The sequence below is a fragment of the Halobacteriovorax sp. JY17 genome, assembly GCF_002753895.1.
In the GTDB taxonomy this organism is placed as follows: domain Bacteria; phylum Bdellovibrionota; class Bacteriovoracia; order Bacteriovoracales; family Bacteriovoracaceae; genus Halobacteriovorax.
The window spans coordinates 57,672-173,014 of sequence record NZ_NJER01000003.1; the positions used below are offsets into that span (position 1 = coordinate 57,672).

Below are 115,343 nucleotides of genomic sequence, written 5' to 3' on the forward strand. Positions count from 1 at the left end.
GTGTTGGCCTTATAGAAACCCTCTCACCATCGTAGACAACTTCGGACTTCTTCTGACACGAAAATAATAATGCTAGAGAAAGTAATAAGAGGATTTTCTTCATAAGCTTCTCCTACTTAATAACGAGAAAAATTCCTTTCCCAGAAACTTTAAAATTATTAGTACCTTCAAGAGGCATTAGTGCTGCTTCATATTGTCTTAGTAAATATTTCTCAGAATTACGCTTAATGGAAATCTCTCCTTCTAACACAAGTATAGAAGAGATTCTTTCTCCAAAGCTTAATTCTAATTCAGACTCTTCCACTTTATTATAGCTATATAACTCAAAATCACTGAGTTCTAGAAGTTTTAGATCATTAGCAAATATATTATTTTGAATTTTAAAATTTAGAGGATGATTAAATTCCTCATCAAATCGGATAACATCGAGAGACTTATCAATGTGCAACTCTCTTGCCTCACCGTTTTTACCAGACTTATTCCCATCCCAAAGTCTATTCCAATCCCAAACTCTATAAGTAATATCAGAGCACTGCTGAACTTCAGCTAGAAATACATCTTTTCCAATTGCATGAATTGTTCCTGCGGGAACATAGAAGAAGTCCCCTCTACTGACTGGATAGAATTTTAAAGAAAGGGAGAGATCTTCTTTTTTTTCTAAAGATTCTTTCAAAGAATTTTTCGTGATCCCATTTTTCAACCCAAGATATATTCCTGCTCCTTCCTTAGCGTCTAGAATAACCCAGCATTCGGATTTCCCTTTTGAGTTTTCAAATTTTTGAGCATACTCATCCCCTGGGTGAACCTGAACAGATAGATTTTCTGATGTATCAATAAGTTTAACGAGATAAGGAATTTCTTCTAGATTTGAAACTTCATTAAGTGGTCCGTAACTACTCAGTGATGGCCCGTCTTTATGTGCTGAAATTTCCCAAGTCTCTCCAACTGGATCTTGGCCTTCGCTCACTTCAATATTTTTTATACTTGAAAGCAGCGACCCTCCCCAAACTTTATGGGAAGCATGTGGTTTCAAAGGGATAATAGACTTCATTTATAACCTCTTAATATCATGATACTGATAACATGATTTCTTGTCACTTTTATGAGCTTTTTTTCTTACTTCTATTTTTCATTTCTTCCCTAACATGCTGAAAAAAGAAGAATATACCAAGTCTTCACTTTGTATTCAAAATCACGGGTTAAAATAACACATGGAAACTTTAAAACTTCCCGTTCTACCTATTCCAAATGTTGTTCTCTACGCTAGAACATCTCTACCTATTTATATTTTAGAGCCTGTTTATATAGATATGATCAAAACCTGTATTAAAGAAAATACTCCCTTGGCCATCAGTAAGGCCTTTGAGATTGATAGACATAGCCTCAGAGGTCGATACTCCCCCTCTACAATTTGTGGTTACGGTAGACCTATTATCTTAGAAGAAAATATTGATGGGACTTTAAAAGTTCTCATCAAGGCAATTGGCAGAGTTCGTCTCTTGAATATTGAGCAAAACCTTCCCTATCTTATCTATCAGGCCGAAATATATTGTGACAGAATTGAATCTGAAAAACTTCACGGACCTCAAATTCAAAATTTGAAAAAATTATTAGATAATTGGTTAGAAATAAATATTTTAGATTCATTTGAAAGAGAGACTTTTACAAACTCTCTTACTAGTATTTATCATGTTATAGATTATATTTGTATGTTCTTAGTACAAGATCCTGATCTAAGACAACTTCTCCTAGAGAATAATTCCCTCTTTGAAAGAGTTCAACTTTTAAATTCACTCTTTGAAAAGCCCTCTCAATTTGAAGAGAGCTCAATCGTTGTTTCTGCAATAAAGAGATACGAGGAGATTGAAAAAACCTCTCGTATAGCACATTAGAAAATTGGAATAACTAAATTAACAATAGTTAAACCTAAACCTGAAAGAACAGGAATTGTTAAGTTGTCATCAAAGAGAACACTACACAGCTCTGAAAGTGCTCCAATAGCCCCGGCCAAAATACTAAAGACCAAGAGATCTACACCTGGCTTATAGAAATAGCTTCCGTATCCAAAAGTTAAAATATAACAAACTAAAAATCCTGCCACACAACCTTGAACTGATTTATTTGAAATGATTTTATCTTTTCCATAAAGAATTCCGACAAAAGAACTTATAGGATCAGCGAAAATAAGAAATAAGATAGATAGAATCGCGACCTTCTCCTCAAAGAGCAGAAGAGAAATGGCAGCCCCAAGAGCATAGAATGGAAATCCACTCAAAGAATTCCTCTCTGATTCACGCATAAATGGTTTCATAAATTTTAAGACAATTGTATTCACTGATGAGAAGTTTAATCTTACAAATTCAACTAATAGAGCAGCAATACCCAATATAAGTAGAAACATTCCTGTCTGAGAAGTGGCTAACCCAAATTGATTATGAACAGAAAGACCGACTAGGCCAGTTCCCATATGCCACAACTTTCTTGTTAGATGAATTTCAGAGCGCAATGCCAACGTACTTCTAATATCTGTACTCATAAGAGACCTCCTCTAAATCGAATGCAGTCTAGCGACCATTACTTAGACTGTCTATACCTCAGCAAAACATTCAACTATTTGTATTTACTTATAAAAACTTAACTAAAGACACGATTTAAACCACATAAAGCCTTACATATTGAAATTTCTTTTCTATAATTAAGAGAATTTTCAGGGATAGAAAAATATATGCAAAATACAACACAAGATGTTCACGACATATTAGACTCAACGCGAAAAACAAAAATCTGGGCCATTGGTGGCGGAAAAGGTGGCGTTGGAAAGAGCTTAGTTACAGCAAACCTCTCTATTTGTTTAGCGCTTATGGGGTATAAAGTTGTAACTATTGACCTAGATTTAGGTGGAGCCAACTTACACACATGTCTAGGAATGCCAATTCCAGAGAGAACCCTTTCAGATTATCTAACAAAGAAAGTGAGAGACTTGAGCGAAGTTGTTACTCAGACACCAATTCCAAATCTATCAATAATTAGTGGCGCTCAAGATGATGTAGGTATTGCAAACTTAAAACAAATGCAAAAGGCCAAGATCATAAGTAAGGTCACTTCCCTTGATGCTGACTACGTGCTCTTTGACTTAGGTGCTGGAACTACATTTAATACACTGGACTTCTTCATCTCTGCAGATCAAGGAATTCTAACAGCACTGCCAGAGCCAACGAGTATTGAAAATACATATCGATTTATCAAAAGTATTTACCATAGAAAATTAAATATGGTTGAAGACCTCTTAGAGGTCGGCCCACTCATTGACCAGGCCATGAACGCCAAAATTTCACAGAACTCCACTCCTGCAGATTTAATCTCAAGAGTAATTGAAATCAATCCAGAAATTGGGCACAAGCTTAAGATGGAGATTGAAAGACTTTCTCCTAAACTCATAATTAATCAAGTAAGAACACAGGCCGATATAGACATTGGCTTTTCAATGAAAATCATTTGTAGAAAATACTTTGGAATCAATTTAGACTATGTTGGATTTCTCGATTACGACGCCACTGTTTGGCAAAGTGTAAAACGAAGAAAACCTCTACTTATGGAATTCCCTAATTCTGCTCTAGTTAATAATTTTGATAAAATTGTTCATAGACTTCTAAATATATCTTAAGGAAGAGGTAATATAATTGGAAAAGCAAAAAAACTATTATGATGTTCTCGAGATCCCTCCAACGGCTTCTCAAGAAGAAATACAACAAGGCTACGTTAGGGCTAAGAATGCTTACTCACTCGACTCTCTAGCTCTTTATTCCCTAATGACTAAAGATGAGTGTGACTCAATTCTAAATCTCATCGAAGAAGCTTATAGCATTATTAGTGATCCCATGAAGAGACAACAATACGATGAAGCTCGTGGGCTTAATAAAGATTTCAACTATCATGAAAGACTTAGAGCTTCCGATAATTTCAAACGTAATGATTCTCCAGACTCTAAGCTTGATGCTCAACTCGGAACAGACAAAACTCCAAACGAAGGTAATGTAAAAAGAATCGTTGCAAGTAAGAAGTTCGCTCTCGATTATCAAGAAAATCCTGAAATGGAAGAACGAATCACTCAAACAATTGACTATACAGGAGACTTTCTAAAGGAAGTTAGAGAGTACAAGAATGTTGATATTCTTAGAATGAGTGAGATGACAAAGGTCTCTAAGACATACTTAAAATATATTGAAGATGAAGCAATTACAAAACTTCCTGCGACCGTTTACGTTAGAGGTTTTGTTTATCAATATGCAAAGTGCTTAAAGCTAAATCCAGAAATGGTTGCTTCTTCATATCTAAATAGAATTAAAGAATTAAAAGGATAACCTATGCCTACTCCTCAAGATGGTGAAACATTTACTTTTACTATATCTGAGGAGGATAAAGAGAACTTTAAGCGTCTTGATCAATTCCTCTCTGAAAAGTTAGTAGATCAAAGTCGATCTTTTATAAAAATGCTCTATGAAAAAGGGCATATCACTTCTGAAAACTCCAAGAAGAAAATTGAATTAAAGAAATTTCCAGAGGTAGGAACAGTCATTAATGTTCTAGTTCCTCCTCCAGCACCTGCTGATGCTCAGCCCGAAAATATCCCTCTTGATATTCTCTTTGAAGATGAGCACCTTATCATTGTAAATAAAGTTGCCGGAATGGTTGTTCACCCTGCTCCTGGTAATTACACAGGAACCTTGGTCAACGCTATTCTCTTTCACTGCAAAGACTTAAAAGGAGTTGGAGATCAGAGAAGGCCGGGTATTGTTCATCGTCTCGATAAGGGAACTTCAGGTGTAATGGTGGTTGCCAAGAATCAAAAATGCCATGAGGGCCTTGTTGAACTCTTTAGCAGCCATGACATCGAAAGAAAGTATGAATGTATTGCTATGGGAAAGTCTTTTCCATCAGGCGGAAAACTCGAATCAAATATAGGAAGGCATCCTCAAAATAGATTGAAAATGTCAATCGATTCTAAAGTTGGTAAGCACGCTTTAACCCACTACCGCGTCTTATGTCAGTATGACAAAATTGCTCATGTTGAATTGAAACTTGAAACAGGAAGAACACATCAAATTAGAGTTCACTTAAGTCAACTACTGCATAGACCTATTCTCTGTGACTCTCTCTACGGAAATCCAAAAGAGCATCTGCAAAGAGTTGGACCTGACTTAGCTAAAATAATTGGAAAGTATGAATATCCCTTCTTACATGCAAAAGAATTGGGATTTATTCACCCTATTACAAAAGAGGAATTGAACTTCCAATCTCCTCCTCCAAAAATATTTCAAGAGATACTTCATCACTTAAATGGAAATTAAAATGATTCTTCCTCAGTACTCATATGAAACATTGGGATATGTATTTGAAGTCTGGGACCACCGACCAAAGATAGAAGGTCTCATTAGTGTTGATCAAGTCCACGGCAGCGCCATAAAAAATTTTCAAGAGATAGCCATAGACAGCGAGGCCGATGGAATTATATCCCTTGATGGCTCTCCAATGGCAATTAAAACAGCGGACTGTCTTCCCGTGGCCTTCATTTCTAAAAGTGGTACTGCATTAATACATGCTGGCTGGAAAGGTCTTGAAAATAAAATCCTTTTAAGCGACGACATAAGAGACTTAAATCCAATAAAAATTCTTATTGGACCACACATAAGAGCAGGTAGCTATGAAGTCTCGTTAGAGTTTACAAAGAATTTTCCAAATTCTAACAATTTTAAAGAGATTAACGGTAGAATACTATTTGATATGTCTAAAGAAGCTATAAATCAACTCGAAGAGTTCTACCCTCTGGCCGAAATAGTTGACTGCGAAATAGATACTTTTAACGATTCTCGTTTTTATAGTTATAGAAATGGTGACCTAGAAAAAAGAAATTGGAATATCTTAAGAAAAATATAGGAGAACAAATGGAAAAGAAATCATTCTACAAAAATGGGCCCTTCAATGCTCATATTATTTTAGGGGCCATCGCTATTGCAATGATTGGTGTATCAATTTACTTAACGAATCACTACTTCGGAGTAAAGTTTCCAACTAGTATTACTGATGCTTCAGGTATGTGTAATATAAACTCTTTCTTCAACTGTGATACGACAACCAACTCTCCGGCCTCTAATATTGCAGGTGTTCCTATTTCCATATTTGGAGTTTTAATCGGCGCATTCTTAATGGCAGGTTTTCTATTTAAAAATGAAGAAGTCGAAGGAACCAATCACCTTATTTTACTTGTTAATGGTGTTGGATGTTTAATTCTCTTTTTATACTCATTAATTGCTCTTGGTGGACTATGCCCAATGTGTACTGTCTATTACCTACTTTCTTGGGCAGCACTATTTATTTTCCATAAGTATAGCTCACACAGGTCTATAGGCATGAAGCCAATTGTGCTCTATTTTCTAATTACTCTCGCTACTTCAGGAACAACTTGGTTTTCAGTCAATCAGAAAGAAAATCAAATCAATCAAATAGCTTCATCTCTACTTGATCAATACTGGAAACTTCCTAATCTTGGAAAACCTGCAATTGATTCAGAGTTTAGAATCGCCTCTGCAAGCGACAACTTTACTGATGCTCCACTGCAGATCACATTCTTTTCAGACTTCCAGTGCCCCGCTTGTAAGGCCCTTTCTGATAATTCTCATGCTATCGCTTCAAAATATGCAGGTAAAATAAATATTCAATACATGTATTACCCTTTAGATCATAATTGTAACCCAAAGATGCAAAGACCACTTCATACGCTTGCCTGCCAAGCCGCCTACTTAACCACTTGCTTACCAAGTAAGTTTGGAAAAGTTCACGATGATATTTTCAAAAATCAAGCAACTCTCACTCAGAAATGGCTGAATGATTATGCTAAAAAAGAAAATGTATCCGAGTGTATGCAATCACCTGAAACAAAGAAGAAAGTACAAGAAATTATTTCAAGAGCTGAACCTTTCAATATCAACTCAACTCCAACTATGTTAGTAAATGGAGTTAAGATTGAAGGAGTACTTCCTCTTGATCAACTCTATATCATCCTTGATGATATTTTAGCGAAAGCAACAAAGTAAAAATATAGATGAGCAAGAAACGTAGAGAGATTCCAATATTTAAACTTCCAATCATAGAGACACATTGTCATCTTGATTACTTAAAGGAAGAAGAATTAAGTGAACTTCTCTCAAAGTCTCTTGCTCATGGTATTGAAAAAATAATGACTATCTCAGTCTCTCCAAACAATCTACAAACAGTTGTAGATATTGCAAATAATCACGACAATATTTTCTGTACTCAAGGAATTCACCCACACGATGCTAAAGAGTGGAGCAATGAGGCCGAGAAAATTATTCGCTCAAATTTAGGAAATCAAAAAGTTAAGGCCGTCGGAGAAATTGGGCTGGACTTCCACTACAATAAATCTGGAACCAAAGAACAGATAGAAGTTTTTAAGAAGCAATTAGAGATTGCCATTGAATTTGAAAAGCCTGTAGTGATTCATACAAGAGATGCTGACAAAGAAACAATGGAAATTCTAAAAGAATACGCCCCGAGAATGAAGAGAAAGGGTGTTATTCATAGCTTCACTTCCACCAAGGAACTTGCCCTTTGCGCACTAGACTTAGGTTTTCATCTTGGATTTAATGGAATTATTACCTTTAAAAATGCCGAAGATGTTCGAGACACTTTAAGAGTATGCCCAATCGAGAGAATTCTTCTTGAAACTGATGCACCTTTCTTAACACCTATTCCTTATAGAGGTAGAGAAAATGCTCCCTACTATCTCCCCTTTATTGCCGAAAAAGTTGCAGAAATTAAAGAAGTCGAGCTCGAAACTGTTCTAAAAACCTGCTATCAAAATTCAAAAGACTGCCTATCCCTGTAATTTCAATACATTACTCTCATATACATTATACACACTCCCTTTAGTCTTCTTCTAATTCTGCTAAAATGACGCATCTCTCCAACAGAAGTAGGATTTTAGTATGAGAAATGCGATTAAATTTTTAATTACACTAATGGCCCTAGGCCTCTTTAATATAACTCACGCCAAAGTGTTCTCGGCCAACGTCTTGGCGCCTAATCTTGTTGGGCAAACATCTGATGCCGAAAAAAATAGAGATCAGTGGGCAAAGTTCGAGAGCGATCTAGAAAAAATGAAAGAACTTGGTATCCAATCTATCTCTACTCATATTTGGTGGTCTCAAGTTGAAGTTCAAGATAATCAATTTGACTGGAGTTACTACAAGAAACTTTCTCAAATAATAATAGATAAAGAAATGAAGTGGTCCCCTATTATCTCATTTAATAGCTGCCGCGATGAAAAAGAAAATTGCAATATTGAATTACCAAAATGGGTTTGGAATAAGTATAAGAATAATGGAAGCGTAGAAGATATAAACGATTTAAAATTTATTTCTGATGACGGTACTATTTCTAATGAATTCATTTCATTTTGGGCCACGGACCTTGTCGCCACTGAATACAAAGAATTTATTCAATCCTTCGCTGACAATTTCAACAATCTAAACTCAAATATTTTAGAAATTATAATTTCACTTGGGCCAAGCGGAGAGCTTCGCTACCCAATTAACAACCTTGATGAGAGTAAGCCTCAAGCTTATTCAAACCTTGCAAAAGAATCATTTAGATCATTTATTAAATCTAAATATAAAACAATTGATAATGTAAATGCTGCTTGGGAAGTTGAGTTAGAAGCAATTAAAGATATTCAACCACCTATGAGTCAGCACTTCTTTTCCACCCAGGAGTATAAGAGTTCTTACGGAAAAGATTTCTATGATTGGTATAATACTTCTCTAGTTGAGCACGGTGTAATAATTTTAACAACTGCTATAAGAGTTCTAAATAGTGATAACTCTTCTTTTATAAATACTCCAATAGGAGCTGTTATTCCTGGATCTCTTTGGTCTTCAAATCCAGAAGCAAAGAGAGTCACGGAGTTAAATGCAGGCCTTATAAGATCAAGTGACGATATCTGGGGAGCAGGAAAATTGGCTTCTGGTTATGAGCATATCGTCGCAGGATTAAAAGAAGCCGCAACATTAACTAAGTTTGGTTTCTTTAACTTGCATTTAACAGCAATTGAAATGACTTCAGTAAAAGCTGAAAAAGGTGACGAAGAATCTACTCCAAATCTAGCTTTTGAAATCTCCAAACTCGCCAAAGAATCTAACCTTGGAATTCTAGGACAAAATCAATCTGTAAACGTTCTGGGTTCGAATAAGGCATGGGATAATATTTGGAATGCTATTCAAAATGCAAACTATACAGGTCTCACAATTAAGACCATGAGCGATATTTCAGAAAACCCTTTCGCTTATGATTTCTACAAGTGGATTATTGAAAATATGCACGAGTAATTCTCTCTAGAAAGGCAATTTTTTCCTCATTAAAATAAAAACCCATCCGAATAGTTAGGTATGAGAAAAACATACTTAACTATTATCCTAGTTCTTATATCAAGTAATATCCTCGCTAAGAGTGAATCGTTACCTGTTCATAGCTACATAGATACTGAGTTTGAAGCTATGTTTGAACTTAAAGTTTTTGAGTATCCAAAAATTATTCTAGATTGTCAGAGCTTTTTTCATCAATTAGTTGTCTATAAAGATATATCTGCTGGAGATGAAGTTAAAAGAAGTTTCCATCTAGACTTTGAGCAGTGTTACGCTGCCCATGAATTTCTCTACCAATCACAAGATGAGCGAAGACCTGTTTGCTTGACCTTAGATTTTGATGAAGGAGCAATTGCTTTTTCTAATGCTCCAATAGAAGAGTGTAAGTAAATATATTCTACTTCAAAAGATCCATTGCATTTGGATGAGACATCATCTTAGCTAGAAAACTCTTCATTAATTCTGTTTGCTCATTCTCTTTAGATTTCTGAGTTAGTATACTTGAAATTTCATTGTGTATTGTCTCTCTAACTTCAGAAGAGTCATCTATCTCCGTATGCGACTCACGCCTTAGGTTATTAATAACTTCAGTCTTTGAATTATCTCTCGCTATATTTGGCCCGTCATTAAAGAAAGCGTCTTTATCACCAATGTAATTTATATTCTTTTTTACGTTCTTTGGAATAATATCATTATCAAAGCCCACAGAATCTAATGTTACAAGTAAATCAACTTTTCTAAATCCATTAGCAAAAGTATTTAATTTATTGGAGATATTCACAACAGCATCACCACCAAGAGAGTGACCGATCAAAACAACAGGTTCATTCTTAGGTGTACTTTTAATTTCAGAAATTATTTTCTCTTCATCTTTCCAACTAAAATGCTCTGCCCCTTCTAACTCTTTCGCCATGGCAGCAAGCCCCTCATCATCAGAGCTTATTCCAGCAAGATGTAATCCACTTACGAAAATAACTCTCGCCCCATCTTTTATTCCTAATTCTTCTTTTGGAGCGACAACTTCTTTTACTTCCTCTACGACTTTACTATCAGGAAGAATTGACGACACTAGATCCACCGCCGTTCCAAGGCCAGGCATTTCAAATGCATTCTTTGCAACACTAGCTGCATCGGCCAACAAATGCTTTGAAGCCCCCTTCAACTCTCTTCCATTTTGCTTGAGATTCTCTTTCACCTTATCTTTAAGATCTACTTTCTTATCTTTTGAGGCCTCAGACAACTCAACCTTATCTGCAACTTCTCCTAGCTTTGGATCCACAACTTCCTTTGAAAGGAGTTTACCTACTTGCTTTCCTCTATTTTGAAGATAATCATGGTGAGATTTGTAGTGGCGAACGCCAGTTTCAGTTTTCATTGACTTTATTTTACAGAGAAAAAGAGATTGACGCACCTAAGAAAAAGTAACCTCTTTCCCCCTAAGTGTTTTATTCAACTATTCATCAAAGAACTACCCAAGACCATGTATTTATGGCATAGTCCTAAACATTATAACACCTTAATATAACGCGGAGTCACTATGTCCAAAGTAAGAGTTGGAATCAACGGTATGGGAAGAATTGGTCGTACAATTCTAAGAGAATTTTTCAACCGTGGTATCGAAGAATTTGAAATTGTAGCTGTGAATAGTCCTGGTCATCCAGAAGACTATGTTCACCTAATTAAATACGATTCAATTCACGGAAGATTCGACGGTGAAGTCTCTATTCAAGACGGACATATATTAAATATTAATGGATCAAGTATTACTTTTCATAAGTACTATGATCCAACAGAAATTCCTTGGTCTCATGACAAAGTTGATATCGTTATCGATGCGACAGGTATTTTCAAAGATAAGAAAGGTCTTGGAAAACACTTAAGCGGTACGGTTAAGAAAGTTATCATGTGTGCTCCAGGTAAAGACCTTGATGGAACATTCGTTATGGGTATTAATAACGATCAATATGATAATGAAAATCATCACATTGTTTCTAATGCAAGTTGTACAACAAACTGTCTTGCTCCAGTGGCAAAAGTTTTAAATGATGCCTTTGGTGTTGAAAGTGGTTTTATGACTACTGTTCACTCATACACAGGTGATCAAAATATTTTAGATTCTTCTCACTCTGATAAGAGAAGAGCAAGGGCCGCAGCAGTTTCTATGATTCCTACAACTACTGGAGCTGCAAAAGCAGTAGGACTTGTAATTCCTGAATTAAGTGGGAAGCTTGATGGTTTTGCAATTAGAGTACCTACACCAAACGTTTCACTTGTTGATTTAAATGTAACTCTTAAAAAAGAAGTTACAATCGCAGAAGTAAATGCAGCCCTTAAAGAAGCCGCTAACGGACCTCTCAAAGGTATTCTTGGTTACGAAGAAGAAGAACTTGTTTCAGTTGATTACATGGGAATGAGAGAATCATCTTGTCTAGATGCAAGTCTTACAAATGTTCTAAATGGAACAAATGTAAAAGTTGTCACTTGGTATGATAATGAAGCTGGTTTCTCAAACAGAGTTATTGATTTAACTATATTCATTGGGAAGAAACTCTAATGGCGATACACTTTATTGATGAACTTAATGAAGAACTAAAAGACAAAGTCGTTATTGCTCGCTTTGATTTCAATGTTCCTCTAGATAAGTCTGATCGCTCAAAGATTACAGACTCAACAAGAATTGATATGGCCCTTGAGACTATTAACTATCTCCTAGAGAGAGGTGTTAAGAAGCTTATTCTTATGAGTCACCTTGGGCGCCCAAAAGGCAAAGTAAATGAAGACTACTCTCTTGAACCTGTTGCAACTTACCTAGCCAACAAACTCAGAGAAGACGTTATTCTTACAGAATCATGCCTTGATAGAGGAATTAAAACTCTTCTTACTTTAAATGAATCGCGAGTTATTCTCTTACAGAACTTACGTTTTCATCCTGAAGAAGAAGCTGGCTCTGCAGAGTTTGCAAAGGCCCTCGCTAGCTACGCAGACATTTATGTGAACGATGCCTTTGGTGTTGCACACAGAAAACATGCTTCGGCATATACAATTAATGCTTACTTTAAAAATAAAGCTTACGGTGGATTTCTAATCAAGAAAGAGATTCAAGCTCTTTCAAAAATCGTAAACTCTCCAAAGTCTCCTTTTGTGGCGATCGTTGGTGGAGCAAAAGTTTCAGACAAGATTAAAATTATAGAAAGACTCATTGTTAATGTTGACCACCTCATTATTGGTGGTGCTATGGCCTACCCTTTTCTCGTAGCTCAAGGTCATGAAGTAGCGAACTCGCTTTGCTCTCAAAACGATGTTGCTCTAGCGAAGAGAATTCTGACAGGCTCAAGTAGAAGTAAAGTTGTTCTTCCTGTTGATCACATTGTTTCAAGTGAATTTGGCGGAGCGCCTGAGAATTGTGACAATGTTGCAATCCCTGATGGAAAAATGGGATTAGATATTGGACCAAAAACAATTGATCTCTATAGACAAAAGCTAGCTGGTGCTGCGACTGTTCTCTGGAATGGTCCAATGGGACTTTTTGAAAATGAAGACTTTGCTAATGGAACAATGGCCATTGCAACAACTCTAAGTGAAATGGAAAATGCCTTCACACTTGTTGGTGGAGGAGATTCAGTAAGTGCTGTTAGAAAATCTGGCCTCTTTGATAAAATGTCACACGTTTCAACTGGTGGTGGAGCCTCTCTTGAATTTATTGAAGAAGGAAGCTTACCAGGAATCCAAGCACTAAGATTTGGCGTTGATTTAAATTAAGGATTAAGAATGAGAAAAACTCATATTGTTGGAAACTGGAAAATGAATCAAAATCTTGCAGAAATTAACTCTTTTGCAAGCGCAGTACTAGATATGAATGATATCTCATGCGAGGCATGGATTGCTCCACAGGCCATTCATATCAGTAAGCTTAAAGAGCTCATTAAAACTATTAAAGTTGGAGCTCAAAACTGCAGCAATCAAAACTCTGGAGCCTATACTGGCGAACTCAGCCCAGAGTCTTTAAAAGATCTCGGTGCTCACTTTGTCATTATTGGCCACTCAGAGAGAAGAGCTATTTTCAACGAAGCTGATACTCTTTTAAATGAAAAAGTTCTAAAGGCCCTTGAGAATGGACTAAAAGCCATTCTATGTGTTGGAGAAACCTTAGAAGAGAGAGAGTCTGGGGAATTTAAGACAGTCCTTAAAAACCAACTCCTAAATGGTCTAAAAGGTATAAGTTCTGCAGATCAAGAAAATATTCTCATAGCCTACGAACCTGTTTGGGCCATTGGAACTGGAAAAGTTGCCACTCCTGAGCAAGCTCAAGAAGTTCACGCTTTTCTAAGAAATGAATTAAAGTCTGTTGAAGCACTAGAAGCTTCAAGAACACCAATTCTCTACGGAGGAAGTGTTAAGCCAGATAATATTCAAGGATTGCTTGAAAATACAGATATTGATGGTGCACTAGTCGGTGGAGCATCTCTCAAAGGAGAGAGTTTCAAAGACTTATGTCAATTAAGTAAATAACTTTTGGCGACAAGATGCGTTTTCTTGCCAAAGTAAGCGTTTCTTTGATATTTAACTAGATACAATTTATTAAGATTTTATAAGGTATTAAAATTATGTTTCACTCACTAATGATTTTCCATATTGTTATTTCTGTTCTTCTTATTGTTTTAGTCCTTCTCCAATTTGGTAAAGGTGCTGAAGCTGGTCTTATGTCTGGCGGTGGTGGAGACTCGACTTTCTCGGGAAGCCAACAAGGAAATATTCTAGGAAAAATTACGACTATCCTAGCTGTTCTATTTCTTGGTAACTCAATTCTTCTAGCAAAAATTCAGTCTACAAAATCATCTTCATCTCTTCTTGACGGCGAAGCCCCAGTTGCTGCTCCGTTAAATAATGATGCAATGATGCCAAAGGCACAAGAAACAACAACTCCTGCAGCTAAGACAGAAGAAGCGAAGAAGTAAATTTATAATTAAATTTAAGATAAGTTCAAAGGCCTCTTAAGAGGCCTTTTTCTTTTTAACACCATCATCAACAGCGACTTTTCCAAAGTTCTGTTCTTCCTTTTTAAAGAAATTAGACTGTTGCTTCTTAGCCTCTATTTGTCTAAATGGTAAGACATCATGTGGCTGACACGGATCAAAGTCAGATGGTAGTTCTTTATTGTGGGCCCTATCAACAACCTTTGAAATATTATTAGAAAAAATTTCAAAAAGCTTAGGATCTATTTTCTTACCAACACTTCTAGACATTATACCAAGAGCTTCCTCAGGTGTTAGTGCCTCATGATAAGATCTCTTCGTTGTTACTGCATCAAAGAAATCAGCAATAGCTGTCACTCTTGCAAGCAAGTGAATATCATTTCCCTTTAATCCCGATGGATAACCTGTTCCATCAAAATTCTCATGGTGCTCATGAACTATTCTCTTAACAATTGAAAAGTCGATCCCCGGACAATCAATCTCCGATGACTCTAGCAAATCAAATCCAAACTTAGGATGCTTCTTGATCATTGAAAATTGTTCGTCGTCTAATTTACCGGCATTATTTATAATATGAGTTGGAATTTTAATCTTACCAAGATCATGCAATAAACCTCCAAGACCCGCTAGAACCATTTCTTCTCTAGCAGCATTTGGTCTCAGTATTTTAAACATAGAGATACAATACATGGAAACATTAATAGAGTGGTCATAAGTATAGAAGTCATGAAAGCTCAAATCCCCTATTAAACTTTGAACTTGCTTGACGTCATAATCTTTGATCACATCAACCATCGACTCTACTGAATCTCTACATCCACTAATTGTTTCAGTAAGAACTTCATTAGAAAATTCTTTCGTTGGATCAAAAATTGTATCTAGGTAATGAATTGCAGAGTCTTTTATAACTTCTGTTTTTTGAGAATCTTCAATACCTGTACAGTCCGTAAGACTTCTTAAGTACATATCTCTTTGTGATTCTGGAATATACAGTTGGTGATACTTTCTTCTAAAAGTTGAAATATCTTCAGCAGAGAGAATTCCACAGACAGGAAATACTCTAACGAATTTCTCCTTAGCTTCATGGGCCGATGAATTTACATACAGGTCATATGCCAATGGCTTCTCTAAAATAATGAGATCAAAACCCACTGAGAAAAAACTTGTATTCTTTTGCCTTGTTAATTCAGACATATTACCTCTACTTATTAACTAACTTTTCGGTAATTTAAGTCCACATCTTTAAGAATTTCTCCTTTTGTTTTCTATTTTAAATAGCTAATTTTACTTAATAAAAAACAAAAAAGCCCGCAAACTGCGGGCTTAGAATATTTAACTTATTTAGTTTATTTCTAGAACGGGATATCGTCACTTGTGAAGTTAGAGTCTGTAGAGATATCATAATCTTGGTTCATAGCACTATTATCTTGAGATGGTTGCTGAGAGTAATTCCCGCTATCTTTAGATTGGTTTGCACCAGTTTGAGCTCCACCGATAAATTGAACAGTTCTTACGTTGATTTCAGTAGTGTAATTCTTGTGTCCGTCTTTTTCCCACATTCTTGTTTGAAGAGAACCTTCAAAGTAAGCTTGCCTACCCTTTGAAAGGTACTGGTTACAAAGTTCAGCAGTTTTTCCCCAAACAACCATTCTATGCCATTCAGTTTTCTCTTGCTTCTGTCCACCTTTGTCAGTCCAACCTTCAGAAGTTGCAACAGAGAAGTTACATACAGCAGCTCCAGATGGTGTGTACTTTAACTCTGGCTCAGTTCCTAAACGTCCTAAAATGATTACTTTATTTACACTCATGATTTCTCCCCTCATGATGAGTACCTACGATATTTCTCATCAATGCTAAGTGTGTTTGTATCGCTCAAACAATATTACGAAAAATTCTCTTTTAAAAGATTTTTCTTAGCTTTTAGAAAGAGCAAACGCGCGTCATAGACGCGAGTTTCTAAACTATTGAAATTTAAATTACTTTAATTCTAGGTGGTTAAAAACTTGCGTATGGATTAGTCGAAGTTTGCTGCTTGGGCTCCACAACAGCCCCTTCAAAGTCTTCTATTTTTTCTTTTATTTCAGGAGTTGGATTCTTATTCTCCCAAAATTCATGAACAATTTTCTTCGCCATTTTTACGTCTTTTTTATACCAAGACGCATCAAAACCACAATGTGGACAAGGAATCTCTTTTCTAAAATTCATTCTCACTGCCGCCTCAAAAAGCGCCCAGAATATAAAGAAAACAAAGTAAGATCGTATCCCCATAAGAGGATATAGAGCGGCTCCTGCCAAAATAGAACTCAATGTCAGTTGAAAATAATTCTTTGCTGAAAGCCTAGGCGTAGAGTGAAAGGCCCTCTTGGTTGTACACAGAGGACAGAAGAATTCCATCTTCGGATTCTTATGTTTATACGTTCTATATTCTAGTGGCTGCCAATCTGGTTTACTCATATTCTCTCCAAAAGAGTTCTTCAAAGTATTCTATCAATAAATGTCTCAATATATTAGAGCGTAAAAACTGCCAAACGCACCGCAAATAGAGCTCCGATGGCCCCACGACCACCGGAGAAAGACGTGTTTTAGATGCACCTAAGTGCGAAGAAAGTAAAACTAGTTGATAGGATAAGCCGTGCTCCAACGTTCCACGCTACGCTACCGACAATTCAGCGCAGCTTACTTTATATATATCAAGAACCGTTCCAATTTTTGCGATGCCCAATATATTGATTTCACAATAGGCCGGTGCCAAAGATGCATTGATTTAAAGAAACCAGTTTCCAACTGAGCCCGGCAAGAATTTCCTTAAATTTGAATTACAGAGCTTTTTCATCGGTATCTTATAGTGCTAAGATAAACCTTCATGAAAAAGCTCTACCGTGGCGAGAAAGGCCAGCTCAGCATATTCCTAGGAATCATAATGGTTATCATCATCACGATGATGGCATTCATTATTAATGTTGGTCTCTTTGTTAAAGCAAAAATCAACTTACAAAACGCCGTAGATGCCGCCGCTTGGTCAGGAGCTGCCGTCCAAGCGAGACAACTCTCCAACATTTCTTACATGAATTGGGAAATGAGAAATACTTATAAAGAGTGGATGTTTAAATACTACGTCATTGGCCACTTAGGGCTCAGCGACCAGCTCAGACCTGCAACAGTTGCAACGAAGAGTAAAACAAGCTTTAGACTCACACCTTTCCCTGGTTCTGCTGAAGTTGACCCTTACAATCTTCCTTCAACTTGTATGGCCTTTGGAGGTTCAAAAGATATTTGTAAACTTATCTCTACTCCGGGTCTTCCTAGGTTTGAAGCCCCAGGTCTTGCTGGAATTGATGAACAACATCAGAGTTTTGAAAACACCATTGCTAAAATTAAAGCTGATAACTGCTCTACAAAGTCTGTAAAAAATTTTGCAAGCGCAATGATTTGGGCCTATGGAATTGGAAAAGACTTCTTCAGTGATACACCCGCAGCGGCAACTCACAGAACGGGAGCTTGGATAGAAGCGATGGAGCTAGCTCTTAGAATGAGAAACCTAGAAGCTCTTGTAAATAGACCTCCCGTTGATGACCCAATTTGTTTTGGAAGCTCAGAATGTACTTCAATTGAAGCGCTTGCTAGTGATAATGCAGGAGGATCTTTCGGCAATCCATATAACGAACGTCCTATTAAAGCTTTTAAATCTGCCTTTAGAAATTTATCTGGTGGTGCTTACAAGTCAGGAGAAATTAAAGATGAGTTTAGTGGATCATTTAAACTAACAGAATTAAAACCTAAAATTTTTGATGCTAAAACAGGAACGCTTAGTAGATTACTCATGCCTCCAAGTCCAAATATTAATCTTGGTTCAACTTCTTTTGATCCATCTCAAAAGAGATATCTGGACTTAATTGCGTATCCGTTAAACCTTGTTACTTTTTATACAACAATGGTTACTAATAATGATGGTACTGCTATTCAATCTATTGTTGGTACGACTCCTGTTGAGTCAAACTGCGGTTCAACAAAGACAGGACTTCCTGTTCCTGGATATATTTTTGGTTATGTAAAAAATCCAAAAGTACTCACCTACTACGCAGTAAAAGGTGAAGCAAATTTCGTAGGACTCTTCTACCCATTTAGTGATGAAAAAGGAATAACCTTACAGGCCTACGCTTCTGCAAAACCATTCGGGGGACGAGTAGGCCCGATGCTCTTTGGATTTGGTGATGAAAACGCTTCAACTTTAATTCCTAGAGTAGAAAATGCGCAAAATAGAACTCTTCCATATGTATCGGCTCTTTTAGTTCCACCAGGTCCATTTAAAGCAGGACGCCCAATTCCAAATAATCAAGACTTCTGGATTCAAAGTGCTACTTCGATCATTGGAGGCTCACCAGCTTCTGGAATTGATGTTAAATTTGGTATTCCTAATATTCTCTATGACTATAATAACTATGGAGATCTTGCTCAACATACAACAAGTACTGAGGGAGCCATTCTAACTATTAGAGAAACAACGTCGGCCATTGCTGAGCCTCTAGAAGAGCTTGGACTTTATGATTCAAAACAATACTCTAAGTTTGCAAGTCACCTTCAAGTTTCAGATCCATCGATAGTCACAGCAGTTGAAATTGAAAGGGCCCTTGAAAGCGTCAGACAACCTACAAGGTATGAAGCTCTTAATTATATGATTCCAACTTTTGAAGAAGGAACAAGTAACCCTGAGAACCTTGCAGCCTACCCAATAGTCAAAAAGAAAGGACAGAGTCCATTTACTGGAAATACTCTTTACAGACTCTTTGGTCCTATCTGGGGAAGTGATACTTTATACTCAACTCCTGATGCAATCATTTCCATTATTCAAAATTTTATGAAGAGTAACGAGACTGCTATTGAGAAGTATCTCGACTCACTCAAGGAAGTTGCAACTACGATCGCAGCAACTCCATCAACAGGAACTGATACCTACAAAAATGCTGCTGAGACAATCTATCCTCTAGTTGCAGGTATTCAAAACTTAAGTAATTGTGACTCACTTAGTATGGCCACACGCTTCAACCAATTCTTCAATGGTCAAAGTACACAATGTGATATTAAACCCCTCGCAGAAATGGTTAGGGACTATATCAAAACTAAAACAGATGATGGTGGAGAGGTCTATAAATACTACTATTCGACAAGTTATGTTAAACCAAATGCGGGGACAGACTTTAAAGCTCCTTTAAATAATAAAGACATGTTAACTGCTTATGTTCCAGGAAAGAGGCAGGGCTCAAATGATGACGGAGAACTACTCCACCCTTTCAATGTCTACAGTAATATATTGAGTGCTAAGAGAAATTACTACTCAACAAAACTAGTCGCCATGAGGGCATTTGCTGAAAGCGGCCAAGGAACTTACCAAGAGAAACCAATATATTCAGAAGCTGCAGGTAGTAGCTCGGGAAGTGTTAGCTTCAAGGTCCCTAGTGACTTATTGAGTAAGAAAATTGTAAACGAGCTAGAAAATGGACAATTAAGTGAATTTGGAGAGCTTACACACTAAATTTACTTGAAAAAAGTCTCATTTTCTTTATATACTCTGAAAAAAATATTAAATAAATAATAAATATAGAAAACAAGGACTCTCCCATGGCAAAGAAGAAAGTCGCGAAGAAAGCGACAAAGAAAGTCGCTAAGAAAACTGCTAAAAAAGTAGCAAAGAAAGCAACTAAGAAAGTCGCAAAGAAAACTGCTAAAAAAGTAGCGAAGAAAGCGACGAAGAAAGTCGCTAAGAAAACTGCTAAAAAAGTAGCGAAGAAAGCGACGAAGAAAGTCGCTAAGAAAACTGCTAAAGAAGTAGCGAAGAAAGCGACGAAGAAGGCAGCTACAACTCCTTCAAAGAAAGCAACTGGCTCAAAGAAACTTACTAAAGAAGAGGCCATTGAAAAATATAAGAGAGAGCATCAATTACAGTTAAATGATGATCTTAAAGAGTCAGAAGAAGTCTTCATACAAGAAGATAAAGAAGTTTTGACTGTAGAAATACCAGGCGTTAAAGAAGACCTCGCTCCAGAAATCGTTGCAGAAATTGAAGAGAAGCCATTAAATAATACTGACTCTCTTGATGACTACAACCCAGATGATGAGAAAGACGATGAAGTTGCAAACTTCGGTTATGGATGGGGATACAATGACGAATTTGATAAGCCTGAAGATGAGGATGAAATAAACCCTTTTGATGAAGATGAACTCTACGCTAAGGGTTTAGATAGGGATGACGACAAGAAAGACGAATTATAATAAGACTTGGCCCCCTTCACAGGGGGCTTTCTTTTTTCTACTAAATAAAAAGGTAATAAAATGAAACTCGAACTTTTCTACTATGACTCTTGTCCATTCTGCCAGTATGTTCTTGGCGCTATAGATGACCTGGCTATTAAAGTTGAATATTGTAATATTCAAGAATCACAAGAACATTTAAATAGGCTTGTTACCGATACTGGAAGAAGAACAGTTCCTTGCCTCTATATAAATAATACTCCAATGTTTGAATCTTCGGATATTGTTGAATGGCTAAATAACAATCAATCAAATCTTGAAAAAAAGGCATAGGTAGAAGATGGAAGTTAGAGACCCAGTACACGGATCAATTCATATCCTAGATGAAGAAATTGCGATTATTCAGCACGACTTCTTTCAAAGACTGAGAAATATTAAGCAACTTGGTTTTTCAGAGTATGTCTTTCCTGGAGCGACTCATACAAGGTTTATTCACTCAATTGGAGTAATGAATATTGGAGACAAAGCTTTTGATAAACTTTTCAAAGACAAGAGAAATCATAAAGACTTTATGAAACTCAAGGAAACATTTAAACTTGCTTGTCTCTTACACGATATTGGCCACGCACCTCTTTCTCACTCTACTGAATCAGTAATGCCTTCGTTGAAAGAACTTAAAATTCCAGCAAGGTTTTTAAGTGAAAAAGATCAAAATTCAAACCGTCAAGCAACCCATGAAGACTATACAATTAAAGCAATCGCCGATAGCTCTTTTGCAGAATCATTCACCGACGTAGAAAATAGTTTTGGCGTTGAAAGAAAGTTCATTGCCGACCTCATTAGGGGCGATACTGATGAATCAAGTTACTTTACGATTGATGGGATCGACTACTTTGGAATCCTTCATCAATTAGTTTCTAGTGAACTTGATTGCGATAGAATGGACTATCTTTTAAGAGATAGCTACTTCTGTGGAGTAAGTTATGGCTCATACGATTTAGATTGGTTACTTGATAATTTGGAACCTGCAATCATTAACAATAAGGCCTATCTTGGAATTTCAGAAAGAGCTGTTGTTACGTTCGATGACTTTCTACTAAGTCGTTACCATATGTTTGTAATGGTGTACTTTCATTATAGAGCAGTATGCTTAGAGCAACTTCTCTTTAGATATTTCAAAACTGCTCCAGGGGAATATTCCATTCCAGCAGATATTGAAAAATATATTGAGCACGATGATCACTACCTCATGAAAATTATGAGAAATAGTGACAATGAATACGCTCAACTTATAGTGAAGAATAAAATTCCTCAGAAAATATTTGAATCCTTTAATCCTGAGCAAGTCACTCACCTAGAAAAGGTTCAAAAATATCTTGAAGATCAAGGCATCGACTTCATTAGATGTTCATCTAAGGGCCGTCTTTCTAAATACTACAACGAAGGAAACTCCTCCAATAAGTATTCCATGAAAGTTGTTCGAAAAATGCACGGGAGCGAAAAGAAAGAATACTTTGATATTGATGAAGCGACCGACTTATTCACAAAGTTTTCAGCTTCCCACTCTATTAATAGACTTCACTGTAACCTTGAAAGTCTTACAGAATCTCAGAAGAAAGAGATTGAGAAGCTTATTCGGTCTTAGCTTGAATGTTATACTCGCTTGAGAGATAATAGTTTAAACTCTCAAGCGCCAAGGTGCAGTATTAAATGAATAAAATTTCAGTCTATATACTTTTAACATTAATCTATCTTGGACTTTCAAAGAGTTTTTCACCATCAGAAAAAAGAGCCGCCTATATTCCAAATGAAAAAGTATTTCCAAGCTTCTTCTTTGGTGCGCCAATTTCAATTATTCTGCTAGATAGTTTTCAAACAGGATTTTTAATTAAGACTTATTTCCAAAAGTATAAAATTGTCCATGGCTTCAAACACCCTGAAACAATAATTGTTAGAACATCTTATTCATTCTGGGAAAAGAATAAGGGTAATATTGGAATGTCTATATTTAGAAGAGGTGAGAAAAAGAATACTCAAAGTGATATTCCAATGCCTCCAGGAATCCTCTACGTCGGAGATCCTGCCTATGGCCACTGGGAAATGCAAAATTCTGGAGAAAAGGGATGGGACTTTCACCGAGCTTACAGGCACTTTCCAGCAATTTTTGGTTGGGGAAACTTTAAACCAACAGAGCAATTCTTCAATGCAGCCAATGCCTTTCTAGATCATGACAAGTCTTACTACGGTGAGAATAATGAGTTTGGAACTCATGGAACTCTTTCAGAAGAAAAAATTAAACTTGAAAAAGAAAAAGATGAAGAAGTGAGAAAGACTGACTTCAGAGAGCGTATAGACCGTTTATTTCATATTCCAAGCTGGAATAGTTAAAATAGAGAATAAAAATTATGAATGAATTATTTGATAAATTAATACTTCGAATTGTTTTTACACTTTTCTTGTGTGGAATCTTGTTTCTATACAAGTATGCTCACAGCTTTCTCTACCCTTCTTCAAGAACTCAAATCTTTAAAAGGTTTTTTCCTTCTAAAAACTCTGCCGATACAATTCATCTATTTTCAAGACTGATAGGGATTGGAATAATTTTCTCTGAGTTTTATTTTACTATGTCTGATAAATTCTACTTAGTCCTAATAGACTTCTTTCTTCATGCTACGTTAGTTAGTTTTATTTATCTGGTATCTATATACATTATAGAAAGTATTGTTCTCTATAATTTTGAATACCATGATGAAATTATTAAAAGAAAAAATATTTCTTATGCTTTAATCTCATTCTCCAACTCTATCGCAGTAGCCTATATCTTAAAAGGCGTAGCCTCTGTCTCTCAGTCTTCAATTATAATTCTATTCTTCCTATGGCTACTCTCAATGGTTCTTCTTGGTTTTTCGACAAAGAGCTACTCATTAATTTCTAAACTATCTTTTAATAGGCTTCTAGTTCAAAAGAATTTAGCCGTAGGCATTTCCTACCTAGGATTTATCTGGGGCTGGGCACTTGTCATAAACTCCTCATTTGATCACGAATTATTAAATATCAAATGGTATTCAATACATGTTATTTTAAAGCTAATTCTAGCTCTTTTAATCATTCCGATTTTTAGAAGTGGTCTCATCTTTATCTTTAAGCTTCAAGACGACTTCAATACTACGTCAAAAAGTAAAGCTGGCGCAGTTGATAGTACCGCCGAAATTGGTTATGGAGTTTACGAAGGAGCTATCTTCTTCACTTCATGCTACTTAACAACTGTAATTACAGGAAATATAAACTTTGGTAACTTCTATCCCGTCTTTTAGTCGAGTTCTTTGGTCAGGGATATCTTGCCTTATTCCATTGCACACCATCTTTTTTATATAATACCTATTGAGTATTGTTTAAAAGAGGAAGAATGATGGATTTAAAAATGTTTCAAATGTTAGAGTTTATGAATAATAGGCTCAGCAATATAGAAAAGAATATTTCTAGAATTGACGAAAAATTAGAATTCTCTCTTTCTCTTCAAAGAAACCATCTTATCAGAATTAAAAATGGTGAATTTATAGATGATTCAAATATTTTAATGGGGAAACCTTATAATGACCTCTCCCCTCAGAGGGCATTTGAAATATATCAAAATCAAAACCTAGACTTTCTAGTCTTAGATGTAAGCAAGCCAGACTTTAAATCACGCAAGAACCTTGAGGGAAGTGTGCGAATTCCCCTAGAAGAGCTTCAAACGAGATATGCAGAAATAAATAGTAAGACAACACCGATTCTTGTTTTTTCTGAACAAGGTCTTAGATCAATTCAAGCTTGTGAATTACTTATCAAAAAAGGTTTTTTTAACTTAAATAATGTCTCTGGTGGCCATAGATTTTGGCCAACAGTTTCCGAACAAGAAAGCTCTATTTAGTAATTGGAAAATTAAAAGTCTAAAGTTAGATTTTGAAAAGCCTCTGAAGCTTTTCGTTGAATTTGATTCGTCGTAAGTCTTGTGTGAAAATTTTCGAGAACATGCTCGATTCTGTCCATTTCAACTTCACCGACTAGAAACGAGTAGCTCTGCTCAATATTAGAAAGACACTCAAATAAATTAAGCTTAAACTTTTCACCGTATTCTGTGAGATAGATTTTCTGCTCTCTCTTATCAGAGATATTGACCTGTCTAAAAATATAGCCTCTTTTTTCTAATTCATTTAAATGACTTGTCATGGTTTGCTTTTTTAAACCGCAACCTAGACCAATGTCCTTAATAGAAGGACCTTCATTTTCACAAATATAAAGAAGTACTTCGAGAAAACTTGGACGTAAATCCGTGAAACCTCTAGATTCTAGAACTGAAAGCATTTGAGAATTATACATTCTATAGAGTCTTTTTAATAAACTACCAATATTTGAAACTCTTTTCATAACTCTTACCCACCACATACTGACTACGACTAGTATGTTAATAAGACTATATAACTACGCTAGTCTTAATGAGTCAAGTCTAAGACTCAAACTTTGAGATCGCCATATCTAGCTCTTCCGGCACTTCTTGAAGTTGTTGCGAAGCAATATCATCACCAGACTCTTGTTCATCAAATTGATCTGAAAATTGACTTATTCCTTGCCCAACCATTTCGACTTCAGTTGAAACACTATTATCAACACCGAAAACCCAAAGACTATTCCTAACCTGCCCTATCGAAGTTGCGGCCAATGTCACAGAGCTTGTTGAAATGAATAAAAATAATACAACTGATAACACTCTAGTCAATTTCATCTACCTAACCTCCTGTAATTATTATTTAATTTAATAGTCTACCTAATATAAAGCAAAACGTAGGCCAATTCAGGTAAGTTTTGACATTAGAGGGCCAGTTTGAAAGAATTTATAGAACCTATTTTTCATGGATGAACAAATGGCTAAAATCTTACTCACAGTAGCAGCTGTCTTAATCTCTCTATCGAGCCAGGCTTCCTTTAGCCTCAGTACCCAAAACCTCTGGCACTACACAACTGATTACGAAACAAGACTTCAAAACCTGAATACTTCCTTTAATACAAATCAAGCCGATATTATGAACTTCCAAGAAGCATGGAAGAGTATTGGAGGTAAGAGCTTATATAATGAGATTCTAAATAAAGGTGAATTCCAAAGTCATTTTGTAAGAACAAACAATACAGTTATTATTAAAGAAGGCCTCGCTACAATTTCAAAATTTCCACAAGATGATAAGAAGTTTAATTTTAAGCTTCCACACAGTAAGGTCTTCAGAAGAAGAACAATGCTTGTAACAAAAGTAAAACTACCATCACAGAAAGAAGTATATATTGCAAATATTCACTTAAGTCCTTTTGAAGAAGGTAGAAGTGATAGAGATGATCAGCTACTTTTTGTTTTAAAAACTTTAAAGAATGACTTCTCTCATCTTCCTATTATTATCACAGGAGACTTTAACCAAGAAGAAGATAAGAGTTTCTTTACTCCTCTTATTGCAGCAGGATTTAGTTCGTCGCTAGAAGGGCTATGTACTTATTGTGGAAATGAGAACCCATATGCAAAATCTGAATATGTTAGTAAGTTAGATTATATCTTTTACCAAAAATCATTCTTTGATTTGATAGATGCTAGAAGAATATTTGTAAACAACCCCATTTCTGATCACTATGGACTAAGAGTAGAACTTAAGGATTTGAGAGATTAACGATAAAGTTACCGTACTGATCTCCATCCATAATTTCCTTATCGACACCAATAACTGTAACTTTGCGTCCTAAGATTTTAGACCATTTTCTATTAAACTCTTTAATCGCCTCAAACTCACTCTCCATCCATCTAGACTTGAAATAAGACTCATAACCTTTCCAATTGTAATTAGACTCTCTCATGGAAACAGCAAGGGCCGGGGAATAGATTTTAAAATCGATATCACTTTTCACAAGCCCTTTAACATTAAAATGTTTTCCTGATCTCTTATTCGGATTATTTGAATAGAAAGTCGTAGAAGTTCCATCAATGATAACGTTTCCTGACTCAATTTTTTCAGATTTAAGAGCTAGTGCCAATTCATCTTTAGCCTGCTCAAAAGAGCTTTCTGTAAAACCAAGAGGAACCCTTTTATTCACCATTAACTCAATTTCATTCTCAGTAATACCTTCCTTAAAGGCAGGTCCGTATCCGAACTCTCTCCAACGCTTAACATTTTCGAATTGTCTAATTTTTACATCTAATTCGTTAGCAAGACTCCCCATTACCTTGGCCTTGCTATTTTCTGCAATTAATTGCTGAAACTTACTATACTTCTTTCTTTGAGAAATAAGCTCCTCAGTCATCTCCTCTAACTCAGAGTCAGTAATATGATCTTTATAAAGTATCTTCTTAACATCAGTTACATCTTCTCCTGTTTGGTAGAGATGCTTTCTTCTAATTTCTATTAAATGTTTTATTTTAGAATAATCTATATCGTAGAGTTCAATTGAAATTGGTATATCTTCAATTTTACTATTTTCAGCAAACTCTCTAAGAGCAAATAATCTTCCGTTTCCATCAAAGACAATATAGTTTCCATCATCTGTTTTAACGGCCCTCATTAACATTCTAGACTTAATTGTTTGCTCTTGAATGTCAGTCGTTATAACTTCTGGTACTCCATTCTTTCTTACAAAATCACTTATATTAGCGGCCCTTGCCTTGGTTTTCTCTAGAGACGCTCCCCTATTAATTGGATGAATCGCTTTTAATTTAGAAAGAGGAATATCAATTACTGTTTTACCCCTATTTTGAGCAACTAACTTATATCTTAAAAGTATTGCTACTAGGTTTGACCTATCAAGATGCTGAATCTCTGAAAATTTCTGAGTTAAATATTTTAAGCCTGAAAGATTTGCAAGTTCCGCATTTACTTGATCTGTCTCTATAAAAACAGCACTTACTTGCTTACAAGACAGTTCTGAATCCTTCACCGTTAAAGATGCTGGCAGCCTTCTTTTCACAGAGCTCGTTGTAGAGCACGAAGAAATAGTTAGAAGTAATAGTTAGAAGTAATAGTTAGAAGTAATAGTAGTGAAGTAAAAATGTGAGCTATTCTCATAACTCACTTATCGGAAATTGCTTGATTTTACATTAGAAAAAAGGTCTCCCCACTAATCATAAAATCAATAAGTTAGAAGAGGTTTCTTGAATTACTGATAGACGTTGCAATACCGCAACACATTCCAAATGTTAACAAGCTTGACCCTCCATAACTCATCATTGGAAGTGGCAGACCAACAATAGGCATAATCCCTGTCACCATCCCCATGTTTACAAAGGTATGCCAAAAGAAAATAGACATAATTCCTATAATGACAATGGACTCATAAATCTTGGGGACAGACTGCGCCAGCCATATAAATCGATAGAAGAGAACAATGAATAAGGTAATTAAAAATAATGAACCAACAAATCCGTGCTCTTCATTAAAAATTGAAAATACAAAGTCTGTATGATTCTCTGGGAGATAATTTAGAGAAGCCTGTGAGGACTTTCTAAATCCTTTTCCAATAATCTTTCCCGACCCTATCGCAATTTTTGACTGAATAGCGTTATATCCAGATCCTTTTGCATCTGCTGCAGGATTTAGGAAAGTCACAATTCTTCTTTTTTGATAATCTTTTAAGCCAAATTGATACATGACTCCGCCACTTATTACTCCGATAATGGCAAGTATTGCAATGGTCTTCCATTTAAGCTTTCTATAAAAAGAAATTACAAAGAAGATGAGAAGAATTAAAAGTCCTGTCCCAAGGTCTGGTTCAACAACAATTAAGAGCGTTGGAATAAAAGCTATTAGAAATGGAATAATTAATTGTTTGAAGCCAAGCTCTTTATCTGGATCTCTCTTAGCATACCATCTTGCTAAAACAAGAATTGAGGACAACTTCATAAACTCAGATGGCTGCACTCTAATAGGCCCAATGATGAGCCATCTCTGTGCCCCCATACCTTTATGCCCCAAAATTAGAACAAGGATGAGGAGAAATATATTTACACCATAAATTAACCAGGAAAAACGAAAGAAGTTCTTAGGTTGAATAAAACTTATAATCACTCCGATAAGGAGAGATACGAGATACCATCCAATTTGTACTTTATATAAATTTGCCATTTGTGAACTTACAGATGCATGTGTTGCAGAATAGAGATTTACAACTCCCATCAAAAAAATTGCTGCGCAAATGCCAAAGAAGCTAAAGTCATATTTCTTAAGAGCTTCTAAAATTGCAGATGTATTCATTCATCTTCCTCTGTCGTTTCTTCTTTCTTTAATGCTGCCGCATCCCTTATTTTCTTCTCTTGAAGATAAATTCGCCTCGCTTCCTCTTTATCTTCTTTTTCATATTTTGCGTACAATTCAGGCTCATACTTCTTCATGTAAGTCTCTACAACATTTCGAACAACTGGAGCGGCTGCCCCAGAGCCTGAACAACCATGCTCAACAACTGTGGCAACTGCAACTTTTGGATTATCAAATGGCGCAAAAGCAACAAATATTCCATGATGCCTGTCTTTGTATGGCATATCTACGCATCTAGAAAATAATTCTTTCTTAGACATTGATCTTACTTGAGATGTTCCAGACTTACCGGCCATTCTAATTCCACGCCCTCTATACCACCACGCAGTCCCTTTTCTGTGATTTACTACTTGATAGAGGCCTTTCTTTACGTGCTCTAAAGTCTCAGGACTTACAGTAACTGTATTAACAACTTTAGTAGAAAACTTTTTCTTAATTGTTCCATCACTTGAAAAGATCTCCTTAATCAAATGAGGTTGCAAGAGTTTACCACCATTAGCAATCGTTGCGTAGGCCATTGCAAGCTGTATTGGAGTTGCTAGAACATAAGATTGCCCGATAACACATGAAAGAGTTTCACCTTTTTGCCAAGGCTCACCAGTCTTCTTTAACTTCCATTCTTTATTTGGAAGAAGACCTGGAATCTCTCTAGCAAGAGGCACTCCTGTTCTCGTACTAAAACCAAATTGCTTTGCGTACTTGTAAAGAATATCTATATCAAGTTTTGTTGCAATTTTATAAAAATAAACGTCAACAGATCTTCTTAGGGCCTTATAAACATCAGTTAAGCCGTGACCGTTTCTCTTCCAGTCGTGAAAAACTCTACGACCAAGTCTAAATGTCGGAGGACACATAATTTCTTGAGTTGGGTTAATTAATTTTTCTTCAAGAGCCGCGATAGCAGTAAATGTTTTAAAAGTTGATCCCGGGGAGTAATGCTCTTGAATAGTTCTATCTGTCATTGGTTTATATTCATCTTGACTGAGCTTCTTCCAATATTTTGCTGTTAGTCCCCTAGAAAACTCAGTTGGATCAAAACTAGGTCTAGAGACCATCGCAAGTATTTCTCCCGTGTTAACATCCACAGCAACTGTTGCGCCGACTTTTCCTTCAAGAGAGTCATACGCCGTTTTCTGCATGTCTCTATCAATTGTAAGACGAATATTATTCCCAGGAGTCGCTGGCTTATTTTCAATTCCAGCAAAGAGATTCTTCCCGCCAATCAATCTCTTCATTCTTCCTCTAGCATCAACTTCCATGAATTGATAACCATCTTCTCCACGAAGCTCTAAATCAAAATTCTTCTCAATTCCCGCCTGCCCAATAAAGTCACCAAGCTTATAGTTATAGTGATCTCTTTCTCTATAAGTTGGAATTTGCTGCTGAGAGATTTCAGAAATATACCCTAGGGCATGACTCCCTATTTCTTTATCTGCATATTCTCTAGAAATAAATGTTTGAACACTAACTCCTGGCATTTTTGAGTTTTCTGTTTCGATAACAGCAACTTCTTTTCTAGATATATTCTTCTTTATAATAATTGGGCGATATCTTGCTTGATAAGAGTTCTTTCTCAAAATTCCTTTTACAGATTTCTGACTCATTCCTAAAATCTTTGCTAGCTTTGCAAGAGTTTCTTTCTTATTTGTTAAATACTGCGGAACGATTATGGCATCAAAACGAGGAACGTTTTGAACGAGTAATTGATTATTCCTTGAGAAAATCATTCCTCGCGGAGCCTTTACTGTTTCCTTTCTAAGACGATTTTGAACAGAGTACTTATAAAACTCATCACCTTTATAAATCTGAAGATACCACAGCCTTATCAATATAATAATGAAGCACGCAACAACGATATTGAATATGAGTTCAGCTCTCCCTTTGTGGGAGCGTACGATGTCATCTTCACCAAACATTAAACATCTTCTCCAAGCATTCCTTCGCCACCTGTCTTCCAAATTTTATCTAAAATCGCAAAGAAGAATGGAGCCAGTAATGAAATCACAATACTCTCAGGAACAAATCGCCACATTTTTTCAACAATAAGTGTAAAGCTATTCGTCTTTAGATAGAAAAGTGATGAAACAATCACAAACCAGATAAGTTGGAATATTTGGGTTACAGTAATAGTAATAATTGCAGAAGAGAAATGTAAGACATCTCTTAAGTAGGAAATTACAATACATATAAAAACGCCTGCAATTGTACCTAACTCCCACCCTTCGATTGAGAAAAATGAATGAAAGTATTGAACGATTAATATTAGGACAGCAAGAAATGGCGTTTCTAATTTAAAACCAAGATAGAGTACTATTAAAATATTAAATGGAATTATATATTTTTGAACTCCAAAAGCAGGAAGAAGAGCTGTCGACACAATCTCCAAAACAATTAAAATCAATAGTGTAATAATTAGAGGTATTATTAAGTCTTTAAATTGAGTTCTCACTTATCCTTCCCCTCAGAATTACTATCGAGAGCATTCCACTCAAGGTCTTTCTTTTCATCACTATCGGAAACTAGAACAATAACTTCCTCTAATTTTCCAAAGTTAACACTTGGAGCAATGGTCACATCTTGTGTCATCCCGTAAGACTCTCTCTCAATCCTAGAGACATTCCCAATGAGAATTCCCTTAGGATAAAGATTTCCCAACCCCGAAGTTAAAATTTCATCATTTAAAATAATAGGTTCCGTTCTCTTCACATACTTCATCAAACACTGGCGGTCAGAATCTCCTTCAACAATTCCATGGGCCCTTACTCTTTTCACAAGGGCGTCCACTCTATTATTGGGATCTAAAATTGTGAGAACATCAGCAAAGTGATCAGTAAGTCTATAAATAAACCCAACAAGCCCTTCTCCAGTCACAACTGTTGACTGAAGTTTTAAACCATCAACTAATCCTTTATTAATCCTAAGAACTCTAAAATCACTTGAAGCATCGCGAGCAACAACTTGAGCAAGAATTTTCTTATAAGGTAGCTCCACTCCAAAATCTAGGAGTTTCTTCAAACGAACATTCTCAAGTTCCATTTCTCGAAAAGAAAAAACCTTGCTATTCATCTCTGATAATTTAGTTTTTAATTGTTCATTATCTTTAGATGCATTTACGTTAGCGATATAGTTTTCAAAAACTGAATTGAAACTAGTTTGTACGAAAGTTACACTTTTTTGAATGGGAGCAAAGAAATCTATCATTACATTTTCAAAAGCACTTGTTCTGTGCTGCGCAAAGTCTTTAGTAGAAATACCGTATAACGCAACTGCACAAACCAAGACATTGAGTATAATCTTCGTTTTCTGCCCCTCTCCTTCACCAATTCTCACTTGGTCCATCCTTGAGTTCATTATTTTTTAAAGAGAAGTCCTATAAAGAGTAACTAATTAAGCTTCAACTGCCAATAATCTTTACGGATTTAATAAGTCCGTGGAATAATATGGCACCTAAGAAAATAAATTATTAAAAGGATTTTGCACTATGTCTGAAAATGAAACTACTCCAAAAAAATCTTCAAGTATTTTTGTGACTATCTTCATTGGTTTAATTGTTGTCTCTTTCATGTTCACTGGATATCAAAGTATGACAACATCTCCTAACTCTGTGGCCAAGGTTGGCGACGAATTAGTAAAAGTTGAAGATTACCAAAGAGAGTACAATAGACAGTTAGAGTTTTTCCGCGGCCTATTTGGTGGTAAAGACCTAACAACTCAACAGATTCAACAATTTCGAATCAAAGAAACAGCACTTAGAAATTTAATCCAAGGTAAGCTTACCCTTATTTTTGGAGATAGAATTGGCGTAATTCCAAGTACAGAAGAAGTTAAGGCTGAAATAAAGAAACTTCCTTACTTCCAAGTAAATGGTCAATTTAGCATCAAACTTTACAAAGACCTTCTAGCTGCGAATAGAATGAATCCTACTCAATTCGAAGAAAGTATCATTGATCAAATAAGAGGAGTAAGCGCTGACTCACTTTTCTCTTCAATGCCTATCTCAAATTCATACTTTAAAGATAGCAATGAGTTTAAAAATCAAAAGATTCAGGCAAATATCATTGAAATAGACAAAGAAAGTCTAAGAAAGGATATAAAAGTAACTAAAGAAGAAGTTACAACATATCTTGCAGATGAAACGAATGCCAATAGAGTAAAATCACTATTTACTGATAGAAAAGCATCTCTAGATCAACAAGAACAAGTTAAAGCTAGACATATACTTTTTAAAACGGATGACAAAAATGAAAAGCAAAAGCTTAAGGCCATCACAACACTTAGAAATAAACTGACAAAGAAAAACTTTATCTCTGAAGCTAAGAAACATACTGAAGAGGCCGCAGGAAAAGCAACTGGTGGAGATCTAAAATGGTTCCCAAGAGGTGCAATGGTTCCTGAATTTGATAGCGTTGCTTTTTCAATGAAGCCGGGAACAATATCTAAGCCAGTCAAAACTGCTTTTGGATACCATATTATTTTTGTTGAAGATAAGAAAGAAGCAAAAGTTGCAACTTTAGAAGAGTTTCAAAACCAGCTTGCGACCGAACTTATAAGAAAGAGTAAGAATGTAGAGGTCGAAGCCCTTGCCATGAAAGTAAAAGAAGAAGTGATGAGCGCAGCAAATTCTTCAAAGAAGCTAGGTACTCTAAAGAAAAAATATGGACTTAAAGTCGAAACGGCAAAAGAAATCAATAAGCTAGATGGATCTTCTGGCCAAATTCAGCTAGAAGCTACAAATTTAAATGAAATCTTCAAATCCGGTCTTGAGCAAGACAAACTCTATACTTTCGATAGAGCCAGCAATATTGTCGTTGTAAAATCATCTAAATTTGATAATAAAGACTCAGCAAGCGAGAAAGAGATAGAGGAGAACAATGCTTCTCTTAAGAATATCCTTTCGAAGAAGCTCAAGCAGGAAGTTTTAAAAGATCTTGAGGCTAACGTATCAATTAAAGATTTTGGCGTTCTATAAGTATTAGGAGAAGTAATGGCAGACAAATCAGCAAAATGGGATTTAAACGTAAACGGAAAGTTCTATGTTGATGACCAATGTATTGCCTGTGATGCCTGTATTATGGAAGCTGAAGACTTTTTTGAAATGAACGATGACGATGGTCACGCGTTTGTAAAAAAACAACCAAGTAATGATGAAGAGCTAGAGATGTGTATCTCGGCCCTTGAAGCATGTCCAGTTGAGGCCATAGGTGCCGACGGCGAATAAAATATAATGAGGGATAGTTCAGCTATCCCTTTTTATTGTCCTAAGTGCTCTTTCAATTTTAAAATTTTATCTTCATAATAAATTTAATTATCAATTCAACTAGGATGAATTATGAAATATATTGTTTATATAGCGATTCTTACTTTTCTAGCATCATGCTCAACCAACAAGCCTTATCATATCACTGAAAATAGAGAGAATAGTAAACTTCAAGAAGCTAAGCCATACATTCTTTTAATCTCACTTGATGGCTACAGATGGGACTATACCAAAAAGTATCAACCAAAGTTTCTCTCCCATTTTAAAAAGACCGGTGCTTCAGTCAAAAGCCTAAGACCATCTTTTCCAACTAAGACTTTCCCCAATCACCTGTCTCTTGCGACAGGTAGATATCCAATGAAACATGGAATTGTTGGAAATAGCTTCTATGCTCCAACAATGCGCGAGGACTATTCTTTAAAAAATAAGAAAGCGGTTACTGACCCTAGATTTTATACTGCAAAACCAATTTGGGTTTTGGCCGAAGAACAAAGCCTCCTCTCTGCTACATATTTCTGGCCAGGCTCTGAAGCTAAAATAGATGGAGTTCTTCCGAGTTACTATCTAACTTACAAACACGACACCCCACATGATGAGAGAATAAATACTATTTTAGAATGGTTTAAACTTCCACCAAAGAAGAGGCCACATCTTGCCACATTATATTTCTCAGACGTAGATAGTGCCGGCCATAAATACGGGCCAGATTCAAAAGAAGTAAAACTTGCAATCGAGAAAGTAGATCAATCGATTGAAAAACTAAGTAATGAATTAGAGAAGTTAAAATTACCAATTAATATTATAATTGTATCCGATCATGGAATGGCCAAAGTAGATCCAGCTAAATTTGAGATCATTGCCGATAATGAACTTAAAGAAGAAATTGAATTAAGCTACAAAGTTGTGGGGAGTGGTCCACTTGTTCAATTCTACAAGAATGACCAACCTCAAATTAGTCCTTCCTCTCTGCTTGAAAGAATTAACGAAAAAGCAGAACACTTTAAATGTTACTCTAAAAACAAAACTCCAAAGAAACTAAACTTTAGAGGAAGTGACAGAATTGGTGATTTCGCATGTATAGCAAATAAAGATTGGTCCATCGGCCTATCTAAAGGTCATCTTCCTAAAGGAAATCATGGTTGGTCGCAATTTGATGGAATGGACATGCATGCAATCCTTTATGCAAAGGGGCCACTCTTTAAAAATTCATTTGAGCAAGAAACCATTAACAATATCGATCTCTTCCCACTTCTTGCAAAAACTCTAGGTCTAAAAGTTGATGTAGAAATAGATGGGGACCTTAAAAACTCTATCAAACTTCTAAAATAAAAAAGGGGCACTAGAAAAACTAGTGCCCCTTATATAATCTTTAGGAGAGATTAATTAATTATCTTTTGATATTAAGAACCTGTTGTAACATCTCATCTGCAGTCGTTAGCGTCTTCGCATTCGCCTGGAAGTTTCTCTGAGCCGTCATCAATCCAACAAATTCATTCGCAATATCCACGTTTGAAAGTTCAATTGACTTAGAAAGAACTTCACCTCGTCCAGACTCACCAGGTTTCCCCATTGCTGCTTCACCAGAGTTTCTAGATTCTTTCATAAGGTTCTTACCGACTTTGAATAATCCTTCATTATTCTCAAACTTTGCTACTGCAATTTGAGAAATATCTCTAGACTCGCCGTTGTCATACACAGCAGTTAAAATACCCGCATCATTGAATGACATAGAAGCGAGTGTAGCCGCTGAGAAACCATCCTGAGAGTGCCTAGCGATAGCTGAAGACGATCCATACTGAGTCGACGCTCCAAGACCTTCTCCACCCTCAGCAATTGAATCACCAAAGTTGAATGTAATTTTTTGATCTGGCGCAGCCCCTTTATTAAAGTTAAATGAATTACTTCCTTCAACTTCTTCTTGTAGCTGTCCTTTATTATTGAAGATAATATTACCTTGGGCCATTTCAGAAAACTTACCTGGCTCCCCACCCTCAACGTCAGCCCCATCAACTACTGCTCTATACGTCCATTGATTGTCACCTGTTTTATTGTAGTACATAGTGACAAGTCTAGCCGTACCTATATTATCATATACTGTTACAGAATTTGAAAAGTTAGAAGTTGCATCAGGATCTGCAATGTTAAACTCTCTAATTTCTGCTCTTGAATCGAGGTTTAAATTAAAGTTTACTTTTTCGGAAGCTTGAGCTGGAATTGTCGTACTTCCAAGTTTAACTGGAGCTTCTTTATTAGTTATCTTACCTGTTTCATCTGCTTCAAATCCAACAACTTGATATCCATCAGTATTAACAAGCTCACCCTCTTTGTTAAAGTGAAATGAACCATCTCTTGTGAAACCTTTTCCAAATGGAGCATTAACTTTAAAGAAACCATCACCGTTAACAGCAAGGTCAGTAATATTATCAGTTCTTGCAACATCACCTTGAGTCATTAATGTTTTAATGTGAGCAAGTTTTGTACCCGCACCAAATTGATCACCACCATCAATACCTTTTAGAGAAGTTGCAAGCACATCTTGAAACTCTGCTCTTGAAGATTTGAAACCATTAGTACCAGCGTTGGCAATGTTATCACCAATAACACCCATACCCTGTCCAACAGCGTTTAAACCAGTTACACCAATGTTAAATGAACGTAAAATTCCCATGAAGTCCCTCCTAGACCTTGTATTAAATAAGAATATTTTTCGAAGGGTGTTTAGTAACTACAGACTAAACACAAGGCTTCCGGAAAGGACCAGCCATCAATCTTAAAATACTTAAACGATTACCGTCGAATCAATCTTGGTAAATACGTTTTCTAAAATATTATTTTTATCTATCGCCGTAACAATTCTATTCTTTGGAACGTCGACAATATAAGCGGCCTTATCTGTTATTACTAACGAATCTTGGCCACCTTTTTCTTTTAACTTCGCCATTGCGCCCTTCAACTTGAAGAACTCATCTGAATCCATTGATAAATTTCTTTCTTGTAATCTCTTAGCAGCATGAGTTGAGAGTTGAATCCCATGCTCTTTTCGCGTTTGATCAACTTGATCTTGAAGCAGGGCCTTAAACTCATCACCAGTTTTTCCCTGTCCAATTTTATTTTCTAAGTTAACTTTCTTATCCGAAGGTATCTTCGATACATTTGGAATTAGAATATTGTTAACGTTTGTATTTGCCATTTATTTTTGTCTCTTAGTTGACTTGCGACTCTATATTATTATAAGCCTGTGCAGCATTTTTCTTCAAGCCAGGAATATTTTTCACCTGTGCGTTATTTGCACCTTTTGCTAGTGCAAAACTTTCAACATCTCTAAGAAAAACTTTCTTTCCACGATCTAATTCTAATACTGCCTCACCATTTTCAAAATGAACACCAGTAACTAGTCCTGTAGATTTTGTTTCACCTTTAAACTTATTCATTGATTCATCATAAGCAGTAACATCAATTCTATAGTCACCTTTTACTGCAGGAGCACCGTCTAATTGCATTCCATCCCAATTAACAGACTGACTTCCTTCTCCCATTGATTCTTTTTCAATTTGAGAAATTAATTGGTTCTTACTATCATAAATTCTTACTAAAATATTCTTGGCCGATTTATTTAAATGAAACGGAAGTGTTGTGCTTCTACTTACTCCATCGTACTTAACCGACGTTCCTTTTGACATGACCTCTTTTCCAATAAAGCTTGCGGCCATAAATTTACTTTCAGTTGTATCATTCTTTTGCATACCATCCATTTTTGTATTCATGTTGGTAAGTTGTTCTAGTTGTGAAAATTGAGCAAGGTCTGCTGCAAATTGTTTCTGATCCATTGGTTTCATTGGATCCTGGTTAGCAAGCTGGTGAGAAAGCAATTTCATAAAACCGTCTTTACCAAGTTTATTATGTTCTTTAGGATCAACAAATTTTTGGTCAGGTCTAATTCCCGCCATATCATTTAGCTGATCACCAACATTTTGTTTTCTTTTATTATTACTAGATTTTTTAAGTGCTATACCATTGAATGGATTTGCCACTTGTGGTCTTCCGATCTCGGCCATTATGCCCCTAACCTTTCTCTATACATATTCCACATTTGCTCTCGTCTATCTCTTCTACCTTGATCGTGATTTGAAGAAGCTTGTTGACCATCATGCCTAGAGTGTTGACTTCCTTGTCCTTGATTAAACTGACGTTCACCTTTTTCTGAGGATTGAAGATTAAAGTCACTCCCCATAGAGATTTTAACATCACTTAATTTTACACCAGAATTCGATAAACTTTTAATCATTTCTACTTCATTTGACTTGAAGAATTGATGACCTTTATCCGAATTAGCGACAATTTCTAAATTGATTTGATCAGGTAATTGTCCCTTAGATGCTGTAACTTTTATATGTCCAAGAGAATCATGTTTAACGATAAGTTCAACATGCTCTTGTTTTTCTAATCTAGAAGTTGTGATGTAATTTGAAATTTTATCAATTAATTGCTCAGAATTAGCCGTATTAATATTAGAGAAATCTAGAACTTTTACATTTGCTTGATTACCAAATGAAGTCTGATTTCCAGTCTGAGATTGATTTGTTTGCATTAATACTGGAGATAGCGCTTCCATTGGAGAATTACTATTTAATCCCTCGAGAGAAGAAGTTGTCTCTCCTTGAAGCTTAGAAACTTTAACTTCATTACCTGAAATAAAAGGATTTTTACCCGAGAAAATATTATTGTTAATTGTATTCTGCTCTTTATTAAAAGCTAGAACCTTATTCTTTGAATTTGGAAAGAATGACTTCTTTTGATTAAGCTCTGCCATCTCTTTAGAATCAGCATTCATCACTTTAGCATTTGCCACAAAGTCTTCTGACGCTTGGAAATTACCTACTGCTACTTTATTAGAAGAATGTTCCTTTAAAGAGATAAGTTTCCCGTTGGTGATCTTTGGATCAATCTTTGTTTCTACAATTTCAGTTTCAGAAGTATTTTGTCCAATTTGCTCTGGGAAATTTTTTGAGTTTAATTGAGTTACGCCTTCCGTCTTTTTTAAGAACTTATCATTACCAATAATTTTTGAAAGATCTGATTTCTCTTGTCCACCAAGTTTGGTTAGAATGCCTTCAGAAGAAGTCTCTTTTACCATCTCTTCAGGAGATGTTACTTCTTTAGCAAGCTCTCCATCAAAAGCTTCAATGAAAGACTTTGCTAGGGCTTTTTTCTCTCCACCACTTAGGCCAAGATCTTGCGTATCAAGAGTTTCAATAAACTCTTCAGGTGTTACACCAGAGTTCGCAAGCGCCTTTGTTTCATTTAATAAAGAAAGAAATTCATTTGAAACCTCAGTGACTCCGCCCTGATTTGGCGTAACAAGCGCATTAGAAGCATCAGCAGTAGTAGCTTTCGCTCCCTGCGTTTGTCCTAAAATTGATTGTATTAAGTTTGAGTTAAATTGCATTTCTTTTATATTTCCTTTTCATTAAAAATTGGCACTACGCGCAACATACCTATCTTTTCATAGTTAGGTATTGTTTTTGAAGCCGGGCAGAAACTTCCTTATCCATCAAATTGAATATTTTCGATACCTTAGCAGCTTCAAGCTTTCCTAAAATTTGTACAGAAAGTGCAGTATCTTGTACTGAAAGAACATCTGCTGCATTTTGTGGCCTCATACCAGAGACAACATCAACCATATGATCAATCCTCTTTGTCTCTTTCGTGTCCACATCATCTAAGCATGAAATAAATTTTTCCTGTCTCTCATTAAAAGACTTTACTCTTTTTACAAAGGATTTCTCATTAATCTCTAAGCTCTGACGTTCTTTTTGAAGTTCTAACTCTCTCTTTTCAAGTTCACCTTCTTTTTTTAAAAGCTGATTTGAAAATTCAGTCATTTTAGAACGTCCGATTTTACGCATCTTCTTTTCCATTTCGTCCATAACTGCTTTTCTAAATTCTTCTTTAGTAAAGACAAGTTTATCAGACTCAATTTTCTTCTCTTGCGCGTAAGAGTTTTGAATAAATATAATTAATAACAAACCACAAATAACTTTCATGACTTTGTCTCCTTTAATAGTCTTCTGATTTGAACTAACTCATCAATATTTTCTTGAAACTTCTTCTCTACTTTCTTCTTATGTTCAGTAGACTTTTTTTCCTTCAAATTTTCGATGACTTTAACTTCACCTCTTGCTGTACCAAGCTCAACTTGTTTTTGATCAAATTTCTTCTGTAGAGCGTATAGGAGATTCTCTTTATTTTGAATATCTGCTTTCTTTGTTTTAATAAAACGTGGAAAGAATTTTACCATATCACCGCTTGTAGGATCAGCTAAGAAAGTTTCCTGAGCTTCATATGTCTCTACAATATTTTCATTAAGTCTTTTAATATCATCTTTAACATTTTGAATTTGAGTTAAAATTTCTCCAAGTTCGACTTTAAGTCTCTTCTCTTTGAATTCTCTAACTTTCAATAGTCCGTCCAGCTTAAACTTAAACTTTTGCATAATTACTCCTCACCTGGAGGGTTTAATGCATTCTCCGCTTTCCTTGCTAACTCTACCATTTGATCGTAGAGTTCTTCTATTGTTAGGAATTCACTCATTCCTTGAAATTGCTTTAGCAAGCCCATTAAATCATCATAGATTACGAGGGCCTTATCTACTTTAGGATTAGACCCTCTAGCATAAGCGCCAACATTTATTAAATCTTCATTTTCTTTATAAGCTGAAAGAAGATCGCGCAAATGAGAAGCTACAATTTTATGCTCATTAGTAGTTACTTTATTCATAACTCTGGACAGAGATTGAAGTACATCAATTGCTGGAAATTGATTTCTCGAAGCAAGCTCGCGGCTTAAAATGATGTGACCATCTGCAATTGCTCTAACGGCATCGGCAATTGGCTCATCCATATCACCACCTTCAACAAGAACAGTATAGATTCCAGTGATGGTTCCAGAGTTAGCTTTTGTACCAGCTCTTTCCATTAGCTTTGGAAGTTGAGCAAAAACAGAAGGTGTATAACCTTTCTGTCCTGGAGGTTCTCCAGCGCTTAGAGATATCTCTCTATTGGCCATAGCAAAACGAGTAATTGAATCCATCATCAAGAGAACATCATTATTATCATCTCTGAAAAATTCTGAAATAGTTGTGGCCACATAAGCGGCCTTCATTCTAATAAGCGGAGAAGTGTCAGAAGTCGCTACAATAACTACAGATTTTTTAACCCCTTCAGGACCAAGGTCAGACTCGATAAATTCAAGTACTTCCCTTCCCCTTTCTCCTATCAGCGCAATAACATTTACATCTGCACTAGAATTTTGAGCAATCATGCCAAGAGTGACGGACTTACCAACACCGGAACCTGCCATAATGGCCAATCTTTGCCCCTTCCCTGCCGTCATAAAGCAATTTACAGCGTGAACCCCAACATCTAGAGGCTCTTTAATTGGTGGTCTATCAAGAGGATTTAGGGCCGTCCCATATATTGATCTCGATTCCTCAATATCTGCGATAGGACCTTTCCCATCAATTGGGTTGCCTTGGAAGTCTATAACTCTTCCTAGCATATTCTTTGATAGTTTAATTGTTGTTGTTAAGTCTTTTAAATAAACTTTTGTTTCTGAATTGATACCTGAAATTTCATCATAAGGCATCGCCATACACTTATGTCCATTAATTGCGACGACTTCTCCTAGACATCTTTCTCCGTATTCAGTAACAAACTCTACATTACTTCCAATAACGGCACGGGATAGGTTTACTTCAAAAAGCATTCCTTTATTAGCAAAGACTTTTCCAATTTTTTGATAAGGAGTTGAGTATTCATAAGCCTTATGAATTGCGAGTAAATCTAATTCACCATCTTTACTCTGAGTCACTACCATTTTCCTCATTAGAATCACTTGCTGATTCTAATATTTCCATATCAATAGGGTTTTCTTGAGATAAACCAACCGTTTCAAATAATTTATCTAAACTCTTCATTTGCTCAGTAATTGTTCCATTGAGAATTCCCTTGTCACATTCAAGAACAATTCCTGGTCCATCAATATCATAGTCAATTTCAATTCTTATATTTGATAGCTCTCCGACTTTTTCCTGTACGACTTTTAAAACCTCAGGCATTTGTTCAAAAGATTTCTCGTCTACATGAACTAGGAGGTTGGATTTTGTTTGCATCTCAACAATTAGTTTTTCAAGGAGATTTTCAATATATTGACCATCGTCCTTTAATTCTCTAAGGATTACCCACTTTGTAAGCATTCTCACAAGAGAGTAAACTTGCTTCTTTTGATTAATAAGTAGATCGGATCGAGTACCTAGGACTTCCACGATCATATTCGTTAAATTTTGAAGTTTTTCCTCAGAGGAAACTCTATTTTGAGTAAATACTTCTTCTCGTCCGTTATTAACACCTTCATTAAAACCAGCATTATAAGCTTCTTGCCTTATTTCTTGAACTCTTCTCTCTACTTCTTGCTCTATTTTAAGTTCTCTTTCTTTAATGACTTGCTTTGTGATTCCTCTATGCTCTCTAACAATTGGAGCAATTTTAAATTCACTCTTCTCTGCATGAGTTCTTTCAATTTTTATAATTTCTTGGTGCTTCTGTTCTTTTGATGCATCAAATGTTCCAATTTCTGAAAACTCAAAGTTTGTCACATCGCCCGATACAATTGATGTAGAAGAAAATGATTGAAACTCATAATCTGTAACTTCACCAAATGAATTATTCTTATCGTTAGACATTCAATCTCCTAAGCGGCAATTTTATTAAACAAGAGCATCTCCGTCTCCACCTCTAGAAATGAAGGCCTTACCTTGAGACTCAAGTTCTTTACATTTTTGAACAATTTCAGATTGTGCTTTCTCAACATCTGAAAGTTTAGTTGGCCCAAGCGCATCCAAGTCTTCCTGCAGAAGTCCTGCTGCCCTATTAGACATATTCTTAAAGAGCTTTGCTCTAATTTCTTCAGGTGCTGTTTTAAGAGCAATAACAAGCTTCTGCTGATCAACTTCTTTAAGAAGTGACTGAATACCTCTATCATCAACATAAACAAGATCTTCAAATACAAACATAAGTTTTCTAATTTCTTCTGCAAGCTCTGGATCTTTCTCCTCAACTCTTCCCATAATATTCTTTTCAGAGTTCTTATCCATAAGGTTAAGCATATCAGCGATTGGTTCAACACCACCAAGTTGGTTAGTATCAATTGATCCAAGAGTTGAAAGTTCTGTCTTAAGAACATCATCAAGTTGAGCGATAAGTTCTGGTGAAACATAATCTAGATTTGACACTCTAAGAACAACTTCCGCTTGGAGTCCTTCAGGGAGTCTTCTAAGAACATCTACTTTTCTCTCAGCGTTTAAGTGAGCTATAATTAAGGCAATTGTCTGAGGATGCTCATTAATTAAGAAGTTAGCAAGTGTTCTAGTATCCACAAGCTCTAACGACTCAAGAGTATTAGAAGTTCCAACGTCAACAATCTGTCCGAGTAGTTGCTTAGCTCTATCTTCACCAAGAGCATTGATAATAAAGTCACGCCCACGGTTTTCAGAGAAGAGAAGGTCATTATCTTCATTTAAGTGAGAATAGAATTCTTCAAGTACTCTTTTGATCATCCAGATAGGTGCTTTATTAATTGATGACATAGCATTAATCATTCTCTTTACGTCATTATCACGCATATAAGAAAATATTAATTGGGTTGTTTGAACTCCAAGAGAACTCAAAAGTATTGCGGCCTTATCTTGCCCTGACAATAATGAGTATTCAATATCTGGTTCTAAACCTTGTTCTGCCATCGCTTTTCCCTATCTCTCTATTTATGCTATCTGCTTATCTGATTCTTGTGCATGAATTATTTCATGTATCACTTGTGCTGCTTTACTTGGGTTTCCTTCTACTAGAGATATAATTTTCTCACGTAGCATATTTCCTTCAATTTTCTCAGGATTGAGCTTCTCTTCAATTTGTGGAAGAGCATCCTCTAAACCTGGTAGTCTTTGATTTGCTTGAACTTTCTCTAACTCCTCAAGAGTTTTTGGTAGAAAGTCTTCAACAGTTTCAACTGTATTGTCAGTAACCCATTGAATAAATGGTCTCACAACTAAGAAGAAGAAGAGTGTTATCGCTAAACCTACAGTTAAGTACTTAACAATATTTTTAATAAGCTCTCTATTTTCTTTTTCTCTCATCATAGCTTCAATTGAGGCCATATCTTCTTGAGCAAACTCCATATTCTTAATTACAATTTGATCCCCACGCTTCCCATCAATCCCTAGAGTTGATGAAACAATGGCCGAAAAATTTGCAAGATCTGCTTCTGACCATCTTTCGTACTGAGTAGTCATTGCACCTGTTGCATCTTTTACTTGAACTCTTCTTCCATCAATCATAACAGCGGCACTAATTTTTCTTATTCCCGCAGTCGGATTCTTAGACTTTGTTACTTTTGAAGGAACATTGTAATTTCTTGTAGCAAGGGCCTTATCAACATTATTTCTAGTCTCTGGAATACCTGGTTGAGGTTGCTCTCCAGGAAGATTTGATCTAGCTCCAGGGATCCCCTGCGGAGAAGGCCTAGATCCATTCAGCTTTTGAGTATTTGACACTTCTGAAAGCACTGCCTTATTCTCACCATCAAATTCTGTTTTTGTTGAAACACTTTCTGTAAAATCTAAGTTTACTGTAACTTTAGCAATAACTTTTCCAGCTCCAACAACTTTAGAAAGGATATCTTCAATTTGTTTTTCGTACTTTCTATTTACTTTACCTTCTAGAGCCATTCTATTTGCAGTATAGGCAGTCATTGGATCACCAATATTCTCTGAAAGCTTCTTTCCTCTATCGTCTAAGATCACAACGTTTTCATTTCTCATTCCATCAATAGAACTTGATACAAGAGAAGCGATACCTTTAATTTCATCAGGAGTCAGTGTTACGCCTCTCTCCAAGTCAACGACAACTGACGCAGTAGGAGCTTTCTTTTCAGAAACAAATGGACTTGATTCAGGAATTGAAAGGTGAACTCTCGCTCTTTTTACACCTCTAATATACTTAATCGTCTTAATAAGCTCGCCCTCTAATGCTCTTTGCTTATTAACCTTTTGAACAAAACTTGTTGTCCCAAATGATTGCTTATCAAAAACTTCATATCCGACAGTTCCAGAGAAGTTTACTCCAAGTGTCGCAATCTCAAGCCTCCACTTATTAATAAGCTCTTCTGGAATACTGATCGTTTTCCCATCATTAGACATTTCATATGGAATTTTCTTCTCTTCTAAAAGAACAGCTATTTTCTTTGAATCTTCTCTATTCAGTTCTGTATAAAGGATATCCATTCTGGTCTTTGAAGCCCAGATGACGATTCCTACAAAACACGCCACAATAAAAGCAGCAATAGAAACTAGTCCAATTTTCTTATTCAAATCTAATGAATTAAAAAACTCTGTGAAATTCCGTGTGATCTTCTCTAAAAAATCTTGCAAAGGAATCCTCCTGAAAAATTAAGCTAGTACATCCTGTTCTAGCTTTAGTTGCCCCCAACTATTATATTTGCATTCTCATAACTTCTTTATACGCATCAATTACTTTAGTTCTAATCTGATTCATAGTTCTAAAGGCGATATCAGCTTTCTCTACTGACATCATAACTTCTGGTAAATTCTTAGTTTCACCAGAAGAAAGCTTTTGCATTGCCTTATTGGCCTCCGTTTGAAGACCGTTAACTTGTGCAATAGAGTTTGATAACATTTCACCAAAACTCTGCTTACTACTAGGACTTTCAATATCACCTATTGAAAGTTCATTAAAGTTAATAGATTTTGCCCCATCTAATTCAGCACTTTTAGTCCAGTCTTTTGAACTGTAATCATTTAAAATACTTTTCATAGATCCTACTGTTTCAATTGGCATAATCTACTCCCTCTTAGTTTCTACCAAGTTCTAAAGCCTTCATGGCCATATTCTTAGTAGTATTCATAGCATTGATATTGGCTTCATAAGCTCTTGAAGCCGATATCATATTTGCCATTTCTTCCATTACATTAATATCTGGATAAGCAACATAACCTTGATCATTAGCATCAGGGTGATTTGGCTCATACTTTAAGATAGGAGGTCTGTTAGTACTAATCACCTCTGTAGCTTGAACGGTTTGTGCTTTCTCATCAAGTTCGCCTTCTAGTATTTCAGAAAAGGTTTCTCTCGCAGGCTCTGAACCGAAAACAACTTCTTTACGTCTATAAGGGCCACCTTCAGCCGTTCTCGTTGTTTGCGCATTCGCAATATTAGAAGAAATAGAGGCCATTCGCTTTTTATTAGCAGCAAGGCCTGAAGAACTTATTTTTAATGATGTTAATAAATCCATTTATTCTCCTTAATTGCTTGAACCTACAGCGTACTTCATGAGTCCAAGTTTTTTGTTAATTAATTGCACAGTTGCATCGTATAAGATTTTATTCTCTGCCATTCGTGCTAATTCCGCGTCTCTATCAACTGTATTCCCATCATCACTTACAACACCATTTGGATCTTCATAGATTTCTGGTTGTAAATTATCAAATCCACCATTTCCAACATCGAAGTGACGGGAGTCTTCAGTATTGAGTTGTTGTTGGTCGTCTACGTCTAAAGCTCTTGCCAAGGCCGCTTCAAAGTCTACACGCTTTGATTTGTATCCTGGTGTCTCAGCATTTGCGATATTAGAAGTTATTATCTCCTGTCTCATCTGTCTGAAATTCAGTGATGACGCTAATGCTTTAAGTGTTTTATCGTTTACATCCATTACAACTCCTTAAACTATCTTAAGTTAACAAAGTATGCTGAACCATTATTTCTGTATTCGTTAATCTTATTTCTTAGTGTTCTAATAGATACTCCAAGAATCTTTGCAGCTTGAGTTCTATTTTCACTTGTATGAATAAGAGCTTTTTTGATTAATAATTTTTCAGCTTCTTTAAGTGACATCAATCTGATTCCATCAGAGTCATCATCACTCATCATGCTTACAGCTTTCTTCTCACCGATCTCTAGATCTGCTTCAGTAAGAACACCTGTTGAATTATTTTCAAGAGCGTTTTCAAGAACCGTTCTAAGTTCATTTACATTATGAGTCCAGTAATGTCCTAGGATCTTGTCCATTGCAGAGCTATCAACTGAAACAGAATCTTCTGAAAACTCTTGAACAAAGTGTCTTGCGATTTCTTCAAGGTCGGTAACTCTTTCTCTAAGAGGAGTAAGAGAAATTGCGTTTGAAGAAATGAAAGTATAAAGACCTCTGTAGAATCTTCCAGAACCTACTAACTTAGAAAGATTCTTAGTAGTAGTTGCAAGAATTCTTACGTCGATATCGTAGTCTTCTAATTCATTTAAAATTTTGTGAAGTCTCTTTTGGAATTCATCTTCAAGACAGTCAATATTAGCGAATACTACTGATCCACCATTTGCTGCTTCAAGAGCTCCTTTTACAAATCGTCCAGTCTCATCTTCTCTATGACCAAGGATTTGGTTTTCAACTGTTTGATCATCTGCAGAACAATCTACACAGATGTACGAGTTATTAGCTCTAGTTGAATTTTCGTGGATATAACGACTTAGCGCTCTTTTTCCTACTCCAGTTTCCCCTACAACAAGTACAGGCGCTTTTGTTACAGAAATATTCCTAGCTACCGAAATGGCCTTCGTAACTTTAGGATCTTTACCGAAAAGCTCAACTCTAACTGATTCCATTTGACCTCCTGTCAATGATGATCCATTCCTTGGATCGAAAATTATAAAGTTTTATTCTTAATTTTAAGCATACTAAGCTCACTTCGAGCCAAATTCTTGATATGCTCATCTACTCCATCATTTGAAATAAGAGCTTCAAGAATTTTCTTACCTTCATCATCCTTCTTATTATTTAAAAGAGAGAGACCTAATAAGTAATTTATTCTTCCTGAGTAAATTGACTTGCTAAACTCTTTCTTAAAATTCTTTATTTTTGATTCCATTACTAGAAAACTTGCGTCTGTTTCATCACCTGCAAGTAATTCAATATTTAAGTAAGAAACTTTCTCTCTTACTGAATCCATATATTCATTCTTATTCTTTAATCTTCTTGTATCTGAAAGTAATGCGTTTGCAACTTTTTGATACTTCTTTGTATCGCCTATTTCATAAAGACAGTCTGTATAAGCTTTTACAAGTTCAGCAACTTCTTTAGGATCTGTTATTGACTCATCTCTTCCACTTGAAAGAAATCTTTCAAATGCTCTTGATCCTTCTTTCCAATCACCAGTATGGTAAGCGAGAAGTCCCTGATAATAATCAAGCTTATCAATATTTGTTTTAGCCTTCTTTAAGCTAGCAATTTCTTTTTTTACAACGTCCCAGTTCTTCAACTTTAAGTTTCTAATAATTTGAAGCTCTGCTAGAAGTGATTTCGTATTAGCATGATTTGTTCTCTCAACCCAGATTGGAAATGTCTTAGAAACTTCAAACTCTGCTTTTGAAAACTTCTCATAAAGTTCATCAAATCCATCAATTAGGCCAAGTCTGATATAAGCATTTGCTACTAGAAAATTCATTTGAGGATCATTTGCAACTTTATCTACATACTGATCTTTATAAATTTCCCATGCCTTTATTACATTTGCATACTGTCCTTCATTAAATGAAGTTTCAATAACACCGTATACAACTTCTGCTCCGTCACTCTCGAATACTCTTCTATCAGTTGGAACCATAGACTTTAGAGGAAGAGCGTTTAAATAAGCAAGTGCCTCATCATACTTCTTTTCAACAATGAAAGTTCTAAGCCTTACTTGCCATAGAAGCTTCTTGAGATCTTTTTCTACTCTTACATTCTCAAGTCCCGAAGTTAAGAAGACCTTAACTTCTCTATCTGCTTCGGAAACGCTCTTTTTTCTTAAATTTCTAAGAGCAACATACCTAATTCTTGCTTCAAAACCAATTTCTACATTTTGAGATCTATTGATTGCATTCTTATAAAGCTCAATCGATTCTTCAAAGTTTTTCTCTTGAATTTCCCAGCACTGAGCAATTCTAATTCTCGCTTCAGAACTCTTTGTATGAAATGAGTAGTCTTTTAAAAACTCATCATAAATTTTAGCCGCTCTAGCATAATTAGAATTTCTAAAGTAAGCCTCAGCAACGTTATATAAAATTACTGGATGAACTGGCTTTACTAGGCTCTTTTCATTTTTCTCATAAAGCTTGATCACTTCTTCCGACTGTTCAAGGCTTAGGTATGTATACAATTCGTAAGCTAACATTACTTGTTTTGGAAGAATCTTTTGGATTGTCTTTTCTTTAAGTAATTCTTGAACTTTCTCAACTTGCTTTAGCTTTGCAAGGTTATATAGTATTCCCTCTGCTGCAAAGTTTGATTCTTCGTAATCATGACTTTCTTTAGAGTCTACATAGTACTTCTTTGTAAGTTCTAAACTCTTCACATAATCATCTGCTTGAATATAATAAGGAATTAAATACTTATAAATACCACTTCTAAGTTCATAGTTTTTAGACTTTAGAAGAATATTTTCAAACATACTAATGCTCATCTTAACTGGCTCTGTATTACCTTTAGAAAAATTCTCTCTTAGAATTGCATTCGCTTTCATAAATTCATTCGTATCAAACTCAGTACTTTCTCCGTACTTCTTATTAAATAGTTTAATCGATTTATACATTAATCCCCATTTCTTCTTTCTAAAGAGATTAATAGTTAATTGCATGTGTGCTTCTGCTTCACTCTTAGAAACATCTCTATTCTTAAGCTTGTAGAAGTATTCCGGAGTCTTGCTATCTAGATTAATGATCTTTTTTAACTTTGGAGCAAGTGGGCTATAGTCCCAAATAAAAGATGCTCCATATCTAAAGTCTCTGTAAGGAGAATTTACTTCAGGGTTTACAGTCTTTTGTACAATTACTTCTTTAGAAGGTTTTGCAACAGTAGACGTTTTCTTAGTAACAACTTTTGGTGCTACTACTTTAGCTGGAGCCTCAGCTTTGCTAATTGGATTACTCTCATTACTTTCTTCTGTCCAAAAATCTACAACTAACTTCTTATCTCTATCTTTATAGAAGCTAAATAACTCCACTGCATCTGACTTAAGACTTACCTCAATCTTAGAGCTATTACTCATCTCAGAAGGTCCTACGGCCTTAATAGAAGTGATGTACTTCCCATCTGGATCAATTTCTTTAATAGCTTGTTCTAATTTGATGTAGAGCTCTGTGTTTAAAGTTTTAAATTGAACTGTGTCTTTATTCTTCTGTATTTGAACGAGATCTTTTGGCGCGAAAATATTCCACCTAAGATGTGTTGAACCTTTTTCTTGGACAATAATTCCCGCTCTTACATTTAATAATGTAAAGAAGGTTAAAAGTGTCAAAGTTTTGAGCTTGATAGGCTGCATAGTAATAGAAACTTCCTGTTTCAAGTTAATGCTACCGCGATTGGCTAAATTAAATGTTCATCCTAAACACCGAACTCCATCGCACAAATCTATTCTACCTTTTTTTGAAATTTTTTAAAGGAAAATTTTTCCAATAGGCTATTTTTTCCCCACAAAATTCTGACAGGGGAAAAATGGGTCGCATAAATGAATACTTAGAGGAATTTAGGGCCAAAATGCCCTAGCTAAAAACTACAGTACTCCTACTGAGGATAGTAGGAGCCTTATGAATTATTTATTGGAAATCAATCTGTTTCTTTTTCATTTTTTCAATGAGTGTTGTTCTATTCATTGAAAGAAGTTTTGAAGCCTGATTCTTATTGCCAGAAGTTTTAGAAAGCGCCTGGAGAATAAGTGAATCTTCAATACTTGAGAGAGCTTGCTTTAAATCAATACCTGCTTCAGGAAGAGAGATTAAACTATCGTAAGAGCTTAGGTACATAGGAGCTCTTTCTAGAAACTTAATAGGTAGATCGCTAGGACGAATAACACTTCCACCTCTAAGGATAACAAGTCTCTCCATTAAGTTCTCTAACTCTCTTACGTTTCCTGGCCAATCATAAGCAAGTAGAAGTTCAAGAGACTCATCATCAAATTCAATACTATTTCTTCCATCTGCACTTACAAATCGTGATAGAAAGTATGAAATAAGAAGGGGTATATCTTCTCTTCTTTCGCAGAGAGAAGGGACCTTAATAGGAATTACATTTAATCTATAATATAAATCCTCTCTAAAATTTCCTTCTTCAACGTGCTTTTCTAAGTCCCTGTGAGTGGCCGTAATAATTCTTACGTCAACAGGTGTTGTCGTCGTACTTCCCACTCTCTCAATAACTCGTCCCTGTAAAACTCTTAAAAGCTTCACCTGCAGAAGAAGTGGCATATCGCCAATTTCATCTAAGAAAATTGATCCTTTGTTTGCCAGCTCGAAGCGTCCCTTACGACTTGAAATTGCTCCCGTAAAAGCACCCTTTTCATGACCAAATAACTCACTCTCTAAAAGCTCACCAGGAATCGCTCCACAGTTTACAGAAACCATAGGATTATCAACTCTTGGAGAAAGTGAATGAATCGCCGTTGCTATAAGTTCCTTACCTGTTCCAGAAGGACCATTAATAAAGACTGTCGAGCCAGAGGCCGCAACTTTTTCGATACGCTCAAAAACTTGTTTCATTTTTGGTGCTCTACCAATCATTCCGCAGAACATATCATCTTCAGTCGGTGCTTCAATTTTGAAAGAGCTCGTAAGTCTCTCTTTTCTTCCTCCAACTTCAACTCTTGGTGCTTGCACTTTAAAATCTGTCTCTTTAAAGCCGAGCTTTGTTACGGCTGCCTTAATAACAAGGTCAGAGAGAACATCTAGCTCAAAGGGTTTTGTCAGATAGTGAAAAACACCTTTCTTTGTCGCTGTAATCGCCGTCTCTATTGAAGCAAACCCAGTCATAACAATTGGAATGAATTTATGTCCTTTCTCTTTTAGTAAATCAATCAGAAGCAGGCCATCGGCCCCTCCATCATCGAAACTAATATCAGTAATCAATATGAATTGACTCTTCGAAGCTCTTTCATTAATTGCAGTAATTGCTGCGGCCGGTTCAGAGAAGTAATTAACTTCAAGGCTTAATTTCTTTTGTAAAAACTTTCGTATTGTTTTTCCAAAGATTAGGTCATCTTCAACTAGAAATATTTCAGGTAAGCTTACAGAATCTTCATCGTTTTCATATGAATCGTGAAGAAATTGAAATTCGTTCAAAATGACTCTCCTTAGTGACCGAATTCTCTAAAAGAGAAATTTCGATATAAAAATCGTAGCGAAGAAGCGATCTAGTGTCAATTTCTCAACACCGTGGAAATACTTTCCATACCTAACGAAGTCTTACATTTACGGAAAATTTACTGACTAAATTGAAGAATCTGTTGCACCGAAGCATCTGGCCCGCCAACAACGATCCAGTAAAGAAGTAAAAGCAATGCTAATAGACCTACGAAGCTAAAAACTGCTGAGACAATTCTTATATCTTTAATCCAATAGGTATAAGTAAAGTACCCGGCGATGAATATAACTGGTATCGACCAAAAGGGAGTGTAACGAATAACAAAGAAAACTATATCCATCTGATAATAGTAAGCTCTTAATAAAAAAAAAGCCAGTCCGAGGACTGGCCTTCAAGATCTTTATTTAAAATAGTTTCTAGAACATGCCTTTAAGTTGATCTAAGTAAGTTAAATTTTCCCATGGAAAAGATGTCTTACTCTGTCTACCGAAGTGTCCGTACGCTGCAGTTTCAGAATAGATTGGTCTTAAAAGATCAAGTCTATCGATGATTGCTTTTGGCTTCATATCAAAAATTTCATTAACAGCTCTATTAATTGCAGAAATATCAACTTTTTCAGTACCGTAACAATCTACTAGAAGAGACATAGGCTCTGCTACACCAATTGCGTAAGCAACTTGAACTAGAGCTCTATCGGCTAGGCCTGCGGCCACTACGTGCTTAGCAATTTGTCTTGTAGCATAAGCAGCTGATCTATCTACTTTAGAAGGATCTTTTCCAGAGAATGCTCCTCCACCGTGAGCGCCGTGTCCACCGTAAGTATCAACAATAATCTTTCTACCAGTAAGGCCGCAATCACCCATTGGCCCACCAATAACAAATTTTCCAGTTGGATTAATAAAGTATTTAGTGTTGTTATCCACAAGATCAGCAGGGATAACCTTATTAATCACTTCTTCTCTAACAGCCTCTTGAACTTGCTTTAGAGTCATATTCTCAGAATGTTGAGTAGAAAGAACGACTGTATCGATTCTTGAAACTTTTCCATCAACATACTCTGCAGAAACTTGAGTCTTACCATCAGCTCTTAACTCACCAATAGTTCCGTTCTTTCTCACTTCAGATAATCTCATTGCAAGTTTGTGAGAGAGATCAATTGTTAGTGGCATAAAGTTCTCTGTTTCGTTAATCGCATAACCAAACATTAAACCTTGATCACCAGCTCCCATCTCAGTGTAAGTACCTTCCCCTACATTTACGCCTTGAGCGATATCTGGAGACTGCTTATCAAGAGCAACCATTACAGAACAAGTATTGCAATCAAACCCTTTGTCAGAGTGATCATAACCAATTTCTCTAATTTTATTTCTTACAACTTCTTGAAAGTCGATATTTGCTTTAGAAGTAATTTCTCCAGCAAGAACAACCATTCCAGTTGAAATCATCGTTTCACATGCAATACGTGACTCAGGATCTTGTGCAAACATTGCGTCTACGACAGCATCAGAAATTTGGTCTGCCATCTTATCAGGGTGCCCTTCAGTTACGGACTCTGATGTAAATACATAATTTTTTAACATATATACTCCAGTAAATAGATTTTATTAAATAAATAATACACTAGTAACTGAAAGAATATACTCTCATAAATATGTATTCACAACCAATTTATATAGATTTAAAGGGGGTGTTCAAAATATCTAAAGTAATGACGATTCCTATATTTATAGAAGTGAGTACCATTTCTATCAGTGACGTATGTGCTTTTCTTAAACTTAATAACTTGAAAAGTATCTCCCTCTTCAGTCTTGAAGTCATAGAGAAATTCGTACTTACCTTTTTTGAATAAGCTTTTTAAATAATTACTCCTCTTCACCTTTAAGCCAGGGCGTTCAGCAACAGGAACAAAGTTTAACCATATCTGTGCCATATTCACTCTTCCAAGCATTGAAGCCCTAGAGAAGTACCTAAGAGCATGGAAGTTTACATTTGGTTTCTGCAAGAGGGATAGAGCAATGGAGATATTCTCTCTTCGTAGAAATTTCCCATTCCTTGTCATATCGGGACAATAAATTCTTAAGTTTCCAGGAATAAAGAAATAAGTAAAAGAGAACTCTCCTTCTTTAAACATAACATTTAGCCAAGGATTTTTTTTGATTTCTTCTTTTGAAAGTTTTAAATAGTCAAAAATCGCTTCATCAGATTCAATTGAATTATACTCAGGGTCAGTCAGACGATTTATTACGACTTGAGTAACATCTCTTCTTTCGAGGGCGTCTCTTCCGTCAAGACCACCAACTTCATTAAAGAGGATTGTATCAATAGCATATAGGGCCTGCATGAGAGTTGATTGATTCATCCAAAACTTATATGAATCTGCTTCTTTTTTTAAGACATAGTCCTTTAAAATATAACGACCTTTCGCTCTATTTTGTAAGAGGTTATCCGTAGAGAAAGCGTGTCCCTTATCGCTAACTTTCCCATCTCTAAGCATTTTGTAAAATTCAATTCCACGCTCAACTCTCTCACTCCACTCACCAAGTCTAATGAATTGATTTCTCGGCCTTGCTTTAAGATGCCACTTTATTGCATCAAAAGTAGCTTTCATATCAAAACGAAAATCTTCCGTAATGAAATCTGTATTCTTATTTAGATTTAGATATATAGAATCTATAGTCGCCCTAAGAAATCGATCACTCTTCTTGTGATTAATATCTTGGGCTCCGTCTTGAACGATTTTTCTAAAGAAGTAAACTTCATTGGATTTTCTTTTCCCAGCAACATCTTCCGAGCTTTTATACTTGTCATAACTCACTCTTAAATCAAAATGATCGACAGGAAATTTATACGAATGAAGAAAGCTCAAAGACTCAAGATATTTTTTAAGATTACTTCTAAAAGATATTAATTTATATTTAGAATTATTTCTTATTTCGTCTTTATTCTTTTGAGTCTGGCTTAGAAATAGTTTTTTCTTATACAGAAGAAGCTCATTAAACTCCTTCTCAAGTTTAATGAGTTCAGCGTACTCTGGTTTAAAGTGCTTTTTCTTTTCAACAATTTTTCTCTGAGAATCGATCCACTTCTTCTTGGCTTCAATTTCAGGAATGAAGCGATTAACCGTCGCTTTATCTAGTTTTCCATCAGGTAATAGAGGAATGAAATTACCATTTCCTCGAAAGTTCTTATACTTACTCCAAAATTCTTCCTCAACACCACCTTTGCAATAAGTTTTTGAGAAAGAGTTTAATTTCTTCAAATAAAGATCGAGAGCTTTCTTTTCTGAAATTTCAATAGACATGACCTGTGAAGATATTTTCTCACCTTCACCAAATATATTTGGAGAGCAAAACAAGTAAATTAATATAAAGAAGTAAAACTTAAACATTCTTCTTTAGTTCATTTACAAATTCAGATTGCCACAATCCAAGACAAGTCCCATTACTAAGAATAAGAAGAATAGTGTCTTGATCACAAATCGCATCAATTTCTTTTCGAAGTTCACAGAGATCACTATGAACGGAGCCCATAATCCCCTTTTCTTTTAAAGAAGAGATTATTGCTTCACCGTTTAAATCACTTGTTCCTTTCACACTAGAGTGCCTAGAGGGCCTAGCAAAGAGAACATGATCAGCTATTGATAATGCTGTTGTAAATTCGTTTTGAAAAATACTACTTCTAGCAGTCGCCGAGTTAGGTTCAATAACTACCTTAACTTTCTTATTAGGATAGAGACTTTTGATCCCTGCTGTCGTTAATTCAACTGCTCTCGGGTGATGAGCAAAGTCATCAATAACAACTGCACCTTTATAAGTACCACGAACCTCTTGTCTTCTTCTTACTAGTAATAAATTAGAAATAGCTTCATCTAATTGATTAGCTTCCACTCCCTCACTCAAGGCAAATAAGAGCACAGAGGCGAGGTTTAGAATATTATGTTTTCCAACGAGATTAGTTGAAAAAGAAATATCTTTATTCTTCCAAGAAAGAGAGAACTCCGTCCCCTTCTCTATCACGCTGGATATCTTAAGAGATTCATCTCCATATGGAATGAGATTTTCAGCTTCAAAGTTCTTCTCGTATTCACTGACTAATTCATTCGTTGCCTTGTAAGTGCAGTCGTAAATAAATTTGCCTTTAAAATTATTCAACATTGCTCTAAATTCGTTTTTAATATCCTCAATATCATTAAATATATCTGCGTGATCAAACTCAAGAGAGGTCAAAATAAGTTGATCAATAGAGTAAGATCTAAATTTAGAGATTTTTTCGAAATAAGCACTGTCATATTCATCTGACTCAATAAAGAAGTACTTCCCGTCACCTAAAGTTGAAGACATTCTTCCCTCGACAACTCCTCCAATAAAATAACCTGGCTTAAACCCTAGCTTTTCAAAGACTTGAGTCATTAAGTATGTAGTCGTCGTCTTTCCATGAGTTCCAGCAATACCGACAACATTTACATCATCTAAAACGAGGGCCCCAAGGGCAGCGGGAAAGCTTGTAAATGGTGTACCAATTTCTTCAAGCATTCTAGCATCATCACTCATTCTTGGGACAACATTCCCTACGACAATGAGATCAAATGAGTTTAAGTAATCCATATCAAAGTTTTCGAGATTATGAAGAGGGATTCCCGTAGATTCTAAGTAATTACTCACAGGAGGATAAAAGGTTGCGTCTGCCCCTTCAACAATATAGCCCTTCTCACGAAGTAATCCTGCACACGCTCCCATACCTGTCCCACAAATACGGTACATGAATATTTTCTTTATCTCACTCTTCTTAAGTTTTAATTCGTCGTGAGAAATTTTATTTACTAAATTCATAATAATCCTAAATAATAAAAGGAGCTCATAGCTCCCTTTATTATACACAAGAATATTATTTTGTAGAACTTAGTTAGTCGATGTTTATCCTTCTTGAAATCATCTCCTCAGTAACCTCTTCAAACTCTGAGACTTTTGGATCCTTAACCACAAGTAACTCACTTGGGTTCTTCGGGTTTCTAAAATAAGAAACTGCAATATCTCCATCGTCTTTCAAGATTTGTACTACCATCACAGAGTCAGGGTCGGCCGCACCAATTCCCATAACCTCTTGTTGACGACCATACTTATAAGAGAACTCTGGTCTTACTTGTTTTAATCTTCCAAGATCAACATCTTTATTCGCTCTTCGAACACCAATTAAAACTCTCCCCTTTAGTTGATCTTTTAGTTTTTCAATTACGTCAGCATCATTTTGCATTCCATAGGTAACTTGAACTCTCTTTCCGGCATCATCTACAATTGAAAATTGCATCGCCCCCATGGCAAAGGCCTTTCCAACCTTTCTATCTTTTGATGTTGAGTATCCATAACTCGTCCCATACTGAGGCCCTGTCTCTGAATGATCCTTCGCCATTTGAACAAGTCCACCATGATAGAGATCGTCGTTGTAGCGATCAAAGTCAGCTAAAACAATTTCTTTCATTTGTTTTTGAGACATATTTCCTCTGATCTTTTTAGCTACATCGTTAGAAGTCATCTGCGGGTGAATTTCTCTAAATATTTTTAATATTTCACTTTCTTCAACATCTCTTCTATAGGCAAGCCCTCTCCATACAACACTATCCTGATACCATAGGGCCATCTTAGCGTCCCAGTCCTGAGAGTTTCTAAAGGCACCTTCTCCAAATGTTGCCTTAAAATCTCTATCAACAAATGCTAGATTAACTTCTTGAAGACCTTCTTTTTTATGAGTGAAGTCTACTTTTACAGTTTTTAAAAATCCCTCATATTTTTTATTAATACCAAGTAAGGTTTCATGAGGACTCTTTTCAATTTTTTTAATAAGAGTAGGATCTTCCTCCACCATATAAGAAACAAACTCCATATACTGTCGAGGGTCAACATCTGCAACACGAGCATTTTCTTTCACTGCTTTAGAGCTATACTTTTTAGCATCAATACTCGCACTTCTAATTGTATACGGAGAAAAAAGCTCTGGTGAATTCTCTACTGGTAAATTTAATTCTAGTCTATTTGTTATATCTTCATAGAGACTATTTGTTGATTCCATTCCCTTAACGACCTGCTCTCTCCAAACTTCAATTGGAGAATAAAGGTCCATATTTGGATCAGCAATTCTTGAAGGAGGAAGTCCTTCCTTGATAAGAGCATAGTTTAAAATAAACTCTCTCGTTGTTCTACCATTTCCATTTCGAAATGGATGAATAGAAACCATATCTCTTTGAAAGTTTACAACGAGTTCAATATAGTCATTTATTTTTTCTTCTGTATCCAAAGACCCAAGAACTCTTCTTGATTCATTAAACCAAGAAAATCTCTCTTCTGCTAATGCTTCGACAAGCTGAGGCATTAAATCATCTTCTGATATTGATCTATCTCCCCCCTGAAACGCCTTAACCTTTTCAAAAACTTCAGCATGAGTTGTTTCAATTCTAGAGAGAGCGTCCTCCTTGATATTGGCAGGAGTAGGATAGTTAATTGTTCCTTGAAATCTATTTGCACCATCTTCGGTAACAGTTCTAGACTTAGAAAATCCAAGATATGGATTATCTTCTATATTCTTTAAAGCATCTTCAGTTACGCCTCTTCCTCTTTCATTTCCAATAAGTGCCACTTTTCTAATTGTACCAAGTTCTTCATCTTTAATTTCTTCCACACCATTTTTCATCATTACTGTGTGAACTTCTTTAAAAGATTCAAGATTGTAATCTGGCTGATTAGCAATTAGATATTTTCTAGCATCAACAAAGTTTTCAAATGCAGCCTCATCCCACTGAGGAGCTGCCGCAGCACCTCTTCCTCTTAAGAAGTTTCCTACCCTTCCGATAGCTTCTCGAACCTCTCTGCGGCCTTTATTAAAAGCATATGGGTACTCAACATTGGAAAGTTTCTTATGGCCTTGAAAGACTTCTTCCAGCTCTTTTACCGTATAATTATAGTCAATGAAGTGAATACTCTCGATAGCATTCGTCACACCAATTCTTTCGGTCTCATCAAAATTTGAAACACTTGTCAAAAGCTTTGCTCTTCTATCAGAGAAGCTCGCCTTAAAGAATTGCTCTACAACATTTCGACAGGACTCAGATGCAGCCGCAGGGTATCTTAAAACATAGTTCTTGGGCTTACTTTTAACTGAATAAAAAGTACTCGAGTGGGTACAGCTAAATGTGAATAAGGCCGCAATAAGTAAAAGAATGAACTGTTTGTGCATTAGATAATCCTCCGTCTAGGAGTCTTATCGGATATTTAAGGAATTTCCTTTATATATTTCAAGGTACGTAAATCATTGATTTTACGAACTCCATATTTGACTTCCAAGCGTCTTGCGAAGCTCAGTTAACCCTTTTCTGTCATACCAATAATTCTGAGTCGCATTGGTTAAAATTACAGATCCTCGAAGCTTCTCGACATCTATCCAGATAGAAGTTCCAGTAAAACCCAAATGCCCAAATGTGCGCTTTGAGCACCCTGATCCGGCCAAACTTGTATCTGGCTCAGTTACCGTATCCCATCCATAGAGAAAACGGTCAAAAGAGGTATTTGAAAAAGCTTGATCCATAAATTTAACCAAGTCGTAAGATTCATTTAAGTTTAAAAGGCTCTTACAAATTCCATCAATGCTGGCAAATAACCCTGCATGAGAAACTTTCTCCCTCAGATAGAATGCATTATCATCGTGAACTTCTCCTTGAATTCTTTTCCCATGCCTAAATCCAGTAACAGGGGATCTAAGTTGGTCTACAAGTTCAGTCCAATGGAACATTTCTTCATCAAAGTACTCAGAACAAATATCGTAGAGATTTCTCTTAAAGGAGTCTTCTATTTCAATCATTGCTCTAAGTGCGGAGTAATCAGAATAAAGAGTTGGTGCTTCAGCAATATTAAAGCTGCTAATATACTGCCTCCAATTCTTAGGAGAAATTCTCCCCCCCGAAGTGAGAGAGGCTCTATGATTAAGTAAGAGAATCATATCATTCGTAAATTTACTTGGATCTACAAGATAGGTACTAGCAAGAGTGAGTGGTTTTGTAAGTGAAGCAAGATCAAAGAAATACTTTCCAGACTTATTAACAAATTCTCCCTCGTGCCACTCTAGAGAATTATACTTAGCATTTTTAAAGTCAATCACTCCGACTGCAATACAGTCGAAGTGCTGCTTAGGCATCAGCCTACTAATTATTTCTTCTACTTCTTTCATTTACTTCTTAGAGCCGCTTGAGCTGCTGCTAGTCTAGCAATTGGTACTCTATAAGGAGAACAACTTACATAATCTAATCCGATTTCATGACAGAACTGAATTGATTTTGGTTCACCACCATGTTCACCACAAATTCCAACGTGAATTTGTGGATTTGATTTTCTTCCCTCGACACAAGCATGATTTACAAGAAAGCCTACGCCTTCTCTATCAAGAGAAACAAATGGGTCTACGGTCATCAGCCCACCATTAACATATTCCGGAAGAAACTTACCAGAATCATCCCTTGAAAGCCCAAAAGTTGTTTGAGTTAAATCATTAGTTCCAAAAGAGAAGAAATCTGCTTCAGGAGCAATTTTTCCAGCTGTAATGGCCGCTCTTGGAAGCTCGATCATTGTACCAAGCTTATACTTAACCTCTGTTTTCAATTCTTCAAAGACTAAATTAATTTCTTCAATACATTCTCTTTTTAGAAGAACCAGCTCACCCTTTAAAGAAATAAGAGGGATCATTATCTCGGGAAAAACTTCTACTCCATTCTTCTTACATTCAATTGCAGCTTCAATAATTGCTCTTGTCTGCATTCTGTATATTTCAGGATACGTAACCCCAAGCCTACAACCTCTATGTCCAAGCATTGGATTAAATTCATGAAGCTCTTCGCATCTCTCATTAATTAACTGCACATCAAGCTCAAGATATTCAGCAAGAGCTTCTCTATCTTCAGTTGAGTGAGGGAGAAATTCATGAAGAGGAGGGTCAAGGAGCCTAATGTTTACAGGCTTCCCACTCATTGCAGTGAAAATCCCAATAAAATCTTCTCTTTGAAAAGGAAGTAACTTCGCGAGGGCCTTCTCTCTATCTTGTAAATCTTTTGCATAGATCATTTCACGAACAGCTAAAATTCTCTCTGCTTCAAAGAACATATGCTCTGTTCTACAAAGACCAATTCCCTCAGCTCCAAAATTCTTAGCTGTAAGGCTATCTTCAGGATTATCAGCATTGGTTCTTATTTCTAATTTTCTAAATTCATCTGCCCAACTCATAAAGAGAGCAAAGTCTTCTGAAATTTCAGCAGCAATTGTTGGAACTTTTCCTTCAATAACTTCACCAGTAGCTCCGTCAATTGTTAGAAAGTCCCCTTCTTTATACTCTTTACCATTAATCCTTAAGACCAATTTAGAATAATCTATTTGAAGGCCAGAACAACCGGCTACACATGGCTTCCCCATTCCTCTAGCAACAACAGCCGCATGAGACGTCATTCCACCTCTAGCTGTTAAGATTCCCTCAGAAGCAACCATACCAGCAATATCTTCAGGACTTGTCTCTTGCCTAACCAACATTACCTTTACACCACTCTCATGCAGAGCTGTTGCCTTTTCCGATGTAAAAGTAATAACTCCACATCCAGCTCCAGGAGACGCCGGTAAGCCTTGGGCAAGAACATTCTTATGAGCACTCGGATCAAGTCTTGGGTGTAAGAGTTGATTTATATCTTCTGGATTAATTTTAAGAATCGCTTCTTCTTTAGTAAGTATTTCTTCATTAACTAAATCCACCGCAATCTTTACTGCGGCTGCGGCGGTTCTCTTTCCATTTCGAGTTTGAAGAATAAAGAGTTTATCTTTTTCAATTGTAAACTCAATATCCTGCATATCTTTGTAATGAATTTCTAATTTTGTATATACTTCTACTAACTCGTCATAAACAATAGGCATCGCCTCTTGAAGAGTGACAAGGCTCTTATTCGATTCATTCTTTGAAAGGCTATTAATTGGTTGAGGTGTTCTAATTCCTGCAACAACATCTTCCCCTTGAGCGTTAATAAGAAACTCACCAAAGAACTTCTTCTCGCCAGTGCTAGGATCTCTTGTAAAGCAAACTCCTGTGGCACAATCGTCACCCATATTTCCAAAGACCATGGACTGAACATTTACAGCCGTCCCCCAATTATGCCCGATATCGTTAATCTCTCTATACTTAACTGCTCTTGGATTATTCCAAGAACCAAATACTGCAGAGACAGCTCTCCATAATTGATCCATTGGATCTGTTGGAAATGAAATACCTGTTTCCTCAAAGATTATTCTCTTATAAACTTCAACTAACTCTTCAAGGTCACCCGCAGAGAGTTGTGTATCTAACTCTACTTCCCTAGCTTCTTTTAGGTCTTCAAGAGTTGACTCCAAGATCGCAACATTGAAACCCATGACAACGTTGGCATACATTTGAATGAATCTTCGATATGAGTCCCAAGCGAAGCGAGGATTCTTAGTAAGTTCTGCAAGACCTAGAACAGATTCATCATTTAAACCTAAGTTTAAAACCGTATCCATCATTCCAGGCATTGAAACTCTTGCTCCAGAACGTACGGAGAAGAGAAGAGGATTCTTTATATCTCCAAACTTCTTTCCTGAAGTTTCTTCGACAATTTTCAAGGCCTCTAAGACTTGATCCTTAATTTCTTGATTAATTGTGTTGTTATTTTCAACAAAGTCCAAACAAGCTTCTGTTGTAACAGTAAAGCCAGGAGGAACAGACAGTCCAATGGAAGACATCTCTGCAAGGTTCGCCCCCTTGCCTCCGAGTAGATCCTTCATTTCCTTATTACCTTCAGTCTTCTCAGAACTGAAGCTATAGACCCATTTATTCTTAGTTGCCACAAAACCCTCCTTGGGTGGTTGAAACTAATAAAAAATAAAAGGAGCGAAGTCGCTCCCTAGAATTAAAAACCTAATTTATCTCTTAAATATTTGTCGAGTTGATCAATCGCCACTCTTTCCTGCTGCATAGAATCTCTATCTCTTACAGTTACAGCATTATCGTCAAGAGTATCAAAATCAAACGTCACGCAAAGTGGCGTTCCAATTTCATCTTGTCTTCTGTATCTCTTTCCTATTGATCCAGCCACGTCATACTCGGTCTGATAATTTCTTTGGATTTTCTCAAATAATTCTCTAGCAGGTACATCTAACTTTTCTTTCTTAACGAGAGGAAGAACTGCCACTTTTACAGGAGCAAGTTTTGGATGAAATTTCATCACAACCCTTTCATTCTCTTTATCACCTTCATTTTCTAATCTATAAGCGTCACAAAGAATTGCTAATAAAGCTCTGTCACAACCAACAGATGTTTCTAGAACGTAAGGAAGATATTTCTTATTTCCATCTTCAGTATCAAGATACTTTAAATTCTTTTTCGAAAACTCTTCGTGCCTCTTAAGGTCGAAGTCCGTTCGAGAATGAATCCCTTCCATCTCTCCCCATCCCATAGGAAACTCATATTCAATATCTGTTGCAGCGTCTGCATAGTGAGCAAGGCTATCAGGTCCATGTGGTTCCCAGCGAAGCTTCTCTTCACGGAGTCCATTATCTAAATGCCATTGCCAACGAATCTTCTTCCAGTCTTCCATTGCATCTAACTGAGTTCCCGGCTTCACAAAGAATTGCATTTCCATTTGTTCGAATTCACGCGTTCTAAAAATAAAATTCCCTGGAGTAATTTCATTTCTAAAGGCCTTACCGATTTGTGCAATTCCAAAAGGGAGCTTCTTTCTCATTGTCTGTTGAACATTTAAGAAGTTCACAAAAATTCCCTGCGCAGTTTCAGGTCTTAAGTAAACTGTAGAAGAGCTATCTGTTACAGCTCCCATCTGGGTATTGAACATTAAGTTAAAGTCTCTTGGCTCAGTGAAGTCAGTAGCTCCACACTTAGCACAAGGCTTAGACGTATCAATTTGATCTTCTCTATATCTTTCTTTACAACTCTTGCAATCAACCATCGGATCACTAAAGCCGTCGACATGGCCAGAAGCTTTCCAAACTTGCGGATGCATGAAAATTGAAGCATCAATTCCGACAACATTCTCTCTGAACGTCATCGCTTTCCACCAACTTTCTTTTACATTATTTTTTAATTGAATTCCGTATGGAGCGTAATCCCAACACGAACCTAGACCACCATAAATTTCAGATGATTGAAAAATAAATCCTCGTCTCTTACAAAGGCTAACTAGATCACTCATTGATTTTAAATTACTTTCTGACACCGAGATAACTCCTACAAAATCTTTATTAAATTTCGCTAATTTTACCTAAGTTTTTCGGGGCTGTCTAAGTCTCTAAGCCTATTTTTAAAGACTTTCTAGCTTTGACTCAGATCGTAAAGTTTGGCATATTCTCCGCCTCTAGAAATCAGCTCCCCATGAGTTCCATGCTCAACTAATCTTCCTTCATGCATCACATAGATTTGGTCAAAATTTTGAATCGTAGAAAGCCTATGGGCCACCGCAACAACAGTCTTATTCCCGCCGATTGAGTCTAAGGCCTTTTGAACAAGTTTTTCAGATTCGTTATCAAGTGCAGACGTCGCCTCATCAAAGAGAAGAATATTTGTATCCTGTAGGAAAGCTCTAGCTATTGTGATTCTCTGTTGCTGACCACCAGAGAGGCGTGTTCCTCTATCACCAACAACTGTTCTTGTAAGCTCTGGGAGTTTATCAACAAACTCACTGGCATAAGCAACATTCAAAGCTTTTGAAATCTGCTCATCAGTAAAGTCATTACCTACTTTTAAGTTTTCTTCTATAGAGTCGTTAAAGAGAAAAATATCCTGACTAACTAACCCAAATAAGTCCCTCAATGACTTCAATTTAATATCGTTCAGATCAATTCCATCAATTGTAATTCCACCCTTTGCAATTGGGTAAAGACCTAGGAGTAAATTTATTAGTGTTGATTTTCCAGAACCAGAGAGACCGACCAGAGCAATTTTCTGCCCTCTTTTTATCTCTAAGTTTAAGTTCTTAATCACATCCCCTTCTCCATAAGAGAAAGTTAAGTCCTTAACTACAATTCTCTCTTCAAAAGAATTTAAGCTTATCTTTCCATTATCTGGCTCATCTGGAGTATCTAATAATTCGTAAATCCTATCCGACGCAGCCTTGGCCTGGGAAAGTTTTACATTTGCTTGAGAAAACTTTCTTAGAGGATCCATAAATAGAGCAAGAGCAGTGGCAAATGAAATAAAGTCACCAATAGTTGTCCCATTCTTTAATCTGTAATGAGCAAAGACAATGAGTCCTGCAAAGGCAAACGTTCCAACAATTTCGACTAGAGGGTGAGCAAATTCTTCAATGAAAGTTGTTCGCATCTGCGCAGAGAAAAACCTCTCCTGCGCTTTATTGAATCTTGAATTTACAAAGTCTTGAAGATTAAACGCTTTGGTAATTTTTTGAGCGTGAATACCTTCTGCAATATTATGTGTAAGCTGGGCCTGCTCTTCTTGAACGCTTCCCTGGTTGGCCCTAACTTTTTTTCCACTCTTGCTAAAAATAACTGCTAGAAATGGAGCTATTACAAAGATCACTAACGTTAGCTGCCAATCACTCCAAAAGGCCATTCCCAAATAAACAACGGCCTTCAATGCTTCACGAACAACATCAAGAGCTGCTTTAAATCCGTATGAGAAGACAGAAGTATCATTTAAAATACTCGATATAAGCTCCCCTTGTTTCTTCTTTGCAAAGTAAGAAACTGGTAACCTTTGAAGTTTTTTAAAAATTTCTTCTCTAACTTTTAAAGTTGCTCTGTCAGAGACATAACGCAACCAGTAAAAGTGAAAGAATCTACTTGGAAAATGCAGTATGCCTACAGCAACAAGTAGTCCGGCCAATAGGAGAACATCATTTATTGAGGCGTAACCCTTTAGACCATTATCAAAGATAGGCTTTACTAGGCGAACCTGAACTCCACCTAAGCCTGCAATAAGAAAAGAGAGAAGAAAAGCCCCAAGGACTTTTCTCTTATAGGGAATAATATAAGGAAGTAATTTGTTCTTTATTAAGTCGTTCATTTGAAAAGCATAGCAAGAAAGTACTCACTTAGTACATCTTATTCAAGGTTTAAAGCCGCTCGATTTAGAAACATTGACCCACTTTCACCATCAATAATTTCAACTGTTCCTGTTTTTCCGATCTTTAAATGAAACGACTCACCTTTAAACTGATAGAGTTCAAGCTTTTCAGTTCCTAAATTATAAGTAAATTTCTTTTCTATTTTCTCAGAGTTTTTAACTCTTTCAATCAAACTTGCGAGTCTCTTCTTAGACTTCTCCGTAAAGGCCTTTATGGAGTTTAAATTTCTCGTAAAGAAAATATTACTCTCTATTTTACTTGGCTTATCACCAATTTTACTTAGAAGATTTTTTAGATCTCTACTGCTCTTTTTATTTTTCTTCTCATCATCACTTTCTAAAGAGTCCTTTGTTTTTGAAATCGCTTCTTCAATCAACTCATTATCAACAATATCAGGAACGCCATCTTCTGGAGCACTACTACTACTCTTCTCAGAATCTGTCTCCGCAGACATTGTGCCCTCAGAATAGTCACTCATACTTGGTCCCGAAGAACTAGAAGAGCTAGACGAGTTTCCGGCAAGACCACTTGCACTTGAAGAAGCATCTACTACACCTTCGATCTCTCTATCTGAGTTTTCACGCGGTGATGCTGCAACCATCTCACGAGGATCTGCAGCAATAATATCACTCTTAGAAGGCTCTTGCGTTTCGATACCTTCTTCTATGGCCTCTCTCTGTTTGGCAAGCTTTGATAGCTCACTTCCAAGCTCACTCAGCTCATTCTTTCTTCCAATATTTTTTAATTCATCTTTGGCAGAGGTAATTGAATTCCTAGAATCTCTATCAGGGATACTATTTCTTGCCTGTAGTCTCTCCATATAGTCGTAAGCGCCATTAACTTGCTCTTTTCTCTGATCAAAAACTCTCTCTGCTTCACTCTTACTTAGCTTGGAATTTGAATTTTGAATTTCTGAAACAATTCGGTCTTTATTGGCTTCTGAATAAATATCTTTAACCGCTTTAGCTTGCTCTAAACCTTCCTTTGAGAGAGAGTTCATATTTTCAACACCTAGAACTTTCTTCGCCGAGACTAAGCTATCATTGAACTCTTCATTTTTCCCATTCGAGATACTATGGATTTTTTCAATTTCTTTTTCAGCCTGCTCATTTGAGATAATAATTCCCTTCGCCGCAAGGTGTGTTCCAAGAGATGCTGCCACAGCTGTTTTTGTAATCTGTAAGTCATTTTTTGGCTTCTCTTCATGGTGCTCTCTTTCCTCATGTGCCTTCTTTACTTCCTCTTTCTTTCGTTGTTCAGCAATTCTCTTTTGCTCTTCTCTCTTTCTTTGATCAGAGCGATGTTGACTATTTTCTCCATTCTTATTATTAGCTTGCTGTCCTTCAGTATTTCGAGAATTTCTTCCCTCTGTCTTCGATCTATCTTGGTGATGGGCCCTATCATTGGCCGTGACAGAACGATCACGCTGTTCGTAATTCCCTCGATTTGAAGAATTCCCACCAGATTCACCGTGTGATGATGAGTGCCCATTGCCACCAATCATTCCTGATGAATCAGGAACTCTCTCCCCTCTTTTAACTAAAGTTGTGGCCTTTGCATTATGCCCAGAAAGACGACTCTTCTCATGAGTTCTCTCGCTTAATATTCTTTGCGCTCTATCAGAAGTCTTGGCTCTTTGTGCAATCTTTACTATTTTCTCAGCATCGGCCTTAACAGCCCCTCGACCTACTTTAGAGACAACTTTTGCACCAGCGAGGACACCTTTTTCTGCAATTTTCTCACTGATTCTTCCAGGGATATTTCCTTTTTCTACTACAGCTTTCGTTATCATTACAACTTTGCTTTCACTTACTGATTTTGAAATTTTTTCAATTTTCCCCTTAAGTCTTAAGGCCTTCTCAGAAGTCACAGAATAAATTTTAATGGCTACAGAGGTTGATTTACTTATTCCCGCACCTAGTGCTGCCGAAGTCTTTCCAATCATAGATGACTTAGAGACCTTTGAGGTCTTAGAAAAAGAAGGTGCTATCGTTTTAACTTTTGTCGATACTTTACCTGCAATAGTTGCAAGAGTCTTAGCTCCTGCTCTTGCACTTAAACTAGCGGCAGTACCTACTCCAGCAGTCAAGAAAGCAACTCCAACTTCTGATGAGATCGCTCCAATAGCGACACAAGTTGCATTGATCTTATCATCACAATCAATACACTCGTAATTCTCTAAAGGCTGGAGACATTTTGAAAACTGAGGCTTTCCTTCCCATTTTCCACAAAATACAGAACTTCTAACCCAGTCATCCACACCTTTTTTAATATTATCTATTAAATTAGAAAACCATTTCCCAGGATCGTCCCAAAAATCTTCTACATCCTTCTTACTCTGAACAGCTTTTGCATGAAGCTTATCTGCTTCATCATCAAACCAACCACCAATGTTAAATAAAGACTTCGTTCCCTTAGATACTAGATTCCAAACACTAGAAGCACTTGACCAAAGGTTCGCTGCGAAAGCGTAGACAAAGTCTTTAACACAATTTGATTTCCCATCTGCGATACATTCACTATCGTAGTTTTTTTCTTTAACAGTATTTCTCACATATTTTTGGATTGGATTTCGAACAACCTTAGGTAAGAGCGAGGCTCCATCTTTTATCGCCCTTAACTTATTACACTCCCAGGCCTTACCACAGTCTTTTTCAAACTCTTTCTTCTCACTCTCATTACAGGCAAGCTCATTTGTGACTTCCTGTACTTCCTCAACAAATGGAATAACTCTTGGATTATCTCTTTGCTCTACACAATCTTGAAACTGTTTATAAACATCAGGATTAGAAGACATCAATTCTTCTCTATTTTCAAACTCAACTTTCAAGTAATCTAGAGAGTCACGACAAGAAAAGAATTCATCACTTATATAGACGTCTTCCCTAAGCTCATCATTTTGATCTATACAGTACTTTTCAAACTTCTCTAGAGTCTCTACAAAAGGATCAACTTCGGTGTCACCTAACACTAAAAGAGGTTGCATTAGAAATATTATTAAGAGTATATTTTTCATCATAATCATTCGATCTTTTTTCTTTATAAATAAATGAAATTAAAGAACTTTCTCCAATACTTCATCGAAGAAAAATTAAGAATTCTTTAATTATTTTATACGAGGTTCCGAAGTATAATATGAAGAAATAAAGGAATTTATAGATTTGAAAAAAAGTAATTTATCTCACATAAAAAAACAAAAAGGTAAGTATATGTTTATACTTCTCTTCTTAAGTACCTTCTTAACTTTTCAAAGTACTTACTCGGCTGAAAAAAAATTCCCAATCGGCGAAAACAAAATATCTTTACACTACCCAGATGGTTGGCAGCACGCTTTTAACTTCCTTAGTACTCCACTTACTTTATTTGGTCCTGTCCTAAATGGTCGCAGAGCCGTTATTTCAATAAATAATACTAACGTGACCAATTTTTCTTTCAATAAGAAAAATCTTCAAGATAACGAAGATAATTATAGAGAAGGTCGCTTAAAGTGGTTAAAAAAGAATAAAGGAAAAGTGGTTCGCTTTACTGGGTATAGAATCTCGAAGTGGGAAAGTATCTCAGAAGTTCATTCTATTGGTTATTCATACACAATTAAGAATGATCTCTTTCTTGAAAAAGCTTATTTCTTTAACTGCAATAATGAGCTCTTCAATATTTCAACTTTAATGACTTGGGAGCAAAATAAATCCCATGGAAAAGAAGTAAAGAAAATACTCTCTTCCTTTAGATGCCTAAAGCAAAAGTGAAAATGTTTTAAAATCTACTCTAGAAACTTGAATCTGATAGCATAAGTAATCAATTAGTCTATTTGAGAAGTGAGATGGTACTTCATTAATTTCTTGAAGTTGGTCATATTTCTTAATGGCAATTTGACATAGGTAATTCCACATAACCTTTGATTCTCTTCCATTCATTTTTGTATCTAACATATCTTGATTGAGACAACTAATATCTGCAAAACCGCCTTGCTCATCAATAAGAGTGATCTCTTCTACTAGACTTAAGTCTACTCCACTTAATACACAATTATTTCTTTCAGGAAATACCCCTTGATCTATCAAAGTCTTCCCAAGAAAAATAAAGAATTCACTAGAAATAGTTTTCTTCTCTTGCAATTTCTTTTCTAAAAAGAAAATCGAATTACTTAGAACCTTAAACATTGAATCACTTTCTTGTTGTTCCTCATATAAACTTTCAAATAAATTAGCCTCAACCACAAGCTTATCCGACACCTCCAAAAAGGCACAAAGCAAATAAAAGGCGCGATGATTATCTCGAATACTTTTATGATGCCAAGAAAGAGTCCATTCTTTTACAGAGAAGATCGTTGTATTGGCCTTAGCTCTAGTTAATTCAACCTTAACGAGATGTCCAAGCTCTAGAAAAGAGCTCTTCTTCTTTGTTCCCCCACCTTGACCTCCATAAAATATTACAGAGATCTTTTCCCCACTTCTAAGGAGGAGACGGCATATTAAATGCCGATCTTTAAATGGAGTTTTTGAAAGAATTATTCCTTCAACTTTAGTGATCATATATTGGCCCTAAGACGGAGAAAGTCTCGTACTAAAAGTACCAGAGAATGGAATAAATATCTAATTGATCTCCAATCTTTTTTTTCCATTTCATAAACATTAAAATTAGAACCATCCCTTCCACCTCGTCCCACCATCTGAATCCAAAAATCATCATTATCAATGGGATAGCTTAAGAATACATCTGAAATAGTGGGAAGATTAACTCCATGACTCAGTGTTGATGTTGAAAAAATACAGCGTGGATAAGGGTTTTCTTCAAGATCTTCTAAGAAAGCTTCAACACCTCCTCCAACACAACCAATGGCGTCGACTTTCATTCTTTTGCAAAGGTCCAACCAGAGGTCCACATCTTTTCTAAAACGGCAGAAATAGAGAATAGTTCCTTTTCTACTTTCTCTTACCACTCTTAGAAAACTTCTATTTAGAGCTTCGACTCCAAGTATTCCATAATTCTCCACTCTTGCTGGCTTATTTAATAATTTTTGATTTCCCAAATTAATAAGAAATCGATTATCTAACCCTAAAGAGAAATCTTTCTTCCACATTTCTAAGATACTTGGGTCCATAGTTGCTGTTAAACCAAGAATCTTTCCCTCATTGTTAGCCACTTCCATCAACCTCTCCCATAGTAGAGGCCTAAAACTCTGACCCCAATAGTAGAAGAGGTGAAATTCATCAAAAATATAGAGTGTATTTTGAAGAGAGAATAGCTCTATTAATTCACTGCTTAATTTCTCAGCAGTACAAATAAGTAACCCCTTCTTTTTCTTCAAGAAAATTTTAAAATTCTCTTCGGAACTCTTTCCACTTCCAAAAGAGAAAACATTCTTAAGTCCACTGGACCTCTTATGAAACTCTTCCGCAAGGGCCCTGAGCGGTGAAATGAAAACGACTCTTCCCTCAAATTTCTCATAGAGATCTAAAACCAGTGTTGTCTTTCCCCATCCAGGAGGTGCTAGCATTAGAGTAAATGAGTTATTAATTTCAACAATGGGTAGTAAATTGATCGCTTGATTCATAGATTTTTCTTTTGCAAGCAGAGTTAATTTTAGGTATGAAAGTGAAGTAGAATCACTCAACAAATGTGGAATAATGAATAGTATTTGCTTTTTTAAAGAGGAAATTATTGATCAAAGTAAAATTATCTTTAATGATGAAAAACGTCTTGGTCACATTCATAACCACTTAAAGTCTAAAGTTTCTGACGAAGTGACTATTACCATTCTTGATCAAGGTATTTATAGAGCAACGATATTAGAATTAAGTCATCATAATTGCACTATTGAATTCAAGGAGGCTGTACAAAGTAGTGAACCTTGGTTTCACTTACTCGTTGGACTAAGTAGACCTCAAACTATCAAGAAAGTACTAGAGCACTCATCTACTCTCGGAGCAGCTTCTTTTGAACTTTTTAAAGCTCAATTATCTGAAAAGAGTTATTCACAGTCTAAGATCTATGAAAATTTAAACTTTAGGCAATACCTTATTGATGGACTTTCACAATCAAAGCTCTATTACAATCTCCCTAGCTTCTCGCTTACAAATTACATGTCCTTAGAAAAATACCTTACTCATGAAAATAAATACTTTCTCTCCCTTAATGGAATTAAGACTTTTAACCAACTTGAAGCTTCCAAGAGAAGTAACCCGCTCCTTGCTGTTGGCCCAGAGAGAGGTTGGACTAAGCAAGAAGAGAGTAAGCTAATAGAGTCTGGTTTTAAGCCAATAAGAATTAGTGCTTCAACCCTGAGAGTTGAGCATGCAATCTACACAGCAATTGGACAACTCGAGATGCTAAACCTTTAATATTTCTAAGTTTTCACTATGGCCATTAAATTGATATAATAGTAGAAGATAAGAGCTTAAAAAGTTAAGTTCACGGAGTATATATGATTAGAAAAATTGAAACTTTATTCGACGAACAGGTTCGCCCAGCTCTAGCTGCTCACGGTGGAAATGTAGAGATAATAGATATTGATAACGGAAAGCTCTTTGTAAAACTTAGTGGTGGCTGCCAAGGCTGTTCAAGCTCTAGCGCAACTTTAAAAGATGGTATTGAGAGAATGATTAAACAAAACTTTCCAGAAATTGAAGAAGTTGTTGATCTTACCGATCACGAATCAGGTGATAAACCTTACTTTTCTTAAGGGGCTATCGCCCCATTATGACCTGACTTCGAACCTCCGAAATCTTTTTGAAATCTATTTTCTGAATAAATATTCCCTCACCTTCTTTAGCATCAACTAAAACTTCCCCCCAAGGGTCAACGATCAAAGAGTGACCGTAGGTAGAGATGATCTCATTATTTTCTCCCCACTGAGCAGAGGCAATAACAAAGCACTGACTCTCGATCGCGCGAGCGCGAAGTAATGTATGCCAATGGGCCTTTCCTGTAGGAATCGTAAACGCAGATGAAAAAGTTAGAATCTGAGCTCCACTCATTCGGTAAGCTAGGGACATTTCACTATAGCGAAGATCAAAGCACACTCCCAAACCAATTTTCATTGAATCAAACTCTAAAAGCTTACTCTCAGTCCCTGGAGTATAAACGTCACCTTCATTTATTTTCTTTCTATTTCCATCTCTTACAAAATCGCAAGAGAAGAGATGGTTCTTATCATAGTGGCCTAAGTCCTCACCTTGTGCTGAGAAATTATAGGCCCTATTAATGACCTTGCCGTCTACTAGAGTAGCCGCTGTTCCACCGAGAAGGGCCACTTTATACTTGGTAGATAGAGCTCTAATATTTTCATAGTGCTCGTTTTCAAACTCCACTAAATACGGAGTTGCTCCTCTTCCATTAGACATCGAATAGAAGCATTCTGGTAAGAATACGGCCCCTACTTCCTTGCCATCAATCTCTTTTAGAAAAGTTTCTATCTTCTTTAAGTTCTCTCTAAAATCTAAGACCGAAGTCATCTGAATAATGGCCACTTTCATATTTACTTAGCAATCCTCTTACCAATGGCAAAGTAATCAAATCCATGATCTAAAACAGTCTTTGTTTTATAAAGATTTCTGCTGTCAAAAATAACAGATTTATTTAATCTCGCTTTGATTTCTTCAAAGTCAGGAGAAGTAAATTCTCTCCATTCTGTCATAGTCACTAGACCATCAGAGTTTGTTAGAGCATCATACTTATTTTCAAACTTAGTTGTTCCACCCTTTGTTTCACTCATAGACTCCATAAGTTCTTCAAAATTATTAGCGGCTTCTGGATCATAGTAATTAACTTTTGCTCCAGCACGAATAAGCTCTTTTGCCATTGTGATAGCACTTGTTTCACGAATATCGTCTGTATTTGCTTTAAAGGCTACGCCCCAAAATGTGAATGTCTTCCCACTTACATCTCCATAGTAAGACATAATTTTTTCAAACATTCTCTTCTTCTGTTCTTCGTTAACTTCTTCAGTTGCCTCAACAACTTTTAAAGTCATTCCACTTTCTTTCGCAGTATACATAAGAGCTTTCACATCTTTTGGAAAGCAGCTCCCACCATAACCTGGACCTGGGTAGAGAAATTGATTTCCAATTCTTCTATCACTCCCAATTCCGTCGCGAACCTCATTTATATCTGCACCACGAAGATCACAGAGCTTAGCAATTTCATTAATAAAAGAAATCTTTGTCGCAAGAAAACAATTGGCCGCATACTTAGTCATCTCTGCAGAGAGATTAGACATCATATATATTGGGTTACCTTGACGAACTAGAGGTGCATAGAGCTCACTCATCGCATCGGCCGCGAATTGGTCAGCATGACCAATAACAACTCTATCTGGTTTCATAAAATCATCAACAGCAGTTCCCTCTTTTAAGAACTCAGGATTATTTACAATATGAAACTTCTTATTTGTTGCATTCTTAACAAGCTCTTGAATCATTTCACAAGTTCCTACTGGAACTGTTGACTTGATAACAATGATTGCACCTTCACTCATTTCTTTCGCCACACTAAGTGCGGCATCTTTTAGGTAGGTAAGATTAGCTGATCCATCATCACTTGATGGAGTTCCCACCGCTAGAAAAATTGATTTCGCCTCTTTCACAGAATCATAATTTGTAGAGAATTTAAGTCTTTTTGATTTTATATTTCTATGCAGAAGTTCTTCAAGCCCTGGCTCGTATATAGGAGATTTCCCCTCTTCAAGCATAGCAATTTTCTTTGGGTCAATATCAATACATGTAACATCATGACCAATTTCAGCAAAACATGTTCCACTAACTAAACCTACATATCCAGTACCGATGACTGAAACTCTCATATTCAATTCCTTATTAAGATTCAAAGCACTTTACAATAGCACTAATATCATTAAAGATAGAGGGAAAAGACAAATTCCTTGCACCGCAAGACTAGGCAAACCAATGATTAAAACATTGATAAAATTTCTCGTTGCAGCACTTCTGATCGGCTGGCTTCTAAGCAGTGGAAAACTAGATTTTTCCCTTGTCAACAGGCTTATTCACGAATCAAATAACTGGATATATGCAATTATACTTATTATCATTCAAATCAATCTCGCCAGCTTTAGATGGAGAGCGCTACTCAAGACAAGATCTAACGCCAGCCTTCCACCTTTTAAACTTATGAGTTTAAACTGGATTGGACAATTCTTTAATACATTTCTCCCCGGAGCAGTCACCGGAGACTTAATAAAGCTAGTCTATGCAAGAGATCTAGATAAATCACTTCCAAAAACATTTCTCATCATGACAGCTCTCATCGATAGAATACTGGGGTTAGTTGGTCTTATATTTTTAACAGGCGTTTTCACTATTATTAACTATCAAGACATGATTGCTCTTTCTCCAAAGATGAAAACTCTTCTGCCTTTTAATGCCCTTCTTTTCTTAGGGGCTATTTTCTTTCTAGTATCTCTCTTTCTACCAGGAAAAGTTCAAGGATCTATTCTCACTTTAACAAAGAAGCTTCCACTCGTTGGAATAAAAATAGCTTCAATACTTGAACAAGTATGGAGCATTGGTAAGAACAAAAGCGCTGTTATCTTTGGGGTTGCCCTAAGCTGCGCACTACAATTTTGTAGCGTCTTTTCCTTTTGGCTAGTCACCGAACCTTTTCTAACGATAAAAGTTCCGATAGGACAGCTTTTAACTTTCATCCCAATTGGAATGATATCAACAGCAATTCCAGTTTCTCCAGCAGGGCTTGGAGTTGGTCACGTCATCTTTGAAAGACTATTTAAACTTGTAAATATTGAAGGTGGAGCTTCCCTCTTCAACCTCTTCTTTCTCTTAACTGTTACAACGAATTTACTGGGAGTAATTCCTTACCTTCTCAGTAAGAAGCATACGATTAAAGAAGCTGACGATTTTGAAAATTCTGAAGTTAATTAAAAACAAAAATAGACTTAGCATCTAGATGCCCATATCTATTCCACTTTGTCTTAAGCGATTCTACGCGAAGTAAGAATTCTACTTCCTTCTTGCTATCATTTAGCAATCTAACCTTCTTCCCCTCTTTCTTTAAAATATTCTTTATTTCACCAGGAAGAAGACAGAGGCCAGAGAGAGTAAAGAACTCACCTTCTGTTTCAATCACTCTTCCAATAAAGAGATCATTCTTAATAAGTGAAGGAATGATGGCCCTTTTTGAGAGAGTAATTTTTCTATTATGAACAATATCTTTTAAGACGTGTTGCTTTCTAAGGTTACGCCCTTGATATTCGTAAATTGAATGCTTGATTGTTCTTAGCGCCTTAGAAATATTATCTTCAACTGTATTTTCAGAAACATAGTTCCAGATAGGACAACCATCTTCAGAAACAAATTGGAGAAGATACCAGTCATTAAAAGCAGACATTCTACTTTCATAGTCTTCATCTTCTTCAAAGACTTGTCCAGTTAAGGAGAAATATAAATTCTTCGCTTCCAGCATTGTATCAAAGTGCTTTCCGTTACTATAAATTTTAAGAGCATTACCTAAATGCTCCATCACTGATTCAATCATCTAATCATCAACCTTAAGTACTGCTAAGAATGCCTCTTGAGGAATCTCTACATTTCCAACCATTTTCATTCTCTTCTTACCAGCTTTTTGCTTTTCAAGAAGCTTTCTCTTTCTAGAAATATCCCCGCCGTAACACTTAGCAAGTACGTTCTTTCTAAGGGCCTTTACAGTTTCTCTAGAAATAATTTTTGCACCAATTGCCGCTTGAATAGCGATATCAAATTGTTGCCTATCTATAATTTTTCTTAATCTTTCAACAAGAACTTTTCCCTTACTATAAGCATTGTCTCTATGACAGATTAAAGAGAGAGCATCTACTTTTTCACTATTTAAGAGGATATCAACTTTAACTAGATTTGAAGGCTCATATCCTTTAAAGTCATAATCCATTGAGGCATAACCCTTAGACATCCCTTTTAACTTATCGTAGAAATCAAAGACCATCTCACTTAAAGGGAGATCGTAAGAAACCTGAACTCTATCTTCAGTAATATAGTTTAAGTCTGTTTGAATTCCTCTTCTCTCTTCACATAATTTAATAATTCTTCCAACAAATTCATTTGGAACGTGAATAGAAATTTTCACGTATGGTTCAGAAATAGATTCAAATTCACCTGGCTCTGGTAGATCGGCCGGATTTTCAACATCAATATGTGTTCCATCTAAGAGATCTACTTTATAGGAAACTGAAGGTGCCGTTGAAATTAAGTTTAACTCGAACTCTCTTTCAAGTCTTTCTTGAATAATATTCATATGCAGAAGTCCTAAGAATCCACATCTATATCCAAAACCAAGAGCTCCTGAGGTTTCCGGCTCATAAGTAAATGATGAATCATTTAATGCGAGCTTTTCTAAGGCCTCTTTTAGATTCTCATAATCAACTGATTCAACAGGGAAGATACCACAGAAAACCATTGGCTTAACTTCTGAGTATCCTGGAAGGTTTGGAGTATTCTTCTTCTTTGCGTGAACAACAGTATCGCCAATTTTCACATCGCGAACCGTTTTAATTCCGCAGATAAGCATCCCTACTTCACCTGCTGCAAGTTCAGTAACTTCTTCAAAGAAAGGAGTGTTAACTCCCATTTTTAAAACTTCATATTCTTGATCTGAGAACTTTAAGAAAATTTTATCTTTCTTCTTCAGTGTTCCTTCCATCACTCTTACTAGAACAACAACCCCTTGATAAGGATCAAACCATGAATCAAAAATTAGGGCCTGAAGATCGTTGTCACTACTTCCTGTTGGGTGAGGGATTTTTTCAATAATAGTTTCTAAGAGTTTGGCCATACCAATACCAGACTTAGCAGAAACTTCATCTGCTTCCATGGCATCAATTCCAACAATATCTTCAATTTCTTGTTTTACTTTATCTACATCTGCATGAGGGAGATCGATCTTATTTAATACTGGTACGATCTCTAAATCATTTTCCATGGCCATATAAACATTGGCCAAAGTTTGGGCCTCTACCCCTTGAGAGGCATCAACTACTAGAAGTGCACCATCACACGAAGCGAGAGATCTAGAAACCTCATAGGAGAAGTCCACGTGTCCCGGAGTATCAATTAGATTTAAATAATAAGTATTACCATCATTGGCCAAGTACTTTAAACGCACAGTCTGTGCCTTAATAGTAATTCCACGCTCTTTTTCAATATCCATATTATCTAAGAGACGGTCTTTTCTTTCGCGCACGGAAACAGTCTTTGTCTCATCGAGAAGTCTATCTGCTAAAGTAGATTTTCCATGATCAATATGAGCGATAATTGAGAAGTTTCTGATGAATTTTTGATCCATTATATTTTTGCCTATTAGTCTATATGCTGCTTTAAAACATCATATATTAACCAATTTTTAGGCATTTAAAAAGACTAGAGGAGAGAAATAAGTAAAATAAAACTCTCCTCTCTGCGTCACGCATCAAGACATTGATTTTATACGTGAACATCCGTCGATAGAACCATTAAGTAGTAATCCATCGAACTTTCCTTCCCTCTAATTGGAATAACGTTCCCGTACCCACTAAAGATATTTTCTTCAACTTCAGCTTCTCCGTTCTCTAGCTTCGCTGAATCATCTTCAACAACTGCAGAGCTCTCTCCTTCCGCTTCCACTTCCTTTAGCTTCTTCTTCGGGATCACGATATCAGCATTTTCAATCTTACTTCGCCTCTTAATAGCTAATTGATAAGTTGAAATTATCGATTCAGGAATAAGAGTATCACTCATGGTTTTACCAATAACGTCCTCTGACTGAACTTGAAGTAAAGAATAAAGCCTAGAATTCATATAGATGATTTGATTATTTGCATTGGCCAGAAGTACTGGCTTCTTTACAAGGTTTGCGAGAGCATCAAACTTTCTATTCTCAAGAGAAATTCGATCAGTTCGGAGTTCTTCAAAAACTTTAAAGGAATGAATCATCTTATTCATCTCTCTTGCAATTTCTCCAATTTCATCATCCTGAGAGTAGTAGATCGAAACGTCAAAGTTACAATCTTGAAGCTCTCTAATCGCATCTTTAATTTTCTTAAATGGAAGAGCAATCTTCCCTGGAACAACAAGACCTAAGATAATCGTTCCAAGAAAACTGATGATTAAGGTAATCATCATATTTCTCTTAGTCTCATTAATGATCTTCTTTATTTTCTTATCCCGCTCTACTGACTGGAAGTATTGAATATCTTGGAACTCGCTAAAGGAATCTAAAATTTTATCGGCTAGATCTCCAATAGAGGCCATTCCAATATTATCCCGGTGAAATAGAGACGCTTTTCCTAGAACAACTTTTAAAGAGTCTACATAAGACTGCATCTGGGCCACAACCCTTTTTACATCGGGATCTCTGTAGAGAGAATCTAGAGTTTGAAGCTGTGAAGTGAAGCTATCACAAAGGTTCACAAGCTTTTCAACAAGTTCAGGTGAAGCTTTCTTTGAAAGAATTCTTCTTTGGTACTTGAGAATTGATACTGCTGAAATTCTAATTTCATCTGTCAAAAGAGATACTCTATTTGATTTCACAGTAATTGATTCGATTTCCTTATTTAAAGAATTCAAATGAAAGAAAACGGTGAACCCAACAACGAGCACAACAAAACAGGCGATGATAAAACTAGCGGCTACTCTATTTTTTAGTGATAAGTTCAAGTTATCCCTCCACTAAGTCTGCAAAGAGTTTATTAAAATTCTTCTCACTACCGACAAGAACAATAATATCATCAGACTCAATTACATCCATTGGCATTGGACAATCGTTTATTTCAACTCTGTAAGCAGATTTACCATCCTCTGCAATATATGGAATTTTCTTTTGAAGGGCCACCACGTTTAGGTTGTAAGTCTGTCTGATCTTACTTTCAACAATAGTCTTTCCTTCAAACTTCTTTCCAAGCTTAAGTTCAACAATTGAATAACCTGCAGAGAAATTATATCTCTGCATGACGTGAGGAGCGACAATCTTTGAAGCAATAATCTCGCCCATTTCTTCTTCTACTTTAATAATTTCAGAAGCTCCAATTTCTTGCAGAACATGCTCATGAAGTGTTGAGGTTGCACGAGCAATAACTCTCCCTACCCCAAGCCTTCTAAGCATCGTCACCGCGAGAATACTCATCTCAATATGATCTCCAATGGCCACCACAGCAACGTCAACATCGGAAATATTCACAGAGCGAAGAGATCTCTCATCTGTCACATCGAGAGAAACTGCGTGAGTCACACGATCTTTAATTTTGTCTACTAGTTCATCATTCTTATCAATTGCAATAACTTCAGCTCCCTTTTCAAAGAGTCTCACAGCAGTTTTTGCTCCAAATGTTCCTAGTCCAATGACAGCAACGATCATAATTTTTCCTTATTAATTTTTTTATATAAAAACATATCTAACCAATCATTATTCTACCATCAGGGTAGTCTATTTTACCTTTATCTCTATTTCTCTGACCAATTGCTAAAATCAGCGTTAAAGGCCCTATTCGTCCAATAAGCATTAAAAGTGAAACTGCAATTTTTCCCATCATTGATAGATAAGGAGTAATCCCAAGGGTTAGTCCTACAGTTCCAGACGCACTAATCACTTCAAAGAATATGGGCAGAAAAGATTGTTCAGGCTCTAGCTTCATAAGTATTAGAATAAAAGAACTTGTAATTAAAATAGAGATAAACATTAAGGCCGTTGCACGTACAACCATTGGAGAAGGTATTCTTCTATCTAGAACAGTAACTTTCTTATCACCCTTAAGCGTAGATTTAATCGAATAAAAAAGAATTGCAAGAGTTGTCGTCTTAACACCACCAGCAGTTGAGCCCGGACTCCCACCGATAAACATAAAGAGAGTCATCATATAGATAGTGTACTTATGCAAATTCGTAAGAGGTATCGTATTAAATCCTGCAGTTCTAAGTGTTACTGATTGGAAGAAAGATATTTGCATCTTCTCCCAGAGCGTATACGAATCAAGAGCATTTAAAAATTCTCCGAAGAAGATAAAGAGTGTCCCTACAACCGTTAAAACTATTGTTGTCACGATAACAATTTTAGAGTGAAGCCCTAGTCTAACGAGCTTCTTCCCTTTAGTTATAACTTCACTTAATTCTTTTAAAACAATAAATCCTAAACCACCGAGAATAATTAGAATTGCGATTGTTCCATTTACTAATGGAGAGCCTGCATAGCTCTCCAAGGAGTTATTAAAGAGACTAAAGCCTGCATTACAAAAAGCTGAAATACTATGGAAGAATCCGTAATAGAGAGCTTTTCCAAACTCAAAGCCTTCAAAAGTAAACGCAATAGTAAGAACGATCCCTCCCCATAATTCGATGAGAAAAGTATATTTTATAATATTTACGATCATAGCAAAGAGCTCCTCTAAAGAAGAAACATCTAAGAGATCTTGCATAATAATTCTATCCTTCATTCTCATCGATCTTCCAAGAAGAATTGCCATCGATGAATAAAGGGTCATTATTGATAACCCACCAATTTGAATGAGGGCCAAGAGAACAACTTGTCCAAAGACAGATAAATTATCTTGAACGGATAGAGTACTTAACCCCGTCACGCAAGTTGCCGAGGTCGCCATAAAGAGGCCATCCACAAAAGAGATACTCTTTCCATCAACGGAAGAAACAGGAAGCATCAACAAGAAAGTTCCGAGAAAAATAACCCCTACAAAAGAAAACAAAACCATCTGCGCTGGTCGTAGCCTGAGACCTTGAAATAAGTTTTGCTCATTTCTCACCTTCTCTTCTTTAACTTCGTTTACATCGTCATAGAGAGCGAGAATTGAAGAAAGCAGATGAGCAGAAGCTAGCCAAAAAGCAAACTCTATATCTCCCCACGTAATTAAGAGTGGTATAAAAACAACCATTGAAAATATATATCTCCGTAGGAAGTCTTCGAGACCTTTTGAATTTCTAAAATTATTTAAGACATTTATCAACAAGACGAAAGGAACAATATAGGCAGCATATTGGATAATATTACTGACTAAATTTATATCCCAACTCGCAGGTAATTTCTTTATAGATCTCAACGAGTATAAGAATATAAATAACCCGTTAAAAATGAATTCCAAAAGAAATGGTAATTTTTGTGATATTTTTCCCATAAGACTATGATAATACTAAAAGTGAAATCCTTTTATAAGTTACTTTTTACCCGTTGGATATTATGAAGAAAGTAGAATTTACTATCGACCACATCGATCCCCTTGGTCAAGGAATCAGTAAAACTGAAGATCAAGTATGTTTTATTGAGAAGACTCTCCCTGGTGAATCTGGAAAAATTACTCCTTTAAAGTCTAAGAAGAAAGGTCGGTTAATCTTCTCTAGAGCTGTGGTAGAAGACCTTTCCCAAAAATCAGCCAATAGAATCGAACCTGAATGCCAACACTTTTCGCAGTGCTCTGGCTGCCACTTTCTCCATACGAGCTACGATAATGAATCTCAAATAAAAAAAGAAGTCGCAGGCAGAATGTTTGAACGTTTTCCTCAACTAAAGAGCGAACTAGAGTTCATTAAGGCCCCAGACCGGTTTTACTATAGAAATAGAATACAACTCCACTACGACAAAGATTTAAAGAAATTAGGTCTCATTGATTCACTAAACTCAGAAATTATAGAAATTAATAAGTGTATGGTTGTAAATACCAATGTCTCTAAGGCCTTAGGAGATCTCTATCAAGATAATCACTGGGAAAAGTTGGTTAAATTTGAAGCTGCAAAGGGTCATATTGAGATTTATGAATTAAACTCTAAAATTCAATTCACCATAAATAAACGCTACGCCGAAGGAGGCTTCACTCAAGTTAATGAAGTCATGAATGCTAAAATGCTTTCACATCTTGAAGCGCAAGTGAGAAGCAATATCTCTAAAGACACCTTACTCTTAGACTTATTTGGTGGAGCAGGAAATCTTTCCAAGAACCTCGAAGAGTTTGAAACCTATGTGGTAGACGGATTCCCGCCAACTGTGATGAATTTTAAGCCACACCAAAACTTTCAAGAAATTAATCTCTATCACAGAGATGCAATTGATCTTATTGAAAAGACGGCGGCCAATAGAAAAGTTGCCATCATTTTAGACCCACCAAGATCTGGATTAAAAAACATTGATGAACTTATTTCAAAGCTAAACCCTACTCACATTTTTATGATTAACTGTGAAGCTTCATCTGCAGTAAGAGACCTCAAATCTATCTCTCGAAATTTTACTATTGAGAATTTAACAATCTTTGACCTCTTTCCTGGAACAAGACACTTTGAGACCTTTTCTACATTGCGATTTGGTTGATTTAACCTATTCAAAGAAGTACAATAATTACAATTAGACACAGATGTCTTTCTTTGGAGCAAAAATGAAATTTGCAAATAAAATTTTCATACTAACAGTACTTCTTGCGTTCACTTCATGTGCTACTCGAAATAAACTTTCTAAAACACCAGAAGAAAAAAAAGCTGAGCTATTCTACTCACACGGAACATCTAAATTACTCCAGCAAAACTACAGAGAAGCTCTCAAATATCTAAAACAAGCTTACGAAATTAATCAAAAAGATACGAAAATTTTAAATAATCTTGGAATGAGCTACTACTTTCTAGGTCAAACAGCGACAGCTTTTAAATATCTCAATCAAAGTTTAGAGATAGATAGTAAGAACTCTGATGCTCTTAATAATCTAGGCTCACTTTATTTCAAGAATAAAGAGTACGATAAATCACTTAAAAGCTATGAGAGCGTTTTAAAGAACCTGACTTACCAACACCAGTATAGAACTCACTATAATATTGGTCTTATTCACTTAATAAAAGGGAACAAGGACAAGGCCAAGGAAAACTTCCTATTATCCAATACTCAAAATCAAGATTACTGCCCGGCTAGTTTTGAGCTGGGTAAGCTATATCTTGGGGAGTATAGATACAATTCTGCGCTCAAATGGTTCAAAGAAGCTTCCAAAGGGAAGTGTTATGAAAACCCAGAGCCTATTTATATGCAAGCAATTACCTATCTACAGCTAGAAGAGACTTTTCAGGCAAAAGCTAAATTTCAAGAAGTTATAGAACGTTTTTCCTCTACTAGATATTCAACTCTAGCTCACTTAAAATTGAAGAATATGAAAAGTGAACAAACATTGGAAAAACAAGCGAGTGATAAGATTACTCCTATAAAAGGAAAGAGTTCTAATCAATACGATAGTCCATCTTTCTAAGCAAGGCCTATGAACACAGAACAAAATAGTGAAGAAGTGTCGACTAACGAGAGTGTTGCATCTAACGAGGTGGTAAGTAAAATGACAATTGGTGAATTCCTACGCTCGGCAAGAGAAGAGAGAAATCTCTCACTCAAAGTCATCTCTCAACATACTAAGATTTCTGTCACTATTTTAGAAAATATAGAGAATAATACTTTTGAAAACTTACCAAGCAAGGCCTACGTCATTGGTTTTGTTAAAAGCTACTCTAAGACCATTAACTTAGATGAAGCCGAATGCCTAAAGCTCTTAAATGAAGCCTACGGCGGTAAGCCCCAACCCACGACTCAGTCAGTTCAAGCACCACTTAAAGGAACTCCTCCGACGAATCCTCCAGTTGAAGCGAGTTCATCTAAAGAGATTCCTTCTCAGTACCTAACGATAGCAGGTGTCTTCGTTGCGCTTGTCATTCTCTTTGCAATTGTCATTAATAATACAAATAACAATCCAAGAGAAGAAATCGTAGCTGAAGAGCAAAGTCTTGAAAAAGAAGTTAATCAAACTCCATTAGTCGATGTAAAGCCTCAAGAAGTTTCAGAGAATACTCCACTCACACAGCAACCTGAAGTCGAAGAACCATCTACCGAAGAAGAGGTCGTGGTAGCGGAAGAAACTGAGCCTGAGCCTGAGCCTGAAGTTGAGGTTACAGCTACTGAGCCTGTTAAAACGGAAGAAATTAAAGTAGAGGAAACAAAAAAAGAAATAGTAGAAAAGAAAAAAGAAGAAACTAAAATTACACTTAGATCTCTTCCAATGCCTTTATATGAAATCTCAAGCGATAAAGAGGTTTACACATATCTTCCAGAAAGTATTAAAGCTGCTCTAATTAAAGACAAGCAAAATATTTTCATTAATGCCGTTGATGGCGATACTTGGATTACTTACAAATCAGATAATGACGATATTAAGAAATTTGTTCTAAGCAAGGGAAGAACTCTTCTTATAAGAGGAGATATTGTTCGAATTTTCCTTGGTAATGTAAATGTAGCGAGAATATTTCTAAACAACAAAGCGCTAGAAATAACTTCAAGATCTGGTGTTAAGTCTTTAATTTTTCCACAAGAACAGGCGAAAAATTACAAGCTACCACTCTTTATTTATCCAAAGCCAGGGCAAGTTATCACTTCTTCAGAGTATGAAGAAAGTCTTTCTAACTAGCCCAATCCAATTTCTTATAGAAGTATCCCCCAACGATTGCAGCAAGAATAGTTGGGGTAAAGACAACAACGTAGGCCGGAACGATTCCCTTCCTGGCCAAGCTTACTCCCAAGAAGAATATTGTATAATAACTCAAAAGAACTGCTAGAGCACGCCCAGAAGTATTCTTACTCTTCCCTCTTCCGTGCTTTATGCCTAGAGCGAAACCAACTAAGACAAAAACTATACATTGAATAGGCGTATTAATTCTCGACCATAATTCCAATTTTGTTTTAGACATTGAGACCTCAGTGTCTCTCTTTGAAAGTTTTTGCTCCTTGGCCCTCTTTGTCGCAGCTTCGATTTCTTTTCTAAGCTCTGAGTTAGTTCTCATTCCATCTTTTGTTACAAAATTATTAACAGCTCCACCTGAAGCCAGTGGAAAGTCATACTCTTTAAAAAGTATCTTTTCTAAATTCTTCTCAGAATCTTTAAAGCGTTTAACAATTGTCCCGTTTGTTAAATGAAGCCTCACGCTCGGCACTGACCATTCATCATTTCTCATTTTTATAAGAGCACCTTCTTTGGCCGTTACAACTTGCTCCAATAAATTTCCTTTTCCCTCTTGCTGAATAAAGACGTTATACATCTTCCTACCCTTATCGATAACGGTATCAGCAAAGAGAGTCACTCCCGCGACTTCAGTAAAGAATTGTCCTTCTTTAATGTCCGTAAGAACACCTCTTGAAGTTAGTATTACAATCGTATTTTTAAACTGAGTTTTTGAAGCTGGTATCACCTTATTATTCAAGGAATAAACACAAGCTCCGATAAATAGTGCTGATATAAGAAAAGGAAGAAAGAGCTTGGATTTGGTCAGCCCAAACGAGCGCATTGCAACGATTTCAGAGTCCTCGCTTAGCTTATTTAAGGTATAAATAGTGGCGAAGAGGCACGAAAGAGGCACTGCCATCGGAATAAAAGAGATTGCAATATGACCCATGAGCTCAAATACTAGCGTCCACTCCACTCCCTTACTAATAACAATTTTAATGATGCGAAAAAGCTGAAAAGTCAGCAGAAACGCCACAAAGAAGAAGAGACTCATGGTAAATGGAGCAATGAAGTTTACTGCGAGATAGCGCTGAGTAATTTTAAGCATGAACTATATAACCTTCTTCAATTTTGGCATTCTCATATGATCATGATAGTTTAACTCGCGAAGATATATTTCACAACTAATGACCCTACGGGTCGAACAATATAAAGGAGAATTCCATGAAATACACTCTTAATCTTGGAGCTAAAGAATTTTCAAGCGACAATGTCGTTCTAGTGTCTGCATTTGAAAAGACTATTGAAGCTAAGGGAAAGACTAAAGAATCTAAGGCCATCGTAAATACACATTGGTCAAAAGAAATCAAAGCTGCTTTTGAGAAAATTAAAACTTCTGTAGACTTCACAGGAACTGCAGGAAGTACTTACACTCTTCACTTGGAAAACGGAACGACAGTTCTAGTTTACGGACTTGGAGAAAAGAAAGCTGTAACTTTTGAAACTCTTAGAAACCACTCTGCAAAAATCTACAAAGCTATTGCTGCAAAATACAAAGAAGTTGCGATTCAATTTGATGGTTTTACAATTAAGAGTAAAGCTGATGAGTCACTAAATGCAATGGTTGAAGGTATTTCACTAGCTGACTATAAATTTGATCGTCACTTTGTAACTAAGACACCTGCAAAGTTAACAGAAATTACTTTTGATTCTGCTGCAAAGAAAACAGGTCTTAAGAAATTACAAAAAACTTTAGATGATACACTTGTTGTAACCGAGTCTATTAACGTTGGTAGAAATTTTGTTAACGAAGCACCAAATATTCTAAGAAGTACAACTTATGCAAAAGAAGTACTTGAAGATATTAAAGGAACCAAAGGCGTTAAGTCTAAAGTTCTTGGTAGAGCTGAACTTAAGAAAGAGAAGATGGGATTATTTCTATCAGTTAACGATGGTTCAGCATACGAGCCACAACTTGTTCACTTAACATATACTCCATCTAAAATGACGAAGAAAACAAAGCACATCGCTCTTGTTGGAAAGGGACTAGTATTTGATACAGGTGGATATTCTTTAAAGCCATCTGGATCAATGGTTAATATGAAATTTGATATGGCAGGGTCTGCAACTGTTTACTCTGCTTTTAGAGCAGTAGCAAAGCTTGGTCTTGACGTTAAAATTACTTGTATCCTTGGTATGACTGACAACGCAGTTAACGAGCATGCAACAATGCCAGATGCAATTGTAAAAGCTAGAAATGGTCTCTCTGTTGAGATCTTAAATACAGACGCAGAAGGTAGACTCGTTCTTGCAGATTGTTTAGACTACGCTTGTGATCAAAAACCAGATGCAATCATCGACTCTGCAACTCTTACTGGAGCCGTTCTTGTTTCTCTTGGTAATCAAGTTTGTGGAATCATGGGTAACGATCAAAAACTTACAGACAAAATCTTAAAATCTGCAAAGAATACTGATGAGTACATGTGGCAACTTCCAATCATTCAAGAGTTTCACGATGACTTGAAATCCCCTGTGGCTGATCTTAAGAATATTGGTGGTTCAAGCTTTGGTGGTTCATCAAAAGCTGCTGCTTTCTTATCAAAGTTTGTTAAGAATGATATTCCATGGGCCCACCTTGATATCGCAGGAATTGGTGACAGCCAAGGTCATAAGGCCTACTGTCCGACAAAAGGTGCATCAGGGCTTATTGTTAGAACACTTGTTGATTTCCTAAAGAACGCATAATTAAAATTGCGCCTAGAAATTTTCTAGGCGCATATACACTTCTATGAAAAAACCACTCTTTAAAATTGTTTTAAATGCTCCAGAGATACCAGGTAATACTGGCTCTATTGGCAGAACGTGTGCGGCCCTAAATTTAGAGCTCATACTCATTCATCCACTTGGCTTTGATATCTCAGAGAAGGCCGTAAGGCGTGCAGGTCTCGACTACTGGGACTCAATCAAGATAAGTGAGTACCAAAGCTTCGATGAGTTTCTAGAGACTGAGAAGCCTAGTTTAGAAAAACTCTTCTTCTTCACAAAGAGTGCACAGAAAAATATTTTTGAAACAAGTATTCAAGAAGATTCATATTTAATTTTTGGAAGTGAAAGTACAGGTCTTCCAAAAGAACTATTATCTAAATACCCTAGCAATCAAATCTCTCTTCCAATTTTAAACGAAAACATTCGATCCCTAAATCTAGCAAGTATCGCAACCGCCGCAAGCTACGAAGCCATCCGCCAAATCCAATTCTCATAGGTACCACGCACCTTATGTTATGAGATATGCGTTAAGTAGTTAAATATACCATTAGGTACGTGGTACCTTTTGGCCTTTTGGGTGTGGAAATAAAAAAGGACCGCAAAAGCGGTCCTTAGATATTAACAAATTTTAAAATAAAATTAGAATTTGTAAGTCATCCCAACTCTTGTAAGAAGATTATCAAGAGCAAGAGTTCCTGTTTCAGCCTGAGCAGCTGCAGTTCTACTTGAACTAGTTAAACCAACAAATCCATCAATTGATAGGTTTCCAAATAATAAAGTTGCTCCAGTACTTACATTTGTACTATTTGCGATCTCAGCCTTACCATCTGTAGTTGAACCATTATAAGCTCCAAGCGCTGCATACTTAAGACCATTCGTTCCAGTCTCAGTTCCAACAACTGTGCCAAGGTTTTTAGACTCTGCCGTTCCCATCAAATTATGAGTAACAGATCCTCTAAGAACTAGCCAAGAAGTTGCTTGAGCCTCGTAACCTACAGTTAAAGGAAGAGCATTTCTTGTAAGCTCTGCTTTACCAGAAGCATACTCAAGTTCAACATTTAATGAGTTATACATTGCTTTAACGAATACAGTGTCTGTTTCATTAACTTTAATAGTTCTACCTGCTCCAACGAAGTATCTTGTAAAACCACCATCAGTCTTTACACCTGCAGCTTGGTTACCACCAGTCTGCTCCCAATCAAATTGCTTATAAGAAGCAAATACTTTTAGGTCATCAAATTTATATGAACCACCAAGTTGAAAACCAAGTTTTCCATCAAACTTTGTCGGAGTCGCAATATTTTTTCTTTCAGACTCAGAAGCAAGAGAGATATTTGCAAAAGCTTCCCACATATCTTTTTGAGCACCAAGTCTCATCGCCATCCCCTTATCTGAAGAGTTAGCAGCTGTGTTGGCTTCATTCTTATCATTTGTATAAACAAAGCTTGCACCCCATTTAATTCCTGAAGTAGTTTCAGAACCAACAAAGATATCAGTTTGGTTATCTGAACTAGCAAGGTAACCATTTGCAAAAGTGTCTGGAGAAGCTAGAACTCTTAAGAATGTAGAAACATTTGATTCGTTACCTAGATAGATACCATAAACAAAGTTTCCAGATCTCTTAAGAAAACCACCCATTGCCTTTGGAGAAGAATCAGTATCTAAGAATGATGAATTCCCTGCACCATTTCCACCCCATTCTAACATAAGAGTATCTGCATAGTTATTTACATAAGAAGCATTTGTAAAGATTGATCTAGAATCTTCAATGAAGTAATGATCTTCTGTTTCTTCACCTAATGCTAAAATTCTTGCTTTTGAAGCTAGTGCAGCTGTAGAAGTCAATCCCATGACTACGGCAGCAGTTAATCCTAAAATCTTTTTCATCCAGTTTTCTCCTGAAAAAGTTAATATTAATTTTAAATTAAATTCTTAGTTATATTGTCTGTGCTTAAAGTATTTCTGTCAAATTTTTTAAAGTAATTTACTTTTGATTTTCTTGCAAAAAAAAGCCCCGCATAAAGCAGGGCCATTTTTTATTTAAATTATTTTGTAATTTAAATTAGAACCAGTAAGTAACACCAACTCTTGTAAGCACGTTATCAAGTGCAAGAGTTCCGTTTTCTGACTGAGCCGCAGCATTTCTAGCGTGGCTAGTTGTACCGATTGATCCGTCAACTTTAAGCTTACCAAAGTTAAGAGTTGCACCAGCACTTACGTTAGTAGTGTTAGCTTTAGTATTCTTGTTAGTTGTAGTTGTCTTAACTTCTCTATTGTTAATAATAACATTTTGAGAAACAGAACCTCTAAGAGTTAACCATGAAGTTGCGTCAGCTTCGAAACCAAGAGTAAGTGGTAACGTAGTTTCTTTAGTTTCAGTAGTTGTAGTTGTTTTTGTTTCGTCTTTTTCAGAAACAAATTTAACATCCATATTTAATCTTGCAGTTGAAGATACTTCGTGAATTCTACCAACACCTACAGTAATAGCAGTGTAAGTTTGCTCAGTTTTTGCACCTGAAACAGTATCATCATATCCATCAGTGTCGTAATCAACAAAAATCTTAGTTCCATTTAGGTTGTAAGAAGCACCAAGGTTAAGACCGTTAGCTTCGAACTTGTCAGCTGCTGCTGCTCCACCTTTTGACTCATCAGAAAGGATAATGTTTGCGTAACCTTCAATGTCACCCATCATCATACCAAGACCTAGACCAAAGTTAGAATGTTCCTTCTTAAATGTACCAGCATTTTCAGTGTTACCATTTGCATAGTGAACTCTCGCTCCCCACTGAACACCCATGTCTCCACCAAAGAAAAGATCTAAAGCGTTATCGTGTGCCTGGTAAGCAGTTCTTGATGAGTTTTGAGAATCGATTTGAGATCCCATGTAAACACCGTAGTTAAACGATCCCATTTCTCTAAAGAATCCACCTTCTGCGTGTGGTGCAGTTGTTGAATCATCAGTAGTATTAGAAGCAGTTCCCCACTCAGTAGTGATGTAGTTCTTGTGAGTGTTTACTTTTGCAGCGTTTCTGAAGACGTTTCTTGCATCTTCTACGTAGAAAGAACCTCTGTCGTCATTTTGACCAAGAGCTTCTAATCTTGCTTTCGATGCGAAAGCACTTGTTGAAAGTACAGCTAAACCAGTTGCGATTAGGATTTGTTTTTTCATCCAATCTTCTCCTTGAAGTTTGAGATTACATTCCATGTGTAATCTTTTTTTATTAATATGCATAAACTGCAATAAAATATTTTTCTCAATTAATCTTAATTTTCATTGTCTTTAAAAAATTTGTCAACACCCTAAAATCATTTGTTTAAAAAAAACTAAGACAATAAATTCTTAACCTGTGACAAAACTTTCAACCCACGAGCGAGATGCGTCAAGCACGTACAGGAATCTGCGTCACTATTTTTATTCTGATCTTCATAGTAGAAAGGTGCACTACTGCTAACGAAGAATGCATTATTCAAGAACTCTTGCCCTTCTAAAAAGAAGCTATCGTCAAAATTCAGACTATGAGTATTCTCTGTTAAAACAATAAATTCTCTCGCATTTATTTCTTTAAAAGAAGGATAAATTTTTTCTAAATTTCTTTTTAATAATCTTATTTTCTTAGAAATATCCTCTTCATTGGTATCATTTGCATCAATGAAAGTTAAAAACTCTCCTGTTTGCCCTCCAGTTTCTAAAGAAACGTCAGAGAATTCGCAAATAAAGTGCCCCCATTCATGAGTATAACTAAGAGGTATTAAGAGAGTTTCCCTTTGCTCTGTTAGCTCTTTATCAAATTCTAATTTTATATGTAGAGCACATGGCGTTTTAGAGCTTTCAACAAATTCAATGAATTCATTTGAAATTTTTTCTTTGTTAACGGCTTCCTCATAGAATTTCCAAGGAGACTCTGCCCAAAATATTCTCTTCGTATAAATCTGAGTACCATTAGAACATTCGATAACCCAAAGATCACCTTCTTTAAAAACCTTTGAATAAAGGAGTTCAATTTGATTCTCTCTCACTTCAGTGTAAAAATTTTCTTCAGTTATAAAAGGAAAGATTTTATTTAAACTATAACTAGCAGCAGGAGTTGTATAGAACTCCTCTCCCCACAATAGTGTTTCAGATTTTCCTCTTCCACCAAATGGTTTGAACTTCATGTCTTTATAGAATTTTGAAGTTTCTGTTGATTCTTCTATTTCTGCATATTCAAAAGCACTCTTAATATATTCAATATTCTCTTTTCCTCTAAGTATGCTAGGACCAAGAAATATTGCATTCTCACTATTTAAAATTTCCTTTGTTAATATTTTCGTATTCTCAGAAGAAAACTTTGTCTTGAGAAAATCGTAGGTCGCGAGGGCAAATAGATCTCCCCCCAAAATTAAATTATCAACTTCAACTTTAGTGATGTCTTTAACTTCTTCTTTTTTTAATTTCTTTAAGTCTGAATAGGCCATATATGTCTCTATGTAATATCAAATAATGTCAGTTATGATCGAATATTACCTCGACGACTTCTCCATTGTCATCTCTATAACGAAAGAAACCTGCTTGATGCAGGTTCCTAATTAAATACTGATTTTTTATTTTCTACTATCTGATGGCCAACTTATCCCCGGCCCTAATCTGTCTTCTATTAAGAATCGAAAGATTTGAGACAATAAGTGTATCTAGGTTTGTCTTAGTTTTTCTGGCCACTGACCAGAGAGAATCACCTCTTCTCACAACATACCACTTCGAAGGATTCACAATTCTCGTTCCTCGAGATTTTGCAACACGAAGTCTCTTTCTATAATTCTTTCTTCTTACAACAACCTTACGAGGCTTTTCATAGAGATCTGCATACATTGCATTTTTTCTGGACTGTCCTTCTCTAAAAGGAAGTAGAATCTCACTTCCCTTCTTCAAATTCTTATTTGCTCTAATGTCATTAAGTGAGCTTAAAACATAAGGAGATTTTTTAATTTTAAACTTTCTTGCAACATCATTTAAACTCGTTCTATTCCCACGAATTTTATACTTTTGAAAAGCAATCGCTTTATAGTCCTTACCCGCACAACAAGCAGTGTAAGTGTCTTTAAGTCCTGCAGGAATACGAAGAGTGTACTTATCTTGCGCTGGAGGAGTAAACCATCTCAAAATTTCAGGGTTTAAGTATTGTATATCTTCTAAGTCTAACCCCATATCTTTTGAAAAATCTACTAAGTCTGTTCCACCTGGAACTTCAATTTCTTCAAAGTCGATTGGATCGTGAAAGTCAATTTCATTAAATCCGAAAACTTTTAAATTCTTTCCAATAATTGCGAGGGCCATAATCTTTGGAACATAATTCTTCGTTTCCGGCTTTAAGTATCGTCCCTTTCTTAAATTCCAAAAGTTCTCAGTCTTATATCTTCTAATTGCTCTACCAACTTTTCCTTCTCCAGCATTGTAAGCTGCAGCGGCAAGTTCCCAAGATCCAAATTCACTATATAGCTTCTTTAAATATTTTGAAGCTGCAACTGTTGCTTTAAATGGATCTCTTCTTTCATCAACATACCAATCAATTTTTAAACCAAACCTCTTTCCAGTGTAAGGCATGAATTGCCAAGGCCCAACTGCTCTTGCCCACGACTTTGCTTTAGTTTGAAAACCAGACTCGGCCATTGCTAAAAAGATTAAGTCTCTAGGAAGCCCATTATCTTCTAAAATTTTTCCAAGTAATGGAGCATACCTTCCCCCACGCGCAGAATATCTCTCAAAGAAACCTCTACCTCTTGTTAGAAAGTAATTTATCCACTTCTTTGTTGCAGCATTATAAACAACAGGAATATCAAAATAGTAATTATCTAGTTTTAAATGTTCAGCGCCATAAAGAAAGTAAGTCTTTCCATCGTAATCAGCAGGATTGATTTCAGCACTTCCGGCCATTGAAGTATTTGTATCAAAGTTGGCAATAGAATCTCTTGCGTCATTGGCCCAAGTAAGGTGCTTTGAGAGAACTTCCTCTTCCTTGCTTTCAACAACTTCTTTCTTCTCTACTTGTTTTAAATTCGAACATGAGAGTAAGAAAGTAGATAAGAATATTTGTGTGAGAATTGCTTTAGATATTTTCATAGTTCTCTGAAATCCTTTTTTGATCTTGAGCTAGCAGCTTAATGCCCATTCTATCTATTGTCTAATGAAGAGCTTCCCGAGTCAATCGAGAAGACCTCTTCATATTTCAATATATTTTAATTAGTTAACGGAACCTTCTATCAGAGAGTTAGAGTCCCCTCCCGAGAACTCATTATTATCCATCATCGAATCGACAACTATTGTACCCACACAATCACCAAATACATTAACAGTTGTTCTAAACATATCTAGAATTCTATCGACGGCGAGAATAAGTCCAATCCCTTCAATTGGAAGACCTACGGCTCCAAGAACAATACTCATCGTAATTAGTCCTGCTCCAGGGATAGCAGCAGCACCAATAGCAGCGAGAGAAGCCGTCATAAAAATTACGACTTGCTGACCGATACCTAATTCAATTCCATAAACTTGTGCAATAAAGATCGCAGCAACTGATTCATAGAGAGCTGTACCATCCATGTTAATTGTCGCTCCAAGAGGTAGTACAAACTTCGCAGTATCTTTTCTAACTCCTAAATTTTCCTCTACACAAGTCATAGTGATTGGAAGAGTTGCAGCTGAAGAAGAAGTTGAAAAAGCAGTAAGAAGCGGTGAACTTAAACTTTTTAAAATAAACATTGGAGATTTCTTCATTCTCCAAGAAGCAATTGCCATTAGAGCAACAGCGTGCAAGAGAAGACCAATAATAACTGTCGCCATATATTTAGAGAGTGAGACAATCGCTGAGAACCCCGTTCTTGCCATTATATCCATCATCAGAACAAAAATCCCAATAGGAGCAAACTTCATAATAACGTGAGTAAGTCTTAGAGTCATCGCTTCTAAACTCTCCATGAAGCTTACTACAGGTAGAGCTTTCTTTGGCATATAGAGAGCAACTATTCCAAACATTATGGCAAAGACAATTACTTGAAGAACAGTAGAAGTGGCCATGGCTTCAAAAGGATTTGTTGGAATCGCATTAACAATAACATCGAGAATTGTTTGATAGAGCCCCTTGGATTGAGTGACCTGCTGATGCATAACTTCCGAAAGTCCATGTAAACCTGCAGATTCTTGAATTCCTTCAACTCCTACCCCAGGGTTAATGAGGTTAACCATTATAAGTCCGAGAAAAACAGCGAAGGCAGTAGTTAGAAAATAATATCCAACTGCTTTTCTTCCCATAGAGCCTAAACTCTCAGGAGTTCCAAGGTGGTACATGGCCATGAAAATAGAAGAGAGAACAAGTGGAACGATGACCATTTTTAAAAGTCTGATAAAGATTGTTCCAATAGGCTTTAGATAGGCTGCCATTTCTCCATGCCCACTAAAGTAGAGAGCTAATCCTGCGATAAGTCCCGCAATCATAGCAATTCCAATGAGCTTTGCTTCTTTCTTAGATGCTTCCTGCATTTATTTCCCCTTTATACGAATACAATATTTAAATTTGCTAAAATATATTTATGTTAAATCATCCAATTACTTTTATTATGATTTCCCTAAGTATCGTTCTTCTCATGTCGACGCTAATTCTTAGTTTAGGAAATCCAATGATTTTTCACTAGGCTAGCTAATGCGATCACTTAAAAATAATGGCAGAGTATTTGTAATAACCATTCTCGTTGCAAGTGGCCTTCTTGTAAACAGGGCATTTTCTAAAGTTGAAGCCCCAAATTATGATTTTACGTTAAAAAAACTTGAGCCTTTTACTCCAGGAAAAAGCATTGCTGAACTTCCAAAAGAACTAGGGAAAGGTGAAATCACAGAAGACAAAGGTGATACAAAAATTATTCGCTACAACTTGGTTCATGCCAGATATAATTTTCCGATATATGTACAGGAGAAGAAAGGAATCATTTTAGATTTTTACGCAAGATTTCCAACCTACTTTCTACACGATACCTTTCATCAATCTTTAATCAATAAATTTGGCAAACAAACCAAGTATCATCGACAAGAGAATGATGCCCTCTACCTATGGGAAAATGTAAATGGAATAAAGGTTATCTACAGTGGAGCTTGTACTGTCACTTGTTATCCAAACTATATTAGCTACATTCAAGTAACAAATAAAAAGGGAGACTTTGTCCCCCTAATCAAGAAATTTAGCAATAACTTTCTAGGAAAGAAAACTAAATAGGATCTTCTCTTTTTGAATTTAAGTAAATTGCAAAGAAGCCAAATATAATCATTAAAATACAAAGAATCTGACCCATTGTTGTTGTCCCGCCAAAATAATAACCAAGTTGCTGATCAGCTTCTCTGAAGAACTCAATAAAGTATCTAAAGAATCCATAACCAATGACAAATGAGCATGCAATAACTCCATGCCTCTTCACTTTAGTCATTATAAACCACAAGATTAAAGTTAAGAGCAGCCCTTCAGCAAAAGCCTCATAAAGCTGCGAAGGATGTCTTGGGTAAGGGCCACCTGTTTTAAAAACCATTCCAAAAGCTGAATCAGTTACTCTCCCGTACAACTCACCATTTATAAAGTTCCCCATTCTTCCAAAGAAAAGTCCTGGAGTTCCTGCAAGTGCTGTTGCGTCCATTACCTGCGCCCAAGAAACACCATTTTTCCTAGCGAAGTACCAACCACCAAAGAGAAGTCCTGCAAGTGCTCCATGAAAGCTCAGCCCGCCTTGCCATACATAGAAAAGCTCTCCCAAATGACCTGAGTAATAATCCCAATTGTAAATAAATACATATGCAAATCTCGCCCCTAGAAACATGCAGATCAACATTGTCGTAATCATCGTATCGATATTTTCTTTGGGGATTTTATAGAATCCTCTATCTACTAATTTCTTTAATAGATAATTTGCAATAACAAACCCAATTACATACATCATCCCATACCAACGAACGCTCACTGGACCAATTGAGAAAATGATAGGATCTATATTTAGTGGATTCATGTAACTCTCCTGCATATTAAAACCAATATGCATTTATGCTACTCTTCTTAACTGTGCTTTACAATCTTTTAGAAAAAACTGGCCACGGATGTGGCCAAGAGAAAGTTATAAATTTAAGTTTGTTCGCGGCTGAAAACTTTCAGTTGGATAAACTAATCCCTCATAAGTTCGACAAACTGACTGAATCATTTGCCTCGTAGGAATCGTCATTCCACCATAACTAAAGTATGAGCAATGAGCAGATAGGAACGAGATAAATTGTTCAGGACTCATTTTAATTGATCTATCTTTTAAACTATTGTCTAACTTTAAAAGTTTAAATGAATTCTTCATTTTCTTTTGCCCATCTTGCGTATAAAGCCATCTTTTAAAAACATCTATAAAGACAACCTCACCTCCGGCTTCATTTGGTTTTTGCACAACCATTCCCTCATCAACAGGAACACCCCAAAAACCAATAATTCCTAAAGGGGCCAGTGACCAAGAAAGAAATCTCATCAAAATCATTTTCGTTGCAAGTTCCACCCCATCAGTTCCGAGGTCTTCAGTACATCCCATTTCCCATTCTTTAAAAGAATGACCATAGACCATCAAGGCGACGCCTCTATAACGATAAACATTATAACTATCTTTTGGATGAATACTTTCGCTTCCAAATTTATCCGATTCACTATAGAGCCCTATCTGACGCATAACCCCAGGAGAAGCTTCATTTATAGTGAGAATTCTTCCGAATTTCTCTCCATCAAAGTCCGTGAGCATTTTTTCTGACTCTGCGCTAGATAACTCATCAAATTTCATTTTCTTTAAGAGATCCAGAAAATCGGAGTGAAAACTCGACAGATTTAAACGTATATAAATAGGGAGGCCTAGTCCTTTAAAGTACTGAAAATAGGTATAGTTACTCTGCTCCATAAAATCCTCGCTTAAATCTCTTCCCCAAAGTACTGACAAGGCCAGTATTTATCGGGATTTCCCCTACTAACTTATCGACATTCAATATATTTTCCTTAAAAGTTTCTTTCATTAATAACGATGAAAAACCCTTCATTTCTCCTTAAAATCTTGACATAAGGCCCCAAATTTTATACATCTTCTAGATTCTGAATAAAAGTGACCAAGTTTAGGGTAACAAGATTCTCCAAAAAACTGTGAGGACCCCTGAGTTTGTCAAATACTAGGAGTATTAAATGTACGGAGTTGTTGAAATCTCAGGACACCAGTATAAAGTTCAAGCTGGAGATGTTCTTGATGTTGAAAAACTAAGTAGCGAAGCAGGTTCAACTGTTGCGTTAGAAAAAGTTCTATTCATTGGTGGAGAAAAACCATTAATTGGTCTTCCTACTGTAAGTGGTGCAACTGTTACTGCAAAAGTAATTAAGCACGAAAAATCTAGAAAGATTATCGCTTTCAAGAGAAAGCCAGGTATGTACCAAAAGAAGATGGGTCACCGTCAAAACTATACTGCCCTTTTAATCACTGAAATCAATGACGGTAATGGTAACATTACTAAAATCGATGCTGATTCAAAAGCTGCAAAGAAATTTTTAAAATAAGTTTAAATTAGGAGAATAAGTCATGGCACACAAGAAAGCCGGTGGTTCAACAAGTAACGGACGTGATTCAAACCCAAATATGTATGGGGTAAAGAAATTTGGTGGTGAGAAAGTCATCGCTGGAAATATTATCATCAGACAAGCAGGGAATAAATTCCACGCAGGTCCAGGTGTTAAAGAAGGAAAAGATTGTACTCTTTTCGCTGTAACTGAAGGTTCGGTTAAATTTTCTTACTACAACAAGAAGAAAAAAATCGTATCAGTTGTACAAGGTTAATTGATATTTTCAAAAGATCATAATAGAAGGGAATCCTAAGGGATTCCCTTTTTTTATATGGGCAAAAAAAACTTAAGAGTGAGATAGTTAATGCGGTTTATAGATGAAGTTCTAATCACAATTATAAGCGGAAATGGTGGCAATGGTTGCTCAAGCTTTCGAAGAGAGAAGTTCTACCCACTAGGTGGCCCAGATGGTGGTGACGGTGGAGATGGTGGAAATATCTATATCCAGGCCGACAATGGCATTAACACTCTTGTAACTTTTAGAAGTAAGAGAATCTTCAAGGCCGAACATGGTCAAGATGGTATGAATTCACAATGCCACGGTCGCTACGGTGAAGATCTAACTCTGAACGTTCCTGTTGGTACAATTATAAGATCAGCTGAAACAGGTGAAATTATTGGTGACCTTACTGAGCACGGAGAGAAAATTCTTATGGCCGAAGGTGGTCGTGGCGGAATTGGAAATATTCACTTCAAATCCTCAGTTAACCAAGCGCCAAAGACTGCAACGCTTGGAAAAGAAGGTAGAACAATTGAAATTGAGCTAGAGCTTAAACTCATTGCAGATATTGCTCTAATTGGTCTACCAAATGCTGGTAAATCAACTCTTATTTCTTCAATCTCAGCAGCTAAACCAAAGATAGCTGATTACCCTTTTACAACTCTTGAACCAAACCTTGGTGTTGTAGATATGGGAGATAATCAATCATTCGTTGTAGCTGACATACCTGGTCTGATTGAAGATGCCTCAGAAGGAAAGGGACTTGGAATAAAGTTCTTAAAACACATTGAAAGAACGAAGGCCTTTGTTCACCTAGTCGACGTTTCATGGTGCTTAGACGAATTTGAAGCCTTTGAGCAATATGTCACAATTAGAGAAGAACTTAGAAAATATAATGAAGACTTACTTACTAAGAAAGAGCTAGTTTGCTTAACAAAAATTGATGCAATGACCGATGAAGAAATTCAGAAGTATATTACATTCTTTGAAGAGCAGATTGATAGAAAGGTACTTCCCCTTTCAGCCGTATCAGGAAGAAATATTGGTCTTTTAAAGTCTTTGATGTTAAAAACTTTTGAAGATTACGAGGCGTAAGAGAGATATATGAGCACAGATTTTATCACTAAAGAAGTTCAAAAAATTGTTAAAGAGCAAAAGCTAGAATATCCGTTGAATATCGCAATGGCGACAGCTTGGATTCTTGGAAACTTTAAAGGCATTAACTTAAAAATTTTAGATGTTGCTAAATCAAGCTCTCTAACAGATTTCTTTGTTCTAGGCTCTGCAACAAACCCAACAATGGCCCAATCTATGGCCGATGAAATAACAAGACAACTTAAAGGTCACGGCTATGAAGTCATCTCAAGAGAAGGCTCTAAAAAAGGTGACGATTGGATTCTTCTAGATTTTGGAGACATCATTGTTCACGTATTTCTAGACGTATCTAGAAGCGTTTACGACTTAGATAATCTCTGGGAGAATGCGACGGAAGTTGAAATTCCAAACTCATACTACTTCTCTTCAGATGATGAAGAAAAGTCAGAAGATGCGACTGGAAAAAGTTACTTCTAGTGAAAGACATTCATCTTATCGTAGTTGGAAAATTAAAGGATAAGAACTTAGAAGCACTTGAAGATAATTATTTAAAACGAATAAAGTCACCAAAACTTCACATCCACGAAGTTAAGTCACATAAAGAAAATTTAGATTTAGAGGCCAATGAAGTTGAGAAGAAACTCAACGACATTGGCGCTACTTTTCCAATTCTTCTTGCAGAAAATGGTCAACTATTTGATAGTCCTAAGATGTCTAAGTGGCTCTTCAATCTACTAGAGGTGAAGTCAGAGAAGATCGTTTTTATTATAGGAGGAGCAAGTGGACACGGAGAAAAGATCATTCAGAGATCTAAGCAAAAACTTTCCCTATCCCCTCTAACTTATCCACATAAACTCGCAAGAATTCTCTTCGTAGAGCAAATCTATAGAGCATTAACCATCAATTCAGGTCACCCCTATCATAAGTAGTTCTATTTCTAGAACACTTAAGTAACTAGAAATCAGTTAACTAATTGGCACGCCCTTTGCTTACTCATAAGCAAGGAGATTTCAATGAAAAATATAAATCACTTGGATGTCGTAATCATTCTAGCGGGAATACTCCCCTTTTTATTTCTTAGTTTTTCAAAAGTGACGGATGGCTACGTACTATTCATTCTTATGAATTTTATTTTAATGACAATAACGTTTATAAATTTAAAAAAAGGAAGATCAAAATGAAGTTTTTTCTACTACCACTTATTCTTATTATTTCCATGAATATTACCATGGCAAATGAAGACTTCTGCTTTACAGGAATAGAGGGATTAAAGATGAATTCTATTCAAAAGAGTAATAAGAAAATGAGTTGCCAAGACAGAGACTCACTCGTAGTGGCGCTTCAAGCGGGAACTCTCACTCTTGGAACGATAACGGCCCTATGCACTTGGGCGCCCGAGCCTGCTCTCACAAAAGTTAGTGCAGCAGTCATTGCTACAGGTGGACTAATTTTGAATTATGCGACTTTCCTTGTTAGAAACTCGCCATGTAATTCATCTGAGGAAAGAGTTTTAAACGACTATGAAAGAAGAGAGTTCTTAGAAAAAATGTGTTCAGCTATGGATAAGAACTATAATGAGTATACTGAAAAGTGCGAGTGAGAACTCGCGCTTAGCTAATTACACCTACTGCTTTTTTAACTTCTTTTAAAAACTCAGCGGCCTTTGGTCTTACTCTTTCAGCGCCCTCTTTTAAGACCAAGTCAATTTTAGACTTATCTGCAATCAATTCATTATATTTCTCGCGAGGCTCTCTGAGGTATTCGTTTGCAACATTAAAGAGTTCTAGCTTAGCTTCTCCCCAACCAATTCCCTTTCTATACCATGCATCGAGTTCTTTAATTTGGGCTTCGCTAGCAAAGAGTTTATAGAAGTCAAAAATTACTGAATCATTTGGATCTTTAGGAACTTCAGGAGCTGTTGAGTCCGTCGCAATCTTATTAATCGTTTTCTTCAATTTCTTCTCAGGTAAAAATAATGGGATATGGTTTCCATAACTCTTACTCATCTTTCTTCCATCTAGTCCGGGAACAAGAGCTCCCTCCTGGGCCTTTGCTTCAGGTAGAGTAAAAATATCTCCATAGATATGATTAAATGAACTCGCAATATCACGAGCAATCTCAATATGCTGTAATTGATCTGCACCAACGGGAACTACATTAGTTTTAAGAAATAAAATGTCACAGGCCATTAAAATTGGGTATGTATACACACCCATATTCACACCATGGTCAGTATCGCGTTTTTCAATTTCATTACTTTGTACAAGGGCCTTATAGGCGTGGGCCCTATTCATAAGCCCCTTTGCAGTAAAGCAAGAAGTGATCCAGTTTAATTCTAAGATTTCAGGAATATGGCTTTGTTGATAAAGAGTCACTTTTGAAGGATCAAGCCCCAGCGCCAACCAAGTTGCTGCTACATCATAAATATATTCTCTAAGAACTTCTGGCTGATGGACAGTGATAAGAGAATGATAATCTGCTATAAAGTAATATCCTTCATAATCACCAGAGTTTGCCATTTCAAGTGCTGGCTTAATTGCTCCAAAATAATTTCCAAAGTGCGGAACACCTGTTGGCTTGATACCTGTTAAACTGATTTTCTTACTCATACTTTTCCTATCAACATTAATCTATGACTCATAAAGTTACAATAATAGGTAGGTGAAAACAAGACTAATCTTTAAACATCTCTTCAAGTTGTTTATTTGATTCTTTTAACTTCTCAAGGTTTTTATTCATTTCTTTCAAAGCCGAACTTCCTTCTATTAGGCTCTTAACCTTCTTAGAATCTTCAGTTTCTTTACCATGATATAAATCATTGAGAGCGCCTTCAGTATTTACAGTGTTCTCAGATCCTTCAAAAGAAAAACTAGATGGTGAACCAAGAGTTGAACAGTTTAAAACTCTCCCCTCTTTATCTAACTCTAAGCTTAATTTTACAACTCTAACGTACTTCTTAGCCCCATAAGACTTTCCTACCTTAGAAAAGTTAAACACTAGTTGCATAAGCCCTTTGAACTCAGAATCTTTTTCAAAATTTCTTGTCGTTATAGAGTCTAATCTAATTAAACCTAACTCGTAAATTTCGCCTTTTTTATAAATTGGTTTCCCATTGGATTTTAGAATATCTTCTAATTCAAATTCAACTCCATCCTTCAAATATACTCCCTCAAAGTTCTTAGCACAGTAACCTGGCCTTGCAAGATATGCTTTTGCCTCTGAGTAAAAGTTTTGAACTGCAGCTCTGGAGCGAAGAGATTTTTCCGATAATGTTTGATTTTCCATTAACTTCATCATCCCAAGTGATAACAACCCCATCATTCCAGCGGCCATCATAATTTGGACCATGGAAAAACCATTATTATTTAATTTTCTCATTAGATAATTATATTAAGCATATGAGCAAGAAGGTATCGGAAAAGAATTCCTATTTAGGAGTATTTTTGACACAAAAAAAGACTCGTTTGAAGAGTCTTAAATTGTCATATCTAAATGGTGCCCAGGAGAGGACTTGAACCTCCACGCCAAAGGCACTAGATCCTAAGTCTAGCGTGTATACCAATTTCACCACCTGGGCATATATTCGAGTGATATGACGTCCTGTATTTTTAATGGTTCTGGCCAGAAATGACAAGTAAAAATTTAGATTTTTTTGAAATAGTTAATAGATTAAGCCGCTTTCTTTTTATTTATAGCTAATTTTCTTTCGAATTCTGTAACTTTAGATTTCAGGAGGTTGGCTTCTTGCTTATATTTGAGAATTTCTTTCTTTTTCTCTGCCAACTCAGCCTTTGCCTTATCTGACTCTGCTTTGAAGTTATTATTCAACTTTTCAAGTTGTTTGATTTTATGCTGAAACTTTGCACTATCTGACGACTGAGTAGAGCTTCGACCTGAACCATTTTTACTGCTTGATTCTTCGACCTGTGCTGTTAAAAATTTATTCTTCTGCTCAAGTTGCTTTATCTTAAGTCCAATCGCTTTATTCTGATCGCTTCCTTTTTTAATTTCTAAGACAAGCTTTTCAATTTCTCTTTCTTTTTCTACAACTAAGTTTTGGTCAGATTCTAAATTTCTGCTTGGCACGACAACTTCTGATAACTCTGCTTGAACTTTTTTTAAGTTTTCAACTTCTGCTCCCAACTCTTTATTCTCTTTTTGTAATTTATTTATAATTACCTGACTCTTCATCATCTTCTCTCTAAAGTGAGTCGTGTCAGCATCTGCCTTAGAAGTAGAATTTCTTTTCTCATCCTCTAGTTTTGTATTTAAAGTTTCACTTCTCTCTTTTGCTTCTTCTAGCATCGTCTCCAAGGTTTTAATCTTAGACTCATACCCTTTAGCCTCTGCACTTGCTAAACCCTTATGAAGAACATGGTCTATCGCCTCATTTGTTCTCTTCTCAGTTTCATTATTAGTAACGATATTTTCTGTATTTGTTTTTAAAATTTCTATTTGTTTATTCTTTCTTTCAAGCTCAGTGTTTAATCTTGAAATCTCAACATCGTGACGAACATCGTCGACCTTATTATTCTTACTTGATGAAACTAGAAGTTCTTTTTTCATAACATCTATTAATTTCATCATACGACTAAGCTGAATGTCTTTCTTAGCTGAGGCTTCTTTTAATTTTTCAAACTCAGTACTATCAAAAGAAGGGACTTCTCTCTTCTCATCAGAAACTGTTTCAAGAACCGAATCATTTAAGAGACCTTGAACTAAAGCGGAGGATTCGCCTTCTGAAATATTCATTCTCTCTCTAAGCATAGTTGATACTTGAACACTTAGATCTTCATGCCCTTTAATTTCATCACTAGAAATTTTTCTCTTAATATCAGCAACGAGGCTATCTCTAGTGCTTCTCCACTTTGGTAATTCACCTTTCACATTAGAAAAATCTCTCTCCGCCTCTTCATTAACCTTAAGACTCTTTACTTCAAGAATATCTTTATTTTGTCCAAGATCCTCTTGAGAGCCATTGATGATAACTTTTTCGTTATCTTCCTCTTCTTTAGAGCCTTTAATTAGTTGTGACGTTTCCCCTATATCTTCTCTAGCACCTTTAATAACTGTCGTCGTCTCATCAGCTTCATCCACCCATCCTGAAACTCTTTCGATTGCCTCTGTGTAGTCTTGAACACCAAGACTTACAATTTCATTGGCCTCATCAATATTTAAGGACTCTACTTTCTTTAGGAATTTTTCTAATATTTCTTTTTGATTACTGGAAGTCTTTTTAATTTCTAAAGATTCTTTAATTTCATTATGTTTCTGTGAGTTTAATAGTAAATTTAAAATTTCTTCTTTAGAATCTAGGTCTAATTTTGATATTAAATTCTGATTTGGATAATCGCGGAGCACACCTGCCAAGCTATCTAATGTGATTTCTTCAACATCAATTTCTTTCATTTCTAGAAAGTTAACAATTCTTGAAATTGAACTCAGTGAGATACTTTTTCCCTTGTCCTTACCTAGTTCCAAATGAAGATCTTCTTTATAATTGATTTTAACTTTATTAGGCTTCTCACCTTCAAGAGAAGGTCTCACTGCTTTAAACTTGTCGATCCCATGAATATAAATTGACTTAGAACTACTCACATCTTTAGTCCATGCAGATGTAATCACAAGCTTACTAGAACTTTTTAGTGTATAAATATCTAACGATGTAGCCTCTTTGCCCATGCCAGATAAACTTCCTTCCTCTTTAGAAAGCGCCTTCCAGACAAGCTCACTATAGAATTTTTCAACAGGAAAATGAGCTTGTAAAAAAAAGGTGTCACCACATATTCCAAAATCGACATCGAGAGGAAATGATCCTTTCTCTTTCTGAATAACCTCAGACACATAATTAAACAAATGAAAAAGTCCCTTCTTTATATTAAAGAAGTCAAACCCTTCTTCAGCAGCTTTTACCGATATGGAATCACAATAGAAACCTGAATTTAAATGATCGGTAACTTTAACTTTTCCAAGAGAGCGCAATTCCTCTGTAAGACCACTATTCACTTGAAGAGTTGCGCTATCACCTAAGAGTCTCTTAAAGAAGGTTCTCTCTATTTCGCTCTGTAATAATTCGCTAGATATTACTGCGACACCACCCATTTCAAAAAAGGATTCACGGTCATCAGTTTCTCCAAACAAAATAAACCTTCCCTCTTTAGAACCTATTGCATCAACATGATCAATAAGAGTGAATTCATAATCAAAGTCAGGGCTATAGGATGCTTCTATGACATAGTCTAATTCGGCAAGAATAGAAGTTACAGACTCTGGCAGATCGCCTTTCACTAAATTTAGGATATACTTTTTTACTTTATCCATCATGAGGCTATTTGCTCCTGATTGGCTACGTCTAAAAATATATCTCTAATACTCTCTTTAAATGATTTAACAAAAGAGTCATCCTCTTCGCTTTCTTTAAAAATTCCTTTAAGAAACTCAACACCATCATTTTCTGAAAAATCAAATTCTGAGTAAGGAAGAGTTCTTTCTATGAAAATTGAAATTTTTTCAAGCTCACTTAATTCATTAAAATTGAGCCCTATTCCTTTTTCACTGCCTTCAAATTCTTCGTGATGGAATTGAATCAGTCTGGAGAGATGCTTATGACTTAATTGATAATATTTTGATTTCTCATAGGCCATGAGAGACTCGCTAATATGATCGAGATCACCAATCTTATAAGTATTCTTTGCGTATGAGTAATCATTGAAAAAACTTATATTATAAAGATCTGTTAAGAAACTTCCGTGAGTATATCCTGCAGACAAGGCAAGAAGAGTTACTAGGGAAGAAAATAAACTCGCTCTTCTAAGTGTACTCAGAGCATGTTGATCCATCTCTTCTTCAAAGCTTGGAGAAATTTTATAAAATGTATCTTTGAAAATAATTACTAGGCTCAATAGAGATCCATCTAAATCTCCATTCCAATAAGTTGGTAGAATGTGTTTGAGCAATGAATCTCGATATGAAAGTCTTTCTCTCTCATTTGTGGACACGAGAAGCTTTGAGAGAAGGTCTTTAGCCACAGCTATAAAATCTTCATTACAAACTTCATTTATAAATAAGTATTCTGTTACTTTTTGAAATTTTTCTAGTTTTGAAAAGTCGAGATAGTCTCCGCAGTGAAGAAGCTTAACAAGTTTACCATCTGACTTCTTCCAATATAGATCCCCATGAGAAGTTTTCATCTTCTCAAGGTCGTTAAATGAAATGGGTCTTAACTCTCCAATAGCTTCAGCAGAACCCTTAGATGAGTCTAAATTTTTAAACATGCATTTCTCCACAAAACTTATCGGAAAAATACAGTAAATGATTAGAATTAAAGAAAAAAAAAGCCTCCAGAAACGGAGGCTAAAGTGCCGAAATTATGTTTTATTTTCCCTTAAGCTTAGGATCTAGTGCGTCTCTAAGAGCATCTCCTAGCATATTAAGAGAGAGAACAACTATCATCATAGCAAGAGTAGCTGCTCCAAGTTGCCACCAGACACCTCTTGCAAGCTCAAGTTTAGCATCGTCAATCATTGTTCCCCAACTAGGTCTACCTTGAACTCCTAGACCTAGATAAGAAAGAATCACTTCTGTCTTGATCGCCGTTTGGAACATTAATGAGAAGTTGATTATCACTAAGTGAGATACGTTTGGAAAAATGTGCTTAATAAGCTTTCTAGAGTGTCCTCCGCCTAGTGCAGATGCCGCTTGAACGTAGTCTCTATTCTTATGTCTCATTACCTCACCACGGATCAGTCTACAAAGATTCACCCATGAAGTAAGCCCTAGGGCCACATACATTGAAACAAGTCCTCTACCAAGAACAAATGAAAGAGCTACTAAGAGCATAATTGTTGGGATTGATTGAAAGCAAGTGTAGAACCAAACAATTACTTCATCTACTTTTCCACCGAAGTACCCTGCGATACTTCCCATAACAACACCAATACAAACAGAAATAAGAGCGGCTACAAGTCCAACCGACATCGCAACTTCCGTTCCTTTAATCATTTTTGTAAAAACGCTTCTTCCGAAAATATCTGTTCCAAATAGGAAGTCTCCGCCTGGAGCTGAGTAAGAAGGCCCTACTTCAACTGCCCAGTCAGAAGCAATGAGACCAGTTGCTGAAAGAACTGATATAAGTGCATACACTCCAACAATGATCAATGACATTACGGCCATTTTATCTTTAAAAATATTTTCGACGGCATGATCCCAAAGGGATTTTGATTTCTTCAATTTAGATTCCTCTATTTCTACACCCTCTACGGATTGAATACTTGATTGTGACACTTCTCACTCCTACTTAAGTCGAACTCTTGGATCTACAATTGTGTACAGAACATCAGTAATAACGCTAAAGATGATATAGGCCATTGCTGTCAAAATAGTCATTGCCTTAATTACTGGAAAGTCTGAATTATAGACACCATTCAATGTGATTCCACCAAGACCTGGAATACTGAAAAAGCTTTCTAAGAGGAGAGCTCCAAGTATCAGGAAAGGGATTTGAATAACAACAAATGTGATAATAGGTATCATTGCATTCTTTAAAACGTGCTTAAACAAAATAACTCTTTCAGAAAGACCTTTCGCCTTAGCCGTTCTTACATAATCTTGATAGATTTCATCTAGCATTACTGTTCTATAAAATCTCACATCAGGACCAATCGAGAGAATAATCCAAATGATAATTGGCAGAACAACATATGGAACAAAGTCAGGAAAACCAGACTCATAACCAGAAATTTCAAACCAACCTAACTTATAAGCAAAGAACCATTGCCCAAATAGGATATAGGCAAGAGAAGTAATACTCATCAGAAGTACGCAAAAGAATACCGCGCACTTATCAATCCATTGCCCTCTAAAGAAAGAAACAACGAGAGAAATTGATACTGCAATTATTGTAGAGAGCACAAATGCTGGTAAAGTCAGAGTTAAAGATGGTATTGCACCATTTTTAATCATCTGAATAATTTCCTGCTTAGTTGTCCACGATCTACCAAAATCAAAAGTAAATGCTGATTTAACAATATCTAGGTACTGGGCCCACATTGGCTTATTTAGTCCTAATTCGTTTCTAAGGTCTGCAATTTGAGAAAGTGTTGCATGTTTTCCAAGCATAATAAGGGCCGGATCTGGCGCAACAACATTAAATATAATAAATATTATCAATGCGACCCCTAGGATTGTAGGGATTATGTAAAATAATCTTCTTAAGATGTACTGCCACAAATTCAAAATTAACCACCTGATTAATGTAAAAAGCCCTCTACAAGAGAGGGCCGAGATTTTTAAGTTATAACTTAAAGTTTTTCAATAGATTTAGCTTTAAGCTCCGAATCAATATTTAAATACTGAGCCTGACCTGTTTCAAAGTCAGTGGACATATAATTCTTTAAGAATGAATGTCTAAGCGTAAAGTTTTGTCTATGAACACCGTAGATCCATGGAGCTTGCTCAGCTGCAATTCTATTCATTTTCTCATAGAGAGCTGTTCTCTCAGGAGAATCTTGCATTACAGAGGCTGTCTTAAATAATTTATTAAATTCTGGATTATTATATCCCGAACCATTTGCTCCTGGAGCTTTATTTGGTCCGTATAAAAGTTGTAAGAAGTTTTCTGCATCTGGATAATCCGCTCCCCATGCAATTCCGTAAAGCATTACTTGCCTTTTTGTAATCTTCTTCTGAAGTTCTGGCCAAGGATTAGTTACAACTTTAATTCTTACTCCGATTTGAGCAAGTTGTTGCTTCATGTAATCACCAATTTGACGAGAAACAGTTCCCGATGGGCAATCGTAAGTAATCTCTGGAAGACCTTTACCTTCAGGGTAACCTGCTTTTGCAAGTAGTTTCTTAGCTTCTTCGATATTTGGTCCTCTATAAGGAGAGACATAGCCTGGGATATTTCCAGCAATTCCTGGAGGAACTACTGACTGAGCCGGAAGAGAAGTGTTGTTGTAAAATAGCTCATTAGACTTCACAACATCATATGCAAGAGACATTGCTCTTCTTAAGTCAGCATTTTGAAAAAGTTTTAAATCATGATTAAACGCTGTGTAAGTAACATCAAGAGATGGATTGATCAGAAGACTAATCCCTTTTTTCTCATATTCAGGAGACAGGTTTCTATCAGGAGTTACTGCTGAATCAAAGTTATCTTTTGGAATTCCAATGAAATCAACTTTTCCTTTTAGAAAGTTTAGCCATCTTGGTTGAGATTCAATAATAACATTCACTACTACCTTATCTACTAATGGAAGCTCTTTACCAGCATCTTTTAAAAAACCTGCTGCCTTAAATTCATCGCTCGCCTCAGTTGGGTAGAGCTTCTTTCTAAAGTTAGGGTTCTTTGTATAAACGATTTTCTTCGTCTGCTTAAACGTTGGAAGAATAAATGGACCAGTTCCCACAGGATGGTTTAAAAATTCCTTTCCGTATTTTTCAACAACTTCTCTAGGAGTTGCAAAAGTAAACGGCATGGCTAAAGAATAAAGAAACTGAGGGAATGGTTTTGTTAATTTAAATTCCACAGTATATTTACTTGTTGCTTTTAAACCTTCAACTACTTCATCATAATCTACACTTGGAAGATCTGAATACTTTTCTCTCCACTCATTAAGTCCCTTAATTTTTCCATCAAGTAACCACCAACCAAGTCCCTGAAGCTTTGGATCAGCAAGTCTCTTTATAGAGTATACAAAGTCCTCTGCAACAAGTTCTCTACCCTTTCCATTTGGAAATGCAGAATCATCATGGAAGAGAACACCTTGGCGAATATTAAAAGTATAAGTAAGGCCATCTTCAGAAACAACTGGCATTGACTCAGCAAGGTTAGGAACAAGAGTGTATGGTCTTTTTAAGTAGTGGTACTCTAATAGACCTTCGTAAACACGACCTACTTCATTACTTGAATAACGGTCATTTGCATAAATTGGATCCATACCTTTAACTTCAGCAGATACAGCAATATTTAGCGTCTTACCCGTTTCCACGTTCTTCTTTGTACAACTTGCAAATCCAATAAGGAGAGCGATTGCTGTAAAAAGTGTTGTAAACTTCTTCATAGTAAATTTCCTCTGTTTAGTTTTCTTCCAAAACCTAGCAATGTAACTTAAAATCTATACAAAATTATTTAGAGAATATCTAGGAATTAAAGGAAAAGACTTATTAGCTTCGCGTTATTCACAGCGGTTAAAGAATAGTTCAACCTTAAATGAATCCTTGCTTTGCTTATTATCAAGGGGATAGATAGAAAGACGCTTTGGTCCATTACTTGTGAGGCTAGAAAAGTCGAACCTCATAATATTGCCCTGATCGTTAGCTCTATCTATAAAGAGATGCTCATTTCTAATGCTCCAAAGCAGATCTCTCGTTCCGACGCGGCATTTGCTCTTCGAACAAGTCTTAGATCCAACCTGGCTTAAACTCTCGCTTAAATAAATAATTTCACCTAAGCCATTTGCAAATGATTTCAAATGACTCAAGTTATCTTTTGAATCTTGGTGATTTCTAAGTGATGTATAAATTCTTCTAGCAAAATTTCCCTTTAACTTTGCCCCAGACCTTTCAACATCTCCCCAATAGAGAGATAGCAACTCAGAGCCATGCAGTGGAATATCAACGGCCATTTTCCAGACTTTCTCTTCTGTGGAACTTACTGACTCGTAAGAAAACAAAGTAGTACTAGAGAGAATTTTTATTCTCCCTCTACCTTCTCCAGACAAGCATAAATTTGTTAATTGATTTCTTAGCTCTGAAAGAGCTTCTACTTTAGGGCCATTATGTGCACAAGAAAGTAGTATTAACGAGACGCAGGCAAGCGAAGCTTTTCTAAGCCACTTAATTCTTTTAGTACGTCCTGTCTTTCCGATTCGACTTTGCAATTGTTCAAGGCCTCCACATAGAATTCTTTAGCTTTTCGAAAATCTTTAAGCTTCGTATAAACCATGGCTAAATGTTTAGTAATAACAACATCTGTACTGACTAAAGTCCATGCTTTTTTTATCTCGACTAACGCTTTTTCGTAGTCTCCAGTCTTATAATAGAACCAACCAAGACTGTCTCTTATATAGCCATCATCTGGCTTTAACTCTACCGCTTTTGTGATTAGCTTTAAAGCTCTGTCTAACTCAATTCCTCTTTCAAGAAGTGAGTAACCTAAAAAATTTAAAGCATGTGGGTTTTCAGGATTCTTAACTAATAGTTTTTCGATTACTTCTTTAGCTCTATCAAATCGATTTGTTTTTTCAAGTAGAGCTGCAAAGTAATACTCATGCCCTTCATTAAAAGACTTTTCGTCTTTTACCTTCTCCATTTCAGCAACTGCACCATGGAGCTCTCCTTCATTTTCATAAAATCCAGCAAGCATAACTCTAAGCTCAACTCTTAAAGTAGAGTGCTTCCCTGCTCTTTCATCAACAAAGCTCACAAGCTTATTTCTAGTTTCCTTTTGCTCAATTGCACTAGCTTGAAGAATTTGCGCAATTTGAATATTACTTTCATGAAATAGAGAACTTTCTTCAGGAACTTTTGAATAATAAGTCACTGCAGAGTCAAACTCTCCCGTCTGTTGATAGAGAGTTCCTAAGTAATAAAGAACTTTATCTGACTTTGGTACCGCAGATAGGATTTCTTTAAAAATACCTTTAGCATCGTCATATCTCTTAGAGTCTGCATACAGAATTCCAAGACGTACTTTTAAATTTAAATCACTAGAATCGATATTTGATAATCTTTCTGCAAAAGGAATGACTCGTTCATATTTTCCAAGAGCGAAGTAAATCTGAATGATGTTCTTTAAAACACCGTAAGCATTTGGACTTTCTTTTAAGAATTTCTCATACACTTCTAATGCTTTCGTAAACTTCTTTTCTTCTTCGTAAATAGCTCCAAGTCCTATTGCCGATTGCTGATAAGTAGGATCTATCTTCAATGATCTTTTAAAATTTTTCTCAGCGGCCCTGATATTTCCTCGAGCAATTTCAATCTTTCCTCTATAAAAAGAATAGATTGCTTTCCCTTTCGCGCTTCTTTCACACTTATTTAAGAGTTTAAAAGACTTCTTAAATTTTGATTCAAGAGAGTAAGATTTGGCTAAGAATACGCAGGCCTCTTCAGAAGTTGGATATTTCTTTAAGATAGAAAGATAAACTAACTGCGCCTCTCTTTTTTCCCTTAATGCTGTGTGAACTCCAGCTAAAATCAGCCCCACCTTTTCAGATTCTTCACTCTTATAAAGAGATGAAAGGATCTTCTTAGCTTCAGCAAGCTTATTTAAACGAATAAGCTCTACTGCATATCTCTTCTCTACATATTCATCATTTTTTTTAACTTTTAAAACGTATTCAAAAAATAGAGCTGCTGACTCACTATCGCCGCGAAGCGAAGCATCCGAACCCTTCATATAAATTTCATCCGCAAAGAATGAAAGCCTTGTCTTATTGCTCACAGGAATTGAGTTAAACTCTCTTTCAAGCTTTTCCTGTAATGAAAATTTACTGAGATCTTTCTCTGAACCTACAATTGCTTTTAGCGGATCAATGACGCTTACTTTCTTCTTTACTCCTGAGCATGAATAAAGATTAACGATTAGCAATAAGTAAGAAATTTTCTTAAACATGATATCCCTTTAAGTACGAATGGCCTCCGAGATCGGAGAATTCCCTTCTTACTTGTCGTGATTGCAGAGAAAATATTTAAATCTTTGTTTAAAATAGAGAAAAAGGTACATTTTACCGAAAAAATTGTGCAGCACACCCAAAACAGTCTTATCAAGATCCTTAAGAAATCTTTATTTTCAGTCTCTCTAATCAACTGAAAACACATAAATGATCCTAGAAATAATGCACTGTAAGAATTTTGTCAGGATTTTCAGTTGACACCCTTTTGCCGTTCTTGCTAATTCATTGAGTCGTTAATCGAAGCAAAGCATTAATTGAATGTAACTATAGCAATAGCCCTTTCAAGCTATTGATATTGTATACTTCTTTACTTTCCTTTACTTAACAACGCTAAGCACTGAAAAATATACATAAAGACTTTCTTTTCGATATTTTGATGCTAGAAGCTAAAAAACAAATTAATTATTTAATGAGACTAATATCTCATATTCAAATAGGGGAAATAAAAGATGAACGACGTAAGAATTATCAAGAGATACCAAAACCGTAAGCTTTATGACACACACCAAAGCTGTTACGTTACTCTAGAAGAAATCGCTCAGATCATCAGAGAAGGTCATGAGATTCAAGTAATTGATAACAAAACTAAAAATGACATCACTTACATGACTCAAATTCAACTTCTTTTTGATCAAGAAAAGAAATCGACAAGAGCTGGTGACGTTGAACTTCTTAAAAGAGTTATCAGATCAGAAGAAGGGACTTTTACAGGGCACATTAGAGCTCTTGAAGGGACAACTTCAACTGAAACTACTTCTGAGCCAACTTTAAGCGAAAACCTAAACAATTTCGTACAAAACACTGAAGTAAACTCAACTGTTGAAACACCAAGTACTTTAAACTAATATAAGGGGGAGATTAATCCCCCAGTTTAGAGACTAGAAATGAAAAAATATTTAAAGAATTTTT

The 115,343-nt window shown here is 36.1% G+C and carries 108 protein-coding genes, 1 tRNA gene and 1 pseudogene (2 of these 110 cut by a window edge); 43 read left to right on the forward strand and 67 right to left on the reverse strand.

The window, feature by feature from the left end:
- Positions 1-103, reverse strand: the start of a protein-coding gene (locus CES88_RS12615; RefSeq protein ID WP_290734905.1) for a hypothetical protein. It extends 689 nt beyond the left edge of the window; only the first 103 of its 792 coding nucleotides appear in the window; the start codon lies at positions 101-103; its stop codon lies off the left edge, out of view.
- A gap of 9 nt (positions 104-112) precedes the next feature.
- A complete protein-coding gene (locus CES88_RS12620) occupies positions 113-1,051 on the reverse strand; it encodes a type I phosphomannose isomerase catalytic subunit (RefSeq protein WP_290734906.1) in 939 nt (312 codons plus the stop codon).
- A gap of 160 nt (positions 1,052-1,211) precedes the next feature.
- Here CES88_RS12620 and CES88_RS12625 point away from each other — a divergent pair, with 160 nt between their 5' ends.
- Positions 1,212-1,892 carry an LON peptidase substrate-binding domain-containing protein gene (locus CES88_RS12625; protein ID WP_290734908.1) on the forward strand — a complete coding sequence of 227 codons (681 nt, stop codon included), beginning with the start codon at positions 1,212-1,214 and terminating at the stop codon, positions 1,890-1,892.
- Here the strand turns inward: CES88_RS12625 and CES88_RS12630 are convergent.
- A complete protein-coding gene (locus CES88_RS12630; protein WP_290734910.1) occupies positions 1,889-2,536 on the reverse strand; it encodes a hypothetical protein in 648 nt (215 codons plus the stop codon). The two genes, CES88_RS12625 and CES88_RS12630, sit on opposite strands and share 4 nt — an antisense overlap.
- Positions 2,537-2,725: 189 nt before the next feature.
- On the opposite strand from CES88_RS12630, the gene CES88_RS12635 reads away from it, so the two are divergent.
- The 8 genes from CES88_RS12635 to CES88_RS12670 all read left to right on the forward strand — a co-directional run bounded on the left by CES88_RS12635 (position 2,726) and on the right by CES88_RS12670 (position 9,827).
- A complete protein-coding gene (locus CES88_RS12635; protein WP_290734912.1) occupies positions 2,726-3,664 on the forward strand; it encodes an AAA family ATPase in 939 nt (312 codons plus the stop codon).
- A gap of 16 nt (positions 3,665-3,680) precedes the next feature.
- On the forward strand, positions 3,681-4,361 hold the full coding sequence (locus CES88_RS12640) for a helix-turn-helix domain-containing protein (RefSeq protein ID WP_290734914.1): 681 nt from the start codon (positions 3,681-3,683) through the stop codon (positions 4,359-4,361).
- A 3-nt stretch (positions 4,362-4,364) separates the two neighbouring features.
- A complete protein-coding gene (locus tag CES88_RS12645) occupies positions 4,365-5,348 on the forward strand; it encodes an RluA family pseudouridine synthase (RefSeq protein ID WP_290734916.1) in 984 nt (327 codons plus the stop codon).
- Positions 5,338-5,934 carry a polyphenol oxidase family protein gene (locus CES88_RS12650; protein ID WP_290734917.1) on the forward strand — a complete coding sequence of 199 codons (597 nt, stop codon included), beginning with the start codon at positions 5,338-5,340 and terminating at the stop codon, positions 5,932-5,934. The genes CES88_RS12645 and CES88_RS12650 overlap by 11 nt, the downstream gene beginning before the upstream one ends.
- A gap of 8 nt (positions 5,935-5,942) precedes the next feature.
- Positions 5,943-7,091, forward strand: a complete 1,149-nt coding sequence (locus CES88_RS12655) for a thioredoxin domain-containing protein (protein WP_290734920.1) — start codon at positions 5,943-5,945, stop codon at positions 7,089-7,091.
- Positions 7,092-7,099: 8 nt separating this feature from the next.
- Positions 7,100-7,903, forward strand: a complete 804-nt coding sequence (locus CES88_RS12660; RefSeq protein ID WP_290734922.1) for a TatD family hydrolase — start codon at positions 7,100-7,102, stop codon at positions 7,901-7,903.
- Between the two features lie 100 nt (positions 7,904-8,003).
- Positions 8,004-9,401, forward strand: coding sequence for a family 14 glycosylhydrolase (locus tag CES88_RS12665; RefSeq protein WP_290734923.1), 1,398 nt, complete (start codon positions 8,004-8,006; stop codon positions 9,399-9,401).
- Positions 9,402-9,461: 60 nt separating this feature from the next.
- Positions 9,462-9,827, forward strand: coding sequence for a hypothetical protein (locus CES88_RS12670; RefSeq protein WP_290734924.1), 366 nt, complete (start codon positions 9,462-9,464; stop codon positions 9,825-9,827).
- Positions 9,828-9,834: 7 nt separating this feature from the next.
- On the opposite strand, the gene CES88_RS12675 is transcribed toward CES88_RS12670, so the two are convergent.
- The gene (locus CES88_RS12675) at positions 9,835-10,812 is read right to left on the reverse strand and encodes a hypothetical protein (RefSeq protein WP_290734926.1); all 978 of its coding nucleotides are present in this window, start codon (positions 10,810-10,812) and stop codon (positions 9,835-9,837) included.
- 162 nt (positions 10,813-10,974) lie between these two features.
- Here CES88_RS12675 and gap point away from each other — a divergent pair, with 162 nt between their 5' ends.
- The 4 genes from gap (at position 10,975) to secG (ending at position 14,392) form a co-directional block, all read left to right on the forward strand.
- Complete coding sequence (gene gap, locus CES88_RS12680; RefSeq protein ID WP_290734928.1) at positions 10,975-11,991, forward strand: type I glyceraldehyde-3-phosphate dehydrogenase; 1,017 nt, start codon at positions 10,975-10,977, stop codon at positions 11,989-11,991.
- The gene (locus CES88_RS12685; RefSeq protein WP_290734930.1) at positions 11,991-13,196 is read left to right on the forward strand and encodes a phosphoglycerate kinase; all 1,206 of its coding nucleotides are present in this window, start codon (positions 11,991-11,993) and stop codon (positions 13,194-13,196) included. The genes gap and CES88_RS12685 overlap by 1 nt, the downstream gene beginning before the upstream one ends.
- A gap of 9 nt (positions 13,197-13,205) precedes the next feature.
- Positions 13,206-13,946 (forward strand): triose-phosphate isomerase, encoded by a 741-nt coding sequence (tpiA, locus tag CES88_RS12690; protein ID WP_290734932.1) that lies wholly within the window; start codon positions 13,206-13,208, stop codon positions 13,944-13,946.
- A 95-nt stretch (positions 13,947-14,041) separates the two neighbouring features.
- Positions 14,042-14,392 (forward strand): preprotein translocase subunit SecG, encoded by a 351-nt coding sequence (gene secG, locus CES88_RS12695; protein ID WP_290734934.1) that lies wholly within the window; start codon positions 14,042-14,044, stop codon positions 14,390-14,392.
- A gap of 36 nt (positions 14,393-14,428) precedes the next feature.
- On the opposite strand, the gene CES88_RS12700 is transcribed toward secG, so the two are convergent.
- The 3 genes from CES88_RS12700 to CES88_RS12710 form a co-directional block, all read right to left on the reverse strand.
- Positions 14,429-15,604, reverse strand: coding sequence for an HD domain-containing phosphohydrolase (locus CES88_RS12700; protein ID WP_290734936.1), 1,176 nt, complete (start codon positions 15,602-15,604; stop codon positions 14,429-14,431).
- 158 nt (positions 15,605-15,762) lie between these two features.
- Positions 15,763-16,218 carry a single-stranded DNA-binding protein gene (locus tag CES88_RS12705; RefSeq protein ID WP_290734938.1) on the reverse strand — a complete coding sequence of 152 codons (456 nt, stop codon included), beginning with the start codon at positions 16,216-16,218 and terminating at the stop codon, positions 15,763-15,765.
- 187 nt (positions 16,219-16,405) lie between these two features.
- On the reverse strand, positions 16,406-16,864 hold the full coding sequence (locus tag CES88_RS12710) for a hypothetical protein (protein WP_290734940.1): 459 nt from the start codon (positions 16,862-16,864) through the stop codon (positions 16,406-16,408).
- A gap of 409 nt (positions 16,865-17,273) precedes the next feature.
- Between CES88_RS12710 and CES88_RS12715 the strand changes: the two genes are divergently transcribed.
- The 7 genes from CES88_RS12715 to CES88_RS12745 all read left to right on the forward strand — a co-directional run bounded on the left by CES88_RS12715 (position 17,274) and on the right by CES88_RS12745 (position 24,566).
- Positions 17,274-19,940 (forward strand): pilus assembly protein TadG-related protein, encoded by a 2,667-nt coding sequence (locus tag CES88_RS12715; protein ID WP_290734942.1) that lies wholly within the window; start codon positions 17,274-17,276, stop codon positions 19,938-19,940.
- Between the two features lie 86 nt (positions 19,941-20,026).
- Positions 20,027-20,677, forward strand: coding sequence for a histone protein (locus CES88_RS12720; protein ID WP_290734943.1), 651 nt, complete (start codon positions 20,027-20,029; stop codon positions 20,675-20,677).
- A 60-nt stretch (positions 20,678-20,737) separates the two neighbouring features.
- The gene (locus tag CES88_RS12725) at positions 20,738-20,989 is read left to right on the forward strand and encodes a glutathione S-transferase N-terminal domain-containing protein (RefSeq protein ID WP_290734945.1); all 252 of its coding nucleotides are present in this window, start codon (positions 20,738-20,740) and stop codon (positions 20,987-20,989) included.
- Between the two features lie 7 nt (positions 20,990-20,996).
- Positions 20,997-22,301: an HD domain-containing protein gene (locus tag CES88_RS12730; RefSeq protein ID WP_290734947.1), complete on the forward strand. Its 1,305-nt coding sequence runs from the start codon at positions 20,997-20,999 to the stop codon at positions 22,299-22,301.
- 65 nt (positions 22,302-22,366) lie between these two features.
- A complete protein-coding gene (locus tag CES88_RS12735; protein WP_290734950.1) occupies positions 22,367-23,044 on the forward strand; it encodes a hypothetical protein in 678 nt (225 codons plus the stop codon).
- Between the two features lie 17 nt (positions 23,045-23,061).
- Positions 23,062-23,970, forward strand: coding sequence for a hypothetical protein (locus CES88_RS12740; RefSeq protein ID WP_290734952.1), 909 nt, complete (start codon positions 23,062-23,064; stop codon positions 23,968-23,970).
- A gap of 92 nt (positions 23,971-24,062) precedes the next feature.
- Positions 24,063-24,566 (forward strand): rhodanese-like domain-containing protein, encoded by a 504-nt coding sequence (locus CES88_RS12745; protein WP_290734954.1) that lies wholly within the window; start codon positions 24,063-24,065, stop codon positions 24,564-24,566.
- An 11-nt stretch (positions 24,567-24,577) separates the two neighbouring features.
- On the opposite strand, the gene CES88_RS12750 is transcribed toward CES88_RS12745, so the two are convergent.
- Together CES88_RS12750 and CES88_RS12755 are read right to left on the reverse strand one after the other, a co-directional pair.
- Complete coding sequence (locus tag CES88_RS12750) at positions 24,578-25,063, reverse strand: MarR family transcriptional regulator (protein ID WP_290734955.1); 486 nt, start codon at positions 25,061-25,063, stop codon at positions 24,578-24,580.
- Positions 25,064-25,142: 79 nt separating this feature from the next.
- On the reverse strand, positions 25,143-25,418 hold the full coding sequence (locus CES88_RS12755) for a hypothetical protein (RefSeq protein WP_290734956.1): 276 nt from the start codon (positions 25,416-25,418) through the stop codon (positions 25,143-25,145).
- Positions 25,419-25,557: 139 nt separating this feature from the next.
- Between CES88_RS12755 and CES88_RS12760 the strand changes: the two genes are divergently transcribed.
- Positions 25,558-26,343 carry an endonuclease/exonuclease/phosphatase family protein gene (locus CES88_RS12760; RefSeq protein ID WP_290734958.1) on the forward strand — a complete coding sequence of 262 codons (786 nt, stop codon included), beginning with the start codon at positions 25,558-25,560 and terminating at the stop codon, positions 26,341-26,343.
- Here CES88_RS12760 and CES88_RS12765 read toward each other — a convergent pair.
- The 5 genes from CES88_RS12765 to mreC all read right to left on the reverse strand — a co-directional run bounded on the left by CES88_RS12765 (position 26,324) and on the right by mreC (position 32,304).
- Positions 26,324-27,631, reverse strand: coding sequence for a hypothetical protein (locus CES88_RS12765; RefSeq protein WP_290734960.1), 1,308 nt, complete (start codon positions 27,629-27,631; stop codon positions 26,324-26,326). The two genes, CES88_RS12760 and CES88_RS12765, sit on opposite strands and share 20 nt — an antisense overlap.
- A gap of 170 nt (positions 27,632-27,801) precedes the next feature.
- Entirely contained in the window at positions 27,802-28,914 is a 1,113-nt protein-coding gene (gene rodA, locus CES88_RS12770) for a rod shape-determining protein RodA (protein ID WP_290734962.1), read from the reverse strand.
- On the reverse strand, positions 28,911-30,890 hold the full coding sequence (mrdA, locus tag CES88_RS12775) for a penicillin-binding protein 2 (protein WP_290734964.1): 1,980 nt from the start codon (positions 30,888-30,890) through the stop codon (positions 28,911-28,913). Before mrdA ends, rodA begins: the two co-directional genes overlap by 4 nt.
- Positions 30,890-31,423 carry a hypothetical protein gene (locus tag CES88_RS12780; RefSeq protein WP_290734966.1) on the reverse strand — a complete coding sequence of 178 codons (534 nt, stop codon included), beginning with the start codon at positions 31,421-31,423 and terminating at the stop codon, positions 30,890-30,892. The genes mrdA and CES88_RS12780 overlap by 1 nt, the downstream gene beginning before the upstream one ends.
- Positions 31,420-32,304: a rod shape-determining protein MreC gene (mreC, locus tag CES88_RS12785; RefSeq protein ID WP_290734968.1), complete on the reverse strand. Its 885-nt coding sequence runs from the start codon at positions 32,302-32,304 to the stop codon at positions 31,420-31,422. The genes CES88_RS12780 and mreC overlap by 4 nt, the downstream gene beginning before the upstream one ends.
- Before the next feature lie 151 nt (positions 32,305-32,455).
- Between mreC and CES88_RS12790 the strand changes: the two genes are divergently transcribed.
- The 3 genes from CES88_RS12790 to CES88_RS12800 all read left to right on the forward strand — a co-directional run bounded on the left by CES88_RS12790 (position 32,456) and on the right by CES88_RS12800 (position 35,560).
- The gene (locus CES88_RS12790) at positions 32,456-33,943 is read left to right on the forward strand and encodes a SurA N-terminal domain-containing protein (RefSeq protein WP_290734970.1); all 1,488 of its coding nucleotides are present in this window, start codon (positions 32,456-32,458) and stop codon (positions 33,941-33,943) included.
- A gap of 15 nt (positions 33,944-33,958) precedes the next feature.
- Positions 33,959-34,192: a ferredoxin gene (locus tag CES88_RS12795; protein WP_290734972.1), complete on the forward strand. Its 234-nt coding sequence runs from the start codon at positions 33,959-33,961 to the stop codon at positions 34,190-34,192.
- A 111-nt stretch (positions 34,193-34,303) separates the two neighbouring features.
- Positions 34,304-35,560: an ectonucleotide pyrophosphatase/phosphodiesterase gene (locus tag CES88_RS12800; RefSeq protein WP_290734974.1), complete on the forward strand. Its 1,257-nt coding sequence runs from the start codon at positions 34,304-34,306 to the stop codon at positions 35,558-35,560.
- A 58-nt stretch (positions 35,561-35,618) separates the two neighbouring features.
- Here the strand turns inward: CES88_RS12800 and CES88_RS12805 are convergent, their stop codons facing one another.
- The 26 genes from CES88_RS12805 to CES88_RS12930 form a co-directional block, all read right to left on the reverse strand.
- A complete protein-coding gene (locus CES88_RS12805) occupies positions 35,619-36,899 on the reverse strand; it encodes a flagellar hook protein FlgE (RefSeq protein ID WP_290734976.1) in 1,281 nt (426 codons plus the stop codon).
- Positions 36,900-37,010: 111 nt separating this feature from the next.
- Entirely contained in the window at positions 37,011-37,421 is a 411-nt protein-coding gene (locus CES88_RS12810; protein WP_290734978.1) for a TIGR02530 family flagellar biosynthesis protein, read from the reverse strand.
- Between the two features lie 13 nt (positions 37,422-37,434).
- Positions 37,435-38,286, reverse strand: a complete 852-nt coding sequence (locus CES88_RS12815) for a flagellar hook assembly protein FlgD (protein WP_290734980.1) — start codon at positions 38,284-38,286, stop codon at positions 37,435-37,437.
- Positions 38,286-39,677 carry a hypothetical protein gene (locus CES88_RS12820; RefSeq protein ID WP_290734982.1) on the reverse strand — a complete coding sequence of 464 codons (1,392 nt, stop codon included), beginning with the start codon at positions 39,675-39,677 and terminating at the stop codon, positions 38,286-38,288. Before CES88_RS12820 ends, CES88_RS12815 begins: the two co-directional genes overlap by 1 nt.
- A gap of 49 nt (positions 39,678-39,726) precedes the next feature.
- A complete protein-coding gene (locus CES88_RS12825; RefSeq protein ID WP_290734984.1) occupies positions 39,727-40,275 on the reverse strand; it encodes a hypothetical protein in 549 nt (182 codons plus the stop codon).
- Positions 40,272-40,724: a flagellar export protein FliJ gene (gene fliJ, locus CES88_RS12830; RefSeq protein ID WP_290734986.1), complete on the reverse strand. Its 453-nt coding sequence runs from the start codon at positions 40,722-40,724 to the stop codon at positions 40,272-40,274. Before fliJ ends, CES88_RS12825 begins: the two co-directional genes overlap by 4 nt.
- A 2-nt stretch (positions 40,725-40,726) precedes the next feature.
- Positions 40,727-42,100: a FliI/YscN family ATPase gene (locus CES88_RS12835; protein ID WP_290734988.1), complete on the reverse strand. Its 1,374-nt coding sequence runs from the start codon at positions 42,098-42,100 to the stop codon at positions 40,727-40,729.
- A complete protein-coding gene (locus tag CES88_RS12840) occupies positions 42,087-42,971 on the reverse strand; it encodes a FliH/SctL family protein (RefSeq protein ID WP_290734990.1) in 885 nt (294 codons plus the stop codon). The genes CES88_RS12835 and CES88_RS12840 overlap by 14 nt, the downstream gene beginning before the upstream one ends.
- A gap of 24 nt (positions 42,972-42,995) precedes the next feature.
- Positions 42,996-44,027 (reverse strand): flagellar motor switch protein FliG, encoded by a 1,032-nt coding sequence (gene fliG / locus CES88_RS12845; protein ID WP_290734992.1) that lies wholly within the window; start codon positions 44,025-44,027, stop codon positions 42,996-42,998.
- 21 nt (positions 44,028-44,048) lie between these two features.
- On the reverse strand, positions 44,049-45,713 hold the full coding sequence (gene fliF / locus CES88_RS12850; RefSeq protein ID WP_290734994.1) for a flagellar basal-body MS-ring/collar protein FliF: 1,665 nt from the start codon (positions 45,711-45,713) through the stop codon (positions 44,049-44,051).
- Between the two features lie 61 nt (positions 45,714-45,774).
- On the reverse strand, positions 45,775-46,140 hold the full coding sequence (gene fliE / locus CES88_RS12855) for a flagellar hook-basal body complex protein FliE (RefSeq protein WP_290734996.1): 366 nt from the start codon (positions 46,138-46,140) through the stop codon (positions 45,775-45,777).
- Between the two features lie 13 nt (positions 46,141-46,153).
- Positions 46,154-46,594, reverse strand: coding sequence for a flagellar basal body rod protein FlgC (gene flgC / locus CES88_RS12860; RefSeq protein WP_290735000.1), 441 nt, complete (start codon positions 46,592-46,594; stop codon positions 46,154-46,156).
- Positions 46,595-46,603: 9 nt separating this feature from the next.
- Positions 46,604-47,011, reverse strand: coding sequence for a flagellar basal body rod protein FlgB (gene flgB, locus CES88_RS12865; protein WP_290735003.1), 408 nt, complete (start codon positions 47,009-47,011; stop codon positions 46,604-46,606).
- 14 nt (positions 47,012-47,025) lie between these two features.
- Positions 47,026-47,955: a sigma 54-interacting transcriptional regulator gene (locus CES88_RS12870; RefSeq protein ID WP_290735006.1), complete on the reverse strand. Its 930-nt coding sequence runs from the start codon at positions 47,953-47,955 to the stop codon at positions 47,026-47,028.
- A 41-nt stretch (positions 47,956-47,996) separates the two neighbouring features.
- Complete coding sequence (locus CES88_RS12875; RefSeq protein WP_290735009.1) at positions 47,997-50,624, reverse strand: tetratricopeptide repeat protein; 2,628 nt, start codon at positions 50,622-50,624, stop codon at positions 47,997-47,999.
- A 298-nt stretch (positions 50,625-50,922) separates the two neighbouring features.
- Complete coding sequence (locus CES88_RS12880) at positions 50,923-52,440, reverse strand: sigma-54 dependent transcriptional regulator (protein WP_290735012.1); 1,518 nt, start codon at positions 52,438-52,440, stop codon at positions 50,923-50,925.
- Between the two features lie 140 nt (positions 52,441-52,580).
- On the reverse strand, positions 52,581-52,802 hold the full coding sequence (locus CES88_RS12885) for a hypothetical protein (protein WP_290735015.1): 222 nt from the start codon (positions 52,800-52,802) through the stop codon (positions 52,581-52,583).
- 76 nt (positions 52,803-52,878) lie between these two features.
- The gene (gene metK, locus CES88_RS12890) at positions 52,879-54,042 is read right to left on the reverse strand and encodes a methionine adenosyltransferase (RefSeq protein ID WP_290735018.1); all 1,164 of its coding nucleotides are present in this window, start codon (positions 54,040-54,042) and stop codon (positions 52,879-52,881) included.
- 98 nt (positions 54,043-54,140) lie between these two features.
- The gene (locus CES88_RS12895) at positions 54,141-55,850 is read right to left on the reverse strand and encodes a hypothetical protein (RefSeq protein ID WP_290735021.1); all 1,710 of its coding nucleotides are present in this window, start codon (positions 55,848-55,850) and stop codon (positions 54,141-54,143) included.
- Positions 55,843-57,291, reverse strand: a complete 1,449-nt coding sequence (locus CES88_RS12900; RefSeq protein ID WP_290735024.1) for a Mur ligase family protein — start codon at positions 57,289-57,291, stop codon at positions 55,843-55,845. Before CES88_RS12900 ends, CES88_RS12895 begins: the two co-directional genes overlap by 8 nt.
- Positions 57,292-57,364: 73 nt before the next feature.
- Entirely contained in the window at positions 57,365-59,686 is a 2,322-nt protein-coding gene (locus CES88_RS12905) for a Fic family protein (protein WP_290735027.1), read from the reverse strand.
- 81 nt (positions 59,687-59,767) lie between these two features.
- Entirely contained in the window at positions 59,768-60,673 is a 906-nt protein-coding gene (locus tag CES88_RS12910) for a serine hydrolase (protein WP_290735030.1), read from the reverse strand.
- On the reverse strand, positions 60,670-63,339 hold the full coding sequence (ppdK, locus tag CES88_RS12915) for a pyruvate, phosphate dikinase (RefSeq protein WP_290735033.1): 2,670 nt from the start codon (positions 63,337-63,339) through the stop codon (positions 60,670-60,672). Before ppdK ends, CES88_RS12910 begins: the two co-directional genes overlap by 4 nt.
- A 62-nt stretch (positions 63,340-63,401) precedes the next feature.
- The gene (locus tag CES88_RS12920) at positions 63,402-64,724 is read right to left on the reverse strand and encodes a glycine--tRNA ligase (RefSeq protein ID WP_290735036.1); all 1,323 of its coding nucleotides are present in this window, start codon (positions 64,722-64,724) and stop codon (positions 63,402-63,404) included.
- A gap of 95 nt (positions 64,725-64,819) precedes the next feature.
- The gene (locus tag CES88_RS12925) at positions 64,820-66,529 is read right to left on the reverse strand and encodes an ABC transporter transmembrane domain-containing protein (protein ID WP_290735039.1); all 1,710 of its coding nucleotides are present in this window, start codon (positions 66,527-66,529) and stop codon (positions 64,820-64,822) included.
- Positions 66,530-66,567: 38 nt separating this feature from the next.
- Positions 66,568-69,609, reverse strand: coding sequence for a hypothetical protein (locus CES88_RS12930; RefSeq protein ID WP_290735042.1), 3,042 nt, complete (start codon positions 69,607-69,609; stop codon positions 66,568-66,570).
- A 190-nt stretch (positions 69,610-69,799) separates the two neighbouring features.
- Here CES88_RS12930 and CES88_RS12935 point away from each other — a divergent pair, with 190 nt between their 5' ends.
- Positions 69,800-70,336, forward strand: a complete 537-nt coding sequence (locus CES88_RS12935) for a hypothetical protein (RefSeq protein ID WP_290735045.1) — start codon at positions 69,800-69,802, stop codon at positions 70,334-70,336.
- On the opposite strand, the gene CES88_RS12940 is transcribed toward CES88_RS12935, so the two are convergent.
- Positions 70,322-71,122 (reverse strand): recombination protein O N-terminal domain-containing protein, encoded by an 801-nt coding sequence (locus CES88_RS12940; RefSeq protein ID WP_290735048.1) that lies wholly within the window; start codon positions 71,120-71,122, stop codon positions 70,322-70,324. The two genes, CES88_RS12935 and CES88_RS12940, sit on opposite strands and share 15 nt — an antisense overlap.
- Complete coding sequence (locus CES88_RS12945; protein WP_290735051.1) at positions 71,119-72,144, reverse strand: DEAD/DEAH box helicase; 1,026 nt, start codon at positions 72,142-72,144, stop codon at positions 71,119-71,121. Before CES88_RS12945 ends, CES88_RS12940 begins: the two co-directional genes overlap by 4 nt.
- 73 nt (positions 72,145-72,217) lie before the next feature.
- Between CES88_RS12945 and CES88_RS12950 the strand changes: the two genes are divergently transcribed.
- Together CES88_RS12950 and CES88_RS12955 are read left to right on the forward strand one after the other, a co-directional pair.
- A complete protein-coding gene (locus CES88_RS12950; protein WP_290735054.1) occupies positions 72,218-72,931 on the forward strand; it encodes an RsmE family RNA methyltransferase in 714 nt (237 codons plus the stop codon).
- Between the two features lie 83 nt (positions 72,932-73,014).
- A complete protein-coding gene (locus CES88_RS12955; protein ID WP_290735056.1) occupies positions 73,015-73,272 on the forward strand; it encodes a NifU family protein in 258 nt (85 codons plus the stop codon).
- Positions 73,273-73,276: 4 nt separating this feature from the next.
- Here the strand turns inward: CES88_RS12955 and CES88_RS12960 are convergent, their stop codons facing one another.
- Together CES88_RS12960 and CES88_RS12965 are read right to left on the reverse strand one after the other, a co-directional pair.
- Positions 73,277-74,065: a nitrilase-related carbon-nitrogen hydrolase gene (locus CES88_RS12960; protein ID WP_290735059.1), complete on the reverse strand. Its 789-nt coding sequence runs from the start codon at positions 74,063-74,065 to the stop codon at positions 73,277-73,279.
- Between the two features lie 2 nt (positions 74,066-74,067).
- Entirely contained in the window at positions 74,068-75,390 is a 1,323-nt protein-coding gene (locus CES88_RS12965) for a UDP-glucose/GDP-mannose dehydrogenase family protein (RefSeq protein ID WP_290735065.1), read from the reverse strand.
- Between the two features lie 103 nt (positions 75,391-75,493).
- Between CES88_RS12965 and CES88_RS12970 the strand changes: the two genes are divergently transcribed.
- Complete coding sequence (locus tag CES88_RS12970; protein ID WP_290735068.1) at positions 75,494-76,483, forward strand: lysylphosphatidylglycerol synthase transmembrane domain-containing protein; 990 nt, start codon at positions 75,494-75,496, stop codon at positions 76,481-76,483.
- On the opposite strand, the gene CES88_RS12975 is transcribed toward CES88_RS12970, so the two are convergent.
- The 5 genes from CES88_RS12975 to CES88_RS12995 form a co-directional block, all read right to left on the reverse strand.
- A complete protein-coding gene (locus tag CES88_RS12975) occupies positions 76,476-77,096 on the reverse strand; it encodes a hypothetical protein (RefSeq protein ID WP_290735070.1) in 621 nt (206 codons plus the stop codon). The genes CES88_RS12970 and CES88_RS12975 overlap by 8 nt on opposite strands.
- A complete protein-coding gene (lepA, locus tag CES88_RS12980; RefSeq protein WP_290735072.1) occupies positions 77,097-78,896 on the reverse strand; it encodes a translation elongation factor 4 in 1,800 nt (599 codons plus the stop codon).
- A gap of 137 nt (positions 78,897-79,033) precedes the next feature.
- A complete protein-coding gene (locus CES88_RS12985) occupies positions 79,034-80,245 on the reverse strand; it encodes a PAS domain-containing protein (RefSeq protein WP_290735076.1) in 1,212 nt (403 codons plus the stop codon).
- 1 nt (position 80,246) lies between these two features.
- Positions 80,247-80,942, reverse strand: coding sequence for a TrkA family potassium uptake protein (locus tag CES88_RS12990; protein ID WP_290735079.1), 696 nt, complete (start codon positions 80,940-80,942; stop codon positions 80,247-80,249).
- Positions 80,943-80,979: 37 nt separating this feature from the next.
- Complete coding sequence (locus CES88_RS12995) at positions 80,980-82,467, reverse strand: TrkH family potassium uptake protein (RefSeq protein ID WP_290735082.1); 1,488 nt, start codon at positions 82,465-82,467, stop codon at positions 80,980-80,982.
- 302 nt (positions 82,468-82,769) lie between these two features.
- Here CES88_RS12995 and CES88_RS13000 point away from each other — a divergent pair, with 302 nt between their 5' ends.
- From CES88_RS13000 to CES88_RS13010, 3 genes are all read left to right on the forward strand, one after another.
- Positions 82,770-83,891, forward strand: coding sequence for a hypothetical protein (locus CES88_RS13000; RefSeq protein WP_290735088.1), 1,122 nt, complete (start codon positions 82,770-82,772; stop codon positions 83,889-83,891).
- A 64-nt stretch (positions 83,892-83,955) separates the two neighbouring features.
- Complete coding sequence (locus tag CES88_RS13005) at positions 83,956-84,807, forward strand: tetratricopeptide repeat protein (RefSeq protein WP_290735091.1); 852 nt, start codon at positions 83,956-83,958, stop codon at positions 84,805-84,807.
- Positions 84,808-84,816: 9 nt separating this feature from the next.
- A complete protein-coding gene (locus tag CES88_RS13010) occupies positions 84,817-86,007 on the forward strand; it encodes a helix-turn-helix domain-containing protein (RefSeq protein ID WP_290735094.1) in 1,191 nt (396 codons plus the stop codon).
- Here the strand turns inward: CES88_RS13010 and CES88_RS13015 are convergent.
- A complete protein-coding gene (locus tag CES88_RS13015) occupies positions 86,000-87,148 on the reverse strand; it encodes an LptF/LptG family permease (protein ID WP_290735096.1) in 1,149 nt (382 codons plus the stop codon). The two genes, CES88_RS13010 and CES88_RS13015, sit on opposite strands and share 8 nt — an antisense overlap.
- Before the next feature lie 116 nt (positions 87,149-87,264).
- Between CES88_RS13015 and CES88_RS13020 the strand changes: the two genes are divergently transcribed.
- Both CES88_RS13020 and CES88_RS13025 read left to right on the forward strand, forming a co-directional pair.
- Complete coding sequence (locus CES88_RS13020) at positions 87,265-88,785, forward strand: leucyl aminopeptidase (RefSeq protein WP_290735100.1); 1,521 nt, start codon at positions 87,265-87,267, stop codon at positions 88,783-88,785.
- 43 nt (positions 88,786-88,828) lie between these two features.
- Positions 88,829-89,302: a tRNA (cytidine(34)-2'-O)-methyltransferase gene (locus CES88_RS13025; RefSeq protein ID WP_290735103.1), complete on the forward strand. Its 474-nt coding sequence runs from the start codon at positions 88,829-88,831 to the stop codon at positions 89,300-89,302.
- Between the two features lie 143 nt (positions 89,303-89,445).
- On the opposite strand, the gene CES88_RS13030 is transcribed toward CES88_RS13025, so the two are convergent.
- The 5 genes from CES88_RS13030 to CES88_RS13050 form a co-directional block, all read right to left on the reverse strand.
- Positions 89,446-90,693 (reverse strand): hypothetical protein, encoded by a 1,248-nt coding sequence (locus CES88_RS13030; protein ID WP_290735107.1) that lies wholly within the window; start codon positions 90,691-90,693, stop codon positions 89,446-89,448.
- Between the two features lie 175 nt (positions 90,694-90,868).
- On the reverse strand, positions 90,869-91,975 hold the full coding sequence (locus CES88_RS13035) for a hypothetical protein (protein ID WP_290735110.1): 1,107 nt from the start codon (positions 91,973-91,975) through the stop codon (positions 90,869-90,871).
- Positions 91,976-92,130: 155 nt separating this feature from the next.
- The gene (locus tag CES88_RS13040) at positions 92,131-93,261 is read right to left on the reverse strand and encodes a hypothetical protein (RefSeq protein WP_290735112.1); all 1,131 of its coding nucleotides are present in this window, start codon (positions 93,259-93,261) and stop codon (positions 92,131-92,133) included.
- A gap of 136 nt (positions 93,262-93,397) precedes the next feature.
- Positions 93,398-94,900, reverse strand: a complete 1,503-nt coding sequence (locus tag CES88_RS13045; protein ID WP_290735114.1) for a lytic transglycosylase domain-containing protein — start codon at positions 94,898-94,900, stop codon at positions 93,398-93,400.
- A gap of 120 nt (positions 94,901-95,020) precedes the next feature.
- Positions 95,021-96,316, reverse strand: coding sequence for a dicarboxylate/amino acid:cation symporter (locus CES88_RS13050; protein ID WP_290735117.1), 1,296 nt, complete (start codon positions 96,314-96,316; stop codon positions 95,021-95,023).
- Between the two features lie 160 nt (positions 96,317-96,476).
- Between CES88_RS13050 and CES88_RS13055 the strand changes: the two genes are divergently transcribed.
- Positions 96,477-97,043, forward strand: a complete 567-nt coding sequence (locus tag CES88_RS13055) for a hypothetical protein (protein WP_290735120.1) — start codon at positions 96,477-96,479, stop codon at positions 97,041-97,043.
- Here the strand turns inward: CES88_RS13055 and lgt are convergent.
- Positions 97,036-97,821, reverse strand: a complete 786-nt coding sequence (gene lgt, locus CES88_RS13060; protein ID WP_290735123.1) for a prolipoprotein diacylglyceryl transferase — start codon at positions 97,819-97,821, stop codon at positions 97,036-97,038. The genes CES88_RS13055 and lgt overlap by 8 nt on opposite strands.
- A 105-nt stretch (positions 97,822-97,926) precedes the next feature.
- Complete coding sequence (locus CES88_RS13065) at positions 97,927-98,775, reverse strand: hypothetical protein (protein WP_290735125.1); 849 nt, start codon at positions 98,773-98,775, stop codon at positions 97,927-97,929.
- Between the two features lie 236 nt (positions 98,776-99,011).
- Here CES88_RS13065 and rplU point away from each other — a divergent pair.
- The 7 genes and pseudogenes from rplU to CES88_RS13100 form a co-directional block, all read left to right on the forward strand.
- Positions 99,012-99,311, forward strand: a pseudogene (gene rplU, locus CES88_RS13070) (50S ribosomal protein L21); the annotation flags it as partial.
- Positions 99,312-99,399: 88 nt separating this feature from the next.
- Positions 99,400-99,654 (forward strand): 50S ribosomal protein L27, encoded by a 255-nt coding sequence (rpmA, locus tag CES88_RS13075; protein ID WP_290735131.1) that lies wholly within the window; start codon positions 99,400-99,402, stop codon positions 99,652-99,654.
- Between the two features lie 90 nt (positions 99,655-99,744).
- Complete coding sequence (obgE, locus tag CES88_RS13080) at positions 99,745-100,755, forward strand: GTPase ObgE (RefSeq protein ID WP_290735134.1); 1,011 nt, start codon at positions 99,745-99,747, stop codon at positions 100,753-100,755.
- A 9-nt stretch (positions 100,756-100,764) separates the two neighbouring features.
- Complete coding sequence (rsfS, locus tag CES88_RS13085) at positions 100,765-101,232, forward strand: ribosome silencing factor (protein WP_290735137.1); 468 nt, start codon at positions 100,765-100,767, stop codon at positions 101,230-101,232.
- On the forward strand, positions 101,232-101,684 hold the full coding sequence (locus CES88_RS13090) for a 23S rRNA (pseudouridine(1915)-N(3))-methyltransferase RlmH (protein WP_290735140.1): 453 nt from the start codon (positions 101,232-101,234) through the stop codon (positions 101,682-101,684). Before rsfS ends, CES88_RS13090 begins: the two co-directional genes overlap by 1 nt.
- Positions 101,685-101,768: 84 nt before the next feature.
- Complete coding sequence (locus CES88_RS13095) at positions 101,769-101,936, forward strand: hypothetical protein (protein WP_290735142.1); 168 nt, start codon at positions 101,769-101,771, stop codon at positions 101,934-101,936.
- Positions 101,933-102,355 (forward strand): hypothetical protein, encoded by a 423-nt coding sequence (locus CES88_RS13100; RefSeq protein WP_290735145.1) that lies wholly within the window; start codon positions 101,933-101,935, stop codon positions 102,353-102,355. Before CES88_RS13095 ends, CES88_RS13100 begins: the two co-directional genes overlap by 4 nt.
- Positions 102,356-102,365: 10 nt before the next feature.
- Here the strand turns inward: CES88_RS13100 and CES88_RS13105 are convergent, their stop codons facing one another.
- The 10 genes from CES88_RS13105 to CES88_RS13150 form a co-directional block, all read right to left on the reverse strand.
- Entirely contained in the window at positions 102,366-103,364 is a 999-nt protein-coding gene (locus CES88_RS13105) for a tryptophan--tRNA ligase (protein ID WP_290735148.1), read from the reverse strand.
- 64 nt (positions 103,365-103,428) lie between these two features.
- On the reverse strand, positions 103,429-104,133 hold the full coding sequence (locus CES88_RS13110; protein WP_290735151.1) for a hypothetical protein: 705 nt from the start codon (positions 104,131-104,133) through the stop codon (positions 103,429-103,431).
- Positions 104,134-104,248: 115 nt separating this feature from the next.
- Positions 104,249-104,332, reverse strand: a tRNA-Leu gene (locus CES88_RS13115).
- Between the two features lie 92 nt (positions 104,333-104,424).
- Positions 104,425-107,079, reverse strand: coding sequence for a hypothetical protein (locus CES88_RS13120; protein WP_290735154.1), 2,655 nt, complete (start codon positions 107,077-107,079; stop codon positions 104,425-104,427).
- Positions 107,076-108,029 (reverse strand): hypothetical protein, encoded by a 954-nt coding sequence (locus tag CES88_RS13125; protein ID WP_290735157.1) that lies wholly within the window; start codon positions 108,027-108,029, stop codon positions 107,076-107,078. Before CES88_RS13125 ends, CES88_RS13120 begins: the two co-directional genes overlap by 4 nt.
- Before the next feature lie 100 nt (positions 108,030-108,129).
- Positions 108,130-109,038 carry an ABC transporter permease gene (locus CES88_RS13130; RefSeq protein ID WP_290735160.1) on the reverse strand — a complete coding sequence of 303 codons (909 nt, stop codon included), beginning with the start codon at positions 109,036-109,038 and terminating at the stop codon, positions 108,130-108,132.
- A 9-nt stretch (positions 109,039-109,047) separates the two neighbouring features.
- Positions 109,048-109,989: an ABC transporter permease gene (locus CES88_RS13135; protein ID WP_365993127.1), complete on the reverse strand. Its 942-nt coding sequence runs from the start codon at positions 109,987-109,989 to the stop codon at positions 109,048-109,050.
- A 65-nt stretch (positions 109,990-110,054) separates the two neighbouring features.
- Positions 110,055-111,818: an ABC transporter substrate-binding protein gene (locus CES88_RS13140; protein ID WP_290735163.1), complete on the reverse strand. Its 1,764-nt coding sequence runs from the start codon at positions 111,816-111,818 to the stop codon at positions 110,055-110,057.
- Positions 111,819-111,932: 114 nt separating this feature from the next.
- Positions 111,933-112,637, reverse strand: coding sequence for a hypothetical protein (locus CES88_RS13145; RefSeq protein WP_290735165.1), 705 nt, complete (start codon positions 112,635-112,637; stop codon positions 111,933-111,935).
- Positions 112,556-114,373, reverse strand: a complete 1,818-nt coding sequence (locus CES88_RS13150; RefSeq protein ID WP_290735167.1) for a tetratricopeptide repeat protein — start codon at positions 114,371-114,373, stop codon at positions 112,556-112,558. Before CES88_RS13150 ends, CES88_RS13145 begins: the two co-directional genes overlap by 82 nt.
- A 510-nt stretch (positions 114,374-114,883) precedes the next feature.
- On the opposite strand from CES88_RS13150, the gene CES88_RS13155 reads away from it, so the two are divergent.
- On the forward strand, positions 114,884-115,279 hold the full coding sequence (locus tag CES88_RS13155) for a polyhydroxyalkanoate synthesis regulator DNA-binding domain-containing protein (RefSeq protein ID WP_290735170.1): 396 nt from the start codon (positions 114,884-114,886) through the stop codon (positions 115,277-115,279).
- Between the two features lie 39 nt (positions 115,280-115,318).
- A protein-coding gene (locus CES88_RS13160) for an outer membrane beta-barrel protein (protein ID WP_290735173.1) crosses the window boundary here: on the forward strand, positions 115,319-115,343 show its 5' portion. Its footprint extends 629 nt past the window's final position; 25 of the gene's 654 nt are visible here — the first part of the coding sequence; it begins with the start codon at positions 115,319-115,321; its stop codon lies off the right edge, out of view.

What these genes read in the sequence shown, in the direction of transcription:
- CES88_RS12620 (WP_290734906.1), bottom strand. Translation starts at nt 1,051, where the DNA reads ATGAAGTCTATTATCCCTTTGAAACCACATGCTTCCCATAAAGTTTGG.
- CES88_RS12625 (WP_290734908.1), top strand. Translation starts at nt 1,212, where the DNA reads ATGGAAACTTTAAAACTTCCCGTTCTACCTATTCCAAATGTTGTTCTC.
- CES88_RS12630 (WP_290734910.1), bottom strand. Translation starts at nt 2,536, where the DNA reads ATGAGTACAGATATTAGAAGTACGTTGGCATTGCGCTCTGAAATTCAT.
- CES88_RS12635 (WP_290734912.1), top strand. Translation starts at nt 2,726, where the DNA reads ATGCAAAATACAACACAAGATGTTCACGACATATTAGACTCAACGCGA.
- CES88_RS12645 (WP_290734916.1), top strand. Translation starts at nt 4,365, where the DNA reads ATGCCTACTCCTCAAGATGGTGAAACATTTACTTTTACTATATCTGAG.
- CES88_RS12650 (WP_290734917.1), top strand. Translation starts at nt 5,338, where the DNA reads ATGGAAATTAAAATGATTCTTCCTCAGTACTCATATGAAACATTGGGA.
- CES88_RS12655 (WP_290734920.1), top strand. Translation starts at nt 5,943, where the DNA reads ATGGAAAAGAAATCATTCTACAAAAATGGGCCCTTCAATGCTCATATT.
- CES88_RS12660 (WP_290734922.1), top strand. Translation starts at nt 7,100, where the DNA reads ATGAGCAAGAAACGTAGAGAGATTCCAATATTTAAACTTCCAATCATA.
- CES88_RS12665 (WP_290734923.1), top strand. Translation starts at nt 8,004, where the DNA reads ATGAGAAATGCGATTAAATTTTTAATTACACTAATGGCCCTAGGCCTC.
- CES88_RS12670 (WP_290734924.1), top strand. Translation starts at nt 9,462, where the DNA reads ATGAGAAAAACATACTTAACTATTATCCTAGTTCTTATATCAAGTAAT.
- CES88_RS12675 (WP_290734926.1), bottom strand. Translation starts at nt 10,812, where the DNA reads ATGAAAACTGAAACTGGCGTTCGCCACTACAAATCTCACCATGATTAT.
- gap (WP_290734928.1), top strand. Translation starts at nt 10,975, where the DNA reads ATGTCCAAAGTAAGAGTTGGAATCAACGGTATGGGAAGAATTGGTCGT.
- CES88_RS12685 (WP_290734930.1), top strand. Translation starts at nt 11,991, where the DNA reads ATGGCGATACACTTTATTGATGAACTTAATGAAGAACTAAAAGACAAA.
- tpiA (WP_290734932.1), top strand. Translation starts at nt 13,206, where the DNA reads ATGAGAAAAACTCATATTGTTGGAAACTGGAAAATGAATCAAAATCTT.
- secG (WP_290734934.1), top strand. Translation starts at nt 14,042, where the DNA reads ATGTTTCACTCACTAATGATTTTCCATATTGTTATTTCTGTTCTTCTT.
- CES88_RS12700 (WP_290734936.1), bottom strand. Translation starts at nt 15,604, where the DNA reads ATGTCTGAATTAACAAGGCAAAAGAATACAAGTTTTTTCTCAGTGGGT.
- CES88_RS12705 (WP_290734938.1), bottom strand. Translation starts at nt 16,218, where the DNA reads ATGAGTGTAAATAAAGTAATCATTTTAGGACGTTTAGGAACTGAGCCA.
- CES88_RS12710 (WP_290734940.1), bottom strand. Translation starts at nt 16,864, where the DNA reads ATGAGTAAACCAGATTGGCAGCCACTAGAATATAGAACGTATAAACAT.
- CES88_RS12715 (WP_290734942.1), top strand. Translation starts at nt 17,274, where the DNA reads ATGAAAAAGCTCTACCGTGGCGAGAAAGGCCAGCTCAGCATATTCCTA.
- CES88_RS12720 (WP_290734943.1), top strand. Translation starts at nt 20,027, where the DNA reads ATGGCAAAGAAGAAAGTCGCGAAGAAAGCGACAAAGAAAGTCGCTAAG.
- CES88_RS12725 (WP_290734945.1), top strand. Translation starts at nt 20,738, where the DNA reads ATGAAACTCGAACTTTTCTACTATGACTCTTGTCCATTCTGCCAGTAT.
- CES88_RS12730 (WP_290734947.1), top strand. Translation starts at nt 20,997, where the DNA reads ATGGAAGTTAGAGACCCAGTACACGGATCAATTCATATCCTAGATGAA.
- CES88_RS12735 (WP_290734950.1), top strand. Translation starts at nt 22,367, where the DNA reads ATGAATAAAATTTCAGTCTATATACTTTTAACATTAATCTATCTTGGA.
- CES88_RS12740 (WP_290734952.1), top strand. Translation starts at nt 23,062, where the DNA reads ATGAATGAATTATTTGATAAATTAATACTTCGAATTGTTTTTACACTT.
- CES88_RS12745 (WP_290734954.1), top strand. Translation starts at nt 24,063, where the DNA reads ATGATGGATTTAAAAATGTTTCAAATGTTAGAGTTTATGAATAATAGG.
- CES88_RS12750 (WP_290734955.1), bottom strand. Translation starts at nt 25,063, where the DNA reads ATGAAAAGAGTTTCAAATATTGGTAGTTTATTAAAAAGACTCTATAGA.
- CES88_RS12755 (WP_290734956.1), bottom strand. Translation starts at nt 25,418, where the DNA reads ATGAAATTGACTAGAGTGTTATCAGTTGTATTATTTTTATTCATTTCA.
- CES88_RS12760 (WP_290734958.1), top strand. Translation starts at nt 25,558, where the DNA reads ATGGCTAAAATCTTACTCACAGTAGCAGCTGTCTTAATCTCTCTATCG.
- rodA (WP_290734962.1), bottom strand. Translation starts at nt 28,914, where the DNA reads ATGAATACATCTGCAATTTTAGAAGCTCTTAAGAAATATGACTTTAGC.
- mrdA (WP_290734964.1), bottom strand. Translation starts at nt 30,890, where the DNA reads ATGTTTGGTGAAGATGACATCGTACGCTCCCACAAAGGGAGAGCTGAA.
- CES88_RS12790 (WP_290734970.1), top strand. Translation starts at nt 32,456, where the DNA reads ATGTCTGAAAATGAAACTACTCCAAAAAAATCTTCAAGTATTTTTGTG.
- CES88_RS12795 (WP_290734972.1), top strand. Translation starts at nt 33,959, where the DNA reads ATGGCAGACAAATCAGCAAAATGGGATTTAAACGTAAACGGAAAGTTC.
- CES88_RS12800 (WP_290734974.1), top strand. Translation starts at nt 34,304, where the DNA reads ATGAAATATATTGTTTATATAGCGATTCTTACTTTTCTAGCATCATGC.
- CES88_RS12805 (WP_290734976.1), bottom strand. Translation starts at nt 36,899, where the DNA reads ATGGGAATTTTACGTTCATTTAACATTGGTGTAACTGGTTTAAACGCT.
- CES88_RS12810 (WP_290734978.1), bottom strand. Translation starts at nt 37,421, where the DNA reads ATGGCAAATACAAACGTTAACAATATTCTAATTCCAAATGTATCGAAG.
- CES88_RS12815 (WP_290734980.1), bottom strand. Translation starts at nt 38,286, where the DNA reads ATGGCCGAGATCGGAAGACCACAAGTGGCAAATCCATTCAATGGTATA.
- CES88_RS12820 (WP_290734982.1), bottom strand. Translation starts at nt 39,677, where the DNA reads ATGCAATTTAACTCAAACTTAATACAATCAATTTTAGGACAAACGCAG.
- CES88_RS12825 (WP_290734984.1), bottom strand. Translation starts at nt 40,275, where the DNA reads ATGAAAGTTATTTGTGGTTTGTTATTAATTATATTTATTCAAAACTCT.
- fliJ (WP_290734986.1), bottom strand. Translation starts at nt 40,724, where the DNA reads ATGCAAAAGTTTAAGTTTAAGCTGGACGGACTATTGAAAGTTAGAGAA.
- CES88_RS12840 (WP_290734990.1), bottom strand. Translation starts at nt 42,971, where the DNA reads ATGTCTAACGATAAGAATAATTCATTTGGTGAAGTTACAGATTATGAG.
- fliG (WP_290734992.1), bottom strand. Translation starts at nt 44,027, where the DNA reads ATGGCAGAACAAGGTTTAGAACCAGATATTGAATACTCATTATTGTCA.
- fliE (WP_290734996.1), bottom strand. Translation starts at nt 46,140, where the DNA reads ATGCCAATTGAAACAGTAGGATCTATGAAAAGTATTTTAAATGATTAC.
- flgC (WP_290735000.1), bottom strand. Translation starts at nt 46,594, where the DNA reads ATGGATTTATTAACATCATTAAAAATAAGTTCTTCAGGCCTTGCTGCT.
- flgB (WP_290735003.1), bottom strand. Translation starts at nt 47,011, where the DNA reads ATGGATGTAAACGATAAAACACTTAAAGCATTAGCGTCATCACTGAAT.
- CES88_RS12870 (WP_290735006.1), bottom strand. Translation starts at nt 47,955, where the DNA reads ATGGAATCAGTTAGAGTTGAGCTTTTCGGTAAAGATCCTAAAGTTACG.
- CES88_RS12885 (WP_290735015.1), bottom strand. Translation starts at nt 52,802, where the DNA reads ATGGATATAGTTTTCTTTGTTATTCGTTACACTCCCTTTTGGTCGATA.
- metK (WP_290735018.1), bottom strand. Translation starts at nt 54,042, where the DNA reads ATGTTAAAAAATTATGTATTTACATCAGAGTCCGTAACTGAAGGGCAC.
- CES88_RS12895 (WP_290735021.1), bottom strand. Translation starts at nt 55,850, where the DNA reads ATGTTTAAGTTTTACTTCTTTATATTAATTTACTTGTTTTGCTCTCCA.
- CES88_RS12900 (WP_290735024.1), bottom strand. Translation starts at nt 57,291, where the DNA reads ATGAATTTAGTAAATAAAATTTCTCACGACGAATTAAAACTTAAGAAG.
- CES88_RS12905 (WP_290735027.1), bottom strand. Translation starts at nt 59,686, where the DNA reads ATGCACAAACAGTTCATTCTTTTACTTATTGCGGCCTTATTCACATTT.
- CES88_RS12910 (WP_290735030.1), bottom strand. Translation starts at nt 60,673, where the DNA reads ATGAAAGAAGTAGAAGAAATAATTAGTAGGCTGATGCCTAAGCAGCAC.
- CES88_RS12925 (WP_290735039.1), bottom strand. Translation starts at nt 66,529, where the DNA reads ATGAACGACTTAATAAAGAACAAATTACTTCCTTATATTATTCCCTAT.
- CES88_RS12930 (WP_290735042.1), bottom strand. Translation starts at nt 69,609, where the DNA reads ATGATGAAAAATATACTCTTAATAATATTTCTAATGCAACCTCTTTTA.
- CES88_RS12935 (WP_290735045.1), top strand. Translation starts at nt 69,800, where the DNA reads ATGTTTATACTTCTCTTCTTAAGTACCTTCTTAACTTTTCAAAGTACT.
- CES88_RS12940 (WP_290735048.1), bottom strand. Translation starts at nt 71,122, where the DNA reads ATGATCACTAAAGTTGAAGGAATAATTCTTTCAAAAACTCCATTTAAA.
- CES88_RS12945 (WP_290735051.1), bottom strand. Translation starts at nt 72,144, where the DNA reads ATGAATCAAGCGATCAATTTACTACCCATTGTTGAAATTAATAACTCA.
- CES88_RS12950 (WP_290735054.1), top strand. Translation starts at nt 72,218, where the DNA reads ATGAATAGTATTTGCTTTTTTAAAGAGGAAATTATTGATCAAAGTAAA.
- CES88_RS12955 (WP_290735056.1), top strand. Translation starts at nt 73,015, where the DNA reads ATGATTAGAAAAATTGAAACTTTATTCGACGAACAGGTTCGCCCAGCT.
- CES88_RS12960 (WP_290735059.1), bottom strand. Translation starts at nt 74,065, where the DNA reads ATGAAAGTGGCCATTATTCAGATGACTTCGGTCTTAGATTTTAGAGAG.
- CES88_RS12965 (WP_290735065.1), bottom strand. Translation starts at nt 75,390, where the DNA reads ATGAGAGTTTCAGTCATCGGTACTGGATATGTAGGTTTAGTTAGTGGA.
- CES88_RS12970 (WP_290735068.1), top strand. Translation starts at nt 75,494, where the DNA reads ATGATTAAAACATTGATAAAATTTCTCGTTGCAGCACTTCTGATCGGC.
- CES88_RS12975 (WP_290735070.1), bottom strand. Translation starts at nt 77,096, where the DNA reads ATGATTGAATCAGTGATGGAGCATTTAGGTAATGCTCTTAAAATTTAT.
- lepA (WP_290735072.1), bottom strand. Translation starts at nt 78,896, where the DNA reads ATGGATCAAAAATTCATCAGAAACTTCTCAATTATCGCTCATATTGAT.
- CES88_RS12990 (WP_290735079.1), bottom strand. Translation starts at nt 80,942, where the DNA reads ATGATCGTTGCTGTCATTGGACTAGGAACATTTGGAGCAAAAACTGCT.
- CES88_RS12995 (WP_290735082.1), bottom strand. Translation starts at nt 82,467, where the DNA reads ATGGTTGTTTTTATACCACTCTTAATTACGTGGGGAGATATAGAGTTT.
- CES88_RS13000 (WP_290735088.1), top strand. Translation starts at nt 82,770, where the DNA reads ATGAAGAAAGTAGAATTTACTATCGACCACATCGATCCCCTTGGTCAA.
- CES88_RS13005 (WP_290735091.1), top strand. Translation starts at nt 83,956, where the DNA reads ATGAAATTTGCAAATAAAATTTTCATACTAACAGTACTTCTTGCGTTC.
- CES88_RS13010 (WP_290735094.1), top strand. Translation starts at nt 84,817, where the DNA reads ATGAACACAGAACAAAATAGTGAAGAAGTGTCGACTAACGAGAGTGTT.
- CES88_RS13015 (WP_290735096.1), bottom strand. Translation starts at nt 87,148, where the DNA reads ATGCTTAAAATTACTCAGCGCTATCTCGCAGTAAACTTCATTGCTCCA.
- CES88_RS13020 (WP_290735100.1), top strand. Translation starts at nt 87,265, where the DNA reads ATGAAATACACTCTTAATCTTGGAGCTAAAGAATTTTCAAGCGACAAT.
- CES88_RS13025 (WP_290735103.1), top strand. Translation starts at nt 88,829, where the DNA reads ATGAAAAAACCACTCTTTAAAATTGTTTTAAATGCTCCAGAGATACCA.
- CES88_RS13030 (WP_290735107.1), bottom strand. Translation starts at nt 90,693, where the DNA reads ATGAAAAAGATTTTAGGATTAACTGCTGCCGTAGTCATGGGATTGACT.
- CES88_RS13035 (WP_290735110.1), bottom strand. Translation starts at nt 91,975, where the DNA reads ATGAAAAAACAAATCCTAATCGCAACTGGTTTAGCTGTACTTTCAACA.
- CES88_RS13040 (WP_290735112.1), bottom strand. Translation starts at nt 93,261, where the DNA reads ATGGCCTATTCAGACTTAAAGAAATTAAAAAAAGAAGAAGTTAAAGAC.
- CES88_RS13045 (WP_290735114.1), bottom strand. Translation starts at nt 94,900, where the DNA reads ATGAAAATATCTAAAGCAATTCTCACACAAATATTCTTATCTACTTTC.
- CES88_RS13050 (WP_290735117.1), bottom strand. Translation starts at nt 96,316, where the DNA reads ATGCAGGAAGCATCTAAGAAAGAAGCAAAGCTCATTGGAATTGCTATG.
- CES88_RS13055 (WP_290735120.1), top strand. Translation starts at nt 96,477, where the DNA reads ATGCGATCACTTAAAAATAATGGCAGAGTATTTGTAATAACCATTCTC.
- lgt (WP_290735123.1), bottom strand. Translation starts at nt 97,821, where the DNA reads ATGAATCCACTAAATATAGATCCTATCATTTTCTCAATTGGTCCAGTG.
- rpmA (WP_290735131.1), top strand. Translation starts at nt 99,400, where the DNA reads ATGGCACACAAGAAAGCCGGTGGTTCAACAAGTAACGGACGTGATTCA.
- obgE (WP_290735134.1), top strand. Translation starts at nt 99,745, where the DNA reads ATGCGGTTTATAGATGAAGTTCTAATCACAATTATAAGCGGAAATGGT.
- rsfS (WP_290735137.1), top strand. Translation starts at nt 100,765, where the DNA reads ATGAGCACAGATTTTATCACTAAAGAAGTTCAAAAAATTGTTAAAGAG.
- CES88_RS13095 (WP_290735142.1), top strand. Translation starts at nt 101,769, where the DNA reads ATGAAAAATATAAATCACTTGGATGTCGTAATCATTCTAGCGGGAATA.
- CES88_RS13100 (WP_290735145.1), top strand. Translation starts at nt 101,933, where the DNA reads ATGAAGTTTTTTCTACTACCACTTATTCTTATTATTTCCATGAATATT.
- CES88_RS13105 (WP_290735148.1), bottom strand. Translation starts at nt 103,364, where the DNA reads ATGAGTAAGAAAATCAGTTTAACAGGTATCAAGCCAACAGGTGTTCCG.
- CES88_RS13110 (WP_290735151.1), bottom strand. Translation starts at nt 104,133, where the DNA reads ATGAGAAAATTAAATAATAATGGTTTTTCCATGGTCCAAATTATGATG.
- CES88_RS13120 (WP_290735154.1), bottom strand. Translation starts at nt 107,079, where the DNA reads ATGATGGATAAAGTAAAAAAGTATATCCTAAATTTAGTGAAAGGCGAT.
- CES88_RS13125 (WP_290735157.1), bottom strand. Translation starts at nt 108,029, where the DNA reads ATGTTTAAAAATTTAGACTCATCTAAGGGTTCTGCTGAAGCTATTGGA.
- CES88_RS13140 (WP_290735163.1), bottom strand. Translation starts at nt 111,818, where the DNA reads ATGAAGAAGTTTACAACACTTTTTACAGCAATCGCTCTCCTTATTGGA.
- CES88_RS13150 (WP_290735167.1), bottom strand. Translation starts at nt 114,373, where the DNA reads ATGTTTAAGAAAATTTCTTACTTATTGCTAATCGTTAATCTTTATTCA.
- CES88_RS13155 (WP_290735170.1), top strand. Translation starts at nt 114,884, where the DNA reads ATGAACGACGTAAGAATTATCAAGAGATACCAAAACCGTAAGCTTTAT.